Origin of the sequence: Methylobacterium durans (assembly GCF_003173715.1) — a bacterium.
GTDB lineage: Bacteria > Pseudomonadota > Alphaproteobacteria > Rhizobiales > Beijerinckiaceae > Methylobacterium > Methylobacterium durans.
The window spans coordinates 2,895,172-3,003,858 of record NZ_CP029550.1 but is presented as its reverse complement, the minus strand read 5'-3'; the positions used below and the strand labels follow the sequence as shown (position 1 = coordinate 3,003,858).

Here is a 108,687-nt window from a genome sequence, read left to right as displayed (position 1 = left end):
GACGCCCTCGGCGGCAGCAAGATCGTCTTCGACGTCACCCGCCAGGCCTCGGCTCTGATCGGCTCGGAGGAGCCGGAGGAAGAGCGCGCGGCCTGGGCGGCGGACGGACGGGACACGCCCAGCGAACTCTGCGACCAGACCGGCCGGCGCACCTGCGGCCGGCGCTCGCCCGAGTCGATCTCCGCACGCCGATGAGCGCGACGATCCGATCGACGGGCGCCGTCTGACGAACATCCTGAGCGTGCCGGCGCCGGCTCGCCCACGTGCCGGATCAGGCCGTCCCGCACTCGGCCGCACTCCGGGGCAGGAAGCTCAGGTCGGCGATCGCGAGCGCGGCCCGGATCGCCTTCAGGGTCCTGTCGTCGGCTCCGGTCTGCAGGGCTTCGGCAAGCAGCGCCGAGATCGCGAAAAACAGGTCGTCGCGCCTGGGATCCCCCTTAGGAGGTGCTCATCCTGCAAGAGGGCCGCCAGGCGGATCATCATCGGACAAGACGTGTCGAGCGGCATCTGTGTTTGCCCGATGCTTTCTGGTTCCTGAAGCAGGCTATCAGTATTGTCGAGTTCGAAAACCTACACTTGCGTACTAATTATGCCCTAGGGCGACACCTGTCCCAGATTTCTTCGCGGTCAACTGAACGAGGCTCGACCGCGTGTCCCGTCCGCACCGTGCCGGGCTCGGGAACCAGCGGGTCCACCGCAGCGTCGTCACACGGATCACCGATCCGTCGATGAATGAGGCCTGCCATGCGCGCGTCGATCCCCAGCCTCCTCGCCCTTCTCGCCCTCGCGACGTCCCTGCCCGCCCACGCCCAGGGATTGCCGAGCTCGAACCTCAACAGCATCAACGACGCCCTCGCAGGGCAGGCCCAGATCCGCTCCCTGCAACAGCAGCAGCAATCGGACGCCAGCGCCCTGCGCATGGATCTGCAGCGCAACGTGCAGTTCCGGCCCGGCGCGAGCTACGCGGCGCCGGTCATCCTGCGCCGCGGCCACGGCTTCGGGCCGTCGGGACCCCATCACACCGGAGGCATCCGAACCGGCCGCACCCGCCTCGATCGCAGCCTCGACGCGGGCATCTGCGTCGGCTGCTGACCGGCACGGGCCTGTGAAGCACCGTGGATTGTCGGTACGGCGTTAGGGAAGCTGCGCCGTACCGCTTGCCAGAGCGAGAGGATTAACACACCGTTAAGGCCACGCTTCTGGACCGACGATGCCGCCGACCACCGACCTGCACCACCTCCGCCCGACCCACGAGCGGATCCTCGACGTCCTGCTGTTCCTGCTGTCGCAGAGCGCCTCGCCCAGCCGCCGCGACTGGTTCGAGGCGGTCGATGACATGTTCGCCGAACTCACCGAGGCCGAGAAGCACCGCATGGTCGAGGCCGGGCTGATCCTCCTCGAGCGGAGCCTGAATCCAGCGCCGCGCCTGCGCGCCGCCTGACATGGGCGGCCGGCCGGCGGCTCCGGGGGTGAGGCTTCAAACGACGCCCTCGTCCGCCGCCCCGGTGCCCCGTGAGACCGGCGGGCAGAGACCCGCGGCAATCTCGGCGAAGCCGCCGCCGTAATATTTCGAGACCGCCGTCCAGAAGCCGGCTCCGCCGTCTTCTGGGAGCAGGCTCAGGCGAAGGTTGATCGCGTCCCGCGCGGCCTCGGCCATGGCCTCGACCTCGTCGGCTGCGATTCCCACGATCGTCTGCATCGTCGGTCCCCATCAAGCGTCGCAGCCAGAGGAACGCCCCGTCACCGGAAACCGATCCGGCTCCCGCCGCCGACGAAGCCGGCGTCCCGTACCGCTCCGTGCCTCGGTCGCCGGCGGCGCGGTGAAGCGCGCCTGCGGGCGGAATTCGCACACCGCGGTATTCTGCGGCGTCATTCCAACGTCAGGTAGAAATTAACGAAGGCCCTGCATTCTTTCCGAAAGAAACCAATCGGGGAAACAAGAATGTTGCGGTCGGCTCTCGGCAACTTCCGCGCGGCGCAAGCGCCCTCGGTCGCAGCGCCGCCGGCGCCTCGCGATGACGAGCGCCTGCTCTCCGCGATGGAGCGGCTGATCGCGAGCCAGCGGCTCGCCGTTGCCGATCTTCCGCCGGGTCCGGTCGCCGACGCCCTGCAGCGGCTCGAAGCGAGCCGTGGCGAGAGCCGCCTGCGCGATCTCGCCGATCTCGCGCGGCTCGCCAAGGAAGCCTCCGAGGCGGCCATCAACGTCGGCTGGACCACCTACGACGTCGGCCAGATCGCGAATTCCTCCCAGACCATCGCCAGTGCGACCGAGGAGATGGTCGCCTCGATCGCGCAGGTTGCCGAGACTTCGGAGAGCGCCGGCCTCCGCGCCCACGCCGCGCAGGCCGCCATGACGATCTGCCTGCGCGACGTCCATCAGACCCGCGAGGCGATGCAGGCGATCCATGATCGCACCATGCAGATCGACGAGCGCATGAAGGTGCTCCAAGGCGCCGTCGCCCAGATCGGCACCATGGCGGCGACGATCGCCGGCATCTCCGGCCAGACCAACCTCCTGGCGCTCAACGCGACGATCGAGGCGGCCCGGGCCGGCGAGGCGGGGCGCGGGTTCGCCGTCGTCGCCGCCGAGGTCAAGGCCCTCTCCGGCCAGACGGCGAAATCCACGGAGGAGATCCGCTCCTGGCTCGGCACCCTGCAGGCTGAGATGAGCCTGATCGCCGATGCCGTGAACGAGAGCCGGGACGCGGTCGCGGGCGGCAGCGCCATCGTGGCCGAGCTCGGCACGCGGATCGCGGAAGCCGAGACCGGCATCACCGAGACGAGCAGCCTCACCCAAGCCCTCGCCCAGACGCTGGGCCAGCAGCGCACGGCGACGGAGGAGATCGCCCGGAACGTCCAAGACATCGCCGAGAAATCGGCCAAGACCCGGACCGAGATCGACAGCATCACCGAGCGCCTCGTGAAGACCGAGAGCTCCGCCCAGATGACGCTCGACGCCGTCGAGGAGGCCGCGCCCGTCTACCCGCTGGTGCGGCTGCCGGCCGATATCGGCACCTGGAAGCGTCGCCTCGCGCGCATCCTCGCCGGATTCGCGCCGGCAGAGGCGGCTGCCGCTGCGATGCGGGTCGGCGAGACGGTGCGGCTGAGCCAGATCCTCGCCCAGGGACCGGAGAGTGGTCACCCCGCCTTCTCCGCCTTCAGCCGGGCCGAGGAGACAGCCCTGCGCGAGGCCGAGCAGATGGTGCGGGCCATCGCGCGCTCCGACTGGGATGCCGGAACCCCGGCCTTCCGCGCGGCGTCGAAGGCGATGAAGGACATGCTCGACGCCGCCGACCAGATCGCGCGAACCGGCCGCTAGCCGGGTCCGGCACAGCCCCGTCGCGGTCTGCCGCGGCGGGCGCGGCGGACAGGTTTCGCACCGCCGGCAAAATATCGCATTTTCTCCCGAAAAAATGTTGTATACTGCATGCAACCGCCGGCCGCAGCGGACGTTGCATGCTGCGGCCAACTGGGAGCAGCGGCGCGTGACGAGAACCGCACTGGCAATCGCGACCTTCCTGATCGGCACCGGGAGCCCGCTCGCCGATGAAGTGCGGTACTTCTGCGCCGAGGACGCCAAGGTGGCTCTGACGAGCCAGGTGTCGAGCGGCGCCGCGCAGCCGGAATCGCTCCGCTTCGATGTCGAGCTCTCCGACGAGACCATGTACGTGAAGGGCGGCTATCCCGGGATCTATCGCTGCACCACGGCGGACGAGGGCAAGTCGAAGACCACCTATTGCCGCTCGCCGGACCGCAAGGTGGTCTTCGCGATCAACACGGCGAGCCGGCGCTTCTCCCTCGCGCGCGTCAGCACGGAAGATTCCGCGGCGCCCTTCGTCTCAACCGGGAAATGCGTCGACTGAGCGCCGCTCGCGGGTAACGAATCGCTCACCCTGTTCGCAGGAAGCGTCCCCACGGATTCACGAAGCGTGCATGATGCGCCATCTGGAGGTGGCGATGTTCGTGCTGATGGCGATGGCGATGCTCGGCGGCCTGCTGACCGGCGCGGTCCTGGCGCCGCAGGGATTTCTCGTCGCGCTCGTCGGCGCCCCGCTCGGCGGCAGCCTGTGCGCGGCGCTGGGCGGCCTCCTGCTGATGCAGCGGAGCGGCGCGGGCCGGCTGTCGGACCCCGACCTCGACGCGCAGGCCGACGCGATGGTGGCCTCGCTGCGCGCGGCGGCCGCCCGGGCCCGGCGTCTGGACGAGAACCCGGACCAAGCCGCCGACGCGCGCGCTGCGTGAGCGCCTAATCCCGCTCCGGCATCGCCGCGGCGCGGGAATCCGGGACGGAACCGCCCCGCCCCTCGGCCTGACGGCGGCTGATCGCCTCGACGGCGCGCAACGCCTCCAGCCGGCCCTCCTCGTCCTCGATCGCCTCGAAGGCTTTGTGCAGCCGCAGGCTGTCGAGCAGGCGCTTGTGCTCGGGCGCGTGCTCCCGCCGCGCGGCCTCGAGCGGTACGACGTTCCCGTCAGAGTCGGCGAGCGGGCGCTCCGCGAAGAAGAGCGCCGGGCTCAGCTCGAGAGCCGCTGCAATTCGCCGCAGCAACTCCCACTCGTAGTCCTTCGACATCGTGGCTCACCTCTGCGGTCCGGCGCTCTTGGAGGCCCCGACGGTGGGGGCCGCTGCGGGAACGGGCCGGGTTGGGGAGACCCGGAGCCGACCGCGGAGGAATAGGAGCCCGTTCATACAATTTCTCCTGGCACCATCCACCCCCAATGAAAGCGTCAGGTTAAACTATCTCGCGAGTTTGTCCTTTGGTACAATCAGAGGTCTATACCGCGATCGCCCTTCGTGCCCGATATCCGCCAGACCTCGTTCGACATCATCCATCGCCTGCGGGCGACGCGCTCCCGCGCGGACGTCTACGCGGAGCTGCGGGCGGCCGGCCGGATCTTCGGCTACGACGCCTTCCTGATCGGCGGGCTCCCGCAGACGGAGGCGGAGGGGCTGCTCGACTGCGCCATGATCACGGGCTGGCCGGACGCGTGGTCGAGCCGGTATCACCGGCAGAACTACCTTCACCAGGATCCGGTCATCCGGCAGATTCGGCGCACGACCGAGCCCTTCCTGTGGACGGATGCGGCCCGGCTGCACGGCGACGCGAACGGCGCCCGCGTCATGGACGAGGCGCGCAGCTTCGGCCTGCTGGACGGGTTCTGCGTGCCGTTCCACGACCTCGACGGACGTGAGGCGGGGGTAAGCTTCGGGGCCGAGCGCCTGACGCTCTCCGAGGACGAGCGGGCGGGCCTCCACCTCGTCGCGATCTACGCGATGTCGAAGGCGCGCGCGGTCTCGGCGCTGCGCGCGAAGGGCAATTCCGACCCGCTGAGCGGCCTCACCGACCGGGAGATCGAGTGCCTGAAATGGTCGTCCGCCGGCAAGAGCGCCTGGGACACCTCGCAGATCCTCGCGATCTCGTCGCGGACGGTGGAGGCGCATCTCGCCAGCGCGGCGCGCAAGCTCAACGCCGTCAACCGCGTCCAGTCCATCGCGGAGGCGCTCAGGCGCGGGATCATAACCTGACGCGGCCCACCCACTCCACCTCGTAAATCTACGAATACGCCAGCCGCTCTCTCTGCCCGACTCTCGGGGCAGGCAGGAGGGCCGCAGGATGTTCAAGCTGTTGAGTGGAGAGGACGGGTCGGAGGATCCCGACCTCATGGAGAAGGTCTACCGGTTCCGGCACGCCTTCTTCGTCGAGCACCTGAAATGGGAGGCGTGCCGCAAGCCGGACGGGCGCGAGATCGATGAGTTCGACACGCCCGAATGCTACCACGTCGTCGGCCTCGCCGGGGACGCGGTGGTCTCCTACTCCCGCCTCCTGCCGACGACGCGGCCGCACCTGCAGACCCACCTCTACCCCGAGATCCTGAAAGGGCCCCCGCTCCGTCCGGTCCGCGGATCTTCGAGTGGACGCGCTGCGCAGTTGCCCCGTCGAAGCGCGAGAGCAGCCGGGGCGCGGACGCGATCTCCGGCCCCTCCTTCACCGCGGTCGCCGAAGCCGCCGAGTTCCTCGGCCTTGAGGGGCTTCTGGTCCAGACCCACCCGATCCTCGTGAGCCGGCTGATGACCTTCGGCTGGGACGTGGAGGCGCTCGCCCTTCCCTGTCCCTACGACGGCTCGACCATCCTGCCGATCTGCGCCCGGATGATGCCCGACACGATCGAGACCCACCGGGAGATGTTCGGCCTCTCGGGTCCCGTCCTCGACATCGACGCCTTCGACCGCCCGCACCGCCGGCGCATCGAGGCCCCGCGCCGCCGGTCCGCCTGACATGCTCCGGGCCCCGCACCAGGTGATTGCCATGCCAGACCGACCCTTCCCCGCCGGCGACGAATCCGCGAGCGCGGCGGCGCGTGCCGCCGCGCGCTGCCTCGAGGCCCGCGAGGCCATCGGGCAGGTCGGAGATCCGACCCTTCAGGCGCTCTTCGATCTGCTGCTGCTCCAGATTGGCCGCAACCTTGCCAAGGAACTCCAGGGCGAGCCGCAGATCGCCCTGAAATAGGCCGAGACCCGCACCCGGGATCGGATGCCGTGAAAGGAGGATCGGCGTGATGCAAGCTTTCGTTGTCTGCGTGCGCGGCCTGCCGGCCTACCCGCTCAAGGGCAAGGAGCACCGCTACGCCGTCCTCGCGAGCAATCAGGCCTGCGCGCTCGCGGCCATCTCGGAGCATCTCAAGTACGGCACGATCGCGGAGCTGACGGACGAGGTGCTGCGCGCCGAGCGCGTCGAGCAGCTCGGCCTGACGCCGGGCAAGCCCAAGCTGCTGTGAGGCATGCCCGGGGCGCTCAGTCCCCGGACCGGCGCGGCTCTGGATCCCCGAGGATCGCCCTCAGGCGCGCACCCGCGAACTGCGCCGCGCGCGACACCGGACGATCCGACGGGTAGCACAGGACGACGCGGCGGGTCGGCGCCGGATCGGTGATCGGCGCGGCCGTCAGGCGGCCGGCAGCCACGTCCGCGCGGATCGGTGCGAGCGGCAGGATGGTGCGGCCGTAGCCGTGCCGGACGAGGTCCTTCAGGGCCGTGTAGCTGTCGGTCTCCACCACGACGTCCAGCACGGCGCCGGCCTCGTGCGCGAACTGGTCGAGGATGTTGCGCAGGCCGTGCCGCGTGCTCGGCAGGAGCAGCGGCGCCCGGACGACTTCGGCGAAGGGCACCGGGCGCTCGTGCGCCAACCCCGCGTCGGGCGGGCCGATGAGGTACAGGGTCTCCTGCGTCAGGGGCTCGGTCCGCAGCGCGCGGGTGACGCGGGGATCGTACAGGACCGCCACGTCGACCTCGCCGCGATGGAGCCAGTCGAGCAGATAGCCCGTATAGGCGCTGACGAGTTGCACGAGCACGCCCGGATGCTCGGCGCGGAAGGCCGCTACCAGCGGCACCGACACCCGATCCGCCACCGTCGGCGGCAGGCCGACCGCGACGTGCCCGCTGAGCGCCGAACCGGACCCGGCCGCACGCGCCCGCAGCGCATCGACCTCTCCGAGGACGCGTGCGGCGTGCATCAGGACCTCGCGGCCCCGCTCGGTCGGGACCATGCCGCGGCCGTGGCGCTCGAACAGGCGCAGGCCGAGCTCCTCCTCCAAGAGCCGCACCTGCCGGCTGAGAGCCGGCTGCGCGATGCGCAAGCGCGCCGCCGCCTTGCTGAGGCTGCCGAGTTCGGCCACGTGCACGAGGGTGCGAAGCTGGGGGATGTCCATGCTGGCGATACAATTTCGCGATAGCTGAATACGGAAAATGGCTGACGTGCGATAGCTCGGGCGGGCGTACAAGCCGGCGGTCCCAGACAGAGACCCGCCGTGACGATCGCCAGCCCCGTCGACCTGCTGTCGGCTCCTCCCGTCCCGCCCCGCGCGCCGGCGCAGGCCAAGCCCGTCGCTCCGGCCGATGCCCACCCAGCGGACGCGTGGACCGAGCCGGGAACAGGCGCCTACCGGCGCATCAGCGTGGCCCTGTTCCTGGCCGGCTTCTCCACCTTCTCGCTGATCTACGCGGTGCAGCCGCTGCTGCCGGGCCTCGTCGATGAGTTCCACATCAGCCCGTCGGTCAGCGCGCTGGCCCTGTCCGTCACCACGGGCTTCCTGGCCTTCTCGATCCTGTGCGCGGGCGCGTTCTCGGAAGCCGTGAGCCGGCGAGGCCTGATGTTCGCCTCGATGATGGGTGCCGCGCTCCTCCACATCGGCAGCGCGCTCGCGCCGACCTGGTACGGCGTGCTGGCCCTGCGGGCGCTGGAGGGCGTGCTGCTCGGCGGCGTCCCGGCGGTGGCGATGGCCTACCTCGCGGAGGAGATCCATCCGCGGGCGCTCGGCGCGGCCATGGGCCTCTACGTCGGTGGCACGGCCTTCGGCGGCATGATGGGACGTGTCGGCATCGGCATCCTGGCCGAGTTCGCCTCCTGGCGCGCCGCGCTGGGGATCCTCGGGATCGTCGATCTCGTCGCCGCCCTCGGATTTTTCGCGTTGCTGCCTGCCTCGCGCAACGCCGTCCGGCGCTCGGGCGTGACGCTCCTCCAGCACCGGGACGCTTGGCTGAAGCACCTGCGCAATCCGGGCCTCCCGCTGCTCTTCGCCACAGGCTTCCTCGTTCTCGGCGCCTATGTCAGCACCTTCAACTACCTGACCTTCCGGCTGACGGCCGCGCCCTACGGCTTCGGCCAGGGGCAGATCAGCGCGATCTTCACGGTGTTCCTGTTCGGCGTGGTCGCCTCAACGGTGGCGGGCTCCCTCGCCGACCGGCTCGGCCGAGGCCCGGTGCTGATCGTCGGCGTCCTGACCATGGCGGCGGGCAACGCCCTCACCTGCCTCACGGCGCTTCCCGGCATCTTCGCGGGGATCGTCGCCGTCACGGTCGGGTTCTTCATCGCGCACGCCGTCGCGAGCGGCTGGGTCGGCCGCATGGCGCAGGGCTCGAAGGGGCACGCCTCGTCCCTCTACCTGCTGACCTACTATCTGGGATCGAGCCTGATGGGCTCGGCCGGCGGCTGGTTCTGGTCCGCCGGCGGCTGGCCCGCCGTGGCCGGGTTCAATGCCGGCCTGCTCGGCGCCGCCCTCGCGCTCGCGCTGCGGTTGCGGGCGATGGAAGGCACGGGAGGCCGACAGGGCGAGAATGGGCTTTGACGCGAGCCCACGATCGGCCTTAGCCTGCGGCTTGAACGACCCCTCCACCGCGGGCCGAAGCGCGCCGGGATGCTCGCGGGAGGGTTCGGACCGGGAGGATACAGATGTTCGCCGCCGGCTCGCGCGGGCCCGTCTCGCATCGGATCGTCGATTCCTACCCTGCCGTGGAGCATCACCTGGGCCGCCCCCGCCGTGGCCGGCCCGCGAACGACAACCGGGGCCCGGTCGCGTTCGGCACCGCAGCCCGCCTGACGCTGTCGGGGGCCCTGTTCGGCGTGCTCGTCCTCATCGCCGCCCTGGCCGGGCCCTGGCCGCTAGGCTGACGCGGCCGGATCGCGCCAGGCGCCGACGAAGCTCAGCGTGCCCTGGTAGAGGGTGACGCCGGCCTCGTCCCGGACCTGAACGAGGAAGGTGCTGGGATCCCCCGAGGCGACCTTCTCGCGGGCCATGTCGGGCAGCATCGCGGTCGCCAGCCGCCGCGCGGATTCGGCGTCCGGAAAGTCCTGTCCCTCGTCGTCGTGCACGTGCAGGTTGCCATCATCCGAGTCGATGAAGAAGCGCGGCATGTCTCGTCCCTCAGCCGGGAGGAGAACAGAGCCGGGTGGAAGCGGTTCCCAGAGAGCAACCGGCCACCATTCCCGCTCCCGCACTGAACATCGCGGCCCCGGCGCCCGGGCGTTATTGTTAATGAAGGGTTCATGCCGGATAAGCCACGCCGGCCCGCCGAATCCGATTGCAACTTTCGCGCGCGTTCGCACAGGTTGAACAATCTTGAGACCACGCGAAGATTGAGGATCCCGACGTGCCCTGGCTCTGCATCGTCCTTCTGCTGAAGGCATCCGTCGGACTGACGGCCTGGTCGGCTTGGCAGATCCTGACGATCCTCGGCTGAACTACGCAGACAGGCTCCGCGAGCCGGCAAGACTCAGAGGACGGCCTGCTTCTCCAGGCCGAGATAGGCCGGATCGAACTCCGAGATCCGGACGAGGGCGGCCCAATCCTCGATGACGAGGGTGCTGCTGTGCAAGCTGATCAGCTTCTGCCCCCGCAACACCTGCAGCACGCGATTGACGTGGACGTTCGACAATCCCAGCGCGTCGCCGAGATCCACCTGCGTGATCGGCAGCGGATAGCGGCCGTCGCCCGCGAGCCCGACCGCTCGCAACTTCAAATACAGTTCACAGAACAGATGCGCCATGTGCTCGAAAGCCGAGCGGCGGCCGAGGCCGAGCATCCAGGCGCGGAAGATGGCGCCGTCGACGAGCGTGCTGCGCCAGAAGGCGCTGGCGAGCCCAGGATGCGAGGCGGTCAACTCGCGCAGGTTCTCGTGGGGGATCAGGGCCACCATCGTCTTGGTGAGGCTCGCGACGCTGTGGTCCATCACTGGACGGTGCAGGCTCTCCAGATCGGGAATGTCGCCAGGGATGTGAAACGAGAAGATCTGGCGCCGTCCCCGGGTCAGCAGCCGGTAGCGGCCGGTCCAACCTTGGACGACGAGGCAACATTGCGTCGTCCGGTCGCCCTCGCGCACGATATCCTGGCCCGGCGACAGCATCCGGACGGTGAAGGGCAGTCGCGCGAGCGCCTGCCGCTCCTCCGGCGACAGCGGGGCGATCGACTCCAACTTCCGAATGAGCACACCCAGCGACTGTTCGGCAGCCGAAACCACGCGTTCTTGCCCCGCCCCACGAATTGAAGCGCGGCTCAACTCGCCTGAACGCGCTCGCCGCGGTTAAAACCGTCGGCTGAATCTAGCTAGCGCGTGAGGAAGCACCTTTGATTGACGCAGGTTAAGGGAGCTTCGCTTTTCCAGACCTGATACTCGCGACGCGTGACCGCGGGCAGCCAATCGCCTCAGCGGCAGCCGGTGCAGACGCCGCCGAGGACCCGGTCGAGGTCCCTTTGGCGCTGCGTGCGCGCGCCGGGATCCGTGGTCGGCGCGGCCGCCGCTCCCGGTGGCACGGTCTGGCCGGACACCGCGGTGTGGGGTGCCGTCACTGTCGTCTCGGGACCGCCACCGGTCCCGGTGCGCGCCGCCTCGGCGGCGAGGCCGGTAGGGGCGAGACAGAGCGTCAGGCCGGCGATCGCGCGGGCGGCCGCCATCGGGATGCGGGACATGCTGCGCTGCCTCCGGTCGTGATGCGGGTGGGCCCGCTCCGGCACCGCGTTGAGCCGGAGCGGCGCGGATGGGCGGGATCAGCAGGCGGAGCCGCCCGAGGTCTGGCCGTACTGCTTCACCGGCCGGCTCTGCTGGTTTGCGTTGCCCTCGCTCGCCGAACTCGGGATGCAGCGTCCGTAGGGCGAGGCGCCGTAGATCGGCCGCGTGCCGCCCGGCCTCGGCTCCTCGAACGGGAGACGCGGGGCGGCCCGCTCACCGTAGCCGGGCAGGCCATAGGCCGACGCAGCGGACACCGGCACGGCGGCGCCGAGAGCAAGAAGCAGGGTGTGAATCGCGCGACGCGTCTTCATGAGATCTCCTCTCGTCATCCAGCAGGATCATGTATCCCCATCGATATATATAACACCTGCAAGGACTTTTATGTGCTCATGCACAAATGAAAACAGCATGTACTTCATACATCTAGAATAATATCAGTAAATATACCAGTATAATCCCGATTCTCCATGATCGGTGGCGGCTCGCAGAGCGGCTCCGGCCGCGTGCCCGGCTCGAACGCCCGCGGCGGCGGACGCTCGGTCCGCCGCCGGGTGAGACATGCGCAGGATCTTCAGCTCAGCGCACGGACGGGGAGGGATTACCCGGGCGCACGATGCCCGTGCGGCTGTCGTGGACGGGGCCGCGGATCTGGTCGCTCGACGGCGCGCGCGGCCTCGCCTCGGCCGGCAATTCGGCACCGAGCAATTCCCCGTGCGGGCCGGAATACAGGGTCCAGGTGGCGGGCCGGTGGTCGCGGCGCGGCTCCGCACCGGCGCCCGTCACGGACAGGGCGACGAAGCCGGAAATCAGGCCGGCGAGCGTTGCCGTACCGATCAATCGAAACATGGGAATCCTCCTGAAGAAAATGGGTTTCTCGATGGGCCGAAGAGTCCCGGGCCAAACCTGTCCGGGTCCTCGCGGATCGTGGGCGGCGGGCCGTCGAGGGCCGGTCAGGATTGCCTCTCCAGAGCGGCGCGTCCGGCATCCGTGATCGTCCACTCGCGCCGTGCCTCGGCATCGACGCGGCCGGTCGGCTCGACGAGGCCGCGGTTCTGGAGGGCCTGAATCTGAGCGTCTCCCGGCGCGTAGGCGCGCGGCGCGCGCGCCAGGATTCCGAGCCGGTAGCAGGCGAGCGCGGCGAGCGGCGGTTCCTCCGTCTCGGCCCATCCGGTCCGCGCCCAGGACACGAAGGCGCCCCAGGGCGCGCCGTCCCCCTCCCCGTCGGCCGGGGCGCGCTCGGCGAGGTGACGCTCGATATCGGCGACGATGTCGGCCCGGTCCCGCTCGCGCAGACTCGTCCAGTGCGCCTGCAGCCAGCCCGTACACAGGCTCGCCGCCTGGCTCGGCCGCCCCAGGCTGTAGCGGACCGCCGCCACCACCATGAAGCCGGTATCGCCCCGCTCCGGGTTGATGCCCCGGCCCTGGTGCCACTGGCCGATCTCGGCGCTCAGGATCGACTCGACCGTCCGCCACTGCCCGAGCGTGAGCGCGACCGCGGGCCGCGCCGTGTCGCTCCGGCACCGGACGCGGCTGACGGCGAGTTGCCGCTCGACCTCGGCCGCGACCCCGTGACGCTGAACGTTCCGACTCATCTCAACCCCTTTCCGACCGGACCTTCGCAACCCGGCGCCCTGAGCGCCGCCCCGCCGACGTGGCCTCAGCGCCAGCCGGAGGCCCAGTGCGGCGCGACGAGGCGCGGCTCGACGGCGCGCGGCCCGGCCCGGTGCGCGCCCGCCCGCTCGGAAAGCATCGGCTGTCCGAGGATCTGGCCGGTCGCCCGGCGCTGCGAGTAGAGGGAGCGGGGGTCGTGGTGTGGGTGATGCACGAAGGAGCTCATGTGAGCTCCGCCCGCCGGCTGGCGGCTTCCCTCGGCGGCAGCGGAGACCGTCAGGCCGAGGACGAGAGCGAGGGCGGTGGAAGCAGCGTAGAGTTTCATCGTCATCATCCTATTATTCGGGTGAGTGATGTATAAGCCTGGAACGACCCAACATCTGATGATCTTCCACATACTGACTGCAGTTATATATTCAAGTGATGTTTGTCACACAGGTTCTTTTTCGAATTTAATCCGAAATCTATTCTTGCAGGTGACGCGCCGCACGCCGAGCCATACGGGTCGGACGCAGGCGGGATTAAAGCCGGGCACCTGATCATCATCGCAAGTCGAAGCTATTGGCATGCCAAATACCTATTGGCATGAGATCTGTGCTTGCTCTGCTCTTGCGCGACCTGCGGCGAGATCGCGCAGTCGGCCGGGCGAACCCGCGCGGGCTCGGCGCTGCCGCGCAGCGCGGATCAGTCGAGGGTGAGGAGCGGCAGGGCCTCGGCGGAGGCGATCCCCTCGCGCACGGGGCGCAGGCGCAGGCTCTCCCCGGCGGATCGCCGAGCAGGCGCGCGAAGGTCTCGGACAGGGCGAGTTCGAGGCCCGCGGCCTTGGCGCGGCTCTCGATGCGGGCGAGTTGGTTCATCGCCGTCCCGAGCACGGTGAACTCGGCCCGGAAGCCGTCGTCGAACACGCCGACGAGCACGTCGCCCGCGTGCAGCGCTACGATGATCGCGAGGGCGGGCAGGCCCGCCCCCTGCCGTTCCCGGTTGAGGTCCTGGAGCCGCCGCGCGATCGTGCGCGCGCTGCGCAGGGTCGCCCGCGCCTGATCCTCCGGCCTCCCGGACACGAACAGCGCCAGGATCGCGTCACCCACGTACTTGTCGACGATGCCGCCCTCCTCCGAGACGGCCGCCTGCGTCAGGGCGCGGATGTCGAGGAGCGCGCGCACCACGGCGTCGCGGTCGTGCTCCCGCGTGAAGGCCGAGAAGCCGCGGATGTCGAGGGCGAAGAGGCAGGCATGGCGCGCCCGCGCCGTGCCGAGCCCGCCCTCGCGGGCGAGGTCGGCGGCGACCTTCCCGGGCACGAAGCGGGCGAGCACCGCCTTCTCGCGCTCGACGCGAAGCGCCGTCGCCACCGCGGAGCGCAGGCGTCGCGTGCCGTCGATGACGACGAGGCTCGCGGCGAGGAAGGTGAGGAGGCTGAAGATCTCCTCCGTCAGCGAGACTCGGGGGCCGAGCAATCCGCTGCCCGGCACCAGGGCGGCGAACAGGATGGTGCCGCCCCAGGCCAGCGTCACCAGTCCGGAGAAGAGGATCGTGTGCGAGACCCGCATGGTGAGGCCGGTCTGCAGGAGCAGGAGGAAGGCGGGCAAACGGCTCACGGCCGCGACCGCGTCCTCGGCCTCCGCGGCGGACCCCGCCAGCATGTGCTCGACGACGAGGTAGAGGGCGATCCCGGCGTTGAGCAGCGTCGAGGCCCGGGCGAGCCACTCCGCCTTGCGGCCGCCCTCCTCGCCGTCGGCGAGGCCAGCCTCCGATTTGTGCCGGTTCGCGAGGCCGAGGCCGACCGAGCAGACGGCGTAGACGCCGAGCACCACCCAGTAGCTCTCGGCGTGGGGCGTGTGGCCGGCCGTGACGGCGGTGGCGAGGAGCACCAGAACGATGATCAGGTGGAGGACGAGGGCTCGACCGCCCGCCGCCACCCGCATCGGACGGAGCGCCGCCCCGTTCCTGTCCCCCTGTACGCTCGACCGAACACCGCCCCGAGATCCTCACGCCTGCCCGGCCCCACGCCGGCCCGTAACACATAGGCGCCGGATCGACCGAGGTCGGTGGATCACGAAACAATCAGGAATCGGAGAAGCAACACCTCGGCAACCTTGAGGGGTTATGACCGGACCGGCTCCGCTCGGGAGCGTCGAGAGGAGGCTCGCATGCCCGCCGCCCGCCCGCTTCGCCGTCTCCTGCGCCCGATGTCCCGGATCCTCACGGCGGCCGGCCGGGCCGTGCGCGATGCCGCGGAGCGCGATCGCGCCCAGCCGGCCAAGGCGCCCGGCGAGGTCGTGTTCCGGCATTACGTGTGAGGCGTCGCGCCTAGCGGACCCGCCAGAGGGCGCCGGCGAGCCCGACATTCGCGAGCGCGAGGGCCGCGAGCAGCACGAAGAGCGCGTCGGCCCCGCCCGAGGTCAGGACGAAGGCGCCGATCAGCGGCGCCAGCGCCTGCGCCAGCAGCCCCGGCCGTGCGAGCCGGCCGATCAGCAGCGCGTAGTGCTCCGGGCCGAACAGGGCGAGGGGCACGGTACCGCGCGCGATCGAGTAGATGCCGTTTCCGCCGCCGTAGAGGACGAGCGCCAGCCCCACAACCGGCAAGCCGTCGGCGAGGAGCAGGATGCCCAGGGCGACGAGGCTCATCGCGGCGGTCAGCGTCCAGAGCGGGTGGTGGCGGCCGCGTCCCGCCATCTCGACGATCCGCGCCGCCACCTGCGACGGGCCGATCAGGGCCCCGTAGGTGACGGCTGAGGCGAGCGGCACGCCGCGGGCCTGCAGCAGCGTGACGAGATGCACCGAGACGAGGGTCATGACGGTGCCGCCGAGGGTGAGCACCCCCGCCATCAGGAGGAAGGCTCGGCGCTCCCGCCCGGCGAGGGCCGCCGCCGCCGGGGGACGGGCCGTCGCGAAGCGGGCGGGCGGCGGGCCGGGGCTCGGCACGAGGCCGAGCACGAGCGGTAAGGAGACGCAGAGCTGCAGGCTCGCATAGGCGAGGCAGGTTCCGCGCCAGCCCACCTGCTCGACGAGGAGCGCGGAGAGCGGCCAGCTCACCGTGCTGGCGAACCCGCCCCAGAGGGTCAGCGCGGTGATGGCCGGCCGCGCCTCGGCGCCGTAGAGCCGCCCGAGTGTGGCGAAGGCCGGGTCGTAGAGCCCGGATCCCATGCCGAGGCCGAGGAGGAGCCAGCCGGCGAGAAACACGGGCAGGGAGGGGGCGAGACTGAGGATCGTGAGGCCGAGCGCCATGACGAGCGCCGAGAAGGCGAGCACCGGCCGTCCGCCGCGCCGGTCGATGAGCGCGCCGATCCGGGGCGAGGCGAGCCCCGCCACGAGGAGCCCGGCGGAGAGGCCGCCGACGATCCCGGCGAGGGGCCAGCCCGTCTCCGCCGCGATCGGGGCCGCGAGGACGGAGAGCAGGTAGAACGAAGAGCCCCAGGACAGGATCTCGAAGATCCCGAGGGCGCCGACGACGACGAGCCGGCGGCTCCCGGCGGCGGGCGGCCTCATGCACGAGCCGGATGAGGAAGGCGGGTCCGATCTCCCGCTTCGCCGATTGCCGGCCGGCTGCATCCCATCGCGTGCAAGCCCTCTCCCCCTCCCTCATTCAGATCGCCCGGACCTCGCCCGGCTGGAGGTTGATAGCCTTCGTCGTCCTCGGGGACAGGCTGCCGACGACGGCGATGCGCGCCTCGCCCGCGATCAGCGCCCGCACGGCCGCCACCGCCTCGGCCGGGCTCTGCCGCATGGCCGCGTAGACCGCGTCTGCCGGCTGGCTGTCGCTCTCGGAGACGGGCGTCACGGCAACGAGATAGGCGGTGTCGCGTTTGGGCTTGTCGTTCGCCATCGGAACCGTCTTGCCACGCTGGGGTATGTCGAACAACAACACGATGGGACATCGCGCCTCGGGGATCCGTGCGGCGTGTCGGAGGATCGGATGCTAGGCTGGTTTCGGGCGCTGATGCCGCGGGAGGACCGCTTCTTCGACCTTTTCGCCCGGCATTCCGAGACGCTGGTGGCGGGCGCGGCGGCGCTGCGGGAGGTCCTGAAGGGCGGCGATGCGGTGCCTCGCTATTGCCGGATCATCACCGAGCGCGAGAACGAGGCGGACGAGATCACCCGCGAGGTGCTGCTCGCCGTGCGGCGTAGCTTCATCACCCCCTTCGACCGCGGCGACATCAAGGATCTCATCCAGTCGATGGACGACGCCATCGACCAGATGCACAAGACCGTGAAGACGATCACGCTCTTCGAGATGCGCAGCTTCGACCCGCTGATGCAGGAGATGGGCGGGACGATCGTCGAGGCCGCGAACCTGACCGCCGAGGCGATCCCCCTCCTCAAGGGCGTCGGCACCCACGCGACGCGGCTGAGCAGCCTCACCGAGCAGATCACCCGGGTCGAGGGCCGCTCGGACGAATTGCACGAGCAGGGGCTGAAGGCGCTCTTCCGCGAGCACGGCCCGTCGAACCCGATGGCCTACATGATCGGCAGCGAGATCTACGAGCACCTTGAGAAGGTGGTCGACCGCTTCGAAGACGTCGCCAACGAGATCAGCGGCATCGTGATCGAGAACGTGTAGGGCGTGCCATGACCGATGCCGCCCTCGCCTTCCCCTCCTCGTGGGCCTGATCGGCGTCGCGCTGCTGTTCGACTTCCTGAACGGCCTGCACGATGCCGCGAACTCCATCGCGACGATCGTCTCGACGCGGGTGCTGCGGCCGCAATACGCGGTGTTCTGGGCCGCGTTCTTCAACTTCATCGCGTTCCTGTTCTTCGGCCTCCACGTCGCCCAGACGCTCGGCACCGGCATCGTCGATGCCGGCATCGTCGACGCGCGGGTGATCTTCAGCGCGCTCATCGGCGCCATCGCCTGGAACGTCGCGACTTGGATCCTCGGCATTCCGTCGAGCAGCTCGCACGCGCTGATCGGCGGCCTCGTCGGGGCCGGCGTCGCCAAGGGCGGCTTCAGCGTCGTGGTCTGGGCCGGATTGTCGAAGACGGTGGCGGCGATCGTGCTCTCGCCGCTGTTCGGCTTGCTGCTCGCGCTGCTCCTCGTTCTGATCGTCTCCTGGATCTTCGTCCGGGCGACGCCGTTCGCCGTCGACAACACCTTCCGCACCCTGCAATTCGTCTCGGCCTCGCTCTACTCCCTCGGCCACGGCGGCAACGACGCGCAGAAGACGATGGGCATCATCGCCGTGCTGCTCTACTCGCAGGGCCACCTCGGGGGCGAATTCCACGTGCCGCTCTGGGTGGTGATCTCCTGCCAGACGGCGATGGCGCTCGGCACGCTGTTCGGCGGCTGGCGGATCGTGCACACGATGGGCTCGAAGATCACGCGGCTCAACCCGATGCAGGGCTTCTGCGCCGAGACGGGGGGCGCCATCACCCTGTTCACCGCGACCTGGCTCGGGGTGCCGGTCTCGACGACGCACACCATCACCGGTGCGATCGTCGGCGTCGGCGCGGCGCGGCGCACCTCGGCGGTGCGCTGGGGGGTCGCCGGCAACATCGTCGTCGCCTGGGTGGTGACATTGCCGGCCGCGGCCCTGATCGCGGCCACCTGCTACGCCCTCGTCGGGCTGTTCGCCTGAGCCTCAGCGCAGGTAGATCACGCTGTAGAGGGTGCGCCGCAACTCCTCCTCCTTGAGCCAGACGCGGCCGTTGTCGCAGCGCTCGCGGATGCCCTCGCGCATGCGGGCGCAGTACTCGCCCGTGTTGTCCTGCACCAGGTACTGGCAGCTACCGCCCGCGCGGCGCCGGGCGACGATGGCGCTCGAATGGTCGGCCGCGACGTCCGGGTCCTTCGGGTCGCGCTCCTCCAGCACGTACCAGCTGTAGCCGACGGTCGGCGCGCGGCTGTGGTCGAGGGCGTAATCGACCATCGCGAGCATCCGCGAGACGGTGGCCGCGCCCGGCGCCCGGCCCGCCTCCAGCATCTCCATGAATTCGAGCTGGTTGGCGGCGACCCGGAAGGAGACGGGCAACAGCGGCACCGGCAGGGGCCGGCGCCGGCAGAGCGCCTCGGCCTGCGCGAGCCAGGCGGCGTTGACGGCGTCGGCACGGCGGCTGCGCAGCTTGTCCGGCGCCGTGCCGACGCTGCGGAAGCTCATGTTCGGCGCCCGCACCGGGGCACTGAAGCGGAGCGCGGCGAAGTACCCGGTGAAATGGGCGTAACCCTCGTGCGAGGGCAGGTCCCGCTCCTCGCAGAGGCCGCCGAGATTGTAGAGGAGCGCCGCCGCATCCTCCTCGCCCCCCTCCAGCTTGTCGAAATACGGCTCGAGATGCGGGTTGCCGTCCTTGCTGATGTCGGCCGCGTTGCGACTCCAGGCGATGTCGGCGAGATGATCGGGGTGCGCCCTCAGATGCGCCCGGATCTGCGGGTCGCGGATGGCCGACAGCCGCGCGGGATCGGCGAAGTAGAACTTGCCCGCGACGTCGAGGGGCGAGACGGCGACGCCGACGCGCTGGGAGATCATGTCGGCGGTGGCGTAGGCGAAGCAGATCGCGCTCTCGCCCTGCCCGACCGGGATGTCGGCCGGGCGCGGCGAGATGCGGTTGCTGCCGGGCAACCGGTGCGTTGACGGCGGCATCGCGATGGTCACGGGGCTGCAGGCGGCGTTGCGCGTGTAGCGGGGCTTGGCCGGCAGGATGCGCGGATCGACCGCGTCCGCCGCGGCCGGGGCGGCCGTGAGGAGCGCGAGCAGCACGACGCCGGACGCGCGCGCCGTCCGGCCCGCACCCGACCTTACCCCCCGATCCGCCATTCCCCCTCGACCGCCCTCCGGAACTCGGCGGTCGGCATATCACGGGCGCGGGCGCGCGGACATGCCGGCCGCCGCGGTGAGCGGATCGGCTGAGGGTCGGTTACGGGCGGCGCCCGCCCCGCCCGCCCCCCGTGAGCATCAGCGCGGCCGTCATGGCGACGCCCGCGGCCAACATCCCGGCGGTCGCCAGGGGTTTGAGGCTCGCCCGCGTGTAGGCGCTCGTGCGCATCACGTAGCCGGGATGGCTGCCATGCGCGTGGCCGTCGCCGCTCGGGCGGTGGAGCGCGCCCTCGGGGTGGCGCGGCGCCTCGTTCCGGCGCTGCAGGCTGGTGACGGCGGGCGCCAGGAGGTCGTAGGCGCCGGGCGCGAACTCCTTCAGGCCCGAGAGAATCTTGCCGCCGCCGCCCACGAAGATGTCCCGCTGCGGATGCACGGCCGCGTGGAGGATCGCGTTCGCCACTTCCTCGGGGGATAGACCGGCGGCGGCAGCTTCGGCTCGGCATCGGTGTAGTTGCGGGCCCGCTGCGGCAGGGGCGTGTCGATCGAGGTCGGCTTGATCAGGGTCACGGACACGGGGGCGCCGACCTGCAGCAGCTCCATGCGGAGGGCGTCGGTGAAGCCCTTCACCGCGTGCTTGCTGGCGCAGTAGATGCCCTGGAGGGGGAAGGCGAGATCCGAGGCGACGCTGCCGATGTTGATGAGGGCGCCCCCGCGCTGGCGCAGGTGCTCCGTGGCGACGAGCGAGCCGTACATCGTGCCCCAGAGGTTCGTCTGCAGCAGGCGTGCAGCGTCCTCGTCGCTGACCTCCCACAGGTATCCGTAGATCGTCAGCCCGGCGACGTTCACCCAGGTGTCGAAGCCGCCGAACTCGGCCACGGCCCGGTCGGCGATGGCCTGGACATCGGACCGCCGGCCGACATCGGCGACGACGTCGAGGGCCCGCCCGCCCGCCGCCTCGATCTCGTTGCGGATCCGGGCCAGCGCCTCGCCGTCGCGCGCGGCCAGAACGACCCGCGCGCCCCGTTCCGCCGCCATCCGCGCCGTCGCGAGGCCGATGCCACTCGAAGCCCCTGTGATCACGATGACCTGCTCACCGAGCGGCTTGTGGACGCGGTTCATCGAAGACTCCCTGATGCGACGCGATCGGCGGCGCGCGGCTTTCCGGAGCGGGCGCGGCGACCATGGGTACCGTCAGTTGCGTCATCGCGGATGAACGCAGCTTTCGCATCGCAAACTCTTCGGCATGCCCCCGGTTTCCGGTTCCGGCTGCGGCGGATCGGCCCCGCCACGACCGACGAGCAATCTGCACGACGTCGCGTCGAGCCCCGCGCTCCCGCTTTGCACGTCGTGCAAAATCGCACTTGAACGATGTTCAAATATCGCCGAGACATCTGGTGTGAACATCGTTCAAACCAGGGAGACCTCGATGCTCAAGCTGCTTCGCCTCCTCGCCCGCGGCGCCGCCGCCCGCGCGACGGACGATTTCTTCGACCAGAACGCCCTCCTGATCCTTGACCAGCAGATCCGCGAGACCCGCGCGTCCCTGGAGCGCAGCCGGCGCGCCCTGGCGGTCGCGATCGCAGGCGACCGCGCCGAGGCGCGCCGGGCCGAGTCCGTGGAAGCCCGCGCCCTCGATCTGGAGACGCGTGCCGTCGCCGCGCTGAAGGCCGACCGCGAGGATCTCGCCGCGGAAGCCGCCGAGGCCATCGCCGAACTGGAGGCGGAGCGGGACGCGATCGGCGCCGCCCGCGCCAGCTTCGCGACGGAGGTCGCCCGCATCCGCGAGACGGTGGCGGATGCGGGCCGCCGTCAGGCGGAGCTGGAGCGAGGCCGCCGGGTCGCAGCCGCCTCGGAGGCGGTGCGGCGCCTCGGCGCGAGCGCCCGGCCTCAGGACACCACGACCCTGCGTGAGGCGGAGGCGACCCTCGCGCGGCTGCGCGAGATTCAGGCGGAGACGGCCGACACGGAGGCGGCGCTGGCCGAGGCCGAGCCCGGCGCGGACATCGCCGAGCGCCTCGAGCGCGCGGGTTTCGGCGGGCGCGACCGCCCGGCCGGGAGCGCGGTTCTCGACCGCCTGCGCCGCGCGGCCGGCCTCTCCGCCGAACCCGCCTGATCCCCATCCCCCATCCGAAAGCAACAGCCATGAACAACGAGACACCCCGCCACTCGGGCGCCTGGGTCAGCTTCACCTACGCGTCCTTCATCGGTGCCGCCGCGATGGTCGGGTTCGGCATCCTGTTCCTGCCGGTCGATTTCTGGCTGAAGGGCTACCTCGCCATGGGTGTCGTGATGCTGGTGCAATCCTGCGTCACCGTCACCAAGACGGTGCGCGACGTCCACGAGGCCAAGCGCATGGTGAACCGCATCGAGGACGCCCGCACCGAGCGGCTGCTGATGTCGGTGGGCAAGGAGTGAGGCTCCGGCCGCGCAACCCGCCTCCCTCCGCGGCCCGGACGCCGGTCCGGGCCTGCCCAGCCCACCGGAGCCTTGCCATGACTACCCTCGACGCCGATGCGCCGCCCATCCTGCCTAACCTGACGCGGAGGGCAGTCGCGCGTGGGTGCATCCCCGCTCCGGTCAGGATCGCCTACACGCTGTTCGCGGCCGTGATCCTGCCCGTCTACCTGCACGCCTACGGCCCGACGAACCTTCTGTATTTCTGCGATCAGGCCATCCTGCTGACGCTCGTCGGCATCTGGCTCGAGAGCCCGCTCCTGATCTCGATGTGCGCCGTCGGGATCCTGGCGCCGCAGGCACTCTGGATCGTCGATTTTCTCGGCACCGCGATCGGCCTGCCGCTCACCGGGATGACCGCCTACATGTTCGACCCCGAGAAGCCGCTGTTCCTGCGCGCCCTCTCGGGCTTCCACGGCTGGCTGCCGCTCCTCCTCGTCTACCTCGTGCACCGGCTCGGCTACGACGGCCGGGCGCTCGGCGCTTGGACGGCCCTGGCCGTCGCGACACTCCTCGTCTGCTTCTTCCTGATGCCGCCGCCGAACCCCGATCCCGGCCTGACGCCGGTCAACATCAACTACGTCTGGGGGATGAGCGACCGCGCGGCGCAGACCCTGATGCCGGCCTGGGCGTGGGTCACGGGGCTGATCGTCGGATTGCCCGTCCTGCTCTTCGCGCCGACCCACCTCGTCCTGCGGCGGGCGATGCCGGCGGCCGGGCGGCCGACGCCCTAAGGCAGGTCCCCGAGCCACTTGCCCATGACGACCCGCGGGGCGACCTCGAAACCGAGTTGCTCATAGAAGGAGACGATCGTCGCGTTCGTCTCCCGCACCAGGAGCTGAACCTTCACGACCTTGCGCTCCCGCAACCACCCCTCCGCAGCCTGCACCATCTGCCGACCGATCCCGAGGCCGCGCGCGTCGGGGGCAGCGGCGACGTAGTAGAGCCAGCCCCGGTGGCCGTCATGCCCGACCATGACGCTGCCGCGGACGCGGCCGGCCTCGTCTGCGCCGACCAGCACGTCCGAGCAGGGACCGACCGTCGCGAACCGGAAATCCGCGGCGGGATCGTTGTAGGGCGCCACCAGGCCGCAAGCCCGCCACAGGGCGACGACATCCGCCTCGTCTGCCGGCACGGCACGCCTGATGGTCAGCGACATGACGGCGTGCTCCGGGTCACCCACGGCCTGCACCGGAGACGGGCCACCGCGCCTAGCTCGCCGCTCCATCACCGCCGGATCCGCCGCCCGCATGGCCACCCGCGTTGCGCTTGCGCTCGCGCTCGGCCTTCAGCTCCCGCTCGGCGAGGAGCCAGAACTCGATCTCGAATCCGGCGGGACGATGGTTGCGCTCCCAGATCTCGTAGGCGCGTTCGCGAATCTGCTCGAACGTGATCGCCGCCTTGTCCGTCAATGGCCCTGTCCTCGTGGTCGTGGGATGGGCCCGGCGCGAGGTTCGCCCCGCGCCGGGCCCCGTCGGGCTCAGCGGCTCTTCTTATAGAGCTTGCTCGCGACCTCGAAGATCTCCTCCGGCGCATAGTTCGGGGCGAAGGCGCCGTAATTTCCGTCGAGCTCGGGGATCTTGCCGCCCTCCGGCATCCCGTCCACCACCTCCAGATTGCCCGGCGGATCGCCCGGAAGCGCCACCTCGTCGTTCGACCAGACGCCGGCGGCCTCCTGATAATCGCCCGGGCTGAAGCGGTACAGGCGCCGGTGCGAGCCCTCCTGCAGGTACTTCTGACATTCGGGGATCTTGTCGAGCACAATGTTGGGCGTGGGCAGCATCTTCTCGATCTCGACGCCGGTCAGCTTCTTCAGGGCGAGCGCGTAGGCGTGGGCGTGGACGGAGCCGCGCACCAGGAGATAGCCGCAGACCTCACGGCCGGTCGGATCCTTCAGGGTCTCGTAGACGCGCAGCTTGTGGAGGCGGGCGCCGCACTCCAAGTGGAAGTTGTGCAGCAGGTCGATGATGATATTCCCCGTCGTCGTGACCATGTCCATGTTCCACGACGCGGCGTTCGAATTCATCGGCATGGCACCGCCACCGTTGCTGAGGAAGCTCCCGGCGAGCCGGATGTCCTTCATCTCCTCGAACGGGGCCTTCGACACGTCCACGTCCTCGGTCTGGTCGCCGGGGCCGTTATTGAGCATCGCGACGCCCGTCGAGACCAGCTCGACGTGCCCGAGCTCCTCCGCGAAGATGCTCGAAACCAGGCTGTAGAACGGGCGCAACTTCGACTTGTCCCGGAAATTGAAGCTCTGGAACATGTAGTTTCCGAGGGTGGACATCTCCCCGTACTTGCCGCCGAGCAGCTCCTGCAGGGCGGCAGCGGCGTTGGGGTCGGGCTTCTTCGGCTGAGGCAGCTCGGCCTGGAGACGGTCGATCCTCATGAACATGGGCAGCGCCTTTCCGGTTTGGGTTCCCGGAAGGGCGACTCTGCAACTTCCAGTATGTTCCCCACGGCCGAGGACCGAGAGGTGCGGCGCCTCCGCGCGACCGTTCCGCGCCGGGCGCGGAGCCGTCACCGCGGCAAGGTCAGCCCTGCCTGTCCAGAATTCGCCGGTGATGCACAGGCAACACGCGAAGCGGACCGCACCCGAGCAGCGGCGGATACGAGATCTTTCGGCAAGACATCCGCACATCCTACGCATTTACATTTCCAGAAATCGATCTTGACCGAACACCCGCTGCATTGGTCAATTTTCACGCGGCTCTCATCGATGGAAGAGGCATTGTGTTTAGAATTAGACATGTGAAAGGTCCGCATTCACAGTTGACCCGGGCGGCCGGTTTGGCCCAATGAGCCCTCCGAGACCGGGAACTTTCTCGCACCGTCCGGCTTCGGAACCGTGTCCGCCGCAGGCGCGTGCGGCGGCGCGGAGAGGCAGGATCGGGACGGGGCGGATCAGCCGCCACGCGCCGGTCCGTTCCCGTCATGATCGATCCCGCCGGGCGCCCGTCCCGGACCAAGCTCCCGAAGGTCTCAACGCCGCGTGTCCACCCTGCCGCGCCTGGACTACCTGACGACCGGCCTGCCCAACGCGCAGGCCTACGAGATCTGGAAAGGTGTCGTCGGCGCACTCTTCGAGCCGCGCGCCTTCCATCCGAGCCATCAATATCCGACCGGCTCGGCGAGCGGCGTCGTCGTCGGCGACATGATCGTCGCGCGGGTGACCTTCACGGCTCAGAGCTTCCGCCGCGACCGCGCCCTGATCGAGCGGACGCCGGACCATTTCCTGTTCCATCTCTACAATGTCGGCGGCTTCAACGGCTCCATCACGGGGCACGAGACCACGATCTGGTCGTCCCAGGTCGCCATCATCGACCTTCGCCACGAGGTCAGCACCCTTGCCGCATCCTCGGACACGATCTCGCTGATCGTGCCGCGCAGCCTGCTGCCCGGCCTCGACGGCGGCCCGCTGCCGCCGCGCCTGGACCCCGCCCGCAACCGCCTGTTCGCGGCCCACCTGACGGCCCTGCGCGAGCGGAGCGCCCAGCTCGACGAGGCGGAGGCGGGCGGCGTGGCCGAGCACACGCTGGGGGTGATCTCGACCCTGCTCGAACCGACCTCCGCGACGGATCACCTGGAGACGCCGGCCCTCGAGGCGAGCCATCTCGCGCTCGCCGAGCAGGCGATCCGCGCCAACCTCGCCTCGCCCGACCTGTCGCCGGAATGGCTGGCGAACCGGCTGGGCATCTCCCGAGCGGGCCTCTACCGCCTGTTCGCGCCCTACGGCGGCATCATGCGCTCCGTGCAGGAGCGGCGCCTGCTCGCCGTGCGGGCGGCGCTGAGCGACCCGCTGGAGACCCGCCTCCTCTCGCGGCTCGCGGCCGAGTTCGGCTTCCAGAGCGAGGCGCATTTCAGCCGGAGCTTCCGCGCCCAGTTCGGCATGACAGCGAGCGAATTCCGCGCCGAGCAGGTGAAGGCGGCGCGCGAATCCGAGCGGACGAGCCTCGACGTCTTCAACTGGTGGTGGGAGCACCTCGGAGCGCGATCGGGCTGAGGCCGAACGCGGCCGTCCGCGAACCGGGCCCGCGGCTCGAAAAGCCCCGCGCAAGCCTAGCCCGATATCCCGCGCTCACACCGCGACATCGTCCGCGCGGAGCGCGGGGGAGAGCAGCAGGGGCGTCTTCATCGGATGCGCGCCACGCCGCCGCGCAGGCGTGAGGCGCCGCGCGCGGGTCCCCTCGCTAGCCTGCCTCGCCGCCTCGCGATCCGTCCAGGATCCGCCCGCCGAGGAGGCCGTTGAGGCCGATCACCAGCACGATGGCGGCCGCGTGCACGGCGAGATCCGTCGCGGTCGCGTCGTGCGGATGGAGCGGGACGAGGAGCGCGGCGGCGGTGGCGGCCGCCGCGAGCCCGGCCAGCGCCGCCGTGAGGTTCGGGCGCAGCGGGCAGGCGCGCCGCAGCATCAGCACGAGCAGCACGGAGAGCGGCAGCGACACGCCCATCACGAACACGAAGCAGCCGCGCATCTCCTCCGCCTCGGCGATGCCGGAGGCGGGCGCGAGCCACGCGCGCAGGCACCCGAGCCCGCTCGCCCCGAGCCAGAGCGCGAGGGGCGGAAGGGGCAGGAGGGCCCAGGCGGCCGCGCGGCCGGGCACGCTGGTCTGGAAGGCGCCGACGGCCGCCGCGGCCGCCGTCAGCGCCGCCCCGACCGCCGCGAGGCGCAGATCCGTCACGCCGAGGCGGGCGTGGAGGCCCGACAGGTCGGCGAAGGGCAGAACGAGAAGGCCGAGGGCAAGCGCCGCCCCGCCCCACAGGACGGCCCGGCGCCCCGGGGCGCTGAGGCGCCGCACCGGCGTCAGGCGGCCCGCCAGCTCCTCGACGAGGCGGTCGTGGCGGTCGAGATCAGGCATCTCGGCCCTCCCGGTCGGAGACGAGAGCCGCGCGAAGCGCCTTGAGGGCGCGGTGCAGGTTCACCTTGAGGGCCCCCTTGCTTCGTCCGGTGAGCGCGGCGGTCTCGTCCAGGGAGCGCTCGCCGAGGGCGAGGTGCTCGACCGCCTGCCGCTGGCCTGCCGGCAGGTTCGCCACCGCGCGGGCGAGCCGGGCCTCGCGCAGGCGCGCCTCCTGGCCCTCCTCGAGGGCCTGCCCCGGTGCCGGCCCGGCATCGACCTGATCCTCGAAGGCGGCCGGATCGTGCACCTCCTGCGGCCGGCGCGAGCGGCGGCGCAACGCATCGACCGCCCGCCGCTGCGCGATGGCGCGCAGCCAGGGCAGGAAGGGGCGGGACGGATCGTAGGTCGCCCGCGCCCGGTGGACCGTCAGCAGCGTCTCCTGCACCACGTCGTCGACGGCGGCCCCCCGCACCCCCTGACCGCGGGCGACACCCGCGATCACGGGCACGCAGGCGCGCAGCACCCGGCGATAGGCGGCCGCGTCCCCGTCCTGCGCCGCCCGCATCGCGGCCGCGAGATGCGCCTCGCCGGGTCCTGTCGCGTTTCGAGCGGGCATGGCGGGCTGCGCGTCCGGCCGGACCGCCGACGGGCCCGGCATCGGGATCGGGTGTGCGAGAGCGGCCATCGTCCGCCTCCCGGCCGCAGCAGGCTACTTCTTCATCGTGTCCTTGGCCATGCCGTCCTTCTCCATCGAACCCTTGTGCATCTGGTCCTTGTGCATCGAACCCTTGTGCATGCCATCTTTCCCCATCGAGTCCTTGGCCATCGAATCCCGCGCCGCGGGCTCCTTCACGGAATCCTTGGTGCCCCCTTCCGCGGCGAGGGCCGGGGTCGCGGCGGCGGCGATCGACAGGATAAGGGCCGAGGCGGTGCGGATCAGAGTGCGCATGGGATCTCTCCTCTGGGGGGCGTGCCTGGATGGGGACGCCACGGAGAGGCTTTCGGCGCCGCAGGGCCGCCGGTTACGCGCCGGACTGTTGTGCGGACCGGCATGGTCGCGCGCGACGGCGAACGTCCAGCTTCCCGCCCGTTCCCGCCGTTCCTTCGGGAAGCGCGTCGCGTGCTCGACGTCCTGGCGCGGGTCGATCATCGCCTCGAGCCTCGCGAATTTCGCTTAGTCATGATGGTGGCTGATCTGCCTGCAGCCGAGGTCACAGAGGCGCTCGCCCTCGGCCTGCGCTCGTCGCGCGAGGCGCTGCACCACGTCGGCCGCACGCGCGCCGAAATCGGCCTTGCCGGCGATGGTCATGGCGTAGGGCTGCATTGCGGGCGCGGACCTGCGCGAAGGCTATCCCGTCCCGCGCCCGGTGATCCGGGGCGTCGGCATGGGCAACGTTGCCGGCGATCGTGGCCTGCCGCACCGCGCGGTAGCGGGCGTGCTGCGAGGCGAGGTCGTGCAGATACACGCCCGTCATGCTTGTCCCTCTCGCTCGGCCGGCGGACGCCCCGGTGCGGGTCATCCGATGGGGTCGGTCAAGGGCGGATTGATGCGTGCCGGGCAAAACCTGCGCCGTAGCTCGCCGGTCGTGTTCCGCGCTAAGCTGCCTTCTCGCCCGCCCGCCGTTCCACCTCCCCTTCCCTGTCCATGCCTCCGGAAGAGCCGCCTGCGGCGACGGATCTGCTGCCGGTCTCGGCCCGCCATGCGGGCGGGGCGGCGTTCGGCCCGGCGCGGGCGAGCACCGGATCGCGGCCAGGAACCGCTGGTCGCGGGCGGTGCTCGATTTCGAGGGCTTGCGGGCGGAGGCGTGGTGCAGCCTGGAGGCGCGGATCGCCTGGGATTCCGAGGAGGCGGCCGGCAACGCCTTCGACTTCGCCCTCGTCGGCTTCGACTTCCTGGCCGCCGACGGTTCCGGCCTCGACCTCGACCACGTGCCGGGCCTCGCGCGCAGCCTGCTGGACCCGCACAGCGCCTGGATTCCCGGGCCCGCCTACCAGCCGGAGGGGAGCGAGCGCACCCGCACGGCTTCCCTGCGCATCGCCTTCCGGGTTCCTGCCCCGGCCCGCAACCTCGCCGTGACAATCCGCTCGTGGCGCAACACGCGCCCCTTCACGATCGCCGACGCGACGCTGCGGCAGGGCTTTGACGCCGCGGAGGCCGCCGAGGAGCGCCCGCGCCGCTGGCTCGGGCCGGCGGCCGAGCCCCTGCGCCTCGCCCTAGTGCTGGGGTCCGGCCTCGTCCTGCGCGGGCAGATCCATGCCGCGCGCCCCGACGAGCACGCCGCCCGCGCCAGGATCGCCTACGCGCATTCCGATGGGGCCCCGATCGCTCCGCCTTATCCCGACACCGTCTCGGTGCCGGGCTTCGGAGCGGTGATCAACCTCGGCGCCCACCAGCAGGCGCGGCGCTTCACCCTGAACCTGAAGCCGCCGTCCGACGCGGCTTTCGTTGACGTCGCCTTCGAGCGCTGGGAGGACGCGCCGGCGGAGACCCGGGTCGAACTCCTCGCCGCCCCCGAGATCGCCCTCGAGGACCGTCTGCGGCTGGAGAGCCTGTGCGGCGACGAGGTGCTCCAAGCGCCCGCCTTCCTCGTCCGCCTCACCGCGGCCCTCGGCCTGCCGCCCGGCGCGGAATCGGCCTGGATCTCTCCGCCCGTGACGGGCGCGCCCCGCATCCTGCTGGCTCAGCGCGCCCTCCAGGGGCCGGCCGGGCCGGCCGGGCCGGCCGCTGCGCCCGCAGGCGACGCCCTCGCCCTGCGCCTCGCCGGCGCGCCGGACTGGCCGCTGCCCAGGGCGCCCGACTGGCGGGAGGACCCGTTCCGCTCGGTTCCCTGGCGCCTGGACTATCAATCGCTCGCCTGGCTCACCGCTCTGTCCGGTGAGGCGGGCCGGGCCCTGGCCCTCGATCTCGCCCTCTCCTGGTCGCGCGCCAATTCCTGGGGCCAGCCGGCCGACCCGCTGAGCCTGCACCCGGACGCCCTCGCGACGCGGGCCGACGTGCTCGGCGCGCTTCTCGCAGGCCCGGTCGAGGCCGAGGCGGCGCGCGTGCTCGTCGGCGAGATCGCCCGCCACGGCTTCGCCATCGCCGAGATCGTCGGGCAGAACACGCTGGGCCGATCCCTGCTGCAGATGCGGGCCGCCGGCGCGCTCCTCGGCATCGCCCGCACCCTGCCGCGCCTGCCGCTTTCCGCCTACTGGGATGCGCTCGCCCGGTTCGCGCTCGCCGAGGGCTTCTCCGCGCCGCTCGCCGAGCCCTCACTGCACCGGCGCCTCGAACTCCTCACCCTCGGGCGCGCGCTCGCCGCGGCGCTCGACGGCGAAGCGCCGGGGCCGGCCATCGCGGAATCCGTCGCGGCGGCGCTGCCCGGCCTCACCGCCCTCCTCGACCCCGGCGGCCGCCTGCCGCCCTTCGGCGACAGCCCGCCCGGGATCGACCACGGCGCCTGGCTCGGACGCCTCTCGGCCGTGCAGGGTCCCGTCGCCGCGCGCGGGGCCGAGGCACCGAGGCCCGGCGCGCGGCCCGATGCGGAGGGCCGCACCCTCTCGGCGCGGGCGGAAGGGGCGGAGCGGGGCTGGAGCCACTTCGCCTGCACCTTTGCCGGGCAATCGCCGCAGGACCACGCCGATTGCGGCTCCTTCGTCTTCGCCGCGCAATCCCGGCGCTGGATCGTCGAGGCTGGCGGCTCCGAACAGGCCGAGACCGGCCCGGCTCGCCACTACCTCCTCTCGCCCGGGCCCACAACGTCGCGATGCCGGACGGGCGGGAGCCGGCGGCCGGGCGCGGGCGCCTGATCGACGCGCTCGCCCTTGACGGCGCAGGCGCGCACGCACTCCTGACGAACGTGCACGGGACGGACCTGCGCCACGTGCGGACCTTCCTCATCCTCGACGATCTCGCGGGGATCGCGGTGATCGACCGCTTCGCCGGGCGCGGGCCGATCGGCTTCGCAGCTCGGGTTCACGTCGCCCCGGACGCGGTGCTCGCCCTGTCCGATCCGCGCCGCGTCCTGGCGCAGGCCGAGGGCCGGCGCCTCGGGCTCGTGCCCTGGACGCTCGCGGGCCGGGCCGCCGGCGTCGAGATCCTGTGCGGCCGCGACGGCCGGCCCGGGACGATGCAGGGCTTCCTTGCCGGCGGCGGCCTGCGGCCGGTCAGCGCGCTCCGCTACGCCTTCCGCGGGCAGGACGCCGTCTGCGGCGGCCTCCTGATCGCGACGGACAGCGGCGCGGAGGAGCGCCTCGCGCGGCTTCTCGAAGGCGCGGCGCTGGGACGGTTCCTCTCCGAGGCGTGAAGGCCGAATGGCTTTCCGGCGAAGCGGGTATGCGTCTGCTCCTTACAGAGAATATTTCCGAAATTGAAATAACCTGCCGTTGCAACAGCAACAGAAAATCGACTTCCCGACGAATTTCCGATGCCGCTGATCAATCGAATCCCGATAATCCAGGAAACTCAGCTTGTGAGACCTACAGCCCGATTGCAGACAATGGTGCTGAAGCATAACATCAGCCGGTTATTTTCATGGGAACGGCGATGCCCCTGTTTCGATACCGGACCGGCGCGATCATCCTCGCTTGCATGCTGCCCTGCGCGGCGGAAGCGCGACAACTCTGCGGACGCGACGTCGTGCCGTTCGCGGAGATGATTGCAGGGCTCAGGGCGCAGCCCGGCACGCAGGTCACGCGCGAGACAGCCTCGCTCATCGAGTTGCAGGATTCCCAGCAGCTGATCCTCTGGACGATGGCCAAACCGGCAGGGAATCGGCCCGCCGCTTACATCTGCCGGAAGGTCGTGCAGGAGGACGGACAGGTGAAGATCCTGATGACGGCCGAGTGCGTCGGAAGCACGCCCGGCTGCGACGGCTTGATCGCGCGCGTTCTCGCGGAGCAGCACAAGGCGACGGCACCGCTCCGGCAGAGATGAGCAGCGCGGGCTCGGCGTCGAGTTGGCCGAGCACCGCCTCCTCGGCCGTGCCGCGTGTGACGCCCTTCGCGACGAGGAGGACGGCGGCAAGCGAGACGATCAGCACTGAGAGCGCGATCGAAACGGCGAGCCCGAGAGCGATCAGGATCGCCGGCACCGGCAGGATCAGCACCGCGAGGATGCAGACGATGCCGCCCGCGACGCCGAAATCCCGCCGAGGCCGCAGCTCCGCGGCGGGCAGCCCGCCCACCGAGATGACAATCCATCCCCCGCTCAGGGCGGAGGCGGTTCTGGGGGCTCAAGTTTGCGCGAACATGGGGGCCGGAATCCGGCCCCGCTCGGCCCTTACCGGAAACCCGCCACGCGCCGGTCCCGCTTGCGCTCGGCGGCGGGCTGGTAGGCGATCTGGGCGTGGTGCGTGCAGTAGGGCAGGCCGGTGATCGAGCGGGCGCCGCAGAACCGGAATTCCGGCGTCGTCGGGTCGCCCATCGGCCAGCGGCACATCGATTCCCGCAGATCCATGATGGTCACCCGCTCGGAGACGGCGAGCGCCACGCCCTCGGCGGCCGGAGCGGCGGGCGGCGGGAAATCCGGCGCCGGCCGGTGCGCCGTGATGGCGATCGGCTCGGGGGCCTCCTCGGCCACCTCGATCGGCGCGCCGTCGGCCTCCTCGCGCTCGGGCTTGCGGCGCCCGTTCACGGGGGCCGGGGCAGCCTTGACCCGGCCGGCGAGGCCGAGCCGGTGCACCTTGCCGATGACCGCGTTGCGGGTGACGCCGCCGAGCTGCGCGGCGATCTTGCTCGCGCTCTGCCCATCCTCCCACAGACGGCGCAGCAGATCCACGCGCTCGTCCGTCCAGCTCAGGCCTGCTTCCATCGTCGCCCCCTCCTGAACGATGCGATCACCGCGGCCGCCTCCTCAGGCGGGCAAAGGCGGCCCGTCGCGCGAGACAGCCGCACTCACGCCGCGTCCCAGAGTGCGGGACGGCCGGTGCGAGAGCCGAACATGTGCGCCACTGGTGATGGCCGCCGGGAGCGTGCCCCCCTGGCGACGCGGATGAACCTACAAGAGGGCTCGTGGACGATGCAAGAGTCGACACTCGGCGCATCTCCCGGCCGCGAGGCGCTGTCCACCGGCAAAGCCGGCAGCCGCCCGCGCATCCCGTCGAAGCGTGCGCGACGGCACGGACCTGTGGCCCGCGCGCATCAGCTCGGCTGGACCTGCGCGATTGTCGGGAGCTGACCGGAACGTTAGAATGGCCAAGCTCGTTCGGCTGGGGGTGCGGTCAGAGGCAGGGCACGGGGACACACGCCATGGCGCGTCGGTTCGGGATCTCGCGCGGGCTGCTCGCGCTCGGCGTGGCGGGCAGCCTGGCGGCGGCTGTCTCCGGCTGCTCGTCGCTGCCGCGGACAACCTACACGGCCGAGCAGGCGGCCTTCGCGAGCGTACCGAACATCCCCGACGCCCGCGTGTTCTCCGACGCCTCGGCCGACACGTTCACGCAGCTCGCGGCCCGGCCCGAGGCGCGCCGCCAAGCCTTCTCCTACCTTGCCCTCTCGGGCGGCGGCGGCGACGGGGCCTACGGGGCGGGAATCCTCAACGGCTGGACGGCCTCGGGCACGCGGCCCGAATTCACCCTGGTGTCGGGCGTCAGCACCGGCGCGCTGATCGCGCCCTTCGCCTTCCTGGGACCGGCCTACGACGCCTACCTCACCGAGTTCTACACGAGCGGCGTCGCCGAGACGCTGGTACAGTCGCCGAGCCTGACCAACGTCCTGTTCGGATCCGGCCTGTTCGGCGACGGGCGCCTGCGCGACCTGATCGGCCGCTACGTCAACGCGGACCTGCTCGCCGCCGTGGCCGAGGAGCACGCCAAGGGCCGCCGCCTCCTCGTGGTGACGACGAACCTCGATTCCCAGCGCGCCGTGATCTGGAACATGGGCGCCATCGCCGCGAGCGGGGCCCCGAACGCGGTCGAGCTGTTCCGCGACGTGCTCACCGCCTCGGCGAGCATCCCGGCCGTTTTCCCGCCCCAGCTCATCGACGTGCAGGCGGGCAACAGCGCCTTCCAGGAACTCCACGTCGACGGTTCGGTGGTGACGCCGGTCTTCACCCTGCCGCAATCGTTCCTGCTGCGGGACGGGCGCCTGCGCACGAACGGCAAGGCCAACATCTACGTGGTGATCAACGGGCGTCTGGAGCCGGAATTCGACGTGACGCGCAACAACACGCTGTCGATCGTCGAGCGCTCCTTCACGACGGCGAGCCGAGCGCGCAGCCGGGCGACGCTCGCCACGACCTACGCGTTCACCCGCGCCAACCGGATCGGCTTCAACCTCACCTACATCGACGAGAGCGCACCCGCGACGACGGCCGCGCGGGGCTTCGACACCGCCTACATGCGCAGGCTCTACCAGGCGGGCTACGAGAAGGCCCGCCTCGGCCAGTTCTGGGAGCATACCGTGCCGGCGGCGCCGGTCACCAAGGCGGTCGCGGCGGTGGCCGCGACCGTGCAGTAGGGGCGGCCCGCCCGTCTACTTGCGCAGGATCTTGGTGACGATCCGGCCGACGAGGTTGCTCGAATCCGCGTTGCGGTCGTCGCGGGTCACGGGGCGGTCCTCGTTGCCGAGGATCTTGGTGACGATGCGTCCGATCAGGCTCATGGTGGGGTCCTCACGATGACGCGCCGCGGCGCGGCGCAAGCTTTGCCGAACCAACGGGCGGCCCGGCCCGGGTGTTCCACCCTCAGCGCACCCGGTAGTCCGCGTCCAGGCGGGCGCGGCGGGCGCCACGCCGGTAGGCGAGGACGGAGCCCGGCCAGATCGCCGTGTTGCGCCCCTCCGAATCCTGGTACCAGCTGGTGCAGCCGCCCGCCTGCCAGATGCTGTCGGAGAGCCGCGCCCGGACGCCGTCGAGGAAGCGCGCCTGCGCCTCCGGCCGCACCTCGACCGCGCTGAGGCCCCGGCGCCGCATCGCCTTGAGGCAGGAGAGGGCGTGCTCCACCTGCGCCTCGATCATCAGGATCATCGAGTTGTGGCCGAGCCCGGTATTCGGTCCCATCAGCAGGAACAGGTTCGGGAAACCCGCGACCGAGATGCCCTGGAAGGCGCCCATCCCGTCGCGCCACGCCTCGGCCAGGGTCAGGCCGTCGCGGCCCGTCACCGGCAGGCGGTGGAAGCTGCCCGTCACGTCGAAGCCCGTCGCGTAGACGATCGCGTCGAGAGCGTGCTCCGCGCCGTCCGCCATGACGACGCCGGCCGGGGTGATGCGGGCGATGCGGCCCGTCTCCAGGCTCACGTTCTCCCGCATCAGGGCGGGGTAGAAATCGTCCGCGATGAGGACGCGTTTGCAGCCGAGGCGGTAGCGCGGCGTCAGCTTCCGGCGCAGGGCCTTGTCCGGCACCGCCCTGGCGAGGTGGCGCCGGGCGAGCGCCTCCGCCTGAGCCGTCAGCTTCGAGACCTTGGTGAAGCCGAGGAGCGCCCGCACTTCGTGAATCCAGAACAAGCGCTCGCGGAAGAGCCGCCGCGCCAGCGGCACCCGCCGGTAGGCGGCCTGCGCGCGCTCGCCGATCGCGCGGTCGTGCTTCGGCATGATCCAGGCCGGCGTGCGCTGGAACAGGGTGAGGTGGGCCACCGTCCCGGCGATCTGCGGCACGAATTGCACGGCGCTCGCCCCCGTGCCGATGACGCCGACGCGCCGGTTCCGCAGCTCCACCCTGTGGTCCCAGGCGGCGGAGTGGAAGGCGGCGCCCCCGAAGCTGTCGCGACCCGGGATGTCCGGCAGGGCCGGATGGTGCAGCCCGCCCATGCCGGAGACGACCGCCCGCGCCCGCAAGGGGCCGCGGCTCGTCTCGACCCGCCACAGGGAATCCGCCTCATCCCAGGTCATCGCCGTGACGGCGGTGTTCAGCTGCAGGTGCGGCAGCAGACCGCGCGCCCGCGCCGCCGCCTCCAAATAGGCCTTGATCTCCGCCTGCTGCGGGTAGAGCCGCGACCAGTCGGCCTTTGGCACGAAGGAGAGCGAGTAGAGATGGGAGGGGATGTCGCAGGCCGCGCCCGGATAGGTGTTGGCGTGCCAGGTGCCGCCGATCCCGTCGCCCTTCTCGACGATCCGGAACGGGCCGATCCCCGCCTCGCGGCAGCGGATGCCCATGGCGAGGCCGGAGAAGCCCGCGCCGACGATGAGGACGCTGAGGATCTCGGGCACAGGGTCGTCGGTCGCGCTCATCGCGTCCTCCTCACGCTGCGGGCTCCCGCGTCTCCCGTCTCGCATGCGCCCTCAGGAAGGTCGAGGCCGCGTTGAGCGAGGCGTGCGCCTCCGGCAGGAAGGCGTGGGCGAATTGCCAGACATGCGGCACGACGGGGAAGACCCGCAGGCTCACCGTGACGCCCGCCGCCCGCGCCCGCTCCGCGAGCCGCACGGAATCGTCGCGCAGCACCTCCCGGGCGCCGACATGCAGGAGGAGCGGCGGCAACCCCGCGAGATCCGCGTAGAGCGGCGAGACGAGCGGATCGATCGGGTCCGCCCCTGCGAGATAGAGGGGGGCGAGGTGGCGCAGCACCTCCGGGTCGAACATGGCGTCGCGCTGCCCGTTCTCGATGTAGGAGGCGCCGGTGCCGACGAAATCGGTGGCGGGCGAGAACAGGACGGCCGCAAGCGGCAGGGGCAGGCCGCGCTCGCGCGCGCGCAGCATCAGGGCGAGGGCGAGGTTGCCGCCCGCCGAATCGCCGCCGATCGCCGCCGGCCCCTCCGCCGCGAACGCCTCCCAGGCGGCGAGCGCGTCGTCGAGGCCGGCGGGGAACGGGTGCTCGGGGGCGAGCCTGTAATCGGGGGCGAAGACCGTGAAGCCGCGCCGGGCGAAGGCGCCCGTCACCGGCCGGTGGGTGCGGGGCGAGCAGGCGACGAAGCCTCCGCCGTGCAGGTAGAACAGGCGCGGGCCCGCCGTCCCGCAGGGCCTGCGCACCCATTCGCCGGGAATGCCGCCGACCGCGCCGGGCTCGTAGGCGACGCCGCGGGGCTCGATGAAGGCGGTGGCCTCGAAGGTGGCCCGCATCCGCTCGACGTCGAGGCTCCGGCCCAGCCGGTCGCGCACGTTGCGGCGGACCATCCAGGCGAAGATGTGGGCGCGCAGGCTCGCCATCAGTGTCAGCGCTCCAGGCCGGAGAGCCGCGCGATCAGCCGCCAGTAGCCGACCGGCATCAGGCGCTGGATCAGGGCGACGCGGCGCGCGTCCCTGCCCACGACGATTCGCGGCGCCCGCCGCTCGATGCCGCGCAGGATCTCGGCGGCGGCGGCCTCCGGGCTGAGGCGCAGGAAGCGCTCGAAGGCGATGCGTCCCGCCTCGACCGCGGCCGCATCGAGCCCCTTCGGGTGGCGCGCGCTGCGGGCGATATTCGTCGCGACGCCGCCCGGATGCACCAGCGTGACGCCCAGGGGGCTGCCGGCGAGTTCGTGCCGCAGCGCCTCGCTGAAGCCGCGCACCGCGAACTTGCTCGCCGCGTAGGCCGTCTGACCCGGTGGCGCGATCAGCCCGTACAGGCTCGACATGTTGACGATCTGCGCGGCGGGCTCGCGCCGCAGGAGCGGCAGGAAGGCGTGGGTCATCCGCACGGTGGCGCGGAAGTTCACGTCCATCAGCCACTCGAAATCGGACAGGTCCGTCTCCGCGAAGGTGCCGCCCAGCGCCACGCCCGCATTGTTGACGAGGAGGCTCAGCCGTCCGTGGCGGGCCTCGACCGCGTCCTTGAGCGCCAGGATGGCCTCCCCGTCGACGAGATCGAGGACGTGCCGGCTCACGCGGGCCCCGGCCGCGGCGGCCTCCGTGGCCTTCAGACCCTCGGCGTCACGGTCGACCAGGGCGAGATCGCAGCCGCGCCGCGCCAGCGCGACCGCGAGAGCCGCCCCGATCCCGCTCGCCGCGCCCGTGACGAGCCCGACCGCTCCGCTGAGCGCGAAGGCCTGTGCCACATTCCCTCCTCCGGCGCCCCGCCGGGGGCGGAACCTAGCGGAATGGGCGGCCGGGTCCAGGGCGGCGGGACGTGGCGCATCTGGCCCGGATCGCGCATGGATTGCGTCGGAGTAGCCGGGCAATCGGGGGCGGAATGGTCGAGCGCGTCATCCACGCGGGCGTGAGCATCGCGCTGCTCGTCGCGGTCGCGGTCCTGGCCTCGACGAACCGGCGGGCGATCCAGCCGCGCACTGTGCTCGCCGGCCTCGGCCTTCAGATCGGCCTCGGCGCCCTCATCCTGTTCGTGCCGGCGGGCCGGGCGGCCCTCGGGGCGGTGGCCGACGTGGTCAGTCAGGTGCTCGCCTACGGAGACCGGGGCGCAGCCTTCCTGTTCGGCGGCCTCGTCGATCCGAAGATGTTCGAGCTGTTCGGCGGCGGCGGCTTCGTCATCGCCTTCCGGGTGCTGCCACAGATCCTCTACGTCTCGGCGCTGATCGGGGTGCTCTACCATCTCGGCCTGATGCAGGCGCTGGCCCGATTCCTCGGTTCGGGGCTGCGGCGGCTCCTCGGCACCGCGCCGATCGAATCCTTCTCGGCCGTCATCACCATCTTCATCGGCCAGAGCGAGATCGCGGTGGCTCTGCGCCCGTTCCTGCCGCTCCTGACCGGTTCCGAACTCTTCGCCGTGATGACGAGCGGAGCCGCCTCGACGGCGGGCTCGATCCTCGCGGGCTACGCCACCCTCGGCGTGCCGATGACCTACCTGCTGGCAGCCTCCTTCATGGCGATCCCGGGCGGGCTCCTCTACGCCAAGATCCTGGTGCCGGCGGTCGAGCCGACCCGGATCGTGACCACGCGGGTGGAATTCGGCGAGCGCCGGGCGGCCAACGTCATCGAGGCGGCGGCCGACGGCACACAGAAGGGGCTTGCGGTCGCCGCCGCGGTCGGCGCCATGCTGATCGCCTTCGTCGGGCTGATCGCGCTGGCGAACGGCATCGTCGGCGCGCTCGGGGGGCTCGCCGGCTACCCTGACGCCTCGATCGAGGCGATCCTCGGCTACGGGTTCGCTCCGCTGGCCTGGCTCCTCGGCGTGCCCTGGGAGCAGGCCGCCCTCGTCGGCGGAGCGCTCGGGCAGAAGATCGCCTTCAACGAGTTCCTGGCCTACGCGAACCTCTCGCCGGTTCTGAAATCCGGCAGCCTCGATCCGCGCACGGCCGCGATCCTGTGCTTCGCGCTCTGCGGCTTCGCCAACCTCGCCTCGATCGCGATCCAGCTCGCGAGCTTCGCCAGCCTCGTGCCGGAGCGTCGGGCCGAGGTGGCGAGCTACGGTCTGCGCGCCATCCTCGGCGGCACGCTCTCGAACCTGACGAGCGCGGCCATCGCGGGGCTGTTCATCGGCGGGTGACGACGCGGATAAGGCGGGACCGGCCTCGCGGCCGGCCCCTCCCCGCGTCGATCCTAGTTCAGCGCGGCGGCCTCCTGCACCGCGGCGCGGGTGCGGGCCGGCGCCACCGTGACGGCCTCGCCCTTCCGGGCGATCTCGACCGCGTCGGCCGCCTGACCGAGGCCGCGCGGCGCCGAGAGGGTCACCCGCTGGCCCTCGGCGAGCACCGCCTCGAAGCGGACGGCCGGAGCCGCGGCGCGGGGCGCCAGGGTGACGACGACCCGGTAGCCCTCGGCTTCCGGCATGACGTAGGCGACGCCCGCGAGCGTACCGAGATCGACGCTCTGCGCTCGGGCGGGTTTCAGGCCCTCGGCATTCGCCGTGCCGGCGGCGAGGAGGGCGGTGGCAGCGAGGATTGTGGTCCGGATGGTCATGGTGTCTGGGTCTTTCCGCTGCGCAAGGCGCCTATCGGCCTTGCCTGTGAGGCGAATATGCTTTGCACTGCAGCATCGATCAAACCGATTGGATCGGTAATGAATATTGACCACATCGATCTATCCCGCGTCGATCTCAACCTGCTCGTCGCCCTCGACGCGCTGCTCGCCGAGCGCAGCGTCACCCGGGCGGCGGCCCGGGTCGGGCTCGGGCAGTCAGCGATGAGCAGCACCCTCGGACGGCTGCGCGCGCTGTTCGACGACGAGCTTCTCACCCGCGCGCCCGAGGGCATGCGGCCGACCCCGCGGGCGATGGCGCTCGCCGAGCCGGTGCGCACGGCGCTCCGCCAGATCCAGGCGCTGGTGCGGCGCGAGGACAGCTTCGACCCCGCGACCGTGGAGCGCGTGTTCACGATCAGCCTGCCGGACAGCGTCGAGGTCCTGCTCGGCCCACGCCTCCTCGCCTATCTGCGGGCCGAGGCGCCGGGCGTGCGGCTCCTGCTGCGCACGATCGATCGGGGGCGCATCCTCGCCGAGCTCGACGCGGATCAGGTCGATCTCGGCATCGGCCTGTTCACCGAGGGGCAGGCCCACCACAAGATGCGGCTCCTCCACCGGGACCGCTACGTCTGCCTGTTCAACCCCGCCCGCGTCGGCCTCGCGGCGCCGATCTCCCTCGCGGATTACGTCCGGTTCCCGCACATCCTGACGAGCCTGCGCGGGACCGCGCACGGGGTGGTCGACGACGCGCTGGCCAAGATCGGCCTCGGCCGGACGATCGCGGTGACGACGCCGAGCTTCGTCGCCGTGCCCTTCCTCGTGCGCGACGCGCCCGTCATCGCCACGATGCACGCGCGGGTGGCCAACTTCTTCGCCGGGACGCTGGGCCTCAGCGTCAGCCCGGCGCCGGTCGCGCTCGACGACGTGGCGATCTCGATGCTGTGGCACGCCTCCTACGACGCCGACCCCGCCCATGCGTGGCTGCGCCGGACCCTGCTGCGGCTGGCTTCCGAGGTCGAGAGCGCGGATCAGAGCGGCCAGAACAGCGCGATCAACCCCGTGCCGACGACGACGACCATCAGCGAGAGCGGCAGGCCGAGCCGGGCGTAGTCGCCGAAGCGGTATCCGCCCGGACCCATCACCAGCGTGTTGCACTGGTGCCCGATCGGGGTGAGGAAGTCGCAGGCCGCGCCCACCGCCACCGCCATCAGGAACGGGTCGGGGTTGAGCCCGAGCTTTCCCGCGAGGCTCGCGCCGATCGGCGCCATCACCAGCACGGCGGCGGCGTTGTTGAGGAAGGGCGTCACGGCCATCGCGGCGACGAGGAGCATCGCGACCGCGCCGATCGGCGGCATGTACTGCACGAGGCCGGACATCCAGCCGGCCACGAGGTCGGTGCCGCCGGTGGTGCGCACCGCGTCGCTCACCGGGATCAGGGCGCCCAGCAGCACGATCACCGGCCACTCGATGGTCTCGTAGGCCTCCTCCATCGTGAGCACCCGCAGGAGCAGGAGCGCGACCGCGGCCCCGAAGAAGCCCATCGCCACCGGCACCACGTGGAGCGCGATGAGCAGCATGGCGACGCCGAGCACGAAGATCGGGATGTAGCCGCGCCGGCTGTGCCCGAGGCTGATGCTGCGCTCGGCGAGCGGGAGCAGGCGGAGCGCGGTCAGCGCGTCGGAGAGGGCCTCGCCGCCCCCGCGCAGCACCACCACGTCGCCGGCCCGCAGGCGCAGGTTCGCGAGGCGCCCGGCCACGCCCCCGTCGCTGCGGCTCACCGCGAGCAGGCTGATGCCGTGGGCGGCCCGCAGGTCGGCATTCGCCACCGTGACGCCGGCAAGCGGCGAATCGGCCGGCACCACGGCTTCGGCGACCTTCACCTGGCCGCCCGCCGCGGCCGCGCCCTCGACGAGTTCGAGCCCGGCGCGGGCCACGAGGCGTTCCAGATCCTCCGGCTCGCCCTCCAGCAGCAGCACGTCGTCGGCGCGCAGCCGCCAGTCCGGCCCCGGCACGGAGCGGCGGAAGCGCTCGCGGATCACGACGGCGACGGCGACGTCCCCGTCGCCGAGCGCCTCGATTTCCCGCACGGTGGCGCCGACCTGCGCCGAGCCCGGCGGCAGCCGCGCCTCGGTGACGTAGGCGGCGAGGGAGAACGAGGCGCCCGAGCCGCCGGGCTTGCGGTCCCTGGGCAGGAGCCGGTAGCCGAGCGCCAGGAAGGCGAGGCCGACCAGCGCGATGCCGAGCCCGACCGGGGTGAAGTCGAACATCCCGAAGGGCTGGCCCACGATGTCGGTTCGGACCTTGGCGACGATGATGTTGGTGGAGGACCCGACGAGGGTGACGAGGCCGCCGATCAGCGAGGCGAAGGACATCGGCATCAGGAGCTGCGACGGGGACGTGCCGGTCTTGCGGCCGAGCTGGAGCGCCACCGGCATGAAGATGGCGAGCGCGCCGATGTTCTTCGTCACCATCGAGAGGGCCATCACCGCGCCCGCGAGCGCCGGCACCTGCAGCCCCGGCGCGCGCAGGTAGGGCAGGACGGGCCGCATCAGGCTCTCGACGACGCCGGAGCGCGAGACGGCGGCGCTGATCAGGAGGGCGCTCGCGACGATGATCACGATGTCGTCGGCGAAGCCGTCGAAGGCCTTGGCGGCGGGCACGATCCCGATGGCGACGCCCGCCACCAGCGAGAGCAGCGCGACGAGGTCGTAGGGCAGCCGGCCCCAGATGAAGAGCAGGACGGTGCAGCCGATCAGGCCGAAGGCGAGGCCCTGGTCGAGGGTCATGGAGGCTCGGGGAGAGAGAGGAGGGTCGAGGGCGGACAGGTAGGTGCCGCAGGCCGGGGGGCCAGCGCCGGCGCGAGGAATCCCTCCCTTACCGGTTGGCGAGGGCGGCCGCGAGCCGTTCGGCGAGCGCCGGCCCGTCGCCCGAGAGCCGCAGGACCTTCAGGCGCGCGGTCTCGCCCGAGACGATGGCGATCTCGGAGCGGCGCATCCGCAGCACCTTCGCGAGGAGCGCGATGAGGGCGGCGTTGGCCGCGCCCTCCAGGGGCGGCGCCGCGACCCGGACCGGGAGGACGCTGCGTCCGTCCGCACCGACGCTCGGGTCGCCGAGGGCGTCGCGCCCGCCGCGGGGCGTCAGCCGCACGCTGAGGCGCAGCCCCCCGGGCTCGGACGTCCAGGGCGGCGGGGGAGCGGGCACGGGCGGCATCGGGGCGTGTTTACACGCCACCCCGCCTCCGGCATCAAGCCGTCCGGGAAGCCGAGCGAGGCAGCGATGGATTCCGGCCGGACCCTTCTCGACGATCCCCCGCGGCTTCCGCAAGGGCCGCGCCCGCGGCCGCCCGTGCCGGAGCCGCCGGCCGACGACCTGCCCCTGTTCGCCTATCTCGCGGCTCTGCGCCGGAACGCCGTCGAGGCGTGGCCGCGGCGCACCTACGACGAGCCGATCGTCCAGCGCCAGCTCCTCGGGCGCCGCAGCTTCATCGTGAGCGACCGGGACGCGATCCGGCGCGTGCTCATCGACAACCCAGCAATCTACCTGCGCACCCGCGCCTCTGTGCGCATCCTGCGCCCGGTCCTCGGCGACGGCCTCCTGATCAGCGAGGGCGCCGCCTGGCGCCACCAGCGCAGGACGCTGGCGCCGGCCTTCACCCCGCGGGCGGTGGAGGATCTGGTGCCGCACATCGAGGGGGCGGTCGAGGCGGCCTGCCTGCGGCTGGAGGCGGAGGCCGCGCGCGGGCCCGTCGCGCTGTTCCCGGCGCTCCACGGCCTCGCCCTCGAGATCGCGGGCCGCACCATGTTCTCGGTGGGCATGGAGAGCGACGGCGCGGCGCTGCGGCGCTTCGTGGCGGAATACGCCGAACGGATGGGCCGGCCCCACCTCCTCGACATGCTTCTGCCGCTCTCCTGGCCGGCGCCGCTCGACTTCGCGCGGGCCCGGTTCCGGCGCCGCTGGATCCCGTTCCTCGACCGGATCATCGCCCGCCGGGCGGCGGACCCGGCCCCGCGGGCCGCGCGCGACCTGCTCGACCTCCTCGTGGCGGCGAAGGATCCGGAGACCGGGCGGCCCTTCGATCAGGACCAGCTGCGCGATCAGGTCGCCACGATGATTCTCGCGGGGCACGAGACCACGGCCGCCGCGCTCCTCTGGGCGAGCTACCTGCTGGCGCTCGCACCCGACATCCAGGAGGCGGTTGCGCAGGAGGCGGCCGCCGCGGAGGCGCGCGGGGCCGGCGCCGACCTCGCCAGCGGCTACGAGCGAAAGCTGCCGCTGACGCGGGCCGTCGTCGACGAGACCCTGCGCCTCTACCCGCCCGCCTTCGTCCTCGCCCGCGCGGCCCGCGCCCCGGACACGCTCGGCGGCTACCCCGTCGAGCCGGGCGACGTGGTGATGATCTCGCCCTGGGTGCTGCACCGGCACCGGCGGCTCTGGCGCGACCCGGACACGTTCGATCCGGCCCGCTTCCTGCCGGGCGCCGCCCCGCCGCCGCGCTTCGCCTACCTGCCGTTCGGGGCGGGCCCGCGCGTCTGCATCGGCGCCCATTTCGCGCTGCTGGAGGCGACGCTCGCCCTCGCCCGCCTGATCGGCCGCTTCCGGATCAGCCTGCCCGAGGGGACGGCGATCCACCCGGCGGCGGTCGTGACGACGCAGCCCGACCGGCCGCCGGCCTTCACCTTGAGGCCGCGTTAGGCAGCCGCTTCCCTCTCAGGCCGCGGCGAGCTTCGCCTTCGCCGCCGTCTCGACGACGCCGGTCAGTTTGGCGGCCGCGGGCAGCGGCAGCTCGATGTCGACGCCCAGCGTCGAGACGCCCTCGCCGCGCTCGACCGTGATCGAGACCTTGTCCCGCTCGATCGCGACGTGCTTGGCGATGACGGCGAGGATCTCCTCGCGCAGCGTCACGACGAGGTCGGAGCGCCCGTTATCGGCCCGCTCGTGGGCGATGATGAGCTGCAGGCGCTCGCGGGCCACCGGCGCGGAGCCGCGCCGGGAGAAGAAATTGAGAAGGCTCATGCCGCCCTCCGTGTGAAGATCTTGCCGAGGAAGGACTTGCGCTCGCTGGGCACGCTCATCGGCACCGTCTCGCCGTTGAGTCGGCGGACCGCGTCGGTGTAGGCGCGGGCGGGCGCCGAGAGCGGGTTGTTGAGGGTCACCGGGCAGCCGACGTTCGAGGCGCGCAGCACTTCCTCGCTCTCCGGGATGATGGCGAGCAGCGGGATCGAGAGGATCTCGAGCACGTCGTCCACCTTCAGCATGTCGCCGCGGTCGGCCCGGGTGGGGTCGTAGCGAGTCAGGATGAGGTGCTTGTCGATGGTCTCGCCCTTCTCGGCCCGGATCGTCTTCGAGTCGAGCAGGCCGATGATGCGGTCGGAGTCGCGCACCGAGGAGACCTCGGGGTTCGTCACCACCACGGCGACGTCCGCGTGGCGCATGGCCAGCGTCGCACCGCGCTCGATGCCGGCGGGCGAGTCGCAGATCACCCAGTCGAACTTCTCGCGCAATTCCTCCATGACCCGGGCGACGCCCGCGTCGGTGAGCGCGTCCTTGTCGCGGGTCTGGGAGGCCGGCAGCAGCGAGAGGCTGTCGAGCCGCTTGTCGCGGATCAGCGCCTGCGGCAGCTTGGCGTCGCCGTTGACCACGTTGATGAGGTCGTAGACGACCCGACGCTCGGCCCCCATGACGAGGTCGAGATTGCGCAGGCCGACGTCGAAGTCGACGACGCAGACGCTCTTGCCGCTCTGCGCGATGGCGGCACCGAGCGCCGCCGTGGTGGTCGTCTTACCGACGCCGCCCTTGCCCGATGTGACGACGAGAACCTTGGACATTCTCGTGACTCCTTAATCCAAACTTGCCATTCTGATTGCGCCGCCATCGAGCCAGATCTGCGCGGGGCGCCCGCGCAGGCTGGTGCCGATCTCTTCGGCCGTGCGGACGAAGCGATCGATGCCGAGGAGTTCGGGCTCGAACTTGCGGCAGAGGATGCGGGCGCGCGGGTTGCGGGCGGCGCCGGCGATGGCCCGTCCGCGCAGCGCGCCGTAGACATGGATGGAGCCGCCGGCGAGGATCTCGGCCCCGGAGGAGACCGAGCCCATCACGGTGACGTCCCCGGTCGGGTGCACGATGGACTGGCCCGAGCGGACCGATCCCTCGATCATCAGCGAGGTCGAGGACGGCGCCTCGGGCTCGCCCGGGATTTCCGGGATCTCGACGGTGTCGACCGGGCGTCCGCCGACGAGCAGCGGAGGCCGGTCGCCCGGCATCGCGGCGGGTTCAGCCCCCTCGACGCCGAGGATCTTGATGCGGCGCTGCCCGAGGTCGGTGAGCAGCGCCTGCAGGTCGTCCTTGCCGGGCTTGAGCGCCGCGACGTCGAGGATGACCGCGCGGCCATCGAAGAGCGTCGGGGAGCGCTTCAGCGCGGCATCGAGATCGGCGAGCCATTCGGCCAGCGGCGTCTCGGGTGCCAGGGCCAGGGCCTTGAAGGCTCGGCCACGCAGCGGAAGAGTTCGGCGGGGAGGAGTCTGGCTGGTCACGGCGGTGAACGATTCCTTACCGGACCATTGACGGTCGATATGGTTACCGAAGGGTTAAGATTTTCGATCGTCCGTTAAAGCAGCGCAGAAAACGCTCAAAAGTCGCGCTCCGGCCTATTTCGGCGCCCCCGAAGCCCGATGACGACGCGCAGAAGGAAGGATCCGAACGTTCGTTGATCTTCGATGCGAACGAGTAATGCCTTCCTCGCACCGATGCAGACGCAGTGTACACTTCGATACCGCGTCTCGTTTTGGTCCAAGCAGCAGCGCGAATCTCGCACCGATATCCGAGCGCGGAGCCCGTTCCATTGTCGAACGTCCGGATGGTGATCCGCGGATCCTTGGACGAAGCTTGCGCGGACGGCCCCGCGCGGCCCGGCAGGCCGGCATCCGTTAACGCATCGTGCCGCCGCGGGACGCCCGCTGTGGCCGATTTGAGACAGGTACGGGGAATGGCGGCGCGCGCGGCCGGCCGCGCGCTCAGTCGAGCTTCGTCACCTTGATCGCGTCCTCGACGAGCCGGGCCTCGATGGCTTGGCCCCGCAGGGTCGGGCCGAGGTCGTCGGCGGTTCGATAGAGACCGTCGATGGCGATGAGCTCGGGCTCGAAGCGGCGGCAGTAGATGCGCGCCTGCGGGTTGCCGGCCGCGCCCGCGATCGCCCGGCCGCGCAGGGTGCCGTAGACGTGGATCGAGCCCCCCGCGATCACCTCGGCGCCGGAGGCCACCGAGCCCATCACCGTGATGTCGCCCTCGAGATGCAGGATCGCCTGCCCCGAGCGGACCGGCGTGTCGAGGATCAGCGATCGCGTCGGCACGGCCGGCGCCTCGGCGGGGGCGGAGCGGACGCGGCCGGATCGGGCGCGGCCGGGTCGGGCGCCGCGATGTCGGCCGCCGGGCGCCCGCCCGAGAGCGGCGGGGGCAGGCCCTCGCCGAGGATGCCGGCGCCCGCGCCCTCGATGCCGAGGATCGCGATGTCGCGGGTCCCGAGATCCGCCACGAGCCCGGCGAGCGCCGCCCGATCGAGCCCGAGGCCCGAGACGTCGAGGATCACCGGCCGCCCCGAGAAGAAGGCCGGCGAGCGCCGGGCCAGCGCGTCGAGGTCGGCGAGCCATTCGGCGACGGGCAGCGTCGGCGCGAGGACCATGGCCATGAAGGAACGGCCACGGAAGCGGATCGGGGGGCGGGGCGCGGGCTCGGTCACGGGAATGCCAGGGAATGGGCCAGGGGAACGGAGGTGGCGGCGCGCCGTGACCCGACGGGGCGAAGCGATGGCGCCTGCCAGGATTAGGCTCCCCACCCGCCGGGCTCAAGCGGGCATGGCGCGAACCGGCCGATGTCCTGCGGATCGCGGGCGCGCGGCGCTGCCGCCGGCGGGGCGGGACATGTTCAAGTACAGATCTGTTTTTAATCCCGATTTTCATATTGGAATGATTCCGAAACATAGATGTTGCGGCAACGAGCGCCGTCTTGCTACTGCCCTTTCGCATATCTTCGACGAATGCTTTCCGGCGCGCGGAACCGGCGCGACAATCACAGGCTTGCCGATGGGCCAACGTCACGAGGGACTGGGTTTCGCCTACCGGGCGAACGTTGCCGGCCGCGTTCTGCTGGCGGCGTTCGGCGGCTACGGGCTCGCGGCGCTTCTGACGGCGCTCCTCTCGCTCACCCTGCCCCTCACCCGGGCCGAGGCGGTCGCGGCCGCGACCCTGCCGAGCTTCGCCGTCATGGTCGCGGCGGTGGTCTACGTGTTCGCCGCCCGCTCCCTCGGGCGGGCGGTCCTCGGCCTCGGGGGCCTGTGCCTGCTCCTCGGCGGCGGGCTCTTGCTCGTCCAGGGGCAGGCATGAGCGGCGCGCGCGCGGCGCCGCGCGGGGGGCGGGCAGCATGAGACAGGGATTCCGCCAGTCGATGGCGTGGCTGCACACCTGGTCCGGCCTCGTGGTCGGCTGGGTGCTGTTCGCGGTCTTCGTCACCGGCACGGCGACCTATTACCGAACCGAGATCTCGGCCTGGATGCGGCCGGAACTGCAGGCCGGGGCGACGTTCGATGCCGGCCGGGCGGCCGATCTCGGAGCGGATTTCCTGAAGGCCAAGGGGCCGGACGCGATGGCCTGGTTCATCGCCCTGCCGCAGCCCGACAAGCCGTTGATCGAGGTGCATTGGTGGAAGGACCTCGCCGGCCCGTTCCACAACGCGCTCCTCGACCCTGCGACCGGCGCGCCGACGGCGGCCCGGGACACGCGGGGCGGCGACTTCCTCTACCGCTTCCATTTCGAGCTCAACATGCCCCCGCTCTGGGGGCGCTGGATCGTCGGCCTCTGCGCCATGATCCTGCTCGTCTCGCTCGTCTCCGGCATCGTCACGCACCGGCGCATCTTCGCGGATTTCTTCACCTTCCGGCGGGACAAGTCGGCCCAGCGCGGCTGGCTCGACGCGCACAACGTCACCGGCGTGCTGGCGCTGCCCTTCCACCTGATGATCGCCTATACCGGCGTCGTCACCTTCGCGCTGATGTACGTGCCCTGGGGCGTGACCGCGGCCTACAAGGGCGACGAGATCCGCTTCTTCGTCGAGTCCCAGCTGATGCCGGAGGTCCGCGCGCCCGCGGGCAAGCCGGGCGGCCTCGTCTCGCTCGCCCCCCTCGTGGCGCAGGCCCAGGGGCGCGTCCCGGAGACCCTGGAGCACGTCGCCGTGTACAATCCGGGCGACGCGGCCGCGACGATCGTGGCGATCTTCGAGGAGCCGCACGGTCTCGCGCATATCCACCCGCAGATCGCCTTCGACGGGGCCAGCGGGGCGGAACTCGGCGCGACCGGAACCGCGAAGCCAGCGACCCAGATCTCGGCCGCCTTCGTCGGCCTGCACGAAGCGCATTTCGCGGGGCCGTGGCTCAAGGCCCTGTTCTTCCTGTGCGGCCTGATGGGCGCCGCGACGATCGGGACCGGGCTCGTGCTCTGGACGGTCGCCCGGCTGCCGAAGCCCGCCGAGCGGCCGGGCCTCGGCTACCGCTTCGTGCGCGCCCTCAACATCGGTACGGTTGCGGGCCTGCCGGTCGGGCTCGCGGTCTACTTCCTGGCCAATCGCCTGCTGCCGGTCGGCATCGCCGGCCGGGGCGACCTGGAGGTGCGGCTGTTCTTCGGGGCCTGGATCTGCGTCGTGCTGGCCGGCCTGCTGCGGCCCCGCCGCGCCGCCTGGCGCGAGGCGTTCGGGCTGGCGAGCCTCCTGTTCCTCGCGGTGCCGGTCGTCAGCGCGCTGACGACCGGGCAGCACCCCTTCGACGGCGAGGCCCGCTTCCTCGGCTTCGACGCCGCGATGCTGGCGATCGGCCTCCTCCTCGCCGCCGCATCCTACCGCGCCGGCCGGGCGCCGCGCCGGGCCGGCACCGCCGAACCGCTCCCCACCACCCGCCCGGCCGCGCAACGCGCGCCCCAGGCCGCCCCGCAGGCGCGGAACGCGGCGGGCGCCGAGATCAGGCGACGCGCATGACCCCCCTCGTCCTCGCCCTCAACCTCGCCCTGAGCTTCGCCTCGCTCGCAGCGCTGGCGCTGAGCCTCGACCGGCACCACCGCGACGCCTTCCTGGCCCGCGCGCCGAAGGCGCGCGCCCGGGCCCTGCGGCTCGCGGGCTGGGCGGGCATCGCCGTCTCGTTCGCCGCCGCCGTGGCGTTCGAGGGCTGGAATTTCGGGCCGGTGCAGTGGATCGGGGCGCTCACCGGAGCCGCGCTCCTCGTCGTCGCGCTCCTGTCCTACCGGCCCCAATGGCTGCGTCCGGCCGCGCTCGCCGCGCTGCCGCTCGCGCTCGTCGCCCTGCCCTTCGCGCTGAAGGGATAGGCGCGGCCCCGCCCCTCCGGCCGGGTGCCTTCCGCGCGGACGGCCCTTGCCGGATGCGCCCGCACCTTCTATTGCAACGCAACAGCTCGAACCCGTACCCGGCGTGGCCGGCCGCCCTCTGCGGCCCGCCCCGTGACGGGTTCTACCCGCTTCGGATACCCCATGAAGCTGCGCAACATCGCCATCATCGCCCACGTCGACCACGGCAAGACGACCCTCGTCGACAAGCTCCTCCAGCAATCCGGCTCCTTCCGCGAGAACCAGCGGGTCGAGGAACGGGCGATGGATTCGAACGACCTCGAGAAGGAGCGCGGCATCACCATCCTGGCCAAGGCCACTTCGGTGGTCTGGAAGGACACGCGCATCAACATCGTCGACACCCCCGGCCACGCCGATTTCGGCGGCGAGGTCGAGCGCATCCTCTCGATGGTGGACGGCGTGGTCGTGCTGGTCGACGCCGCCGAGGGCCCGATGCCGCAGACCAAGTTCGTGGTCTCGAAGGCGCTCAAGATCGGCCTGCGCCCGATCGTGGCCGTCAACAAGGTCGACCGGCCGGACGCGCGCATCAACGAGGTCGTCAACGAGGTCTTCGACCTGTTCGCGGCCCTCGACGCCACCGACGAGCAGCTCGACTTCCCGATCCTCTACGGCTCGGGCCGCAACGGCTGGATGGCGAACGCGCCGGACGGTTCGCAGGAGGACGGCCTCGCGCCGATGTTCGACCTCGTGCTGGAGCACGTGCCCCCGGCCAAGACCGAGGACGGCCCGTTCCGCATGCTCGGCACACTGTTGGAGGCCAATCCCTTCCTCGGCCGCATCATCACCGGGCGCATCGCGTCGGGCACGGTGAAGCCGAACCAGTCGATCAAGGTGCTCGACCGCTCGGGCAAGGTGGTCGAGACCGGACGCGTCTCGAAGATCCTCGCCTTCCGCGGCCTGGAGCGCCAGCCGATCGAGGTCGGCGAGGCGGGCGACATCGTCTCGATCGCGGGCCTCGTGAAGGGCACGGTGGCCGACACGTTCTGCGACCCGCAGGTCGACACGCCGATCCAGGCCCAGCCGATCGACCCGCCGACCGTGACCATGTCCTTCATCGTCAACGACAGCCCGCTCGCGGGCACCGAGGGCGACAAGGTGACGAGCCGCATGATCCGCGACCGCCTGTTCAAGGAGGCCGAGGGCAACGTCACGCTCAAGATCGAGGAAGCGGCCGACAAGGACTCGTTCTACGTCTCGGGCCGCGGCGAGCTGCAGCTCTCGATCCTGATCGAGACCATGCGCCGCGAGGGCTTCGAGATCGCGGTCTCGCGCCCCCGCGTGGTCTACGAGAAAGGCGAGGACGGCGAGCTCCTGGAGCCCGTCGAGGAGGTCGTGATCGACGTGGACGAGGAGCATTCCGGCGTCGTCGTCCAGAAGATGTCCGAGCGGAAGGCCGAGATGCTGGAGATGCGGCCCTCCGGCGGCGACCGCCTGCGCCTCGTCTTCCACGCGCCGACCCGGGGCCTGATCGGCTACCAGGGCGAGCTGATGACGGACACCCGCGGCACCGCGATCATGAACCGCCTGTTCAAGGCCTACGAGCCCTACAAGGGCGAGATCGCCGGCCGCCGCAACGGCGTGCTGATCTCGAACGACAAGGGCGAGGCCGTGGCCTACGCCATGTGGAACCTCGAGGACCGCGGCCCGATGATGATCGAGCCCGGCGCCAAGGTTTACCAGGGCATGATCGTGGGCGAGCACAACCGCGAGAACGATCTCGAGGTGAACGTGCTCAAGGGCAAGAAGCTGACGAACATCCGCACCACCTCGAAGGACGAGGCCGTGCGCCTGACGCCGCCGATCCGGATGACGCTGGAGAAGTCGCTCGCCTGGATCCAGGACGACGAGCTGATGGAAGTCACGCCGAAATCGATCCGCCTGCGCAAGACCGTCCTCGACCCGAACGACCGCAAGCGGGCCGAGCGCGCCAAGGAGGCGGTGAGCGCCTGAGCTCGGCCTCTCGCCGTCCCGGCCTCCGGGACGGCGGCCTCGCGCCTCGGCGCGCCGTGAGGACCCCTCAGCCGCTGCCCGGATCCGTCTCGTCCTCGGATTGCGAGCCGCCTCCGCCGCCGAGGCCCGGCTTGCCCTCGGTCTTCTCGTTCGGGTCCTTCACCGCGTCCGGCGCGATGTTGGCGGGCTTGCCCTTCGGCCTGTCGGCGGCCTCGCGATCGTCGTCGCGCCTGTCGTCACCCATCGCCGTCCCCTCCGCGTGCTCGCGTCAGCGCCCGCCGCGATCGGGCGCGCGCTCGTAGACCGAGCCGCCGCCCGCGACCTTCCGGTCCGCGTCCGGGCCGCGGGAGGCCTGCTGGTCGGAATGGCCCGCCGAGGAACCGCCGGGCGTCGGCGGGGCGCGGCCGGGCTCGCCGCCGGCCGTCTCCCACCCCTGCTTGCGCTCGGCATCGGACCGGCCGCCCGCCTCGGTCCGGGTGATCGCGGCCTGCTGGTCCGTCTGGCGGCCGCCGCCGGCGGGCGGGCCGCCGGGGCTGCCGACATCGGCGTCGGGCTTGCGGGTGACGGTCTCGGTCGGGATGCTGTCGCCGCCCATCAGCGCTTCCCGTCGTCCTGGCCCACCGCCGCCGTGGCGCGGTCGATCGCCTCGTCGGTCGCGGACGGGGTGTCGCCGTCGCCGCGGATGCGGCGCAGGTTCTCGGGCGGCGTCTCGGCCTCCGTCGCGTCGGTGGCGTCCTGGCGCGGGAAGCCGCTCGCGAGCCGCGCGCTCTCGGCCTCGCCGGAGGGATCGCTGCGCAGGTCGCGCTGCGTCCGGCTCGGCACGCCGACGTCGAGAGGGGAATCGCCCCCGAGATCCTGGCCGTTGCGGTCGGCGTAGGCGTCGAAATCCTTGAGCGACTCGCGGTCGCGGTCCTGGTCCGTCATGGCCATCCTCCGGCTGATCCTGCGCATGTGGCGGGACAACCGGCAGCGGCCCTGAGGGGTTGCGTCCCCGGGCGCAATCCGCGGGTGGCGGGCCCGGCGCGGGGCCGGGCCCGGCTTTCCGTCAGATGCCCTCGAACAGCGCCGAGGAGATGTAGCGCTCGGCGAAGGAACAGGCGACGGTGACGATGCGCTTGCCCTTGAATTCGGGCCGGCTCGCGAGCTCCAGCGCCGCGGCGACGTTGCCGCCGGTCGAGATGCCGCCCGGAATGCCCTCCAGGCGCCCGAGCAGGCGTGCCGTCTCGAAGGCCGTCTGGTTCGAGACCGTGAGCACCTCGTCGATCACGGAGCGGTCGAGGATGCCGGGTACGAAACCGGCGCCGATGCCCTGGATCTTGTGCGGGCCGGGCTGGCCGCCGGACAGGACCGGGGAATCCTCCGGCTCGACCGCGACCACGTGCAGGTTCGGCAGGCGCGGCTTCAGCACCTGGCCGACGCCGGTGACGGTGCCGCCGGTGCCCACGCCCGCCACGAAGGCGTCGAGCTGGCCCTGCGTGTCGTTCCAGATCTCCTCGGCTGTCGTCTTGCGGTGGATCTCGGGGTTCGCCGGGTTCTCGAATTGCTGGGGCATCACCGCGCCCGGGATCTCCGTCAGGAGTTCCTCCGCCTTGGCGATGGCGCCCTTCATGCCCTGCGGGCCGGGGGTGAGCGCGAGCTCGGCGCCGAGGAAGGCGAGCATCTTGCGCCGCTCCAGCGACATCGTCTCGGGCATCACGAGGATCAGGCGGTAGCCGCGGGCGGCCGCCACGAAGGCGAGCGCGATGCCGGTATTGCCCGAGGTCGGCTCGACCAGGGTGCCGCCGGGCTTGAGGCGGCCGGAGGCTTCGAGCGCATCGATCATGTTCACGCCGATGCGGTCCTTGACGCTCGCGATCGGGTTGAAGAACTCGAGCTTCAGCAGGATCTCGGCGTCGATGCCGCGCTCCTGGGGCAGGCGGTTGAGACGAACCAGGGGCGTGTTGCCGATCGTCTCGGTGATCGACCCGAAGACGCGGCCGTGGCCCGGCTTGCCGGTGGGGGACGAAACTGCGGAATCGGCCATGGATGTCTCCTGAGCGGCAATGTTCGCGATGAACGCCGCGAGCGGGCGGCGTCTGCCGTCAGAGCCGACGCGTAGCCGAATTCCCGGAACGCGTCGAGGTACCTTGTAATTCACAGTCTTGCGACGTGATTTACGGGCGCGCATAGCCCTCCGACGGGCGGCGCCGGGCGGTTTTCGGGATCGCGGAAGGAGGTTGAATTCCGGACCCGGTCGGCGGCCGGACTCCGGGCTCAGGGCAGGAATCCGAGGCGCAGGCCGAGGAGCGCGAGGGTGCCGAGCAGGGTCGTGCCGGCCGCGATCCAGGCCGCGCCCGGATGGAGGGAGGCCGGCGCGCTATAGCGCAGATCCACCCGCGCGTGCGGCCGCTCGACGGCCGCGTCGGCCCGGAACCCGATGATCTGACGCATGCGGCTGCCTTCGTCCCTCGCTCGGGACGAAGCAGGCACCGCCGGGCCTCAAGCCCCGGTGAATCCCCGAGGGGTCAGGGCGGACGACCGTCGAACGTGGTCAACGGCCGCTTAAGTCGCGGGCCTCAGAGCGAGCGCTCCAGGCGCAGCTCGCCGTTCTGGCTCTTGATCACGAGCTGGGAGCCGACGATGTCCCAGGCGCCCGCGGTGCGCAGCGCCAGGAAGAAGCTCTGCTCGACGGCCGAGAGGCCCTTCTCGCAGGACTTCTTGGTGATCGCGAGCGGACCCACCGCGAGGTGCTGCTCGCGCAGGGGGAAGGCGGTGGCCGCGAAGGTGTTGCAGCCGCCGTAGCCGCGGGCGCGGTACTGCTTGTCGATGATGAAGCTCGGGCGGTCGAGGCCGCCGAAGGACTTGCCGTTGAGGCTCACCGCCGTCCAGGTCGCGTCGAGCGGGAAGATCTTCTCGGTCGGCTTCGCGGACGGGATGTATTGCGGCTGCTTCTCCTCCCCGCCCGGCCGGCGGTTCGCCTTGCCGAAGCCGGTCACACCCTGAGCCTGCGCGTCCGTAGCCGTGGCCGTCGCCCCGGCCGCGACGGCGCAGGCCAGCGCGGCGATCCAAATCGCTCTCATGGTCTGGCCCCCATCTCTCGCGTGCATCGCGTGGTTTCTCGCTCCCGGACCGGCTCGGCGCCGGTTCCGCTGCACGCCGACGGGCGCTGGTCGCGCCGGGCCGAAGCCCCGTTTCCGAGACGTGCGAGAGGCCCCATCCGATAAGATTTCAGCACAAATATGGTCAAGCAGAGGGAAAGGGCGGCTTTTCACCCGTCCCCCGGAAAACCGCGCGCCGGAGGAAGCGCGCGAGATCCCGATCCGCGGGAAACGATCGCGCCGCCTCGGCCGTTGTCGAGGACGGCGCGGGCGCGGGAGGATGCGGCCGCGCGACGGCTGTGCGCGTGAGGAGAAGCATCGTGACCGGATCGGACGAGGGTCAGCAGAGCGGCCATGTCGGGGCCTCCATGAGCGCGGCGCAATCGCGGGCGGCGCGCGGCCTCCTCGGCTGGTCCGAGGCGGACCTCGCGGCCAAGGTCGGGCTCGACGTCTCCTTCGTGCGCAGCTTCGAGGCGGGCCAGAACGACCCGGCGCCGGGGCAGATCGAGGCCCTGCGCAGCGCCCTCATGCGGGCGGGCGCCGTCTTCACGAACGGGGATTGCCCCGGCGTGCATCTCGAGCGGCGCGCCGCGCCGGACGAGGGAACGCGCCTCGGCGACCTCACCACCGAGAACGACCGCTGAAGGTGCCTCAGGAGACGGCTCAGGCGCGCGCGCTCGCGAGCGCCTTGAGGTCGAAGCCGGGATCGGCCGCCTGCTCGGGGCTCAGCGGCGTCCCCGCAGCGAGGAGGCGGCGGGCGACCATGTGGTCGCCGGCCCGGTTGACGGATTCGACGGCCCGGAGCGTCCCGTTCCGGAAGCGGAACACCGAGAAGGCGTCGCCCGAGCCCCGCGGGACGCTCGCGTCGTCCGGCCCCGCCAGTCCCGCGATCTGCAGCTTGTGGCGGCCCTGGTCGCTCCAGAACCAGGGTACGGCGCCGTAGGCGGCGGGGCGCCCGGCGAGCCGGCCGGCGACGCAGCGGGCCTGATCGATCGCGTTCTGCACCGATTCGATGCGCACGGTGCCGTCCGGGGTGAGGCCCCGGGCGAAGGGCGAAGGGAAGCGGGCGCAGTCGCCGAGCGCCGAGATCGCTGGATCGTCGGTCGAGAGGGTCGCGTCGACGCGGATCCCGTCCGCCACCGCAAGCCCGGCCTCCGCGGCGAGCTCCGCGTTCGGCACGACGCCGATGCCGACGAGGACGAGGTCGGCGGGCAGCTCCGTGCCCCCGCGAGCCGGATCCCGGTCGCCCGTCCGGCCTCGCCCAGGATCGCCTCGACGCCGGCCCCGAACAGGAAGCGGACGCCCCAATCCTCGTGCGCGGCCGTGAAGAAGGCGCCGGTCTCGGCCGAGACCGCCCGCGCCATCGGCCGCCCCGCCGCCTCGACCACGGTGACCGCGAGCCCCCGCGCGGCGGCGACAGCGGCGAATTCGAGGCCGATGAAGCCCGCACCCACCACGACGACCCGCTCGGCCGCGGAGAGCACCTCCTTGAGGTGATCCGCGTCCGCGAGGCCCCTGAGCTGGCGCACCCCGGCGAAGTCCGCGCCCGGCACCGGAAGCGCGCGGTTGCGGGCGCCGGTGGCGAGGACGAGATGGTCGTAAGGGAGGCTCTCCCCGTCCCCCAGGATCAGGCGCCTCGCGTCCCGCTCGATCCGCGCGGCGCGGGTCTCCGGCCGGTGCAGGATGCAGTGCTCGGCGAGGTAGCTCGCCGGGCGCAGGTTCAGGCCCTCCGCGTCGGTCTTGCCGGCGAGATAGGCCTTCGAGAGCGGCGGACGCTGGTAGGGCAGGCCCGGCTCGTCGCCGAGGAGGACGATCGGATCGGCGTAGCCCGCCTCGCGCAGGGAGGCCGCCACCTGGAAGCCCGCCTGCCCGCCGCCGACGATGACGGTGCCGCTCACGCGCTGGCCTCGGCCCGCGGCCCCGCGGCGGGGCTCGCATCGGCCGTGCCGAGGGCGTCCAGGCCCGGCAGCCAGCGGGCGCCGTCCTGCATCAGGTATTCCCAGAAGGCGCGGGCGGCGGGGCTCAGCACCTTGTCGGCCCGGCGCACCGCGTACCAGTCGCGCCGGATCGGCAGGCCCTGCACGTCGAGGGTGATGAGGCGGCCCGATTCCACCTCGGCCGCCACCGTGTGGGCGGAGAGGAGCGCGATGCCGAGGCCCGCCATCACCGCCTGCTTGATCGTCTCGTTCGAGCCGGAATCGATGCCGAGCTTCGCCCGCTTGATGATGACGCCGCTCATGAATTCCTCGAACACCGTGCGGGTGCCCGACCCTTCCTCGCGCACGAGGAAGGATTCCTCCGAGAGGTCGGCGCGGGTCAGCCCCTTGCGCCCGGCGAGGGGGTTCGACGGCGCGGCGATCAGCACGATCGGGTGCGGCCCGAAGATCTCGGCCTCGATCGCGAAGTCGCGCGGCGGCCGGCCCATGATCGCGAAGTCGATCTCGTAATTGCGCAGCGCCTCGACCGTGCTGCCGCGGTTGCCCACCGAGAGGTTGATCTCGACGCCGGGATAGCGCCCGACGAAGCCCGCGATCACCTGCGGCGCGAAGTACTTCGCCGTCGAGACGACGCCCATCGTCACGCGCCCGCCGCCGCCGCCCTTGAGCGTCCGCAGGCGGTCCGTGCAGGTCTCCAGCACCGTGTTGATGCTGTCGATCGCCCAGAGCATCTCGCGGCCCGCATCGGTCGGCTTGAGGCCGGTGGGCGTGCGGTCGAACAGGAGGAGGCCCGCCTCCTCCTCCAGCTGGCGGATCCGGGCGTAGAGCGCGGCCGAGGTGACGTTGAGTTCCTGCGCGGCCCGGGTCATCGTGCCGAGCCGGGCGACGGCGGCGACCGCCTGGAGCTGTTTGAGGGACAGGTTACGCATGGCTCGGTTCTAGTTTTTTTGTAGAGGCTCGCAAGTTTTTTTAGAATTCTTTCCCGCCCAGAGTGAAGCCCCCTGGCGTCGCGGCGGAGGCGGGCGGTATCATGCCGGCGCCTTCGCAGCTATGGGTTCGGTCACGGGCGGGGGCGTCGCGGGACGCGGCCCCGTCAGCCGCGATGCAGCAAGGAAGGACGAACATCCGATGGCGACGGGAGGATCAGGGGGAGGATCTTGGGCGGTCGGCGCGCGGCTCGACGCGTGCCTGGCGCAGGCCGTCGCCGGGGACGGGAGCCTCACGGACGTCGCCGCCGTCGTCGCGGCGATCGCCGGGGCGGCGATCGACATCAGCGAGGTGATCGGGCGCGGCGCGCTCGGCGGCGACCTCGCGGCGACGGGCGCCCAGAACAGCGACGGCGACGTCCAGAAGGCCCTCGACGTGATCGCCCATCAGCGCGTCACCGAGGCCCTGCGGGCCGCGCCCGTGGCGGAGGTCGCCTCCGAGGAGGCCGAGGACGTGATGCGCCTGAACCCGGGCGCGCCGCTGGCCGTCGCCATCGACCCTCTCGACGGCTCGTCGAACATCGGCGTCAACATGGCGGTCGGCACGATCTTCGGCATCCGCCCGGCGGTGCCCGGTGCCACCGGCCCCGAATCCTTCACCTCGCCGGGCACCGCGCAGCGCGCGGCCGGCTTCGTCACCTACGGGCCGGCCACCGCCCTGGTCCTCACCCTCGGCCACGGCACCCAGGTCTTCGTGCTCGACCGGGCGGAGCGCGCCTTCCGCCTGACCCATCCGAGTCTCGACGTGCCGGTCGCCGCCAAGGAATTCGCGATCAACGCCTCGAACGGCCGCCACTGGGACACGCCGATCAGGGCCTTCATCGAGGATTGCCTGCGCGGCGCGGACGGCCCCCGCGACAAGGATTTCAACATGCGCTGGCTCGGCTCCCTGGTGGCCGACGCGCAGCGGGTGCTGATGCGCGGCGGCGTGTTCCTGTACCCGGGCGACAACCGCAAGGGCTACGCGCAAGGGCGCCTGCGCCTCCTCTACGAGGCCGCCCCGATCGCCATGCTGATGGAGCAGGCGGGCGCCGGCGCCACCGACGGCGAGCGCCGCATCCTCGACATCGAGGCGACCGGCATCCACGAGCGCGTGCCGCTGGTGTTCGGCTCCCAGGAGGAGGTCGCCTGCGTCGCCAAGTATTTCGGCGGCCGCAACCACGCCGCCGGCCGCTCGCCGCTGTTCGGCCAGCGCGGGCTGATGCGCGGATGAGTGGACGGAGCCGCGCCGAGAGGCGACGCGGCCCGGCCCAGGCTCCGCCAGACTGCAATCCGGCTCCGCCGGACCTCAATAGCCTCCGCCAGCGTAGAGTATCGTCGATCGACCCACGATGTCCGCCCGCCATCCCATCATCTCGGTGACAGGCTCCTCGGGAGCCGGGACCACCTCGGTCCGCAACACCTTCGAGCAGATCTTCCGCCGCGAGGACGTGAGCGCCGTCTACATCGAGGGCGACGCCTTTCACGCCTTCGACCGGGAGAGCATGCGCACGCGCATGGCGGCCGAGCCGACGCTCAGCCACTTCGCGCCGCGCGCCAACCTGCTGCCGGAGCTGGAGGAGGTGTTCCGCACCTACGCCGAATCCGGCACCGGCCGCACCCGGCACTACGCCCACGACGCGGCGGACGCGGCCCAGTACGGCACCGCGCCCGGCACCTTCAGCGCCTGGGAGGATTTCCCGCCGGGCTCGGACCTCCTGTTCTACGAGGGCCTGCACGGCTGCGTCGTCAACGAGACCGTGGACATCGCCCGCTACGCCGACCTCAAGATCGGCGTCGTGCCGGTGATCAACCTCGAATGGATCCAGAAGCTGCACCGGGACCGCTCGTTCCGCGGCTACTCCACCGAGGCCGTCACCGACGTGATCCTGCGCCGGATGCCCGATTACGTGCAGACGATCTGCCCGCAATTCTCCTGGACGGACATCAACTTCCAGCGGGTGCCGACGGTCGACACCTCGAACCCCTTCATCGCCCGCTGGATCCCGACCGCCGACGAGTCGATGGTGGTGATCCGCTTCAAGGATCCGAAGGGGATCGACTTCTCGTATCTCGTCTCGATGATCCACGACAGCTTCATGAGCCGGGCGAACTCCATCGTGATCCCGGGCGGCAAGCTCGACCTCGCGATGCAGCTCATCCTGACGCCGATCATCATGCAGCTCGTGGAGCGCCGCCGGCGCCTCGCCTGACCCCGCCGAGAGACGGACGAGCGCCACGACGGACCTTCACGCGACGAAACGACATACCCGAAGGGCGAACTTCCCGCCGGAGGCCGCCTCAAGCATGATATCGCGGTGCGGGAGACGCCCGCGGTCCCCTTACGCCGACCAGGACCCTGCTGTTCCCATGACGAGCCCCATCATCGCGCCCTCGATCCTCTCGGCCGACTTCGCCAAGCTCGGCGAGGAGGTGCGCGCGGTCGACGCGGCCGGGGCCGACTGGATCCATCTCGACGTGATGGACGGGCATTTCGTGCCGAACCTCACCTTCGGCCCGCCGGTGATCAAGGCCCTGCGCCCGCACTCGCGCAAGGTCTTCGACGTGCACCTGATGATCGCCCCGGCCGACCCCTACCTCGCCGCCTTCGCGGAGGCCGGCGCCGACATCATCACGATCCACGCGGAGGCCGGCCCGCACGTCCACCGCTCGCTCCAGACCATCCGGGGGCTCGGCAAGCGCGCGGGGCTCGCCCTCAATCCCGGCACGCCGGCCGCGGCGGTCGAGCCCGTCCTCGACATGGTCGACCTCGTCCTCGTCATGACGGTCAATCCCGGCTTCGGCGGCCAGAGCTTCATCGGCGGCGCGCTCGAGACCGTTTCCCGGGTGCGGGCGATGACGGCGGGCCGGGCGATCGACATCGAGGTCGACGGCGGCATCGGCCCGGAGACGGTGCGGCGCGCGGCGGCCGCGGGCGCCAACGTGTTCGTGGCCGGCAACGCGGTCTTCCGGGAGGGGCCGGAGCACTACGCCCGCCACATCGCGGCGATCCGCGCCGGCGCCGCCGAGGCCGGCGGGAGCGCCCTGTCGTGTTGAGGGCCCTGATCTTCGACGTCGACGGGACGCTCGCCGAGACCGAGGACCTGCACCGGCAGGCCTTCAACCGCGCCTTCGCGGATCTCGGCTTGCCCTGGCACTGGGATCCGCCCCTCTACGCCGATCTCCTCGCCGTGATGGGCGGCAAGGAGCGGCTCCTCCACTACATCGAGACCGCCCATCCCGCCGAGGCGGAGGCCCTGCGCCCCCGCATGCCGGAGATCCACGACCGCAAGACGCGCCATTACGGCGACCTCGTGGTGAGCGGCGCGCTGGCGCTCCGTCCCGGCATCGCCCGCCTCCTGGCGGAGGCGCGGGCCGGGGGCGTCAAGCTCGCGGTCGCCACCACCACGAGCCGGCCGAACGTCGACCGGCTGGTCGAGGTCAATTTCCCGGCGGGAGACCGGCCCTTCGACGTGATCGCCTGCGGCGACGAGGCGGCCCGCAAGAAGCCGGCGCCGGACGTGTTCGAGCTGGCGCTGCGCCGCCTCGGCGTGGCGCCGGAGGAGGCCATCGCCTTCGAGGATTCGGCGGCCGGCATCCGCTCGGCCCTCGATGCGGGCCTGCCGGTGATCGCCACCCGCAGCCGCTACACCGAGAGCCACCGCCTCGACGGCGCCTTCTCGGCCCTGTCCGACCTCGGCGAGCCCGGCCACCCGCACCGCCACATCGCCGGCCAGGACTGGCCCGGCGGCGTCGTGACCCTCGCGTCCCTCAGGGAGTGGCACGCCCGCCGCGAGGCCGCGGCCGCCTGAGGGGCGCCTCGCCGTCGTCCCCCTGCGCCTTCCGGGGAAAGAGCGTCGCCCCGGCGAGCGCGCCGAGCGCCGCCGCGAGGCCGAGCCGGAGCCAGCGACCGCCGGCCCGGGGGCCCTGCCCGCGCTCCGACCGCTCTCCGATCCCGTCCGATCCGCTCCCGCCCGCCTGACCCGTCATCGCTCGCGTTGCCTCCCGCCGGGGCGCCGGCCTATAACCGCGCTCTTCCCAACGCGGCGACGTCGAGGATGGGGCCGGGTGGCGGCCGCGTTTCTCCGTCGCGAACGAACCGACAAGGTCACGCCATGGCCGGCCATTCCCAGTTCAAGAACATCATGCACCGCAAGGGCCGGGTGGACGCCGTCCGCTCGAAGGTCTTCGGCAAGCTCGCCCGCGAGATCACGGTGGCGGCCAAGCTCGGCACGCCCGATCCCGCCATGAACCCGCGCCTGCGCGCCGCGATCCTCGCGGCCCGGGCCGAGAACATGCCCAAGGACAACATCGAGCGCGCCATCAAGAAGGCGGCCGGCGGCGAGGGCGAGAATTACGAGGAGATCCGCTACGAGGGCTACGGCCCGGGCGGGGCCGCCCTCATCGTCGAGGCGCAGACCGACAACCGCAACCGCACCGCCTCCGACGTGCGCTCGGCCTTCACCAAGTCCGGCGGCAGCCTCGCCGAGACCGGCGCCGTCGCCTTCCTGTTCGACCGGGTCGGCATCGTCGCCTTCCCCGCATCCGTCGCCGACGCCGACGCGATGCTGGAGGCCGCGATCGAGGCGGGCGCGGACGACGTGCGCTCGGACGAGCACGGCCACGAGGTGACCTGCGCGCAGGATTCCTACGGCGAGGTGACGAAGGCGCTGGAGGCCCGCTTCGGCGAGCCGAGCCGCACCGCCCTCGTCTGGAAGGCGCAGACGACGATCGACGTCGACGACGAGACCGGAGAGAAGCTGATCCGCCTCGTCGAGGTGATCGAGGACCAGGACGACGTCCAGAACGTCTACGTCAACTTCGCCCTCTCCGATGCGCTGATGGCGAAGCTCGCGGCGTGAGGAGCCGACCCGCGTACCGCGCCGCTCCCCTTGCCGGAGCGGCCGGGACGATCACAGTTTCGTAGGGGCCGCACGGACCGGCCGCGAGGGACTTGCCTTCCGCGGCGCGTAGGACAGAGTTCCGGTTCGGCTCAGGCGAGGACGGCCCGGCAAGCGCGATGAAGAAGGCCCAGCACGTCATCTCGCGTCCCGGCGGCCGGTGGAGCGTGCGTCCGTCAGGGGCGGCGCGCGCCTCCCGCATCTTCGCGACGCAGGCCGAGGCGATCCGCTACGCGCGCGAGCGGGCCCGCGAGGCGGGCGCGGACCTCTACGTCCATCGCCGGGACGGCACGATCAGCGCGCGGGATCGATACGGGAGCGGGCCGGAGCCGACGCGCGGCTGAAGGGTCGCGGCGCGTGCCGTTCGAGACGAACGTCTTCGTCAACTGCCCGTTCGACGACGCCTACCTGCCGCTCCTGCGGCCGCTGCTCTTCTGCCTGCTCGATCTCGGCTACGAGCCCAGGATCGCCCTGGAGCGCCTGAACTCAGGCGAACCCCGCATCGAGAAGATCGTCGCGCTCATCCGGGAGTCGCGGTTCGGCATCCACGACCTGTCGCGGATCCAGGCGGCGCGCAAGGGCGAGTACTACCGCCTGAACATGCCGTTCGAGCTTGGGCTCGATGTCGGCTGTCGCCTCTACGGCGCCGACGCGCTCCGCTCCAAGAAGTGCCTGATCCTCGAGGCCGAGCGATACCGCTACCAGGCCGCCCTCTCGGACCTGTCGAACTCCGACATCGCCGTGCACGGCAACGAGCCGCTCAGCGTACTCAGCGAGGTCCGGAACTGGCTCTCGGCCGAGGAGAACCTGAGCGCGCCCGGGCCCTCGGCGATGTGGGACCGGTTCAACGACTTCGTCGCCGTCAACTACGATGCCTTAACGGAGCGCGGCTACTCGGACCGGGATGTCGAGCGACAGCCCATCCCCGAACTGCTCGCGGGGATGCGGCGATGGGTGGCGGCGCATCCTGCGAACCGCTAGGGTCCGCCGCATCAGGAGAGACCCCATGAGTGCCCCCGTCCGCATCCTCGGCATCGATCCGGGCCTGCGCCGCACCGGCTGGGGCGTGATCGAGGCGGCCGGGTCGAAGCTCGCCTATGTGGGCTGCGGCGCCATCACCTCCGACGGCGACCTGCCGCTGGCCCTGCGCCTGCGCGAGCTCTACGAGGGCATCACCCGCACCGTCGAGGCGTTTCGGCCCGACGAGGTCGCGGTGGAGGAGACCTTCGTCAACAAGGACGCGCAGGCGACGCTGAAGCTCGGCCACGCCCGCGCCGTCGCGCTGCTGGTGCCGGCGCTCGCCGGGGTGCCGGTCTTCGAGTATGCGGCCAACCTCATCAAGAAGACGGTCGCGGGCTCGGGCCACGCCGAGAAGGTGCAGATCCAGGCGATGGTGAAATTCCTGCTGCCGAAGGCCGAGTTCAAGCTCGCCGACGCGGCCGACGCGCTCGCCATCGCCATCACCCACGCCAACCACCGCGGGGCGCATGCCCTCAAGAGCCGGCACCTGCCAGCGGGCGTCGGCGGCCCGGCGGCGGCGCGGATCGCGGCCGCGCTCGCCCGGGGTTGAGGGCTACTCCACCGCCTTGAACTCGCCCTCGAGGCGCAGCGACACCTCGTCGCCGAGCACGGGCAGGAAGGCGTTGATGCCGAACTCCGAGCGCTTGAGCACCGTGCGCCCGTCGAAGCCGACCGTGTACTTCTTGTCGACGGGGCTGATCCCGGCCTGGTTGAAGGTCGCGTCGAAGGAGACGGGCTTCGTCACGCCGCGCAGGGTGAGGTCGCCGTTGATCCGGGCCGTGGTCGGGCTCGTCGGCTCCACCGAGGTCGAGGTGAAGGTCGCGGTCGGGAATTTCGCCGCGTCGAAGAAATCCGGCGTCTTCAGGTGCTGGTTGAGCTTGTCGTTGAGGCCGTTCACGCTGTCGATCCCGATCGTGACCGTGATCCGGCTCTTGCCCGGCTCCTTCGGGTCGAGGCTGGCCTGCGCCGCCACGTCGGTGATCTGGCCGTAATAGGTCGAGTAGCCGAGATGGCTCACCGACCACGTGATCTTGCCGTGGGCCGGGTCGAGCAGGTAGGCGCCGGGGCGCACCTGCGTCGGGTCGGTCGTCGGGGCGCCCGGATTCTCCGCCGCGGCGGGTCCGGCGAGGACGAGGGCGGCGGCGAGGCCGGCGGCGCGGAAGGGGAAGGACGCGGTCAGGCGCATCGGGCGGTCGCTCGAATCGTCGGGTGGCTTGCCCCGGCCGGGGCGCGGACCTTGATTTCACGAACCCGGCGGCGGCTCAAGGCCGCGTTGGCGACAGGACCCGGGACCCTGTAGGGCAGGGTCTCGGGATTGGAACGGACGGCTCGATGATCGGGAAGCTCAGGGGCTTGGTGGATTCCTACGGCGAGGATTTCGTCATCCTCGACGTGAACGGCGTCGGCTACGTGGTGCATTGCTCCGCCCGCACGCTGCAGCGCCTGCCGCAGCCCGGCGAGGCGGCGGACCTCTCGATCGAGACCCATGTCCGCGAGGACATGATCCGCCTCTACGGCTTCCGCTCGGACGCGGAGCGGGAATGGTTCCGCCTGCTCCAGACCGTGCAGGGCGTCGGCAGCCGGGTGGCGCTCGGCGTCCTCTCGGTGCTGGAGCCGGCCAACCTCGCCACCGCCATCGCCACGGGCGACAAGGGCGCCATCGCGCGCGCGCCCGGCGTCGGCCCGCGGCTGGCCGCCCGGCTCGTCGCCGAACTGAAGGACAAGGCGCCCGCCTTCGCGCCGATCGACCCCGCCCTGATCGCGCTCACCGGCGCCGTCGAGGACCGCACCGCGCCCCAGCCCGTGGCGGACGCGATCTCGGCGCTGGTCAATCTCGGCTACCCGCAGGTCCAGGCCTCCGCCGCGGTCGCCGCCGCGATGAAGGGCGCGGGCGAGGGTGCGGAGGCGAAGACCCTGATCCGGCTCGGCCTGCGCGAACTGGCGCGCTGACGCGGCCCGGCCCGCATCCCGCGCGCCCGGCACCCTCGTCAGAATCGGATATCCCACGGATCCGGCTGCCGATTTTCATGGGGCGGGCTGCGTCCGGCTCCCGCCAGCGGCCTGTGCGCGATCAACGCGCCGACGTCGCGTTCGTGATCGCTCCGCCGCCGCGATCATCGCCGCGCCTAGACCACCTACGGCTGCATCGGCACCGGGTTCCGACTACTCGACGCCCGAGAACATCTCGTCGAAGGAATAGCCGGAGCCGCGCACCGTGCGGATCGGATCGGACTGGCGGGCCCGGTTGATGGCCTTGCGCAGGCGGCCGACATGCACGTCCACCGTGCGCTCGTCGATGTAGACGTCGTGGCCCCAGACCCCGTCGAGGAGCTGCTCCCGCGAGAAGACCCGTCCCGGGCTCTGCATCAGGAATTCGAGGAGCTTGAACTCGGTCGGTCCGAGATGGATCTCGCGGCCCGAGCGGCGGATCCGGTGGCTGACCCGGTCGAGCTCGATGTCGCCGGCCACCAGCAGGTTCGCCACGTGCGCGGGCTTGGCCCGCCGCAGGAGGGCGCGCACGCGGGCCAGAAGCTCGGGCACCGAGAACGGCTTGACGATGTAGTCGTCCGCCCCCGTGCCGAGGCCGCGGATGCGGTCCCCCTCCTCGCCGCGGGCGGTCAGCATGATGACGGGCAGCCGCTCGGTCTCCCGCCGCGCCCGGATGCGGCGGCAGAGTTCGATCCCGGAGAGTCCCGGAAGCATCCAGTCGAGGAGGACGAGGTCCGGCACCTGCTCGGCGAGGCGGATCTCCGCCTCGTCGCCGCGGATGGCGGAATCGACCGTGAAGCCCTCGGCCTCCAGGTTGTAGCGCAGGAGGAGGGTCAGGGCCTCCTCGTCCTCGACGATCAGGATCCGCGTGCTCATGCCTGCTCGCGCCTTCAGGCTCCCACGCCCGGCAAAACCGTCGCGTAGTTCGAGGCGTCGTTCTTCGGGCGCTCGATGGCGAGCGTCTCGCCGGTGGCGAGGTAGTGGATCGTCTCGGCGATGTTGGTGGTATGGTCGCCGATCCGCTCCACGTTCTTGGCGCAGAACAGGAGATGCGTGCAGAACGAGATGTTGCGCGGATCTTCCATCATGTAGGTCAGGAGTTCACGGAACAGGGAATTGTAGAGGGCGTCGATCGCCCCGTCCCGCTCCCAGACGTCGTGGGCGGATTTCGTGTCCCGGCTGGCGTAGGCGTCGAGGACGTCCTTGAGCTGCTCCTGCACGAGGTCGCTCATGTGCTGCACGCCGAGCACGATCTTCTGCGGCTGGGCCTGATCGCTGATCGCAACGACGCGCTTGGCGATGTTCTTCGCGAGATCCCCGATCCGCTCGAGATCGCCCGAGACCCGGATCGCCGAGATCGTCTCGCGCAGGTCGATGGCGAGCGGCTGGCGCCGGGCGATGAGGAGGACGGCGCGCTCCTCGATCTCGCGCTGGAGCACGTCGAGGCGCTTGTCGGCGGCGATCACGGCCTGGGCGAGCACCGTGTCGCGGCGGACCAGCGCCTGGCTCGCCTCGGCCATCATCTTCTCGGCGACGCCCCCCATCTCCGAGATCGACCGGCGCAGGTCGTTGAGATCGTTGTCGTAGGAGGTGACGATGTGCTCGGACATGGTCGTGATCCTCGGGGCTGGCGCGGGAACGGGAGAACGGGAATGGACCGGCTCAGCCGAAGCGGCCGGTGATGTAGTCCTGCGTCTGCCGCTTCTCCGGGTTCATGAAGATCCGGGTGGTGGGGCCGAACTCGACGAGCTCGCCGAGATACATGAAGGCGGTGAACTGCGAGATGCGGGCCGCCTGCTGCATGTTGTGCGTCACGATGGCGATGGTGAACTCGTCCCGCAGCTGCTCGATCAGTTCCTCGATGCGCCCCGTCGAGATCGGGTCGAGGGCCGAAGTCGGCTCGTCGAACAGGATCACCTCCGGGCGCTGCGCCACCGTGCGGGCGATGCAGAGGCGCTGCTGCTGCCCGCCCGAGAGACCCATGCCGGACTGCTTGAGCTTGTCCTTCACCTCGTCCCAGAGGGCGGCCTTGCGCAGGCTTTCCTCGACCCGCAGGTCGAGCTCGGCCTTCGGCAGGCGCTCGTAGAGGCGAAGCCCGAAGGCGACGTTGTCGTAGATCGACATCGGGAAGGGCGTCGGCTTCTGGAACACCATGCCGACCCGGGCGCGCAGCTCGTTGAGGTCGACCTTCGGGTCGAGGATGTTCTGGCCGTCGAGGAGGATCTCGCCGTCCGCCCGCTGCTCGGGATAGAGGCTGTAGATCCGGTTGAAGGTGCGCAGCAGCGTCGACTTCCCGCAGCCCGAAGGCCCGATCAGCGCCGTGACCTGCCGGTCGTGGAAATTGAGGTTGATGTTCTTCAGGCCGTGGAACGTGCCGTAGTAGAAGTCGAGGTTCTTCACGGCGATACGAACGGGCGCGCTGGCGTTGGCCTGGCTGCGGCCGCTGAGCGACGCGCTGACGGCGGGGGAGGCGCTCATCGGGTGGTTCCTTCGGAAGGCCGTTCGGCCGGAGAGGGATCGGTGCGCGGGCGCTCAGCGCGCCCGCTCGGACTTCACGACGAGGCGCGCCACCACCGAGAGGGCGAGGATCGCGACCGTGATCAGGAGGGCGCCGGCCCAGGCGAGGCTCTGCCAGTTCGGGTAGGGCGAGAGGGCGAACTGGTAGATCATCACCGGCAGGTTCGCGACGCCGCCCATCAGGCTGGCATTGAACCAGGAGTTGTTGTTGAGGGCCGTGAACAGGAGCGGCGCCGTCTCGCCGGCGATGCGGGCGAGCGCCAGGATCACGCCCGTGACGATGCCGGCGGAGGCGGCCCGCCACGTCACGCTCATGATCACGCGGGAGGGCGGTGCGCCGAGGGCGGCGCCGGCCTCGCGCAAGGGGCCCGGAACGAGGCGCAGCATGTCCTCGGTGGTGCGCACGATGACCGGCGTCGCGATGATGGCGAGCGCCACGCCCCCGGCCCAGCCCGAGTAGGTCCCCATCGGCCGCACCATCAGGGTGTAGACGAACAGGCCGATCAGGATCGAGGGCGCGGAGAGCAGCACGTCGTTGAGGAAGCGGATCACGTCGGCGAGCTTCGAGCCGCGGCCGTACTCGGCGAGATAGGTCCCCGCCATCACGCCGATCGGGGTCGCCACCACGATGCCGATCAGGGTGAGGACGAGGCTGCCGAGCACCGCATTGGCGATGCCGCCGCCCTCCGAGCCGGGGCCCGGCGTCGGCTGGGTCAGGAGCGTCGCCGAGAAGCCGCGCAGCCCCTCGACGATGAGCATCAGCAGGATCGAGCCGAGCACCACGGCGCCGATCAGCGTCGCCACCAGACAGGCAACCTTCAGGGTCCGGTCGGCCGCGCGGCGGCTCGGGCGCACGCGGCTCCCGATCGGCGGGCGATCCCGGGTCGCGGCTTGCGTCATGGGGTTGGCGGCATCCATCGGTGGCCTCCTCAGGCGACCTTGACGCGGCGCACGAGCAGGCGCGCGATGATGAGCACGATGAAGGTGACGACGAAGAGAATGCAGCCGAGCGCCATCAGCGCGTTGAGCTGCATGCCATCCGCCTCGTTGAACTCGTTGGCGATCCGCGAGGCGATGGTCGAGCCCGGATCGAAAATCGAGGCGGAGAGGCGGTTGGCGTTGCCGATCACGAAGGTGACCGCCATGGTCTCGCCGAGCGCCCGGCCGAGGCCGAGCATGATGGCGCCGATGATCGAGACCGAGGCCTGCGGCACCAGCACGTGGCGAACCACTTCCCAGGTGGTGCAGCCGATCCCGTAGGCGCTCTCGCGCAGGATGGTCGGGATCTGGTCGAGCATGTCGCGGGTGATCGAGGCCACGAAGGGCACGATCATGATGGCGAGGATGATGCCCGCCGTCAGGATGCCGACGCCCGAGGGCACGCGGGCGTAGAGCAGCGTGCCGACGATGGGCAGCCCCTCGACGAGGTTCGAGACCGGCACCTGCACGAAGCGCGCGAAGAGCGGCGCGAAGATGAACAGGCCCCACATCCCGTAGATGATGCTCGGCACCGCGGCGAGGAGCTCGATCGTCATGGCGACGGGCTTGCGCGCCCAGCCGGGGCAGAGCTGCGTCAGGTAGACGGCGATGGCGAGCGAGAGCGGCACGCCGATCAGGAGGGCGATCAGCGCCGAGGCGATCGTGCCGACGACGGCGACCCAGGCGCCGAACTGCTCGGTGCCGATGTTCCAGGCCGTGGAGGTGACGAAGCCCGGCCCGAACTCGCGGAAGGCCGGCCAGCCGCCGTAGGCGATCGAGCCGAGGATGCCGGCGAGCACGAGGAGGACGATCAGGGCGGAGCCGTAGGCGGCGGCGCGGAACAGGCCGTCGAGCCCCTTGCTCGGGGGTCTGCGGACGATTCCCGCATCGGAGCGCGCCAGCGCGATCTGTTCGGTCAAGGAGGCCATCCGCAATTCTCGTCGGTTCGAGGCGTTTAGCGCGCGGCGGGTTCGGATGCGAGCGGGGCGGCAGGCACGCCCCTCCCCCGTGCGGGGGAGGGATCGAGGGTGAGGGTGGCGCCGTGACGGGCCGGCAGGACCGTCCGCATCCCATCGCTCCCCTCGCCCGGGTGGATCTCGGGCGAGCCCGAGATCCACCCGGGGAGGAGGCAGGGTCGGCCTCACATGTTGAAGACGGGCTTCCCGTCCTTGCCCTTGATCTGCTTCCACTCCTCGTGGATCAGGCCGACGACGTTGTCGGGCAGGGGCACGTAGTCGAGCTCGGTCGCGAGCTTGTCGCCGTTCTTGTAGGCCCAGTCGAAGAACTTGAGCACATCCGTCGACTTCGCGGCGTCGGCCGGATCCTTGTAGACCAGGATGAAGGTCGCGGCGGTGATCGGCCACGCTCCCTCGCCGGCCTGGTTCGTGAGCGAGATGCCGAAGCCCGGGGCGGCCTTCCAGTCGGCGCTGGCGGCGGCGGCCTGGAACGCCTTGTCGTCCGGCTGCGGATACTTGCCGGCCTTGTTCTGGATCAGCGTGTGGCTGAGCTTGTTCTGCTTGGCGTAGGCCGACTCGACGTAGCCGATGGCGTTCGGGACCTGCTTGACGGTGGCGGTGACGCCCTCGTTGCCCTTGCCGCCCTGGCCGGCCGGCCAGGAGATGGTGGTGGCCGCACCGAACTCCTTCTTCCAGGGCTCGGAGACCTGGGAGAGATAGGTGGTGAAGATGTTCGTCGTGCCGGACGCGTCGGAGCGGTAGACCGGAGTGATCGTCGCCTCGGGCAGCTTCACGCCCTCGTTGAGCGCGGCGATCTTCGGGTCCGACCACTTGGTGATCCGGCCGGCGTAGATGTCGGCCACGACCTCGCCCGTGAGCTTGAGCTTGCCCGGCTCGACGCCGGCGATGTTCACCACGGTGACGACGCCGCCCATCACGGTCGGGAACTGGACGAGGCCGTCCTTCTCGAGGGCCGCGCCCTTGAGGGGCGCGTCCGTGGCGCCGAAATCGACGGTCTTGGCCTGGATCTGCTTGATGCCGCCGCCGGAGCCGATCGACTGATAATTCAGGCCGGTGCCGGTTTCCTTGCGGTAGGCCTCGGCCCACTTCGAGTAGACGGGGAAGGGGAACGTGGCACCGGCACCGGTGATGTCGGCGGCCGTTGCGGGGAGGGCGAGCTGAATCGTCGCGATGCCGATGGCGAGCGCGTAGCTGAAGGGTTTCACGTGCGTCTCCGTTTGCTGCCGGGCGTCGAGCCCCGCGGCGCTCCGGTTCCGGAGCCCTGAGGCATTGCGCGGACGGCTGAGAAGCCGGCCGGGGCTGCGATAGCCGCCCGACGATGCCGCCTCTATGACGGGGACATGACAGGCGGATGACAGCGCCGGGCGGGAGCGAGCCTCCGCACCGCTTACGCACTCAACCGCAGGTTCTCTGGCGCGGATCCGCACGTCCAAGGCAGGGATCGGCCGAGGTCGACACCCGCAATGGCACGGTTTGGCGGCCTCGCGCGTTCCTCAAGCGGAACGGTCGCGGATCCTCAATCCGCGGCGCGTCGCCGGACGGATACGATGTCGAGCGTGGACAACGGACTTTCCGCAGTCGCGGCGGATCAGGCGGGCCGGGATCCGGCGGATCCGACCGAGGCCGCCTATCTGGAGCTTCACCGGCGGCGCGAAGCGCTGGAGCGGAGCCTCGCGCTCGTGCAGATCCGCCTGCGTTGTGCGGCCGACGCGGCCGACGCGGCCCGCATCAAGGCCGAAGAGGCGAGCCAGCTCCGGGATCTCGATCAGGTGCTGACGATGATCCGCGCCGCCGAGTACAAGCGCCGGCCGGGTGCGCGGCGCTGGTGATCGTCAGACGGAGCCGCGCTGCCTGTCGCGCTCCTTGTGGCGCAGGCGCAGAAGCAGGTCGACCTGCGAATCGGGAATCGGCTGCCGGTCGACGCTGTCCTCGTAGATCGTGCGAAGCGCATGGCCGAGGCGGAAGCGGGTGTCGACACTGAGAACCGGAGCGGAGGTGCAACCCTCCGTCGAGAAGCTATCCGATTGTGCGATCTCCTCGCGCATCGTCTCTCCCCTTGAGACTGGAACGCCGCTCCCCGCAGAAGGCAGGGAGCGTCGCGGTGAATCTCGCGCGGGATGGTTAACAAATCATTACGGCCAAGTTGTGCGCAAGTCTGCGGCGCGCGGTTCGCATGGTGAGGATGCGCCGAGCGCAGCGGGCAGCGCCGAATACGCTGCGTGACTGGTCGCGGAGCGTGCGGCGCGCGCCCTCAAGCCCCCGCACCTTGCAGAAGCCGCGCCGCGGCCGCGCGCGCCTCGTCGGTGACCGTTGCGCCCGCGAGCATCCGGGCGATCTCCTCGCGCCGCGCCTCGACGGGCAGTGTCGCGACCCGTGTCGCGACCCGATCGCTGCCCTTGACCGGGTCCTTGGCGATCAGGAAATGCGTCTGCGCCCGCGCCGCCACCTGGGGGGCGTGGGTGACGGCGACGACCTGCACGTCGCGCGACAGCCGGGCGAGCCGCGCGCCGATCGCGTCCGCGACCGCGCCGCCGACGCCGGTGTCGATCTCGTCGAAGATCAGGGTCGGCGCCGAACCCTTGTCGGCGAGCACCACCTTCAGCGCCAGCATGAACCGGGAAAGCTCGCCGCCGGAGGCCACTTTCATCATCGGCCCCGGCCGCGTGCCGGGATTCGTCTGGGCCCAGAACTCGACCCGGTCGCTGCCCGCGGCGTCGCGCGAATCGGGATCGGTCGCGATCTCGGTGATGAAGCGGGCGCGCTCGAGCTTGAGCGGGGGCAGCTCCGCCTTCACGGCCGCGTCGAGTGATTTGGCCGCCCGCTTCCGACACTCGCTGAGCTTGGTCGCCGCCTTGGCGTAGGCGGCCTCGGCGGCATCGAGCGCCTGCTGCAGGCCGCCGAGCGCCTCCTCGCCCGCGTCGATCGCCGCGACGTCCGCGACGTAGCGCTCGCGCAGGGCCGCGAGATCGTCGGCCGCCACGTCGTATTTGCGGGAGGCGGCGCGCAGGGCGAACAGCCGCTCCTCGACCCGCTCCAGCTCGCGCGGATCGAACTCGGTCTCGGAGAGGGCCGCGTCGAGAACGGCGCGCGCCTCGTCGAGCGCCACCAAGGCCGCGTCGAGGGCGGCGATGCAGGGCTCGACGAGGGCAGGCAGTTGCGCGGCCCGCCGCTCCAGCTTGCGCACGGCCGACGAGAGATGGGCGCTGCCGGAATTCGCGCCGCCGACCGCCTCCAGCGCGTCGTTGAGCTCGCGCGCCACCTTCTCGCTCTGCTGCATCACGGTGCGGCGCTCGGCGAGCGTCGCTTCCTCACCGGGCTGGGGATCGAGGGTCGCGAGTTCGTCCACGGCGTGGCGCAGGAAGTCCGATTCCTTGCGCGCGGCCTCGACGCGGGCGCGTTGGTCGGCGAGCGCTCCGCGAGCGCCGCGCACGCGCTTTGCGGCCTCGCCGACCGCCGCGAGCGGTCCCTGGAGCCCACCGAAGGCGTCGAGGATGGCGCGGTGCGTTGAGGGGTCGGCGAGAGCCCGGTCATCGTGCTGGCCGTGAATCTCGACGAGGGCCGCGCCGATCGCGCGCAGCACCTGCACGCCCACGGGCTGGTCGTTGACGAAGGCGCGGGTGCGCCCGTCCGCCATCTGCGTGCGGCGCAGGATCAGGTCGCCTTCGGTGTCGATCTCGGCCTCCGCCGCGACGGCGCGGGCCGGGTGGTCGAGGGGCGCGTCGAAGACGGCAGTGACGCTGCCCTGGCTTTCGCCGTGGCGCACGAGGCGCCCGTCACCGCGGCCGCCGAGGGCCAGGGCGAAGGCGTCGAGGAGGATCGACTTGCCCGCGCCTGTCTCGCCGGTCAGGACGCTCAGCCCGTCGCGGAAGTTCAGCTCAAGCTTGTCGATCAGAACGATGTCGCGGATCGCAAGCTGCACGAGCATGCCGCGTCGGAAGCCCTGTCGTCACTCTGGAAGGCCGTCATGTAAGGCCAAGCGCTGCGGAGCGCACGCCTAAAATGCAGCGCGGGCGAGGCGGCGTCTGCCGGCCTCGCCCGCGATTCGTAGAAGGACCGCCGGGCGGCCTTACTGAGCCGAGGCGGTGCGCCCGGTGACCGATGAGAAGACGCGGCTCAGCCAGGAGCCCTTCTCCTCACGCGGCTCCAGGCCGCCGTTCTGCAGGAGCGCGTGGGCATCCTTATACCAGGGCGAGTCGGGGAAATTGTGCCCGAGCACCGCCGCGGCGTTCTGCGCCTCCTGGGTGATGCCGAGTGCCATGTAGGCCTCGACGAGGCGCTCCAGCGCCTCCTCGGTGTGGCGGGTCGTCTGGTACTTGCTGATCACGTCGCGGAAACGGTTGATCGCGGCCGGGAAGTTGCGCTTCTGCAGGTAGTAGCGGCCCACCTCCATTTCCTTGCCGGCGATCTGGTCGCGGGTGATCTGGATCTTGGCCTTGGCGTCGTTGGCGTATTCCGAGGTGGGGTAGCGCTGGACCAGTTCCTGGAGGGCGACGAGCGCCTTCTCCGAGCGGTCCTGGTCGCGGGTCACGTCGGGGATCTGCTTATACTGCGACATCGCCATCAGGTACTGGGCGTAGGCCGCGTCCTTGCTCGCCGGGTGGCGCTGCAGGTAGCGCTTCGAGGCGTTGATCGCGTCGTCGTACTTCTGGCCCTCGTAATTCGCGTAGGCTGTCATCAGCAGCGCTTTGCGCGACCAGTCGGAGTAGGAATACTGCTTGTCGAGGTCGCCGAACTTCTTGACCGCGCCCTCGTAGTCGCTGTCTTCCATCTTGGCCAAGCCCTCGCTGTAGAGCTTGTCCGCGGGGACGTCCGGGATGACCTCGGGCTTGTACTTCTCGGCGAAGGGATTGATCGAATCGAGCGCGTCGCAACCGCCGAGTCCGAGGCCGAGGACGCTCAGGAGCACGGCCGCCAGCGCACCGCGGTTCGGATAGGTGACAGGCATTTGCGGTTCATTCCCCAACAGGCGCGGCTCATTCTGCGAGAGCCTCGCGCCGCCAAGCCATCACGAGTGTCGATCCGGCGGGCGGGGACCATGCCACGGTGCCGCGCACCGCCGCTTGCCCCGAAGCCCACTCTTCACAGACGATTCACCCTGGCGTCCAATTCGGGCGTGAAAACGGCGGCCATGCCGCCGGCGCGATCGGATGCGGGCTGTGTCTTGAGGGTTACAGGTCGCCCGCGAAGGCGGCGATCCCGAGGCCGACGCCGAACTCGGCGAGCGCGCTCTCCCGGCGGCCGCCCTGGGCCTCGACGATCGCGTAATTGGCGCGATCGGAGAAGAGGGCGGTGAGGACGCCGACATTCATGCGATGACCGCCGCAATAGGAGCGGTAGGCTCCCTGGAGCGGCAGGCCGGCAAGGGCGAGATCGCCGACCGCGTCGAGGAACTTGTGGCGGACGAACTCATCGGCGAAGCGCAGGCCTTCCGGGTTCACCACGGCGGTCTCGCCGACGGCGACGGTGTTCTCAAGGGAGGCGCCGAGCGCGAAGCCCGCCTTCCAGTAGCGCTCCACGTCCTTCATCATCCCGAAGGTACGGGCGCCCGCGATCTCGCGGCGGTAGGAGGCGGCGGTGAGGTCCATGGCCTTGCGGCTGCGGCCGATCACCGGGCTCTCGAAATCGATCTCGACGTCGAGGCGGAAGCCCCGGTCGATGGGGCGGAGCTCGGCGAAGGCGCGGCCGACCTCGATGCGGACGGGACGAAGGACCTTGATCCACTTGCGGGGCGCCCCGCAGGTCGTGAGGCCGACGCCGTCGATGGCACGTACGAAGGGAAGGGCGCTGCCGTCGAGGATGGGCATCTCCGGCCCGTCGATCTCGATCAGCGCGTTGTCGATGCCGAGCCCGTACAGGGCGGACATCAGGTGCTCGACCGTGGCGACCGCGCCGGTCGCGACGTCGCCGATGACGGTGCACAGTTCTGTGGCGGAGACGCAGGCGTGGTGGGCTTTGATGAGCCGGTCGTTGCCCGTGGGCATCCCGGTTCGGAGGAAGGCGATACCGTGATTGGCGGGGGCGGGGTGGAGCGTGATCTCCGCCGGATTGCCCGAATGGACGCCGATTCCGGACAGCGTCGTCGGCGCTCTGAGGGTTGTTTGTTGGTTCGTTCGCATTCCTTAGCCCTCGGCCGCGATCAGGCTCCTCGGCGCGACTGAACGCGCGAAGACCCTCTCTATCCGTCCGCTGCTTAGTGCCCCTGCGTGCGCGGGCGGCAGAACCGCCGCGCTTTTGTCGTTCCGGAATTTTCTATAGCGGCGCGCAAAAGCCGGGATCAAATCACGGATTCTTACGCTCTGTTACAGCCAACGGATTCGCACATGAATCCGAAAGCCCTTTTCGATCAATGTGTTAACAAAAGGTTAACGGCAGCAGGTTGTATAGCGGCGGCTGTGGCCGAAAAACCGCAACGTCTCCGTGGGCGCAGCCGCCCCGCTCCCGGGATGGGACGGTCCGACGCCGATTGGGGCTGCGTTCGAGGCCGGCAGAGCCTAACCGCGCGGAGTTCCGCGCGGCGCTGCGCGAACCCGGCGTCCCCGGTTCGCGCGCCTTCGGACGAATTGTGAATGGGCGTATGAAGGCCGGCTCGGGTTGGCGCGACGCGGGAGGCTGGGCTCTTCCCCGGCGAGACGCGAATGTCGCCACCGGGACATCGGCCGTTGCCCCCGTGCGTGCATCCCCTCCCCGTTGCGGGGAGGGGAGAGGGCGAAGAGGTGGCGGAAGAAGGCTCGGGGGTGCTTCCTGCACCGCCCCGGGATGTCCCTCCCCGCGGGGAGGGACCCCTCCGCTCAGTTTGCCTGGCGGCGGAGGAAGGCCGGGATCTCCAGCTGGTCGTCATCCATCATCCGCGGGGCCGGCGCGGCGCGGCCTTGCGGATCGAGGTTGCCCTGGGCGGGGCGGTAGGCCGGCGCCACGGGCGCGCGGGGCGCCGGCGGGGCCGCCGGAGGCAGGGCGTGCTGCGGGGGCGGGGCCGGGGCGCGGGCAGGCGCCGGGGCAGCCTCGGGCTCCTCCCGGCGGCCGCCGAAGCCGACCGTGGCGAGGCGGCGCAGCAGCGTCATCCGCTTCGAGTCGGCGGGAGCTTCGGCCGGCTCCTCGCCGCGGCTGGCCCGGATCTGAGCTTGGCCGATCGGGGGCAGCTCGTGGATCTGCGGCATCCGCGGCGGGCGGGCGAGCGGCGCGGCCGCGGTCGCCGGGGCGGCCGGGCGCGGCGGCACGTAGGGACCGGCGGCGATGGGCGCGGCGGGCTCCGCCTGCGGCGCGGGCGGTGCTGCGTAGGGCACCGCGACGCGGGGCTGCGCCTGGGTCAGCACGACATCGTCGCGCACGACATGGGCCGGAGCCTCGGCCCGCGGTTCACCAGCGATCATCGTCTCCGGCGCAGCCGGGCGCGCGGCCATGACGGGGCTCGCCACCGGAGCGACCTGAAGCGGGCTCTGCGTCATCACCTGCGGCACGGAATCGGTCCCGCGCGGGGCCGGATGGGCGGCGCGGGCGCGGGCCTCGGCCCGCAGGCGCTCGGCGACCTCGGCGATGCGCTGCTCTGTCTGCACGATCTCAGGGTTGTTCGGCGAGTTCGCCGAGATCAGGAGCGGCTCGATGCCGGTGGCGACGACAGAGACCCGGATGATGCCGTCGAGGCTCTCGTCGAAGGTGGCGCCCAGGATGATGTTGGCGTCCTGGTCGACCTCCTCGCGGATGCGGGTCGCCGCCTCGTCGAGCTCGTACAGGGTGAGGTCGTTGCCGCCCGTGATCGAGATCAGCAAGCCGCGCGCGCCTTTCATCGAGACGTCGTCGAGGAGCGGGTTGGCGATGGCGGCCTCGGCGGCGCGGTTCGCGCGCTTCTCGCCGGATGCCTCGCCCGTGCCCATCATGGCCTTGCCCATGCCGCGCATGATCGCGCGCACGTCGGCGAAGTCGAGGTTGATCAGGCCCTCCTTCACCATCAGGTCGGTGATGCAGGCGACGCCCGAGTAGAGCACCTGATCGGCCATCGCGAAGGCGTCGGCGAAGGTGGTCTTCTCGTTGGCGACCCGGAACAGGTTCTGGTTCGGGATCACGATCAGGGTGTCGACGGCGGCCTGCAGCTCCTGGATGCCGGTCTCGGCCGTGCGCATCCGGCGGATGCCCTCGAACTGGAAAGGCTTCGTCACGACGCCGACCGTCAGGATGCCCATGTCGCGGGCGGCCCGGGCGATGACGGGGGCGGCGCCCGTGCCGGTGCCGCCGCCCATGCCGGCGGTGATGAAGCACATATGCGCGCCGGAGAGCTGGTCGCGGATCTCGTCGATCACCTCTTCGGCCGCGGCCGAGCCGACCTCGGGATGCGAGCCCGCGCCGAGGCCCTGCGTCACCCCGAGACCCATCTGGATGACCCGCTCGGCCTTCGAGGAGGTCAGCGCCTGCGCGTCGGTGTTGGCCACGACGAACTCGCAGCCGAGGAGCCCCGACTCGATCATGTTGTTGACGGCGTTGCCGCCGGCTCCGCCGACACCGAAGACGGTGATGCGGGGCTTGAGTTCCCGGATGTCCGGCGCCTGCAGACTGATGGCCATGGTGCTCGACCCTCTCGTGACTTTCGCGATGTGCTGTGGCGCCCCGTCGGGGGTGCCGATTGCGTTTGATGCCGCGGCGGCCCGTCCCGGCCGCCGCGTCTCACCTCAGAAGCTCTGGCCGATCCAGGTCAGGATCCGCCCGAAATATCCGTCCGTTCCCGTGCCCGCGAAGGCGCCTGCCCCGCGCGGCTCGAAATGCTCCGCATGGGCCACCTGCGGGTAGACGAGGAGCCCGACCGCCGCCGAGAAGGCGGGGCCCTTGGCGGCCTCCGGCAATCCGCGGATGCCGAGCGGCCGTCCGATCCGGACCTGACCCTGCATCACCCGGCGGGTGACCTCGGGCAGGCCGACGAGCTGGCTGGCACCGCCCGTGAGCACGACGCGGCGGCCCGCCTGCTCGGCGAAGCCGGCATTGCGCAGGCGGTCGCGGACCAGCTCCACCACCTCCTCCACCCGCGGGCGGATGATCCGCACGAGGTGGGAGCGGGGCACGTGGGTCGGCGCGTCGGCCTCGTCCTCGCCGACTCCGTGGACCGCGATCATGTCGCGCTCGTCGGAGGGCGTGGCGATGGCGGAGCCGTAGAGAGTCTTGAGGCGCTCGGCCGCGGCGACCCGCGTCGAGAGCCCGCGGGCGATGTCCATGGTGACGTGGTGGCCGCCCACCGCGATCGCGTCGACGTGGACGAGGTGCCCGCCCGAGAACACGCCGACGCTGGTGGTGCCGCCGCCCATGTCGACAACGGCGACGCCCATCTCCGCCTCATCGTCGACGAGGGCCGAGAGGCCGGCGGCGTAGGGTGTGGCGATCACTGCCTCGACGCCGAGATGGCAATGCTCGACGGCGAGCATCAGGTTGCGGGCGGCGGCCGCCTCGCTGGTGACGACGTGGAGATCGACGCCGAGCGCGTCGCCGATCATCCCTGAAGGATCGATCACGGCGCCCTGCCCGTCCAGCGCGTAGCCCGTCGGCAGGGCGTGGAGCACGGCGCGGCCCGGGCTGACGGCGTGGGCGCTCGCGGTTTCCAAGACCCGCTCGACGTCCGCTCCCGTGACAGTGCCGGTGCGGACGTTGACCCGCGCCTCGAAATGCTGCGAGCCGAGCCGGCCGCCCGACATGTTGACGATGACCGACTGGACCTCGACCTTCGCCATCCGTTCGGCGGCCTGGACCGCCTGCCGGATGGAGTGTTCGGCGGCTTCGAGGTCGACCACGGCACCGCCCTTCAGGCCGCGCGAGCGGTGATGGCCGATGCCGATGATGCGGGCGAGGTGCGTGCGGCCCTTGAGCGTCGTCAGCGCCTCGGCCGGCTGCAGCTCGGCGATGAGGCAGACGACCTTGCTCGTTCCGATGTCGAGGACCGAGAGCGTCGCGCTCCGGCGGGCGGAGAGCGGCTTCAGTCTCGGCGTGAGGCCGTGGTGGCTGTGCATCGAACGCTACCGGACGAAGGGAACGGGGACGGACGCGGGGGAAGACTCGGGAGCCGGCTCATGTCGCCGTCCCCTTCTTCGGCTTCTTCTGGCTCTCGGCCCGGGCGGCGGCGGCCTCCTCGGTCAGGCGCACCACGACGCGGTCCGGCATGCGCAGGTCGACCGCGATGATGTCCTTCTCGAGGATCTTCGCCTCGCGCTCGATCCGCACGAGGCGCGCGAGGGCCTCGGCGGCACCGTTCTCCGGCAGGCGCACGTCGACGCCGTCGAGCTTCAGGGTCCAGCGGCGGCCCGAGACGAAGGTGCCGGCCTTGATGCGCTCGCCGAGGCTGCCGGCCGCCGCGATCAGACCGAGATACTCGCCGAGGCGGGTATTCGCCTCCTCGCCGACCACGAGGGGCAGGCTCGCGTAGCGGTCGTCCCGCATCGTGTCGATGACGGTGCCGTCGGCCGCGATGACGCTGAGTTCGCCGTTCTTCTGCCAGAGGGCGGCGGGCTCGCGCTCGACCTGGTTGATGACGATCTCGTTCGGGTAGAGCTTGCGCACGGACGCGGTCGCGATGAGCGGCACCTGCATCAGGCGATCCCGCACCGCGGTCACGTCGAGGAAGACGACGGAGGAACGCCCGTCGATGCCGGCGGCCTGCAGCACCTCGCGCTCGTACATGCGGGAGATGCCGGAGATGGTCACGCGCTCGACGCCGAATCCGGCGAGCCGGGCGGCGATGTCGAGGGGCCGCCCATGCTCGGCGACGAAGGCGTCGTAGCGTCCGCTCGCCACGAAGCCCGTGACGGCGACCAGCGCGAAGGCGGCCGAGACGCCGAGCGTGCCGAGGTAGGGCGGCAGGCGCTCGGCGATGGGGGTCACCGGCCGCGGGCGGCGGCTGCGGCGGAGAAAGCGGGGCAGGCGGCCCGCGAGGCGCGCGCGCAGGCCGCCGTCACCGGGATATCCGGCGGGGCTCAGCGGCCCAGAGTAGCGTCCTCCACCATCCATCGGACGAGCTCACCGAAACTCAAGCCAGCGTGGGCTGCGATCTCCGGCACAAGGCTCGTCTGGGTCATGCCGGGTTGCGTGTTGACCTCCAGCACGACGAGGGCACCGGTTCCACCCGGTGTATCGTCGTAGCGAAGGTCGGCACGGCTGACGCCCCGGCAGCCCAGTGCTTGATGCGCCGTTAACGACAACTCTTGGACACGCTGGTAAACATTTGGTTTAATTTCTGCCGGCAGCACGTGGATCGACCCCCCGCGGCGTACTTCGCGTCGAAGTCGTACCACTCCCCTGAGGCCGGCTTGATCTCGATCACCCCGAGGGCCCGATCGCCCATCACCGCGCAGGTCAGCTCGCGGCCCGCAACGTAAGTCTCCGCAAGGACTTGCTCGCCGTAGGTCCATTCATCCGAGCTGAGGATCTGGGGCGGGTGCGAGCGCTCCTCGCGGACGATGATGACCCCCATCGAGGAGCCTTCCGCGATCGGCTTGACGACGTAGGGAGGGGTTAACGGGTGTGCTCTGGCTGCATCATGACGGTTAACGACGCGGCCCTCCGGCACGCTGACTCCGGCCGCTTTCATGATCGTTTTGGCACGCTCCTTGTGCATGGCGAGCGCCGAGGCCAGGACGCCCGAGTGGGTGTAGGGGATCTTCAGGAGCTCCAGGAGGCCCTGGATAGTGCCGTCCTCGCCGGCCGGTCCGTGCAGCGCGTTGAAGGCGGCGTCCGGCCGCAGCGCCGTCAGCACGGTCGCGACATCGGGCCCGACATCGACGGGAGTGACGCGATAGCCCTGCTCCTCCAGGGCGCGCGCGCAGGCGGTTCCGGAGCGGAGCGAGATCTCACGCTCGGAGGACCATCCGCCCATCAGGACGGCGACGTGCTTGGGCATGGACGGGCTCATGGGTTGGGGGTGATTGGACGTTCGCGGATTGCCGTACCGGGCGGCGGCGACCTCGATCAGGCCGCGATCCCGATCCGCTTGATCTCCCAGTGCAGCTCGACGCCGGAGGTCTCGCGCACACGCCGGCGCACCTCCTCGCCGAGGCCCTCGATGTCGGCCGCACTGGCGCCGCCGCGATTGATCAGGAAGTTGCAGTGCATCTCGGAGACCTGGGCGCCTCCGACCGTCAGGCCCCGGCAGCCGGCCGCGTCGACGAGCTGCCACGCCTTGCCGCCCGGCGGGTTCTTGAAGGTCGAGCCGCCGGTTCGCTCGCGGATCGGCTGGGCGGCCTCCCGGGCGGCGGTGACCCGCTCCATCTCGGCCTCGATCGCCGCGCGGTCACCCGGCCGGCCCCGGAACAGGGCGCTCGTGAAGATCACGTCGTCCGGCGCGGACGAATGCCGGTAGGCGAAGCCCATCTCGGCGTGGGTGAAAACCCGCAGGGCGCCGCGCCGGTCGACACCCCGCGCCTCGACGAGGACGTCGGTGGTCTCGCCGCCATGCGCGCCCGCATTCATGCGCAGGGCGCCGCCGACCGAGCCCGGGATGCCGCGGAAGAAGGCGAGCCCGTCGAGCCCGGCCTCGGCCGCGGACTTGGCGAGCCGCATGTCCGGCACGGCGGTTCCGACGCGCAGGCTCTCGCCGTCGATCTCGACGCTGCCGAAGGCCTTCCCGCCGAGACGCACCACCACGCCCGGCACCCCGCCGTCGCGCACGATGAGGTTCGAGCCGAGGCCGATCACGGTCACCGGCAAGCCCGGGTCGAGAGCCGCGAGGAGGAGGCCGAGATCCTCGTCATCGGCGGGCGTGAACAGAACCTGCGCCGGGCCGCCGACGCGGAACCACGTCAGGTCCGAGAGCGGCTGGTTCGCGAGGAGCCGGCCGCGGAGCTTCGGCGCCCGGGCGCGAATGTCGTCGATGATGTCGGGGTAGGTCATGCTAGCGTTCGCGATGGGCGGAGCCGGGCCGCCGGATGGGGCCGCCAGAGCGGTGCGGGGACGGCATGGCGGGCGGGGTCGGCCTCACCCGCCCGCAGGGCGCAGCCTGCACGCCCTCACCGCTTCAGGCTCGCGAGCTCACCCGGCAGCGCGTAGGCCCATTGCGTGATGTTGCCGGCGCCGAGGCACACAACGTAGTCGCCGGGCTTGGCGAGACCCGCGACGATGCCGGCCAGATCCTCCGATCGCTCCAGCGCCACCGCATCCCGGTGGCCGCGCGACTTCAGGCCCGCCACCAGCCCGTCGCGGTCGATGCCCTCGATCGGCTGCTCGCCCGCCGCGTAGACGGGGGCGACGATGACCGTGTCGGCATCGTTGAAGCAGGTGCAGAAATCGTCGAACAGCGTCTGCAGGCGGGTGTAGCGGTGGGGCTGCACCACGGCGACGACGCTGCCGTCCGTCGAGGCGCGGGCGGCCTTCAGCACCGCCTTGATCTCCACCGGATGGTGTCCGTAATCGTCGAAGATCTGGGCGCCGTTCCACTCGCCCGTGCGGGTGAAGCGCCGCTTGACGCCGCCGAAGCCGGCGAGCGCCTTCCGGATCTCCTCCGGAGAGACGCCGAGCTCGTGCGCCACGGCGAGCGCCGCGGTGGCGTTCAGCGCGTTGTGCTTGCCGGGCATCGGCAGCACCAGATCCTCCATCTCCATCCGGAAGCCGGGGCGGCGGTCGCGGATCATCACGCGGAAGCGGCTCTGGCCGCCGCGAAGATCCACGTCGAGGAGGCGCACGTCGGCCTGCGGATTCTCGCCGTAGGTGATGATGCGCCGGTCCTCGATGTGCCCGACGAGGTCCTGCACGATCGGGTGGTCGATGCACATCACGGCGAAGCCGTAGAAGGGGATGTTGTCGATGAAGCGCCGGAAGGCGTCCTTCACCGCGTCGAACGAGCCGAAATGGTCGAGGTGCTCGGGGTCGATGTTGGTGACGATCGCCACGTCCGCCGGGAGCTTCAGGAACGTGCCGTCCGATTCGTCGGCCTCGACCACCATCCACTCGCCCTCGCCCATGCGGGCGTTGGTGCCGTAGGCGTTGATGATGCCGCCGTTGATGACGGTGGGGTCGAGGTTGCCGGCGTCGAGGAGCGTCGCGACGAGCGAGGTCGTCGTGGTCTTGCCGTGGGTACCGGCGATCGCCACGCAGGATTTGAAGCGCATCAGTTCGGCCAGCATCTCGGCGCGGCGCACCACGGGCAGGCGGCGCTCGCGGGCGGCGACCAGCTCCGGATTGTCGCGACGGATCGCCGTCGAGACGACGACGAGGGCCGCCTCCTCGACGTTCTCGGCGGCGTGGCCAACGAAGGTGCGCATGCCCTTCTCGGAGAGGCGCCGGACATTGGCGTTGTCGTTCGCGTCCGACCCCTGCACCGTGTAGCCGAGGTTGTGCATCACCTCGGCGATGCCGGACATGCCGATGCCGCCGATGCCGATAAAGTGGATGGGTCCGAGCTTGTCGGGCAGCTTCATGGTCAGAACCGTTCCGTTCGGGCGCCTCGGCGCGGGATCGGGATTGTCAGGTGCGGGCAGCCGTCTCAAGGACGACCGCGGCGAGACGCTCGGCGGCGTCGTGAATGCCCGCGCTTTTGGCCGCTGCAGCCGCCCGGGTCAATTTTTCGGGATTTCCGAAGCGGTCGACGAGCTCGGCCGTGAGGCGGTCCGCGGTGAAGGCGCTTTGCGGGATCGCGAGCGCCGCGTCGATCCGAGCCAGCGTCGCGGCGTTGGCCGCCTGGTCCTGGTCGAGGGCGCCGGGCAGCGGCACCAGGATCGCGGGCCGCCCGATCGCGGCGAGTTCGGAGACGGTCGAGGCGCCGGACCGCGCGACGACGAGATGGCTCGCGGCCATCCGCCCCGGCAGGTCGCGGAAGAAGGGCGCGGCCTCGATGCCGCGCAGGCCCATCGCGAGATACGCGTTCTGGACTGCTGTCAGGTCTTCGGATCGGACCTGCTGGACGAGGACGAGGCGGGCGCGCAGGTCCGCGGGCAGTTGCGCGACGGCCTTGGGCACCACCTCACCCATCACGCGCGCGCCCTGGCTGCCGCCGAAGACGAGGAGGTGCAGGTCGTCGCCGGGGCCGAGCGGCGGAAAGGCCGTCCCGGCCGCCTCGATCACGGCCGGACGCAGCGGGTTGCCGGTGTGGATGCGGGGCGCCGTCGCCTTGTCCGGCACGCCGCGCACTTCGGCGAAGCCGGTGCAGATGGTGCGGGCGCCCCGCGCCAGGAAGGCGTTGGCGCGGCCCATCACGGCGTTCTGCTCGTGGAGCACGGTCGGGACACGCAGGATCTGCGCAGCCAGCATCGGCGGCACGGTCGGGTAGCCGCCGAACCCGACGACGACGGCCGGATTGATGCGCCGGATCTGGCGGGCCGCCTCCCCGAAGCCGCGCCCCAGCGTCAGGAGCGCGCCCGCGCGGCGCATCAGCGAGCGCCCCGAAGGCGTCGCCGAGGGGATCGTGACGATCTCGGAGGGCGGGAATTCCTGCGCGATCGAATCGACCCGCGCGTCGGTGGCGAGAGCGACGCGCAGGCCCCGGTCGCGTAGCGCGTGCGCGAGGCTCTCGGCCGGGAAGAGGTGCCCCCCCGTGCCGCCGGCGCAGAGCAGGATCGTCGCCTGGAAGACCGTCACCGCATCACTCCCGCGACGGTGGCGGGCGCGGTGCCCGGCGGCTTCTGGCTGAGCATGGTCACGCGGGGACGCTTGCGGGTCAGCGCGATGAGGAAGCCCATGCCAAGCGCCAGCGAGATCAGCGACGAGCCTCCGTAGGAGACGAAGGGCAGCGTCATGCCCTTGGCGGGCATGAGGCGCGTGTTCACCGCCATATTGATGCACGCCTGCAGGCCGAACAGGGTGGTCAGCCCGGTGATGGCGAGCCGCGAGAAGGTGTCGTCGGTGCGCCGCGCGAGTTTCAGGCCGCGCATGACGATGAAGGCGAAGAGCGCCACGAGACCGAGACAGACCAGCACGCCGAACTCCTCGCCGGTGACCGAGAAGATGAAGTCCGTATGTGCGTCGGGCAGGTGGCGCTTGGCCACCCCCTCCCCCGGGCCGGTGCCGAACCAGCCGCCGGAGCGGAACGATTCCCGCGACCAGAATTCCTGGAAGCTGTCGCCCGAATCCTTGTCGAGGAAGCGGGTGATGCGCTCGCGAACGTGGTGCAGGAACGTGTAGGCGGTGAACACGCCGATCAGGCCGAGGGCGCCGAGGCCCGCCACCCAGAACCAGTGCAGGCCGGCCACGAAGAACAGGGCGCACCAGACGATCGTGATCAGCATGGTCTGCCCGAAATCGGGCTGCAGGATCAGCGGCACGATGGTGATCGGCAGGAGCAGGATGGCGAGGAAGCCGCCCGGCATGTCGCGCCGCTGCGCACCCTCCGAGAAGGCCCAGGCCGCCACCACCACGAAGGCGGGCTTCACGAACTCCGAGGGCTGCAGGCCGAAGGAGCCGAACTGGATCCAGCGGTGCGCGCCCTTGATCTCCGGGCCGAACTTGCCGGCGAGCACGCAGAGAACCACCCCGAGCAGCCAGGTCACGAGGGCGATCCGCCGGACGTGGCGCAGCGACAGGAACGAGACCGCGACAATGAGGAGGATGGTGGGCGCGAGATAGAGCGCCTGCCGGTTCAGGAAATAGAAGGTCGGCAGGCCGATGCGCTCGGCCACCGGAGGCCCGCCACCCATCAGGAAGACGAGGCCGGCCACCATGAGAGCGCCGAGGGCGGCGAGCAGGCCGCGGTCGACGGTCCACCACCAATCGGTCAGGGGCGTGCGTTCCGCGCGGGACATCATGGCAAGCGGCGTGCTCCGTCCGGGGGACGCCCCGGGGGAGGCGTCCGACAGCCGGCCGCGATCCTGTGCCCGAATGGTAAAGGGTCTCTTATGGTTATCGGTTTCTGACGTCCGTCACGACTCAGGGTAGCGCCCGCACGAGCTCGCGGAAGCGGTCGCCGCGCTCCTCGAAGCTGCGGAACTGATCGTAGGAGGCGCAGGCCGGCGAGAGCAGCACCACGGGCTCGGGCGCTCCGGACGCGGCCGCGCCCTCAGCGGCGGCGCGGGTCGCGACGTCGAGGGTCTCGCAGCGGGTATAGGGCACGGCGCCCTCCAGCGTCGCCGCGAAGGCGTCACTCGCCGCGCCGATCAGGTAGGCGTGGGCGACGCGGGGAACAGGGGCACGAGGGGGTAGATGCCGCCCTCCTTGGCCTTGCCGCCGAGGATCCAGTGGATGTCACGGAACGCGGTGAGGGCCTTCTCGGTGGAATCGGCGTTCGTCGCCTTGGAATCGTTGACGAAGAGCACGCGGCCGCGCCGGGCCACCTCCTCCATCCGGTGCGGCAGGCCGGGGAAGCTTCGCAGAGCCGCCTGCAGCGCCTCGCCGCTCACTCCGAGGCCGCGCACGGCGGCGGCCGCAACGGCCGCGTTCTGCCAATTGTGCGCGCCGCGCAGCGAGCCGATGCCGGCAAGCTCCGCCACCACCGCCTCGCCCTCGCGGATCACGCCGTCCCGGGCGACGAGCCCGCCTGCGGGGGCGAGCGCCTCGGTCGGGCCGGCGACGTGGACGCGGACGGTTGGGCCCTCGCGCCGCTCCGCGATGAGCCGGCTCGGGCCGTCGTCGATGCCGACGACCGCGAGGTCGGCGCCCGCCACAAGCCGCTCCTTGATGGCCGCGTATTGCTCCATGGTGCCGTGCCGGTCGAGATGGTCCGGCGTGATGTTGAGGAGGATGCCGACGGAGGGCTTCAGCGACGGCGTCAGGTCGATCTGGAAGGAAGACAGCTCGATCACGTGGACGCGGCCCGCCATCGGCGGCTCCAGCGACAGGATCGCGGTGCCGATGTTGCCGCCCATCTGCACGTCCTGCCCGGTCTCGCGCAGGAGATGGGCAATCAGCGCCGTCGTCGTCGACTTGCCGTTGGTGCCGGTGATCGCGATGAAGGGGCTGCCCGGCGCGCTCTTCGCCCGCTCGCGGCAGAACAGCTCGACATCGCCGATCACCGCGACGCCGGCCGCCCGGGCGAGGCCCACCGTCCAGTGGGGCTCGGGATGGGTCAGCGGCACGCCGGGCGACAGGACCAGGGCGGCGAAGTCCGACCAGTCAGCCTCGCGGAGATCCACCGTCTCGATGCCCTGCTCCCGCGCCCGCTCCCGGCTCGCCGGGTTGTCGTCCCAGGCCGCGACCGCGGCGCCGCCGGCCCTGAGCGCGAGGGCAGTCGCGAGTCCCGAGCCGCCGAGGCCGAACAAGGCGACGCGGCGCCCTTCGTAGGTGGTGACGGGGGTCATGGATGTTCCGGTACGCGGCGACGTCGAATTTCGCCGCCGAAGGACCATATCGTCGCGCCTAGCGCAACTTCAGGGTCGCGAGGCCGGCCAGCGCCAGGATCACGGCGATGATCCAGAAGCGGATCACGACCTGCGGCTCCTTCCAGCCCTTCTGCTCGAAATGGTGGTGGATCGGCGCCATCCGGAAGACGCGCTTGCCCGTGAGCTTGAAGGAGGCGACCTGGATGATCACCGACATGATCTCGAGGACGAACAGGCCGCCGACGATGGCGAGCACGATCTCGTGCTTCGTGGCCACCGCCACGGTGCCGAGGAGGCCGCCCAATGCCAGCGAGCCGGTGTCGCCCATGAAGATCTGCGCGGGCGGAGCATTGAACCAGAGGAAGCCGAGGCCCGCACCGATCACCGCGCCGCAGACGATCGCGAGCTCGCCCGTGTCACGCACGTAGTTCACTTGCAAGTAGTTGGCGGTGAAAGAGTTTCCGACGAGGTAGGCGATCACTCCGAAGGTGCCGCACGCGATCATCACGGGCACGATCGCGAGCCCGTCGAGCCCGTCCGTGATGTTGACCGCGTTGCCCGCGCCCACGATCACGAATCCGGCGAACAGCACGTAGAACCAGCCGAGATTCAGGAGCGCGTCCTTGAAGACCGGGAAGGCGAGTTGGTTCTGCAGGGCGGCCGGCGAGTAGAGCGCGATCATCGTGCAGGCGCTCACGGCCAGGAGCGCTTCGAGCGCGAGCCGGAACTTGCCGGAGAAGCCCTTGTGGGACTGCTTCGTGACCTTGAGGTAGTCGTCGTAGAAGCCGATGGCGCCGAAGCCCAGCGTCACCGCAAGGGTGATCCAGACGTAGTGGTTGCGCGGGTTCGCCCAGAGCAGCACCGCCACGATGGCGCCGGCCAGGATCATCAGCCCGCCCATCGTCGGCGTGCCGCGCTTCGTGAGGAGGTGCGATTGCGGGCCATCCTCGCGGATCGGCTGGCCCTTACCCTGCCGCAGGCGCAGCAGCGAGATGATCCAGGGGCCGAACCAGAACACGAACAGGCCCGCCGTGAACAGCGCGCCGCCGGTGCGGAAGGTGATGTAGCGGAAGACGTTGAAGGGCGAGAAACTGCCGCTCAAGTCCGAGAGGAGATACAGCATCCGGGGCTCGGCCGCAGCAGGGTTCGATTGGGGAGGCGGGGCGTGGGAGGGTGCGGCGACCTCCGGCCCGTCCACGTCCGTCCGAGGCAGGATCGCGGCGCGAGAAGAGACGTCACGGGGCCGCCGAGAGGGCCGCCCCGCGCTGCGCAGGGTCGATCGCGTAGCGGGCTTTGAGCGCCTCGACAATCCGCCCCATGCGGATGCTGTTCGAGCCCTTCACCATCACGGCGTCGCCGGGCCGCAAGGCGCCGAGCAGCGGCTCGACGAGGTCGGTCGAGGTGGCGCAGGCGACCCCCGGCGACCGACCGGCAGCGCCTCGAACAGGTGACGCATCAGGGCGCCCGCGGTGAAGACGAGATCGATCCCGCTCGCCTCGGCGGCGGCGGCAAGTTCCCGGTGGTGGCGCTCGGCCCCCTCGCCGAGCTCCAGCATGTCGCCGAGCACGGCGATGCGGCGCCCGCGCGGACCGGTCTCGATGGCGGCGAGCGTCGCCAGCGCCGCGCGGATCGAGGCCGGGTTGGCGTTGTAGCTCTCGTCGACGAGGAAGGCCTCGCCGCCCTTGATCGCGAGCGCGGTGCGCTCGCCGCGGCCGACCGGCGGCTTCAGGGCCGCGAGCGAGAGGGCGGCGCGGGCGAGATCGGCACCGAGCGCGTGCACGACGCCCATCACGCCGAGCGAGTTCATGGCGACGTGCCGGCCCGGCGTGCCGAGCTGGTAGGTGACGGGAATGCCCATCACGCGCGCGTCGACCACAGACAGGTCGGGGCGCAGCACGATGCGGTTGGCCCGCACGTCGGCGTCCGGATGTTCGCCGAATGTGACGACGCGCCCGGCGCGGGAAGCCTGCGCGTGGGCGAGCAGGCGGGGAAAGTTCGGGTTGTCGCGGTTGATCACGGCGACGCCGCCGGGCTTCAGCCCGGAGAAGATCTCGCCCTTCGCGTCGGCGATGGCCGAGAGCGAGCGGAAATGCTCGATATGGACCGGCTCGACCGTGGTGATCAGCGCCACGTCCGGCCGGACCATCGCGGTGAGCGGCAGGATCTCGGCGGCGTGGTTCATGCCGATCTCGAACACGCCGAAACGGGTCTCGGCCGGCATGCGGGTGAGCGTCAGGGGCACGCCCCAGTGGTTGTTGTAGGAGGCGACCGACGCGTGGGTCGCCCCTTGCGCCGAGAGCACGTGGCGAAGGGCCTCCTTGGTGCCGGTCTTGCCGACGGAGCCCGTCACCGCGACGATCGCGGCCTCGGTGCGCGCACGGGCGGCCTGCCCGAGGCGGCGCATGGCGTCGAGGACCGGATCGTCCGACCCTTCCGGAACCGCCAGCACGGGACCATGGCCGACGAAGTCCCCGGCGCGGGATTCGGAGACGACCGCCGCTCCGGCTCCGCGCTTCAGCGCGTCGGGAGCGAAGTCGTGCCCGTCTCGGGCCTCGCCGCGGATCGCGAAGAACAGGTCGCCGGGCTGAAGGCTGCGGGTATCGATCGAGGCGCCGGTGATCGGGCGGGCCTCGCCGACGAAGCGGCCGCCGGTCGCCGAGGCGAGATCAGCGGCGACCCAGAGCGGCGCGTCGGTTATCTGGTCGGTCATCCCTTCACCTCCGCGATCGCGGCGCGGACCACGTCGTGGTCCGAGAACGGGAGCACGCGATCCCCCACGATCTGGCCGGTTTCATGACCCTTGCCGGCAACAACCAGCACGTCGCCTGGACCGAGGCCCTGCACCGCCTCACGGATCGCCTCGGCCCGGTCACCGATCTCGGCCGCTCCCGGCGCGGCCTCGAGGATCGCGGCGCGGATCGCGGCGGGCTCCTCGGTGCGCGGGTTGTCATCGGTGACGATCACCCGGTCGGCGAGACGCGCGGCGATCGCGCCCATCAGCGGGCGCTTGCCCCGGTCGCGGTCGCCGCCGCAGCCGAAGACGAGGACGAGCCGACCCGTCGCGAAGGGGCGCAACGCCGTCAGCACGCCCTCCAGCGCCTCGGGCTTGTGGGCGTAATCGACGAGGCAGAGCGCACCGTTGATCTCCCCGATCCGCTCCATGCGGCCGGGGACGCCCGCGAGATGCTCCAGGGCCGCGAAGACGGCGCCCGGATCGCCATCGCCCGCCGGGGTCGCGAGGGCGAGCCCCGCCGCCACGAGCGCGTTCTCGACCTGGAAGCCGCCGACGAGGGGCAGGCGGACCGTGTGGCTGCCGCCGGGACCGGTCAGCCGCAGCACCTGCGCGAAGCCCTCGGTGCGGGATTCCTCGAGGCGGATGTGGGTGCCGGCGCGGCCCGTGGTGCGGATGTCGAGCCCGTTGCCTTCGGCCGCCGCGATCACGCGCTCGGCATAGGCGCCGTCGGCGTTGACGATCGCGGGCGTGCCGGGCTTCGCCAGCGTCGTGAACAGGCGCAGCTTCGCCGCGAGGTATTCCTCGACCGTGGCGTGGTAATCGAGATGGTCCCGCCCGAGATTGGTGAACCCGACCGCCGACAGTCGCACCCCGTCGAGGCGCCGCTGCACGATGCCGTGGGAGGAGGCCTCCATGGCGAGGTCCGTGATGCCGTCCTGGCGGACGAGGCAGGCGAGCGTCTTGTGGAGCGTGACGGGATCGGGCGTCGTCAGCGAGCCGTAGGCGGCGCCGCGGTTCGTCACGATGCCGACGGTGCCGAGGCTCGCGGCCTCCCGGCCGAGGCGCGAGAGGATCTGGCGGGAGAAGTCGGCGACCGAGCTCTTGCCGCTCGTGCCCGTGACGGCGACGACGGTCTCGGGCTGGGTCGCGTGGAAGCGTGCGGCGGCAAGCGCGAGGCAGCGATGCACGTCCTCGACGGCGATCCAGGGAACGTCGGGGTCGAGGTCCGGCGGGGCCGCGCCCTCCCCGACGACGGCGATAGCACCGGCGGCGACCGCACCCGCAGCGAACGCCTTGCCGTCGACGCGGGTGCCCGGCACCGCCAGGAACACGAAGCCGGGCGCCACCTTCCGCGAGTCGGCGGTGAGGCCCGCCACGACATAGTCCCCGGCCCCGTCGGTCGGGGCATCGGGGAACAGGTCGCTCAATGTCGGGCCGATCGCGGTCATCGCGCGCAACCTCCGGTCACGGGCCGCCCACCTGCGTCGCGTGATAGGCGCCGAGCTTCACCATGAGCGGGAAGGGTTTGGCCGGCGGCTCGAAATAGGGCGGCAGGCCGAGGATCGGCGTCACGCGCTCGATCACCTTGCCCGTCACCACGCCCGAATTCCAGGCCGCGGTGGCGTACCCGCCGCTTTCCGGCAGACCCTGCGGCTCGTCCATGAGCGTGACGAAGAGGTATCTCGGCTTGTCCATGGGGGCCGCCGCCATGAAGGTCGTGAACAGCCGGTTCTTCACGTAGCGCCCGTTGATCACCTTCTCGGCCGTGCCGGTCTTACCGCCGACGAAGTAGTAGGGGATCGCCGCCTTCTTGGCCGAACCCTCCACCGCGTTCAGGCGCATGATGAAGCGCATCGCTTCGCTGGTCTCGGGCTTGAGCACGCGCGTCGCCTTGCCCATCGCCTCCTCCGGCGTGGTCTTCAGGAAGGTCGGCGTCATCAGGAAGCCGCCGTTCGAGATCGCGGCGACGGCCGCCGAGGCCTGCAGCGGGGCCACCGCGAGGCCGTGGCCGAAGGCGATCGTGATCGTGTTGATCTCGGTCCAGCGCGGCGGGATGATCGGCGCGGCGCTCTCCGGAAGCTCTGTCCTGAGCCGGTCGAGCAGGCCCATCTTCTTCAGGAAGGCCTTGTGGCCTGGCACGCCGACGCCGAGCGCCATCTTGGCCGAGCCGATGTTGGAGGAGTGCGTGAACACCTCCGGCATCGTGATGACCCGGTTGGTGCCGTGGTATTCGTGGATTTTCTGGCGGCCCCAGTTCAGCACGCCGCCGCGGGTGTCGAACGTCGAGTTGACGTTGTACTTGCCGGATTCGAGCGCCATGGCGAGCGTCATCGCCTTGAAGGTCGAGCCCATCTCGTAGACGCCGACATTCATGCGGTTGATACGGTCGTCGGTGAGCGCGTCGACCGGGTTGTTCGGGTCGAAATCCGGCATCGAGACGAGGGCGATGACCTCACCCGTCGTCACGTCCATGATCATCGAGGCGCCGGCCTTGGCCCGGAAATGCTCGATGCCCTTGGCGAGCTCGTCGCGCACCGCGAATTGGGCGCGCAAGTCGATCGAGAGTTGAACCGGCTTCAGGTCAGTCTGCTTCTCGATGAGGCCGAACTCGTTGAGCGCCTTGTTGCCCTGGTTGTCGATGTACTTCTCGATGCCGGCGATACCGACGTTGTCGAGGTTCGTTACGCCCAGGATGTGGGCGGCGGCGGTGCCGTTCGGATAGACACGCTTGTGATCGGGCAGGAAGCCGATGCCGGGAATGCCGAGCCGGTGCACCTCGGCCTGCTGCTTCGGGGTCAGCTCGCGCTTCACCCAGACGAAGCCCACGCCCTTCTTGCCGGGCTTCGGCGTCAGCTTGGCGCGCAGTTCCGTGGCGTTGAGGTCGGGCAGGACGGCGGTGAGAAGCTCCACCGCCTCGTCCTTGTCGTAGATGTTGCCGGGCTCGGCGAAGACCGAGACGGTGCGGATGTCGGTGGCGAGCACCTCGCCGTTGCGGTCGATGATATCGGGGCGGATCGCCGTCGTCGCGGCGGCCGCGACCCTGTGCTCCTGGCTCGGCGGGTCGCCGAAAGCCGCCATCATCAGGAGGCGCACGCTGATCGCGCCAAACACGCCCGCGAAGGCGAGGCCGACGAGACCGACACGGGTGTAGGATCGCTCGATCGCGAGGCGGAACATGGCCCGTACGAGCCGCATCGCGGGGCCGCCGCGCGGCGCCTCGGGCGGCGGGGCAGCCTGCGCGCCGGCCTCGTCCATCGGCCCCTCCCAGGCGGCCCCCTGCCCCGATTCCGCCTCCTGCGCCGGCGCAGCCGCGTCGGGCGCGAAATCGTCGGATGCGAGATGCGGGTTCGTGCCGTCCTCGCCGCCGTGAGGCGCGCCGCGGCCGGGATGAGCGTCTTCGGACACGGGAACTACCTCGAAGCCGTCGTGGGTGCGGTGGTGGCAGCGGCCTTGGGCGTGTGGGTCGTCGCCGGCCGGGTCGTGGTCGTGACGGTGCGAGTAATGGAGCCCGTCGTGCGCGGCTCGGCGGCAGCGGAGGACGGCTTCTCCTTCGGCGTCGCGGTGGCGGCGAGCAGCCGGCCGATCTCGTCGCCGCGCTCCGGTCGGGCCGGAAGGTCGGAGAGGCGCGCGAGGTGCTCGGTGCCGATCGGCTCCAGCGCGATGTGCTTCTCCACCGCCGCCTGGAGGCGGTCCGGCCGGGTCAGGAGCTGCCACTCGGCCCGCAGCACGGCGATGGCCTGCCGCTCCTTGTGAAGCTGGCTCTTCAGCTTCGAGACCTGGCCCGCGAGGTTCAGGGTCTCGTACTTCGTCGAGTAGGCGTAGATCGCCGAGGCCACGAGTCCGAGGACGGCGAGCACGTTGAGGAGACGGATCACCGGCGCGGCCCTCCGCGAGTGGCGCTCGCCGGCAGGCTCGCCAGCATCTCGATCGCCGCGAGCGGCTCCGGCACCGGCGCATCCGTGCGCTCGCCCGCGCGCAACTTCGCCGAGCGGGCGCGGGGATTGGCCGCCATCTCGGCTTCGCTCGGCAGGATCGGACCCTTGATGACGGGCTCGAAGCTCTTCGGCACGGGACGCTCGACGCTCGGCACGTGCCGCGAGGCCTGCACCGCCCGGCCGCTGCGGGCGGAGAAGAACTGCTTCACGATGCGGTCCTCCAGCGAGTGGAAGGTCACCACCGCGAGGCGGCCGCCGGGCCGGAGCGCGCGCTCGGCCGCGTGCAACGCGCGCACCAGCTCGCCGAGCTCGTCGTTCACGGCGATGCGCAGGCCCTGGAAGGTGCGGGTGGCCGGGTGGATGCCGCTTGCCGGGTCAGCCCGCACCACGCCGGCCACGAGGTCGGCGAGGTCGGCCGTCGTCTCGATCGGGCCGCGGCGGCGGCGCTCGATGATGGCGCGGGCGACCGCGCGGGCGCGGCGCTCCTCACCGTAATGGAACAGGATGTCGGCGAGGTCAGCCTCTTCCGCCCCGTTCACGAGGTCGGCCGCGCTCTCGCCCGCGCGCTCCATCCGCATGTCGAGGGGGCCGTCCTGCCGAAACGAGAAGCCGCGATCGGCCTGATCGAGCTGCATCGAGGAGACGCCGATGTCGAGCACCACCCGGTCGGCCCCAACCTCGCCGAGGTCGCGCAGGATCGCGTCGAGATCGCCGAAGCGGCCGGGCACGAGGCGCAACCGCCCGCCGGCCTCGGCGACGAGCCCCTGGCCGCCCGTGATGGCATTGGGATCGCGGTCGATCGCGACGACGCGCTCCTGCAGCTGGGCGGCGAGGAGGGCCCGGGTGTAGCCGCCGGCGCCGAAGGTGCCGTCGACCGAGAGCCCGGCGCGCGTGAGGTCGAGGGCCTCCAGCACGGGTCCGAGCAGCACCGGCACGTGCGGAGCGGCGGGACCGCCCCGGCCCTCGGCCGAGCCCTGCCCCTTGGCTGGGCGCCTCATCGCGGCCTCGCGCGCTGAGGCGGAATCCTGACGGCTTCGTCCGGAGAGGGTTCTTGCATGGCTGCCTACAGCGTCCGCAGCCCGCCGCGATGCGGGCCGGATCGTCGGGGCGTTGCCGGTGGCACGAACGCGGACGCGCGCACGGTTGAGCGTGCGACGAACGCGTGGCGCGTCCGCCGATCCGAGATACGCCGTTGACGGGATGTTGGCGGGTATCATGGGCCTCTGAGGATCGTCAACGCATGCAACCGCAGGATCGCAGGCGCCGATCAGACCTCAGCAAGGTTAACCGAGGGTAAGGAAGCTGCGGAAAATGGGGCCGAGCGGCGGATCAGCCGGCCTGTAAGCCGGGTTCTGTAGGGCGAAGGCCGGCCGCGAAGCCGGCCCGCACGTGGCGGCCATTCCTCTGGGACGGTCGTTGCCGACCGCCTCAAGCAACCAACCCGGGCGACCGGCCTGGAGAGTGGGCCTGCCTCCCCTCGCGGGGGGCGCGTCGCCCCTATTCGGTTTTGCTCCCGGTGGGGTTTGCCGTGCCGTCCGCGTTGCCGCGTCCGCGGTGCGCTCTTACCGCACCCTTTCACCCTGACCCTGCATGCAGGGCGGTCTGCTTTCTGTGGCACTGTCCCTGGGGTCGCCCCCGCCGGACGTTATCCGGCACCGTCTCTCCATGGAGCCCGGACTTTCCTCCCCGGACCGTGAGGTCCGGAGCGGCCGCCCGGCCGGCTGATCCGGGCGGGGATGTGCGCCGGAGCGCGAGCCCGGTCAAGGGCGCCAGCTCCGCCCGCTCGTCTGCCCAGGGGACGGGCATGCCCGGAATTTCACCCCACGGTTGTGGCTGATACGGAGCCATCCTAGCTTCCCGGACGAGGGCCCCGAGCCTTCGGCCGGAGACCCGCCGCACGCGCATCATCGCGACGAGGAGGCGAGCATGGCGATGCAGGACACGACCTGGACACTCGAATCCGTCCAGCAGCTCACCGAGATGGCGCGCGAGCGCATCCCAGTCTCGGTGATGAGCCTCAAACTCAAGCGGCCGATCGAGGCCGTGACGGCCAAGCTCGCCGAGCTCGGCATCACGCCCGCCGCCGAGACCGGAATGGGCTGACAGAGGCCGCGGCGAGGCGCCCGCGCGGGGCCTCGCCGCGAATGGCTACCACGTGCCCGTGTTCTCCATCGAGGCCCAGGGTTCCTGCGGCGGCTTCGAACCGCCCTTCTGCAAAATCTCGATGGAGATGCCGTCGGGTGACTTCACGAAGGCCATGTGGCCGTCCCGCGGAGGCCGGTTGATCGTGACGCCCCGGTCCTTCAGCCGCTGGCAGAAGGCGTAGATGTCCTCGACCTGATAGGCGAGGTGGCCGAAATTGCGTCCGCCCGTGTACGCCTCCGGGTCCCAATTGTAGGTCAGTTCGACGAGGGGCGATCTCGACGCCTCCGCCCGCTCGACGTCGCCGGGAGCCGCGAGGAAGACGAGGGTGAAGCGGCCCTTCTCGTTCTCGACGCGGCGCACCTCGTGCAAGCCGAACGCGTCCACGTAGAAGGCGAGCGCGCGGTCGAGATCCGCCACCCGGACCATCGTGTGCAGATACTCCATCAGGCAGCTATCCCTTTGTTTTGCGAGGGCTTTTCTTCAGCCCTGAGCAGAAAATGACAAGATCGGCTTTGCACGGCGATCGCCTGCAGCAGCCGCTCGATCGCCGCCGTAGCTAGAGCCTGGTAGTCCGGCGAGTAGGCCGCATAGATCTCGGTGATCGCAAACCCCTGCACCCGATGGCCAAGCTGTCCGGATACCTCCTCGAAGGGGACGCGCTCCTTGCGCATCCATCGTGCGACCGTATGCCTCGGGCTGTAAAGGTTCACCCGCCCATCGAGCCCAGCGCGCGTCCGGCTCTCGCCCAGCGCGGTGTAGTACCGGTTTACTGGCTTACCCCGGAAGCTGACCACAAAGTCTGATTCGCGACCGAGCTGCCGCAGATATGCGATCAGCGACGGTGGCATCTTCACGACCGGTCGGTGCTTCGTCGTCTGCTCTCGGTCCTCATGGTTCAGGTGCAGGAGTGCATCCTCGAAGTCGACTTGCGTCCAGCGCAGCTCCTTCACCGCCTCCGGCCGACTTCCCGTGGCGAGGCAAATGAACAGGAGCGTGTGGAAGTGAGGAGCTGAGGCGTCGAGCCAACCCGCACACTCATCGACGGAGAGCGGACGGCCCTTGGGCGCGACCTTCGTCACCTTCAGGCTCGGCACGTAGATCTGGCGAGAAATCTCGCTGCGTCGCCACGCTCGGTTCAGCGCGGCGCGGCCTGCCGAGAGGATCGCGTTGATGGAGGACGGGCTGAGGTCCCTCCGCTTGAGATCGTCGATGAAGCGTTCGATCCGAGGGATGCGTGTTGCGGCCCAGACGCTCTCCTCGCCATAAAACCGCGTCCAGTGACCGACCGCGGACTTCAGCCATTTGCGAGCGGGCACGTGCTGCCCGTGTTGCGCGTAGTAGGCGTGAACGACCTCCGAGACCGGAACTCGCGTGACGTCCTGGCTGTCGGGGTTGTCCTCGGCGAGGTAGTGAGCCTTGAGCGCCTTCTTCGCTAGCTCGAGGTCGTCAGTCCCGGTCGACTTGCGCCTGACCTGTCGGCCCTCCAGCCTGCAGTAGGCTGGGCTGTTGGGTCGTACGTCGAGCCAGAACTTGCCGGCTGCATGCTCACGCTTGGTGTATCGGCCCACCGGACCCTCCTGCCTCCTGTGCCAGATCCGCCCTCCCCCATCTCAAGGGCTTGGAGCAGCATCGTCCGGTGGGGCCTGGGGAGAAGGCGGTGGGGCGTTGTCACCCCACAAAAGCATCGAGTTTTCACCGAAGATGATGAAGTCGCACAGCATCAGGCCGAGGTAAGCGACGGATCCGTCGCCACACGCGACATAAGGAATTTTATTGGTCCGCCGTTTGCGCTTGAGCGTGGAGGTGTCGGCGCTTCCTTCTGGACGTTCGTCAGAAGGCAGGAGCAGCCGCGCAGCCTCGCGCTCTGGATATTGCTGGTAGAGCTTGATGCCGTATGTCCGCCCCACCTCAATTCTGATACGCATCAGCTCTTCATGAGACATGCCTTTGGGATTGACCATCATGCTCACCTCATATTGTTGGATTGAATTTTGAGTTCTGATCTTGGATGCCGTTTGGTCAGCCGAGTTCAGCGAGCCGAAGCCAAGCGTGAGCGTTCTCGCTCCTCTAGGAGCAAGGTTCGGATCCGTTGTGCTTTGTGTGGGCTGCTCGCCTGAGTGCTTGGCTGGTCTCAGGCACGTCCAGAAGGGGCCGAATTCGACGGTTTGGCGAATTCCAGGCCCCGTCGGCTACTCTCTGCTGGATCTAACCCATTGATAGGCCAAGGCATCTCTTGGCCTATCGCTAGTCCTCGCTGCCCTCGGAAGAGGAGGTAGTATCGTTAATATCCGTATTCTCGAACAGTTGGCTCAGGTCGGTTTGACCCACTGGGTCCTTCGGTCGGACGACGCCAAGCTCCGCAAGATGCACCCCAAACTCTTCGTCGAACTCTTCCTCGGTTACCTTCGGAGGTCCTGAGAATTTTGGCTTTCGCCCACGTTTTTCTCGATTGGCGCCCGGCCAGTTGATTGCAAGCCGCAGGCTCTCGTGCCCGATCCCATGCTGAAGCCACGCGATCAGCGCGAGCGCTTCGTCAGGGAAGTTGGCGGGGTCCCCCTCCGCCAGATCCTCGTCCTGCTTAGGAGCCGTGTTCTCGTAATTGAGTGCGATGGGCGCCTTGAAAGGGTAGAAGCTGATATGGCGCAGGCTGTCGTCGACGGGTTTGTCGTCGAACAGCTTCTTGGTCATCACCTGATGCTGGAGGGGCCAGCGTCCCGTGAACCGCCTCTCGCCAACTTCTTTGCCGGTCAGCCACCTTTCGACGTCATCTCGGCTATGGCCATTCAGATCGATCAGCACGTGCATGTGGAGCAACACGGCGTACTGCAGTCCCGGAAACTCATCTTTCGGCAGTTCCTCGTTACGGGCGATCCGCTCGCGTGCCTCATCGAGTAGCCGCATCTTGGCGCCCTGCTTCAGGCGCCGCCGTTGCGTCTCGAACGACACCGGCCCCTCAGAATTGCGTGGCTTCGATGGCTTTCGCTCTTGTGAGGCGAGGATCCGCAACGTCTTCGACTTCGTCGTGTGGTGGTGGGTGCCACCGATCGAATGGCGCAGGTCGACCAGCTCCAACTCGAACTGGCCAATGAGTGAGAGACCCGGTAGATCCTTATTCAGACGGTAGAGCCGGCTACGCTCACGCTTCAGTACCTTGCGAATCGAACTTAGATACTTGAGCCGCTCTGGGAACCTCGTTTTGGTAATTCCGCAAAAAGCGCGCGAGATGTTTTGCAAATCCTGCGCGATGCGATAGATGTCTTTGTAGTCAAGTTTCTGCGCCCTCCTGAGCTGAAACATGAATTCGTTGGGTCGGTCCTTGTCGCGCCAGGAGACAAACTCCGAAGGAGGATCCTTTAGCCAGCTGCGTCGAGATTTGAATTGATCATGCGCCAACGCAATTACGTCATTCAAGGCTACGAGGCGGCGGGCATCGGCATATAGGTTGTCGGCGCTGTAAAACGTCCGGTCCCGGTTCCCGCCCAATACCCAGTCTTCGATCAGCTCCAAGCTTAGGTGGCGCTTGTCGAGGAACTGACACAGCGCGCTACGACGATCTGACTGCCAGCGCCTCAGGTGAGAAAGCAGCTCACGATGGTCGCGGCGGACCGTCGATGCCGAGAAGTTGGCACCAAAGTCACGATCAAGGTCGGGATCGGGAATTACAATGTCGTTCAGGATCGTCACATGGAGGAGAAAAGGTCTCGCTTGCTCAAGATCCGTACCGTAGCGCTTCGTGAGCTGCGTCCGCGTATCAGCAAGGAGACGCGCACCAAAGCGGCGTCGGCAGGGCGTGCACCAGTAGGATCCGCAGGCGAATGCACCTGGCGTGCCGCATCGTTGAATCAGCCTGGCGATCGACTCGACCTGGTTGATGTGGAAATCCTCACAAATCGCGAGACTTTCCCGTATCTCCTCGTAGGTGACCGCAATCTGGCGCATGTCCGGCGTTGCAGCGCCCAAAGCGGCCTCATAGCGCCGTTCCGCCTCTGCAACTTGCTCGACCGCCGCACGATGATCAGGATCGTTCTCGACCCACGAGTCGAAGGCAGCGACGACACGCTTCTTCCGCGACGGCTTGCGTCGACGAGGTTCGCCTGCCGTCGCTGCCTCGGCAGCACGGGCTTCGGACAGTTCGCCGAGGCCGAATTTATCTTTCCGGCAAACGCCCGTCGTTACGCGGACTGTGCCGGTTTCGATAGGCTTTACCGTTTCTGCTGCCTCAGCCGGCGGCTCGTACCCGATTGCCGCGTACAGGTCCGCCTCAACATCCTCGATCGTCAGAGAATGCGTCAGGACCTCGACGCTGTGTTCACGACTGCGATCGACCTCGGAGCACGCCCTCGCTGGGATTGCAGCTGTGGCATGCTCCTCGGCGCTCTTGGGAGCACCCGAGACATCGAACGCTGGCTCAGGCGTGATAAGATCACAAGTTTGAGAAGCACAAGGCCAATCTTTGAGCAAGCGGGTTTTTGCGGGAGGTATCCTCATAACTCATCCAAGCGCGAATACGTTTCTGAAGAGCGGACCAATGATCCGCTCCTGCCAGAAGGATCTACCCAACAGCTCAACGCTTAAGTTTTGGGCGCCCCAAGCTCCCGATGAGCTTGGACGATTTCCTTGAAAAACAATGCATTGGAGCTGAGAGATCTACCAACAGATTCCGGATCCTCGTATTCGATTAGATTGAAATACTGCTGTGTCTCTATTTGTCTTGATTCCCAACTAATGCTGAATTGAGTTTCTACGCTTACGATCATCAGATGAGCATGATCCTGGTGGATTTCCTTAAGATAATCTTCAAGACCTTCCTCAGAGGCCATAGAGAAGACCATAACCATTTCGATCTCAGGGTCTATCTCGATCAATGTCGCAATCTCAATGAGAGACGCGGCTATATGTACTTTGTCGAACAGTTTGCGAAGAAATCGCAGTTGTGGGGCTACCGGCACTTCCTCCACGAGCAGGGCCACAGAGCGGACCTCCCTCGGAGACCGAGCGGCAGCGGCTTCAAGAAATAATTCCTCGAATGTTTGTTTTGGCATGATCATCTCCGTGAGAGCCACAGAGATATCCGCCAGGAGGAGGCGCTTCAATCCGCGCAAAAAGGTAAGCCTTGCTTACCGAACTTACGGTAATAACAATAGGAAATGACTATAAACAACAAATACCGGTTTCCCCGTTGACGCACTGACGCCCATCTTTTCTCAAACTACCAAATGGCGCAACATGCGTACTTCATAATTACCTACTGCGCAACCCTGCGACTGCATGTCTCAGGTGCTAAACTAATAGATGAGCCCCAAATGCGCTCATTTACATCCTATTGCACTTTTGATTGTTCGGTGTGGGAAGCAGCTATCCCTCGTTGAATTTGATTGGAGTCGAGTCGATGGACACACCCGCTTGCACCTTCTTTAACGGGTGGCGAGAGGGTCGCCCGAGCGGCGGGCTCTGGGACGGGTCGGGTACGGGGATCAGTGATTTACGCTCGTTGCTGACCACAGGCGGCTTCGGAGCGACACCGCGCCTGCTGCGCAGCAGGAAATAGTAAAGTTGAGCCAGTTGAACTCTCAACGCGCTAAGCGCAAGATTTTGAACTAACCACTTGAGAAACCTGGTAAAATCACACAACGCCCGCCATGTCCTCGCAGGCAAAACGGATAGCAGTATCGTTAATCCCTCTATTTTCCGACAGATGAGTCATGCGCCTTACTCGGGGCGCTCATTGCGGGCCCTCCGACGAAGATCACACCCAATGCGCTCGCTGTCGGGAATTTAGCGCTGTCATGCTGCCTGGATTGTGAGCTGATTGTACTACCATGATGATGCAGCAACAGTCGCTCGAGTCATCGTCTCAACGGGCTATATCTCAAGCTACACGATGCTGGCTCGACAGAAGTGGGGTCCGCCTGTGTCAGCTATCGGAACGGCGTGTTTGGAGCGGGCTGTTCCGAAGGTTCACGGCCGATGTTGGCCGTTTGCGGCCCGTCCGCTTCGGAGCTTAGATCGTGAGAAAGCGGACGATTGGTGCGGTTCAGCTGAATGCCCCGAACAGACCCGGACCGGACCTCGGGTCTGTTCAAACCGAAGTTCCGACTCCTGACAGCAAGCGGACCTCTTGCAGGTAGGCAGCCACAACGCGCCGGCCTCGAGCTCCTATGTGCGCCGTTGCCGCCCGCACTCACGCCAGTCGTTGGCGCCCTCGGTGACGGGTCAACGCCCCTCTTGCCCCAGCACCAGGCGCAGCGAGCGGGCGAGCTCGTCGCGGCGGTAGGGCTTGTTCAGGACCGGCATCTCACCCTGGGCCATCACCTGACCTTCGTCGAGGTTTGCGACGTAGCCTGACGTGAGCAGGACCTTGATGCCGGGCCGAAGCTTCTGTGCCTCGACCGCCAACTGCGACCCGTTCATGCCGCCGGGCATGACCACGTCGGAGAACAGGATGTCGATACGCTCCACGCCTCGAAGGTGCTCCAGTGCCTCGGCGGCGTTGCGAGCGACGATGACCCGGTAGCGCAACTCCTCCAGGCTCTCGACAGCCATCCTGAGCACCTGCTCGTCGTCCTCCACCAGCAGCACCGTCTCGCCCTCGCCGGCTCGGCGCAGCGGGATCGAACTCGCCGGACCAGCGCCCGTCTCCTCGTCGGCCGGGTCGGTCGAACGCGGAAAGTACAAGCTGACCGTCGTGCCCTTGCCGACTTCCGACTCGATCTGGGTAAAGCCCTTGGCGCTACGCGTGAAGCCGTAGACTTGGCTGAGCCCGAGCCCCGTTCCCTTGCCGACCTCCTTGGTGGTGAAGAACGGCTCGAACACGCGCTGAAGCTTGTCGGGTGGAATGCCGCTGCCGGTGTCGGTCACGGAGACGACCACATAGGGCCCCGGAGGCACGCCCTTGTCGGCGACTGTGGCCGTGCCGAGATGGATGTTTCTGCTGCTCACGGCGATGCGCGCATGCCCGTCGACACCTTCCAGGGCATCGCGCGCGTTCACGATCAGGTTCAGCACCGACGCCTCGAACTGCGCCGGGTCGATGCGAATGGGGTCGAGCGCCGGATCGAGGTTGAAGGCCAGCTCGACGGCCCCACCTGCCGCCCGCTCGGCGAGAGGCTTGAAGTCTAGCAGCAGGCGGTTCGGGTTGAGCGTCTGTGGCCGCAGCATCTGCCGCCGGGAGAAGGCGAGAAGCTGCTGCGTGAGTTGCTCACCGCGCCTTGCGGCACCCATGGCCGCCTCAGCCAAGCGCTTGACGCGGTCGACCTGCTCGGGGCGGCGCAACATCATGTCCAGGCCACCTACGATGACGGTGAGTAGGTTGTTGAAGTCATGGGCAACGCCGCCCGTGAGCTGTCCGATGGCCTCCATCTTCTGGGCCTGACGCAGCGCCTCCTCTGTGACGTGCTGCTCGGTGCGGTCCACCAAGATCCCGGCGATGCGTGCCGGGGCGCCGGACGCGTCGTACTTGACCTGCCCTTTCGCAGCGACCCAGCGCACGGCGCCGTCCCGCCGCGCAATCCGGCACTCCAAGTTGATCTCGCCGGTCTGCGGGACGGCGGAGAATGCCTTCTCGACCGCGGGGCGGTCTTCCTCCACCACGTGGGCGAGAAAGGTATCGCGGGTCCACGACGGTACCGGCTCGGCGTAGCCGAAGATGGCGTCGAAACGAGGGGAGTGGCGGGAGGTTCCGTTCGCGAGATCAAGGTCCCACGAGCCCATGCCGGCCGCATCGAGGGCGAAGGCCAGGGTCTCGCGAGCGGCTTCGACCTCGCGGGTCCGCTCGGCGACTCGCCGCTCCAGGCCCTCGTTGAGGAGGCGCAGGTGCTCCTGAGTGGCTTCCCGCTCGGCCAGGAGGCTACGCGCCTGATATTGGCGTCTGCGCGCCCGCAGCGCCGACGCGGCGGCGCTGGTCAGCGTCTCGGCGTTGATCGGACGCTCCAGCAGGATGACGTTACCGAGCCGCGCGAGGATGCTGGCAGCGCGCTCCGACCGGCGGCCTGTCTGCCGTGTCGCAAGGACGATGAACGGGAAGTCCGACCAGGCGGGCTGCTCGTCGAGCCAGGCGAACAAAGAACGCGTGTCCGCATCCGCGAGCGCTTCCTCGGTGACCAGCGCGGTACCGGCTCCTGCTCGCAGGCACGTCACCCAATCCGCCAGGTCGGGGCAGGACGCGGTCGGGGTGCCGGCGCGGTTGAGCACCTGCTCGATCACGCCCGCATCGCGTCCGCGGGGCGCCAGGATGAGGACGCGACCTTCGTGGTCCGCCGGTCGGTGCATCATGCGCCTCCGCCTGGCTGAGCGCCGCCCGGCAACATCGCGACCTTCCCGCGATAGGACGGAAGACCCGTGAGCACGCCCTCGAAATCATCCAGGGCCTCGCCGACCCGCAGCCCCTGGCCCGAGAACTTCAACTCGCGGATCGTGCGCTCATGCGGGTTGACCCGGCTCTTCACCACCGAGACCGCCGTGCGTACCTCGCCCTTGGCCTCGAAGAACCGGAAGAGCAGGATGCCGTCGCTCAGGTAGCTGAGGTCGATGTCGGTGCGCACGTCCCCGATGACGCCGTGCTGGCCGAGGACCAGCAGCGTCGTGACGCCTTGCTGGTTCAGGTAGTTCAGGAGCTCGTGCATCTGCAGGATGAGGAACTCCTCGCCCGGCATGGCATGCAGGTAGGCGTTGAGGCTGTCGATGGCGACGTGTCCGTCGTCAGATGATTTGAGACGATCTGGGACGCTCAGGAACGGAGGCTCTGGTCCACCTGGGTTGAGAGGTTAGGCAGCCCGCGCGTGGTGGCGCAAGCGGCGGTCGATGAGGGTCTGACGCTTGATCTGCGCCCGCTCGCGCAGGATGCCCTCGCCGCGGCCGAGATAGACGTCAGCGGGGGTGAGATTGCCCAGGCTCTCGTGAGCTCGGACGTGGTTGTAGTGCTCCACGAAGGCGGCAACCCGGGCCTCCAACTCGCCCGGCAGGTAGGCGTGTTCGAGCAGGATGCGGTTCTTGAGCGTCTGGTGCCAGCGCTCGATCTTGCCCTGCGTCTGGGGATGGCGCGGCGCACCGCGGATGTGGGTCATGCCTCGGCTGCCAAGCCATGTCGCCAAGTCACCCGCGACGTAGCTCGATCCGTTGTCGGTCAGCAGCCGCGGGCGATGCGCCACCGGCACCTGATCGAGCCCGGCCGCGGTCAGCGCCAGATCGAGCGTGGCGGTGACGTCGCTGGCCTGCATCGTGGCGCAGAGCTTCCAGGCCACGATGAAGCGCGAGAAGTCGTCCAGCACCGTCGACAGGTAGTACCAGCCCCAGCCGACAACCTTCAGGTAGGTGAAGTCGGTCTGCCAGAGCTGGTTGGGCGCCGTGGTCTTGTCGCGGAACGCGTCGGCGGCCTTGACGACGATGTAAGCGGGGCTGGTGATCAGGTCCTGGGCCTTGAGCAGGCGGTAGACGCTGGCTTCCGAGACGAAGTAGCGCCGCTCGTCGGTGAAGCGCACCGCCAGTTCGCGTGGGCTGAGTTCCGGCTCCTCCAGCGCGAGGGCGACGATCTGCTCGCGGATCTCTGTCGGTAGACGGTTCCAGACCCGGCTGGGCCGGGATGGTCGGTCAGCCAATGCCTCGGGACTGCCTCTCAGGTAGGCGTCGTACCAGCGGTAGAACGTCGATCGGGTGATGCCGAGCTTCTCCAGGGTGCGGCGCACCGGCAGGTGGGATTGCTCAACCAGCCGGATGATCTCCAGCTTCTCAGGGGCTGGGTACCTCATGCCTCGTCGTCCCCAGCCCCGCTCATGCTTTTTTTGAGCAGGCGGTTCTCCAGGAGGAGATCGGCCACAACCTCCTTCAGCGCGCCCGCCTCGCGGCGCAGCTCCTTGACTTCGTCTGCTGTCGCCGCCCGCGCCGTGTCGCCCGCCAGCCGCTTCTTACCGGCTTCCAGGAACTCCTTGGACCAGCCGTAGTACATCGAGCTGGCGATGCCCTCGCGCCGACACAGCTCGGCGATACTGTCCTCGCCGCGCAGGCCCTCCAGCACGATGCGGATCTTCTCCTCGGCCGAGAACTGCCGGCGGGTGGCCCGGCGGATGTCTTTGATCACCGCGTCTGCCGGCTTGCGTGCCAGTCCGGATGTCTGCTTCATCGTCGTGCCTCAGGACTACGATGAACCAGCCATCCTCCGTTCGTGAAGGGCCTCGATGTGTCTCAGGAGCGCTGACGGCGGACAAGGCAGAGCGCTTGCGAGCAGAACTCGCCAACCAACCCGGAGCTGGAGGTAGGAACGGCCGTCAGGTCGCGGAGTAAGCCTCGAACCGGACCGTTTGGTTGCGGGGCAGCTTCTGCGTTAGCTGCCGCTGGTTATCGCTCAGGTGGGCAGCCTAACTCCACTCGCTGCCTTGGCGCATTAGGTGGGGTCCGTTTCGGGCACCGTCATTGGCCGTGAGTTGAGCCCCGGCATCCTTGAAATCGGCTTGGCATTCTGGTCTGCGAGCATGACGCTGATCCCCGGCAACAGGGGACGGCCAGGAAGCGCGGAATGGATCATGGAAGGATCGACACGCAGGTATGAGACTGCTCTTGAGACCGCCGAGCGGCAGGTGGTCGAGGCAGAGCAGCGTCGAGCGCGGCAGATCAAGCTGATTACCGGGCTTGAAGAAGGCGGAGAGGTGCAGGCGCAAGCCCGGCAGGTTCTGGCCGAGATTGACCGGACGCTGGCGATGGCGCTCAGCTATCGGTCGTTCCTCCGCAGCCTTGAGGATTTATGACTGAGCAAAGTGCCCGCTCCGGAGCCAAAGCGGCGCGACGCGCGAACTTGAGGCCCGATCCTGACGTTCCGGATCCGCTGAGCGGCTCCATGTTGACCGATCTGTGCGTGGCCGGATGTGGTTCGACGAGGCAGACAGGGCAAAAGGAAAGCCCCGGCACGAGGCCGGGGCTGCAGGAGCAGGAATTTCGGTGAGGACCAAGGTCACAGGTGCAGGGCGAGCGAAGCTCTACCTTTATCGATTAAGCCACCATCCCGAGCCCGACAACACAGCCCACAAGCGTGACGAGCGACAGCGTAAACCCTAAGGCGGCCTGCATCAGCCCCGGACCACTGGCGCTCACGCGTGCTTCTTCATTGCCGGTCATACCGCTCACCTTGGCTGTGGGATTGGGTCTGCAACGCCGACTGTCGTCATGCAGTTCCAGACACAGGCGGCTCATTTTGGCAGGCGTAGCGGACCCGGGCTCGGCTTTGGCAACATCACGGTTATACAACCGGTCCCGTGGTCGGCAACGCTGCGATCGGCAGCCTCTGCCTTGCGTATCTTATGGCGATATTCAGTGAGTGGGACACCTAGAGCGATGCCCAAGTCAACACCTAAACCATCCATCTATGTGGC

Annotated in this window: 114 protein-coding genes, 1 other RNA gene and 7 pseudogenes (2 of these 122 cut by a window edge); 45 read left to right on the top strand and 77 right to left on the bottom strand. The window is 70.1% G+C overall.

The genetic code is table 11. From position 1 onward, the window contains the following. From DK389_RS13850 to DK389_RS13840, 3 genes are all read left to right on the top strand, one after another. Nucleotides 1-195, top strand: the 3' portion of a protein-coding gene (locus tag DK389_RS13850; RefSeq protein ID WP_109890379.1) for a hypothetical protein. 21 nt of this gene lie to the left of the window's left edge; 195 of the gene's 216 nt are visible here — the last part of the coding sequence; its start codon lies off the left edge, out of view; its stop codon occupies nt 193-195. Nucleotides 196-744: 549 nt separating this feature from the next. Beyond that, nucleotides 745-1,092 carry a hypothetical protein gene (locus DK389_RS13845; protein ID WP_109890377.1) on the top strand — a complete coding sequence of 116 codons (348 nt, stop codon included), beginning with the start codon at nt 745-747 and terminating at the stop codon, nt 1,090-1,092. A gap of 118 nt (nt 1,093-1,210) precedes the next feature. Continuing rightward, nucleotides 1,211-1,441, top strand: a complete 231-nt coding sequence (locus tag DK389_RS13840) for a hypothetical protein (protein WP_109890375.1) — start codon at nt 1,211-1,213, stop codon at nt 1,439-1,441. 36 nt (nt 1,442-1,477) lie between these two features. On the opposite strand, the gene DK389_RS13835 is transcribed toward DK389_RS13840, so the two are convergent. Further along, nucleotides 1,478-1,699, bottom strand: a complete 222-nt coding sequence (locus tag DK389_RS13835) for a hypothetical protein (protein ID WP_109890373.1) — start codon at nt 1,697-1,699, stop codon at nt 1,478-1,480. A gap of 243 nt (nt 1,700-1,942) precedes the next feature. Between DK389_RS13835 and DK389_RS13830 the strand changes: the two genes are divergently transcribed. From DK389_RS13830 to DK389_RS13820, 3 genes are all read left to right on the top strand, one after another. Further along, entirely contained in the window at nt 1,943-3,319 is a 1,377-nt protein-coding gene (locus DK389_RS13830) for a methyl-accepting chemotaxis protein (protein ID WP_109890371.1), read from the top strand. Between the two features lie 166 nt (nt 3,320-3,485). After that, nucleotides 3,486-3,863, top strand: coding sequence for a hypothetical protein (locus DK389_RS13825; RefSeq protein WP_109890369.1), 378 nt, complete (start codon nt 3,486-3,488; stop codon nt 3,861-3,863). A 70-nt stretch (nt 3,864-3,933) separates the two neighbouring features. After that, a complete protein-coding gene (locus DK389_RS13820) occupies nt 3,934-4,242 on the top strand; it encodes a hypothetical protein (protein ID WP_236960865.1) in 309 nt (102 codons plus the stop codon). A gap of 4 nt (nt 4,243-4,246) precedes the next feature. On the opposite strand, the gene DK389_RS13815 is transcribed toward DK389_RS13820, so the two are convergent. Then, nucleotides 4,247-4,570 carry a hypothetical protein gene (locus tag DK389_RS13815; protein ID WP_109890367.1) on the bottom strand — a complete coding sequence of 108 codons (324 nt, stop codon included), beginning with the start codon at nt 4,568-4,570 and terminating at the stop codon, nt 4,247-4,249. A 222-nt stretch (nt 4,571-4,792) separates the two neighbouring features. Here DK389_RS13815 and DK389_RS13810 point away from each other — a divergent pair, with 222 nt between their 5' ends. The 5 genes from DK389_RS13810 (at nt 4,793) to DK389_RS13790 (ending at nt 6,774) form a co-directional block, all read left to right on the top strand. Continuing rightward, the gene (locus tag DK389_RS13810) at nt 4,793-5,524 is read left to right on the top strand and encodes a LuxR family transcriptional regulator (protein WP_109890365.1); all 732 of its coding nucleotides are present in this window, start codon (nt 4,793-4,795) and stop codon (nt 5,522-5,524) included. Between the two features lie 88 nt (nt 5,525-5,612). After that, a complete protein-coding gene (locus tag DK389_RS13805) occupies nt 5,613-6,059 on the top strand; it encodes an acyl-homoserine-lactone synthase (RefSeq protein ID WP_109890363.1) in 447 nt (148 codons plus the stop codon). An 8-nt stretch (nt 6,060-6,067) separates the two neighbouring features. Continuing rightward, nucleotides 6,068-6,274 carry a hypothetical protein gene (locus DK389_RS13800; protein ID WP_162560640.1) on the top strand — a complete coding sequence of 69 codons (207 nt, stop codon included), beginning with the start codon at nt 6,068-6,070 and terminating at the stop codon, nt 6,272-6,274. Nucleotides 6,275-6,305: 31 nt separating this feature from the next. Further along, the gene (locus tag DK389_RS13795; protein ID WP_109896377.1) at nt 6,306-6,506 is read left to right on the top strand and encodes a hypothetical protein; all 201 of its coding nucleotides are present in this window, start codon (nt 6,306-6,308) and stop codon (nt 6,504-6,506) included. Nucleotides 6,507-6,555: 49 nt separating this feature from the next. Further along, complete coding sequence (locus DK389_RS13790; protein WP_109890360.1) at nt 6,556-6,774, top strand: hypothetical protein; 219 nt, start codon at nt 6,556-6,558, stop codon at nt 6,772-6,774. A 16-nt stretch (nt 6,775-6,790) separates the two neighbouring features. On the opposite strand, the gene DK389_RS13785 is transcribed toward DK389_RS13790, so the two are convergent. Continuing rightward, nucleotides 6,791-7,702, bottom strand: coding sequence for a LysR substrate-binding domain-containing protein (locus DK389_RS13785; RefSeq protein WP_109890358.1), 912 nt, complete (start codon nt 7,700-7,702; stop codon nt 6,791-6,793). Nucleotides 7,703-7,801: 99 nt separating this feature from the next. Between DK389_RS13785 and DK389_RS13780 the strand changes: the two genes are divergently transcribed. Then, the gene (locus DK389_RS13780; RefSeq protein ID WP_335645547.1) at nt 7,802-9,118 is read left to right on the top strand and encodes an MFS transporter; all 1,317 of its coding nucleotides are present in this window, start codon (nt 7,802-7,804) and stop codon (nt 9,116-9,118) included. 104 nt (nt 9,119-9,222) lie between these two features. Then, on the top strand, nt 9,223-9,441 hold the full coding sequence (locus tag DK389_RS13775) for a hypothetical protein (RefSeq protein ID WP_109890356.1): 219 nt from the start codon (nt 9,223-9,225) through the stop codon (nt 9,439-9,441). Here the strand turns inward: DK389_RS13775 and DK389_RS13770 are convergent. The 8 genes from DK389_RS13770 to DK389_RS13735 all read right to left on the bottom strand — a co-directional run bounded on the left by DK389_RS13770 (nt 9,433) and on the right by DK389_RS13735 (nt 14,809). Then, on the bottom strand, nt 9,433-9,684 hold the full coding sequence (locus tag DK389_RS13770; RefSeq protein WP_109890354.1) for a DUF6894 family protein: 252 nt from the start codon (nt 9,682-9,684) through the stop codon (nt 9,433-9,435). The genes DK389_RS13775 and DK389_RS13770 overlap by 9 nt on opposite strands. A gap of 359 nt (nt 9,685-10,043) precedes the next feature. Then, entirely contained in the window at nt 10,044-10,742 is a 699-nt protein-coding gene (locus DK389_RS13765) for a Crp/Fnr family transcriptional regulator (RefSeq protein WP_236960863.1), read from the bottom strand. Between the two features lie 230 nt (nt 10,743-10,972). Beyond that, nucleotides 10,973-11,236 (bottom strand): hypothetical protein, encoded by a 264-nt coding sequence (locus tag DK389_RS13760; RefSeq protein WP_236960861.1) that lies wholly within the window; start codon nt 11,234-11,236, stop codon nt 10,973-10,975. A 78-nt stretch (nt 11,237-11,314) separates the two neighbouring features. Beyond that, nucleotides 11,315-11,587: a hypothetical protein gene (locus DK389_RS13755; protein ID WP_109890350.1), complete on the bottom strand. Its 273-nt coding sequence runs from the start codon at nt 11,585-11,587 to the stop codon at nt 11,315-11,317. Between the two features lie 265 nt (nt 11,588-11,852). Next, nucleotides 11,853-12,122 (bottom strand): hypothetical protein, encoded by a 270-nt coding sequence (locus DK389_RS13750; RefSeq protein ID WP_109890348.1) that lies wholly within the window; start codon nt 12,120-12,122, stop codon nt 11,853-11,855. Nucleotides 12,123-12,226: 104 nt separating this feature from the next. After that, nucleotides 12,227-12,868 carry a hypothetical protein gene (locus DK389_RS13745; RefSeq protein ID WP_109890346.1) on the bottom strand — a complete coding sequence of 214 codons (642 nt, stop codon included), beginning with the start codon at nt 12,866-12,868 and terminating at the stop codon, nt 12,227-12,229. A 65-nt stretch (nt 12,869-12,933) separates the two neighbouring features. Then, nucleotides 12,934-13,212 (bottom strand): hypothetical protein, encoded by a 279-nt coding sequence (locus DK389_RS13740; protein ID WP_236960859.1) that lies wholly within the window; start codon nt 13,210-13,212, stop codon nt 12,934-12,936. Nucleotides 13,213-13,429: 217 nt separating this feature from the next. After that, nucleotides 13,430-14,809, bottom strand: a complete 1,380-nt coding sequence (locus tag DK389_RS13735) for an adenylate/guanylate cyclase domain-containing protein (RefSeq protein WP_109890342.1) — start codon at nt 14,807-14,809, stop codon at nt 13,430-13,432. Nucleotides 14,810-15,034: 225 nt separating this feature from the next. On the opposite strand from DK389_RS13735, the gene DK389_RS32365 reads away from it, so the two are divergent. Then, entirely contained in the window at nt 15,035-15,184 is a 150-nt protein-coding gene (locus DK389_RS32365) for a hypothetical protein (protein ID WP_162560639.1), read from the top strand. Nucleotides 15,185-15,194: 10 nt separating this feature from the next. Here DK389_RS32365 and DK389_RS13730 read toward each other — a convergent pair whose 3' ends face one another. Both DK389_RS13730 and DK389_RS13725 read right to left on the bottom strand, forming a co-directional pair. Next, nucleotides 15,195-16,373, bottom strand: coding sequence for an MFS transporter (locus DK389_RS13730; RefSeq protein ID WP_109890340.1), 1,179 nt, complete (start codon nt 16,371-16,373; stop codon nt 15,195-15,197). A 97-nt stretch (nt 16,374-16,470) separates the two neighbouring features. After that, complete coding sequence (locus tag DK389_RS13725) at nt 16,471-16,710, bottom strand: hypothetical protein (protein WP_109890338.1); 240 nt, start codon at nt 16,708-16,710, stop codon at nt 16,471-16,473. Nucleotides 16,711-16,800: 90 nt separating this feature from the next. On the opposite strand from DK389_RS13725, the gene DK389_RS13720 reads away from it, so the two are divergent. Continuing rightward, nucleotides 16,801-17,445 carry a DUF47 domain-containing protein gene (locus tag DK389_RS13720; protein WP_109890336.1) on the top strand — a complete coding sequence of 215 codons (645 nt, stop codon included), beginning with the start codon at nt 16,801-16,803 and terminating at the stop codon, nt 17,443-17,445. 8 nt (nt 17,446-17,453) lie between these two features. Further along, nucleotides 17,454-18,460: pseudogene (locus tag DK389_RS13715) on the top strand (inorganic phosphate transporter). 3 nt (nt 18,461-18,463) lie between these two features. Here the strand turns inward: DK389_RS13715 and DK389_RS13710 are convergent. Then, nucleotides 18,464-19,633, bottom strand: coding sequence for a hypothetical protein (locus DK389_RS13710; protein WP_236960858.1), 1,170 nt, complete (start codon nt 19,631-19,633; stop codon nt 18,464-18,466). Nucleotides 19,634-19,733: 100 nt separating this feature from the next. Further along, a pseudogene (locus DK389_RS13705) lies at nt 19,734-20,752 on the bottom strand (SDR family oxidoreductase). Between the two features lie 307 nt (nt 20,753-21,059). On the opposite strand from DK389_RS13705, the gene DK389_RS13700 reads away from it, so the two are divergent. The 3 genes from DK389_RS13700 (at nt 21,060) to DK389_RS13690 (ending at nt 22,821) form a co-directional block, all read left to right on the top strand. Beyond that, the gene (locus DK389_RS13700) at nt 21,060-21,746 is read left to right on the top strand and encodes a PspA/IM30 family protein (RefSeq protein ID WP_109890332.1); all 687 of its coding nucleotides are present in this window, start codon (nt 21,060-21,062) and stop codon (nt 21,744-21,746) included. Nucleotides 21,747-21,775: 29 nt separating this feature from the next. Further along, on the top strand, nt 21,776-22,048 hold the full coding sequence (locus tag DK389_RS13695) for a YiaA/YiaB family inner membrane protein (RefSeq protein ID WP_109890330.1): 273 nt from the start codon (nt 21,776-21,778) through the stop codon (nt 22,046-22,048). A 77-nt stretch (nt 22,049-22,125) separates the two neighbouring features. Next, a complete protein-coding gene (locus tag DK389_RS13690) occupies nt 22,126-22,821 on the top strand; it encodes a hypothetical protein (protein ID WP_236960857.1) in 696 nt (231 codons plus the stop codon). Here DK389_RS13690 and DK389_RS13685 read toward each other — a convergent pair. From DK389_RS13685 to DK389_RS13675, 3 genes are all read right to left on the bottom strand, one after another. Further along, nucleotides 22,818-23,246: a GNAT family acetyltransferase gene (locus DK389_RS13685; protein ID WP_109890328.1), complete on the bottom strand. Its 429-nt coding sequence runs from the start codon at nt 23,244-23,246 to the stop codon at nt 22,818-22,820. The two genes, DK389_RS13690 and DK389_RS13685, sit on opposite strands and share 4 nt — an antisense overlap. A 52-nt stretch (nt 23,247-23,298) precedes the next feature. Then, nucleotides 23,299-23,499: a DUF2934 domain-containing protein gene (locus DK389_RS13680; RefSeq protein WP_109890326.1), complete on the bottom strand. Its 201-nt coding sequence runs from the start codon at nt 23,497-23,499 to the stop codon at nt 23,299-23,301. Between the two features lie 68 nt (nt 23,500-23,567). Beyond that, entirely contained in the window at nt 23,568-24,482 is a 915-nt protein-coding gene (locus DK389_RS13675; protein WP_109890324.1) for a manganese catalase family protein, read from the bottom strand. A 597-nt stretch (nt 24,483-25,079) separates the two neighbouring features. Between DK389_RS13675 and DK389_RS13670 the strand changes: the two genes are divergently transcribed. Continuing rightward, on the top strand, nt 25,080-26,090 hold the full coding sequence (locus tag DK389_RS13670) for a helix-turn-helix domain-containing protein (RefSeq protein ID WP_194075204.1): 1,011 nt from the start codon (nt 25,080-25,082) through the stop codon (nt 26,088-26,090). Nucleotides 26,091-26,277: 187 nt separating this feature from the next. Here DK389_RS13670 and DK389_RS13665 read toward each other — a convergent pair whose 3' ends face one another. From DK389_RS13665 to DK389_RS33425, 4 genes are all read right to left on the bottom strand, one after another. After that, a complete protein-coding gene (locus tag DK389_RS13665) occupies nt 26,278-26,946 on the bottom strand; it encodes an NrsF family protein (protein ID WP_109890322.1) in 669 nt (222 codons plus the stop codon). Continuing rightward, the gene (locus DK389_RS13660; protein WP_109896372.1) at nt 26,939-27,541 is read right to left on the bottom strand and encodes an RNA polymerase sigma factor; all 603 of its coding nucleotides are present in this window, start codon (nt 27,539-27,541) and stop codon (nt 26,939-26,941) included. Before DK389_RS13660 ends, DK389_RS13665 begins: the two co-directional genes overlap by 8 nt. 93 nt (nt 27,542-27,634) lie before the next feature. Further along, nucleotides 27,635-28,075 (bottom strand): pentapeptide MXKDX repeat protein, encoded by a 441-nt coding sequence (locus DK389_RS34225; protein WP_236960856.1) that lies wholly within the window; start codon nt 28,073-28,075, stop codon nt 27,635-27,637. Between the two features lie 24 nt (nt 28,076-28,099). Next, complete coding sequence (locus DK389_RS33425) at nt 28,100-28,249, bottom strand: hypothetical protein (RefSeq protein WP_194075203.1); 150 nt, start codon at nt 28,247-28,249, stop codon at nt 28,100-28,102. A gap of 449 nt (nt 28,250-28,698) precedes the next feature. Here DK389_RS33425 and DK389_RS13640 point away from each other — a divergent pair, with 449 nt between their 5' ends. From DK389_RS13640 to DK389_RS13635, 3 genes are all read left to right on the top strand, one after another. Beyond that, nucleotides 28,699-30,714 carry a hypothetical protein gene (locus DK389_RS13640; protein ID WP_236960855.1) on the top strand — a complete coding sequence of 672 codons (2,016 nt, stop codon included), beginning with the start codon at nt 28,699-28,701 and terminating at the stop codon, nt 30,712-30,714. Next, nucleotides 30,672-31,211, top strand: a complete 540-nt coding sequence (locus DK389_RS34220; protein ID WP_236960854.1) for a hypothetical protein — start codon at nt 30,672-30,674, stop codon at nt 31,209-31,211. Before DK389_RS13640 ends, DK389_RS34220 begins: the two co-directional genes overlap by 43 nt. Nucleotides 31,212-31,450: 239 nt before the next feature. Further along, complete coding sequence (locus tag DK389_RS13635) at nt 31,451-31,840, top strand: hypothetical protein (RefSeq protein WP_109896369.1); 390 nt, start codon at nt 31,451-31,453, stop codon at nt 31,838-31,840. Nucleotides 31,841-32,185: 345 nt separating this feature from the next. On the opposite strand, the gene DK389_RS13630 is transcribed toward DK389_RS13635, so the two are convergent. Beyond that, nucleotides 32,186-32,716 (bottom strand): GcrA family cell cycle regulator, encoded by a 531-nt coding sequence (locus DK389_RS13630; RefSeq protein ID WP_109890320.1) that lies wholly within the window; start codon nt 32,714-32,716, stop codon nt 32,186-32,188. A 437-nt stretch (nt 32,717-33,153) separates the two neighbouring features. Here DK389_RS13630 and DK389_RS13625 point away from each other — a divergent pair, with 437 nt between their 5' ends. Continuing rightward, nucleotides 33,154-34,359, top strand: coding sequence for a patatin-like phospholipase family protein (locus DK389_RS13625; protein ID WP_109890318.1), 1,206 nt, complete (start codon nt 33,154-33,156; stop codon nt 34,357-34,359). 15 nt (nt 34,360-34,374) lie between these two features. Here DK389_RS13625 and DK389_RS13620 read toward each other — a convergent pair whose 3' ends face one another. The 4 genes from DK389_RS13620 to DK389_RS13605 all read right to left on the bottom strand — a co-directional run bounded on the left by DK389_RS13620 (nt 34,375) and on the right by DK389_RS13605 (nt 37,807). After that, nucleotides 34,375-34,503, bottom strand: a complete 129-nt coding sequence (locus tag DK389_RS13620) for a TFIIS helical bundle-like domain containing protein (protein ID WP_109890316.1) — start codon at nt 34,501-34,503, stop codon at nt 34,375-34,377. Between the two features lie 82 nt (nt 34,504-34,585). Next, nucleotides 34,586-36,067: a flavin-containing monooxygenase gene (locus DK389_RS13615; RefSeq protein ID WP_109890314.1), complete on the bottom strand. Its 1,482-nt coding sequence runs from the start codon at nt 36,065-36,067 to the stop codon at nt 34,586-34,588. Between the two features lie 10 nt (nt 36,068-36,077). Then, nucleotides 36,078-36,980 carry an alpha/beta hydrolase gene (locus DK389_RS13610; RefSeq protein ID WP_109890312.1) on the bottom strand — a complete coding sequence of 301 codons (903 nt, stop codon included), beginning with the start codon at nt 36,978-36,980 and terminating at the stop codon, nt 36,078-36,080. A 5-nt stretch (nt 36,981-36,985) separates the two neighbouring features. Further along, the gene (locus DK389_RS13605; RefSeq protein ID WP_109890310.1) at nt 36,986-37,807 is read right to left on the bottom strand and encodes an SDR family NAD(P)-dependent oxidoreductase; all 822 of its coding nucleotides are present in this window, start codon (nt 37,805-37,807) and stop codon (nt 36,986-36,988) included. A 134-nt stretch (nt 37,808-37,941) separates the two neighbouring features. On the opposite strand from DK389_RS13605, the gene DK389_RS13600 reads away from it, so the two are divergent. Beyond that, complete coding sequence (locus DK389_RS13600; protein ID WP_109890308.1) at nt 37,942-39,192, top strand: NupC/NupG family nucleoside CNT transporter; 1,251 nt, start codon at nt 37,942-37,944, stop codon at nt 39,190-39,192. A 53-nt stretch (nt 39,193-39,245) separates the two neighbouring features. Here DK389_RS13600 and DK389_RS13595 read toward each other — a convergent pair whose 3' ends face one another. Continuing rightward, nucleotides 39,246-39,605, bottom strand: coding sequence for a hypothetical protein (locus DK389_RS13595; RefSeq protein WP_109890306.1), 360 nt, complete (start codon nt 39,603-39,605; stop codon nt 39,246-39,248). A 99-nt stretch (nt 39,606-39,704) separates the two neighbouring features. Between DK389_RS13595 and DK389_RS13590 the strand changes: the two genes are divergently transcribed. Then, nucleotides 39,705-40,715 (top strand): LysR family transcriptional regulator, encoded by a 1,011-nt coding sequence (locus tag DK389_RS13590; protein WP_109890304.1) that lies wholly within the window; start codon nt 39,705-39,707, stop codon nt 40,713-40,715. On the opposite strand, the gene DK389_RS13585 is transcribed toward DK389_RS13590, so the two are convergent. Beyond that, nucleotides 40,634-42,391, bottom strand: a complete 1,758-nt coding sequence (locus DK389_RS13585; RefSeq protein ID WP_109890302.1) for an SLC13 family permease — start codon at nt 42,389-42,391, stop codon at nt 40,634-40,636. The genes DK389_RS13590 and DK389_RS13585 overlap by 82 nt on opposite strands. Before the next feature lie 88 nt (nt 42,392-42,479). Further along, on the bottom strand, nt 42,480-42,806 hold the full coding sequence (locus DK389_RS13580) for a DUF167 family protein (protein ID WP_236960853.1): 327 nt from the start codon (nt 42,804-42,806) through the stop codon (nt 42,480-42,482). Nucleotides 42,807-42,881: 75 nt separating this feature from the next. On the opposite strand from DK389_RS13580, the gene DK389_RS13575 reads away from it, so the two are divergent. Beyond that, on the top strand, nt 42,882-44,297 hold the full coding sequence (locus tag DK389_RS13575) for a cytochrome P450 (protein ID WP_109890298.1): 1,416 nt from the start codon (nt 42,882-42,884) through the stop codon (nt 44,295-44,297). Nucleotides 44,298-44,312: 15 nt separating this feature from the next. Here the strand turns inward: DK389_RS13575 and minE are convergent, their stop codons facing one another. The 4 genes and pseudogenes from minE to minC (DK389_RS13555) all read right to left on the bottom strand — a co-directional run bounded on the left by minE (nt 44,313) and on the right by minC (DK389_RS13555) (nt 47,286). Beyond that, entirely contained in the window at nt 44,313-44,618 is a 306-nt protein-coding gene (minE, locus tag DK389_RS13570) for a cell division topological specificity factor MinE (RefSeq protein ID WP_109890296.1), read from the bottom strand. Further along, nucleotides 44,615-45,430: a septum site-determining protein MinD gene (gene minD / locus DK389_RS13565; RefSeq protein WP_109890294.1), complete on the bottom strand. Its 816-nt coding sequence runs from the start codon at nt 45,428-45,430 to the stop codon at nt 44,615-44,617. Before minD ends, minE begins: the two co-directional genes overlap by 4 nt. Before the next feature lie 12 nt (nt 45,431-45,442). Further along, entirely contained in the window at nt 45,443-46,135 is a 693-nt protein-coding gene (gene minC / locus DK389_RS13560) for a septum site-determining protein MinC (RefSeq protein WP_109890292.1), read from the bottom strand. Nucleotides 46,136-46,615: 480 nt separating this feature from the next. Further along, nucleotides 46,616-47,286, bottom strand: a pseudogene (gene minC / locus DK389_RS13555) (septum site-determining protein MinC). Between the two features lie 394 nt (nt 47,287-47,680). Here minC (DK389_RS13555) and DK389_RS13550 point away from each other — a divergent pair. From DK389_RS13550 to typA, 4 genes are all read left to right on the top strand, one after another. Further along, nucleotides 47,681-47,980 (top strand): iron transporter, encoded by a 300-nt coding sequence (locus DK389_RS13550; protein ID WP_109890290.1) that lies wholly within the window; start codon nt 47,681-47,683, stop codon nt 47,978-47,980. Between the two features lie 37 nt (nt 47,981-48,017). Next, nucleotides 48,018-49,619: a PepSY-associated TM helix domain-containing protein gene (locus tag DK389_RS13545; protein WP_109890288.1), complete on the top strand. Its 1,602-nt coding sequence runs from the start codon at nt 48,018-48,020 to the stop codon at nt 49,617-49,619. Further along, nucleotides 49,616-49,963, top strand: a complete 348-nt coding sequence (locus DK389_RS13540) for a DUF3325 domain-containing protein (RefSeq protein ID WP_109890286.1) — start codon at nt 49,616-49,618, stop codon at nt 49,961-49,963. The genes DK389_RS13545 and DK389_RS13540 overlap by 4 nt, the downstream gene beginning before the upstream one ends. A 162-nt stretch (nt 49,964-50,125) precedes the next feature. Further along, complete coding sequence (gene typA / locus DK389_RS13535; RefSeq protein WP_109890284.1) at nt 50,126-51,952, top strand: translational GTPase TypA; 1,827 nt, start codon at nt 50,126-50,128, stop codon at nt 51,950-51,952. A 67-nt stretch (nt 51,953-52,019) separates the two neighbouring features. On the opposite strand, the gene DK389_RS33420 is transcribed toward typA, so the two are convergent. The 6 genes from DK389_RS33420 to DK389_RS13515 all read right to left on the bottom strand — a co-directional run bounded on the left by DK389_RS33420 (nt 52,020) and on the right by DK389_RS13515 (nt 55,011). Beyond that, nucleotides 52,020-52,196, bottom strand: a complete 177-nt coding sequence (locus DK389_RS33420) for a hypothetical protein (protein ID WP_194075201.1) — start codon at nt 52,194-52,196, stop codon at nt 52,020-52,022. A gap of 24 nt (nt 52,197-52,220) precedes the next feature. Continuing rightward, the gene (locus DK389_RS13530) at nt 52,221-52,547 is read right to left on the bottom strand and encodes a hypothetical protein (protein WP_109890283.1); all 327 of its coding nucleotides are present in this window, start codon (nt 52,545-52,547) and stop codon (nt 52,221-52,223) included. Continuing rightward, entirely contained in the window at nt 52,547-52,876 is a 330-nt protein-coding gene (locus DK389_RS13525) for a hypothetical protein (protein ID WP_109896367.1), read from the bottom strand. The genes DK389_RS13530 and DK389_RS13525 overlap by 1 nt, the downstream gene beginning before the upstream one ends. Nucleotides 52,877-52,997: 121 nt before the next feature. Further along, complete coding sequence (cysK, locus tag DK389_RS13520) at nt 52,998-53,975, bottom strand: cysteine synthase A (RefSeq protein WP_109890281.1); 978 nt, start codon at nt 53,973-53,975, stop codon at nt 52,998-53,000. A gap of 230 nt (nt 53,976-54,205) precedes the next feature. Then, nucleotides 54,206-54,382: a hypothetical protein gene (locus tag DK389_RS32360; RefSeq protein ID WP_162560406.1), complete on the bottom strand. Its 177-nt coding sequence runs from the start codon at nt 54,380-54,382 to the stop codon at nt 54,206-54,208. Between the two features lie 125 nt (nt 54,383-54,507). Continuing rightward, on the bottom strand, nt 54,508-55,011 hold the full coding sequence (locus DK389_RS13515; RefSeq protein WP_109890279.1) for an META domain-containing protein: 504 nt from the start codon (nt 55,009-55,011) through the stop codon (nt 54,508-54,510). Between the two features lie 386 nt (nt 55,012-55,397). Here DK389_RS13515 and DK389_RS13510 point away from each other — a divergent pair, with 386 nt between their 5' ends. Continuing rightward, nucleotides 55,398-55,673, top strand: coding sequence for a helix-turn-helix domain-containing protein (locus DK389_RS13510; RefSeq protein WP_109896365.1), 276 nt, complete (start codon nt 55,398-55,400; stop codon nt 55,671-55,673). 19 nt (nt 55,674-55,692) lie between these two features. Here DK389_RS13510 and DK389_RS13505 read toward each other — a convergent pair. Both DK389_RS13505 and DK389_RS13500 read right to left on the bottom strand, forming a co-directional pair. Next, nucleotides 55,693-56,927, bottom strand: a pseudogene (locus tag DK389_RS13505) (NAD(P)/FAD-dependent oxidoreductase). Next, entirely contained in the window at nt 56,924-57,895 is a 972-nt protein-coding gene (locus DK389_RS13500; RefSeq protein WP_109890277.1) for a LysR family transcriptional regulator, read from the bottom strand. The pseudogene DK389_RS13505 and the gene DK389_RS13500 overlap by 4 nt, the downstream one beginning before the upstream one ends. A 199-nt stretch (nt 57,896-58,094) precedes the next feature. Between DK389_RS13500 and DK389_RS13495 the strand changes: the two genes are divergently transcribed. The 8 genes from DK389_RS13495 to ruvC all read left to right on the top strand — a co-directional run bounded on the left by DK389_RS13495 (nt 58,095) and on the right by ruvC (nt 64,402). Continuing rightward, nucleotides 58,095-59,165, top strand: coding sequence for a class 1 fructose-bisphosphatase (locus DK389_RS13495; RefSeq protein WP_109890275.1), 1,071 nt, complete (start codon nt 58,095-58,097; stop codon nt 59,163-59,165). A gap of 118 nt (nt 59,166-59,283) precedes the next feature. Continuing rightward, complete coding sequence (locus DK389_RS13490) at nt 59,284-60,144, top strand: phosphoribulokinase (protein WP_109890273.1); 861 nt, start codon at nt 59,284-59,286, stop codon at nt 60,142-60,144. 157 nt (nt 60,145-60,301) lie between these two features. Continuing rightward, nucleotides 60,302-60,988 carry a ribulose-phosphate 3-epimerase gene (rpe, locus tag DK389_RS13485; protein ID WP_109890271.1) on the top strand — a complete coding sequence of 229 codons (687 nt, stop codon included), beginning with the start codon at nt 60,302-60,304 and terminating at the stop codon, nt 60,986-60,988. Then, nucleotides 60,982-61,743 carry an HAD-IA family hydrolase gene (locus tag DK389_RS13480; protein WP_109890269.1) on the top strand — a complete coding sequence of 254 codons (762 nt, stop codon included), beginning with the start codon at nt 60,982-60,984 and terminating at the stop codon, nt 61,741-61,743. The genes rpe and DK389_RS13480 overlap by 7 nt, the downstream gene beginning before the upstream one ends. 303 nt (nt 61,744-62,046) lie before the next feature. Then, entirely contained in the window at nt 62,047-62,793 is a 747-nt protein-coding gene (locus DK389_RS13470) for a YebC/PmpR family DNA-binding transcriptional regulator (RefSeq protein ID WP_109890265.1), read from the top strand. Between the two features lie 158 nt (nt 62,794-62,951). Next, nucleotides 62,952-63,176 carry a DUF2188 domain-containing protein gene (locus DK389_RS13465; RefSeq protein WP_109890263.1) on the top strand — a complete coding sequence of 75 codons (225 nt, stop codon included), beginning with the start codon at nt 62,952-62,954 and terminating at the stop codon, nt 63,174-63,176. Nucleotides 63,177-63,189: 13 nt separating this feature from the next. Continuing rightward, nucleotides 63,190-63,813: a hypothetical protein gene (locus DK389_RS13460; protein WP_109890261.1), complete on the top strand. Its 624-nt coding sequence runs from the start codon at nt 63,190-63,192 to the stop codon at nt 63,811-63,813. Between the two features lie 25 nt (nt 63,814-63,838). Then, nucleotides 63,839-64,402: a crossover junction endodeoxyribonuclease RuvC gene (ruvC, locus tag DK389_RS13455; RefSeq protein WP_109890259.1), complete on the top strand. Its 564-nt coding sequence runs from the start codon at nt 63,839-63,841 to the stop codon at nt 64,400-64,402. A 3-nt stretch (nt 64,403-64,405) separates the two neighbouring features. Here ruvC and DK389_RS13450 read toward each other — a convergent pair whose 3' ends face one another. Continuing rightward, nucleotides 64,406-65,038 carry a YceI family protein gene (locus DK389_RS13450; RefSeq protein WP_109890257.1) on the bottom strand — a complete coding sequence of 211 codons (633 nt, stop codon included), beginning with the start codon at nt 65,036-65,038 and terminating at the stop codon, nt 64,406-64,408. A 146-nt stretch (nt 65,039-65,184) separates the two neighbouring features. Here DK389_RS13450 and ruvA point away from each other — a divergent pair, with 146 nt between their 5' ends. Beyond that, nucleotides 65,185-65,802, top strand: a complete 618-nt coding sequence (gene ruvA, locus DK389_RS13445) for a Holliday junction branch migration protein RuvA (RefSeq protein ID WP_109890252.1) — start codon at nt 65,185-65,187, stop codon at nt 65,800-65,802. A 213-nt stretch (nt 65,803-66,015) separates the two neighbouring features. On the opposite strand, the gene phoB is transcribed toward ruvA, so the two are convergent. From phoB to pstS, 6 genes are all read right to left on the bottom strand, one after another. Beyond that, on the bottom strand, nt 66,016-66,717 hold the full coding sequence (gene phoB, locus DK389_RS13440; RefSeq protein ID WP_109890250.1) for a phosphate regulon transcriptional regulator PhoB: 702 nt from the start codon (nt 66,715-66,717) through the stop codon (nt 66,016-66,018). 14 nt (nt 66,718-66,731) lie between these two features. Then, entirely contained in the window at nt 66,732-67,451 is a 720-nt protein-coding gene (gene phoU, locus DK389_RS13435; protein ID WP_109890248.1) for a phosphate signaling complex protein PhoU, read from the bottom strand. Between the two features lie 52 nt (nt 67,452-67,503). Beyond that, nucleotides 67,504-68,319, bottom strand: coding sequence for a phosphate ABC transporter ATP-binding protein PstB (pstB, locus tag DK389_RS13430; RefSeq protein WP_109890246.1), 816 nt, complete (start codon nt 68,317-68,319; stop codon nt 67,504-67,506). A gap of 54 nt (nt 68,320-68,373) precedes the next feature. Beyond that, complete coding sequence (pstA, locus tag DK389_RS13425; RefSeq protein WP_109890245.1) at nt 68,374-69,276, bottom strand: phosphate ABC transporter permease PstA; 903 nt, start codon at nt 69,274-69,276, stop codon at nt 68,374-68,376. A gap of 11 nt (nt 69,277-69,287) precedes the next feature. Further along, nucleotides 69,288-70,265, bottom strand: a complete 978-nt coding sequence (gene pstC / locus DK389_RS13420; RefSeq protein ID WP_109890243.1) for a phosphate ABC transporter permease subunit PstC — start codon at nt 70,263-70,265, stop codon at nt 69,288-69,290. A 212-nt stretch (nt 70,266-70,477) separates the two neighbouring features. Next, on the bottom strand, nt 70,478-71,518 hold the full coding sequence (pstS, locus tag DK389_RS13415; protein WP_109890241.1) for a phosphate ABC transporter substrate-binding protein PstS: 1,041 nt from the start codon (nt 71,516-71,518) through the stop codon (nt 70,478-70,480). 342 nt (nt 71,519-71,860) lie between these two features. Between pstS and DK389_RS13410 the strand changes: the two genes are divergently transcribed. Next, nucleotides 71,861-72,142 carry a hypothetical protein gene (locus tag DK389_RS13410; RefSeq protein ID WP_109890240.1) on the top strand — a complete coding sequence of 94 codons (282 nt, stop codon included), beginning with the start codon at nt 71,861-71,863 and terminating at the stop codon, nt 72,140-72,142. A gap of 3 nt (nt 72,143-72,145) precedes the next feature. Here the strand turns inward: DK389_RS13410 and DK389_RS13405 are convergent, their stop codons facing one another. From DK389_RS13405 to rnpB, 20 genes and pseudogenes are all read right to left on the bottom strand, one after another. After that, nucleotides 72,146-72,358, bottom strand: a complete 213-nt coding sequence (locus DK389_RS13405; protein WP_109890238.1) for a hypothetical protein — start codon at nt 72,356-72,358, stop codon at nt 72,146-72,148. A 206-nt stretch (nt 72,359-72,564) separates the two neighbouring features. After that, a complete protein-coding gene (gene recN, locus DK389_RS13400) occupies nt 72,565-74,238 on the bottom strand; it encodes a DNA repair protein RecN (protein WP_109890236.1) in 1,674 nt (557 codons plus the stop codon). Nucleotides 74,239-74,379: 141 nt separating this feature from the next. Further along, nucleotides 74,380-75,258: an outer membrane protein assembly factor BamD gene (locus tag DK389_RS13395; protein ID WP_109890234.1), complete on the bottom strand. Its 879-nt coding sequence runs from the start codon at nt 75,256-75,258 to the stop codon at nt 74,380-74,382. Nucleotides 75,259-75,481: 223 nt separating this feature from the next. Then, nucleotides 75,482-76,429 carry a UDP-3-O-acyl-N-acetylglucosamine deacetylase gene (gene lpxC / locus DK389_RS13390; RefSeq protein WP_109890232.1) on the bottom strand — a complete coding sequence of 316 codons (948 nt, stop codon included), beginning with the start codon at nt 76,427-76,429 and terminating at the stop codon, nt 75,482-75,484. A 672-nt stretch (nt 76,430-77,101) separates the two neighbouring features. Next, nucleotides 77,102-78,865 carry a cell division protein FtsZ gene (gene ftsZ / locus DK389_RS13385; RefSeq protein WP_109890230.1) on the bottom strand — a complete coding sequence of 588 codons (1,764 nt, stop codon included), beginning with the start codon at nt 78,863-78,865 and terminating at the stop codon, nt 77,102-77,104. A 105-nt stretch (nt 78,866-78,970) separates the two neighbouring features. Beyond that, the gene (gene ftsA / locus DK389_RS13380) at nt 78,971-80,293 is read right to left on the bottom strand and encodes a cell division protein FtsA (RefSeq protein WP_109890228.1); all 1,323 of its coding nucleotides are present in this window, start codon (nt 80,291-80,293) and stop codon (nt 78,971-78,973) included. A 58-nt stretch (nt 80,294-80,351) separates the two neighbouring features. Then, nucleotides 80,352-81,287 carry a cell division protein FtsQ/DivIB gene (locus DK389_RS13375; protein WP_109890226.1) on the bottom strand — a complete coding sequence of 312 codons (936 nt, stop codon included), beginning with the start codon at nt 81,285-81,287 and terminating at the stop codon, nt 80,352-80,354. Beyond that, nucleotides 81,254-82,176, bottom strand: a pseudogene (locus DK389_RS13370) (D-alanine--D-alanine ligase). Before DK389_RS13370 ends, DK389_RS13375 begins: the two are co-directional and overlap by 34 nt. A 68-nt stretch (nt 82,177-82,244) precedes the next feature. After that, entirely contained in the window at nt 82,245-83,165 is a 921-nt protein-coding gene (murB, locus tag DK389_RS13365; RefSeq protein ID WP_109890224.1) for a UDP-N-acetylmuramate dehydrogenase, read from the bottom strand. 116 nt (nt 83,166-83,281) lie between these two features. After that, nucleotides 83,282-84,688: a UDP-N-acetylmuramate--L-alanine ligase gene (gene murC / locus DK389_RS13360; RefSeq protein ID WP_109890222.1), complete on the bottom strand. Its 1,407-nt coding sequence runs from the start codon at nt 84,686-84,688 to the stop codon at nt 83,282-83,284. A 46-nt stretch (nt 84,689-84,734) separates the two neighbouring features. Next, on the bottom strand, nt 84,735-85,844 hold the full coding sequence (gene murG / locus DK389_RS13355) for an undecaprenyldiphospho-muramoylpentapeptide beta-N-acetylglucosaminyltransferase (RefSeq protein ID WP_109890220.1): 1,110 nt from the start codon (nt 85,842-85,844) through the stop codon (nt 84,735-84,737). After that, nucleotides 85,841-87,007 (bottom strand): FtsW/RodA/SpoVE family cell cycle protein, encoded by a 1,167-nt coding sequence (locus DK389_RS13350; RefSeq protein WP_109890218.1) that lies wholly within the window; start codon nt 87,005-87,007, stop codon nt 85,841-85,843. Before DK389_RS13350 ends, murG begins: the two co-directional genes overlap by 4 nt. A 121-nt stretch (nt 87,008-87,128) precedes the next feature. Continuing rightward, nucleotides 87,129-88,495: pseudogene (murD, locus tag DK389_RS13345) on the bottom strand (UDP-N-acetylmuramoyl-L-alanine--D-glutamate ligase). A gap of 58 nt (nt 88,496-88,553) precedes the next feature. Further along, nucleotides 88,554-89,639: a phospho-N-acetylmuramoyl-pentapeptide-transferase gene (gene mraY / locus DK389_RS13340; RefSeq protein ID WP_109890216.1), complete on the bottom strand. Its 1,086-nt coding sequence runs from the start codon at nt 89,637-89,639 to the stop codon at nt 88,554-88,556. Nucleotides 89,640-89,751: 112 nt separating this feature from the next. Continuing rightward, nucleotides 89,752-91,214 (bottom strand): annotated as a pseudogene (locus DK389_RS13335) (UDP-N-acetylmuramoylalanyl-D-glutamyl-2,6-diaminopimelate--D-alanyl-D-alanine ligase). Between the two features lie 8 nt (nt 91,215-91,222). Further along, the gene (locus tag DK389_RS13330; protein ID WP_109890215.1) at nt 91,223-92,698 is read right to left on the bottom strand and encodes a UDP-N-acetylmuramoyl-L-alanyl-D-glutamate--2,6-diaminopimelate ligase; all 1,476 of its coding nucleotides are present in this window, start codon (nt 92,696-92,698) and stop codon (nt 91,223-91,225) included. A gap of 16 nt (nt 92,699-92,714) precedes the next feature. After that, nucleotides 92,715-94,505 carry a peptidoglycan D,D-transpeptidase FtsI family protein gene (locus DK389_RS13325; RefSeq protein ID WP_109896363.1) on the bottom strand — a complete coding sequence of 597 codons (1,791 nt, stop codon included), beginning with the start codon at nt 94,503-94,505 and terminating at the stop codon, nt 92,715-92,717. Between the two features lie 155 nt (nt 94,506-94,660). Next, nucleotides 94,661-95,125 (bottom strand): cell division protein FtsL, encoded by a 465-nt coding sequence (ftsL, locus tag DK389_RS13320; protein ID WP_109890213.1) that lies wholly within the window; start codon nt 95,123-95,125, stop codon nt 94,661-94,663. Then, nucleotides 95,122-96,183, bottom strand: coding sequence for a 16S rRNA (cytosine(1402)-N(4))-methyltransferase RsmH (rsmH, locus tag DK389_RS13315; protein ID WP_109890211.1), 1,062 nt, complete (start codon nt 96,181-96,183; stop codon nt 95,122-95,124). Before rsmH ends, ftsL begins: the two co-directional genes overlap by 4 nt. A 327-nt stretch (nt 96,184-96,510) precedes the next feature. Beyond that, nucleotides 96,511-96,910: RNase P RNA component class A (gene rnpB, locus DK389_RS13310), an RNA gene on the bottom strand. 201 nt (nt 96,911-97,111) lie between these two features. Between rnpB and DK389_RS32355 the strand changes: the two genes are divergently transcribed. Then, nucleotides 97,112-97,288, top strand: coding sequence for a hypothetical protein (locus DK389_RS32355; protein ID WP_162560404.1), 177 nt, complete (start codon nt 97,112-97,114; stop codon nt 97,286-97,288). Between the two features lie 45 nt (nt 97,289-97,333). Here the strand turns inward: DK389_RS32355 and DK389_RS13305 are convergent, their stop codons facing one another. From DK389_RS13305 to DK389_RS13275, 8 genes are all read right to left on the bottom strand, one after another. Beyond that, a complete protein-coding gene (locus tag DK389_RS13305) occupies nt 97,334-97,774 on the bottom strand; it encodes a VOC family protein (protein ID WP_109890209.1) in 441 nt (146 codons plus the stop codon). Then, nucleotides 97,774-98,898, bottom strand: a complete 1,125-nt coding sequence (locus tag DK389_RS13300; protein WP_162560638.1) for a site-specific integrase — start codon at nt 98,896-98,898, stop codon at nt 97,774-97,776. Before DK389_RS13300 ends, DK389_RS13305 begins: the two co-directional genes overlap by 1 nt. 42 nt (nt 98,899-98,940) lie before the next feature. Further along, nucleotides 98,941-99,294 carry a hypothetical protein gene (locus DK389_RS32350; RefSeq protein ID WP_162560637.1) on the bottom strand — a complete coding sequence of 118 codons (354 nt, stop codon included), beginning with the start codon at nt 99,292-99,294 and terminating at the stop codon, nt 98,941-98,943. 280 nt (nt 99,295-99,574) lie between these two features. After that, nucleotides 99,575-101,818 (bottom strand): hypothetical protein, encoded by a 2,244-nt coding sequence (locus DK389_RS13295; protein ID WP_162560636.1) that lies wholly within the window; start codon nt 101,816-101,818, stop codon nt 99,575-99,577. An 83-nt stretch (nt 101,819-101,901) separates the two neighbouring features. Continuing rightward, nucleotides 101,902-102,393, bottom strand: coding sequence for a hypothetical protein (locus tag DK389_RS32345; RefSeq protein WP_162560635.1), 492 nt, complete (start codon nt 102,391-102,393; stop codon nt 101,902-101,904). Nucleotides 102,394-103,543: 1,150 nt separating this feature from the next. Further along, nucleotides 103,544-105,598, bottom strand: coding sequence for an ATP-binding protein (locus DK389_RS13285; protein ID WP_109890201.1), 2,055 nt, complete (start codon nt 105,596-105,598; stop codon nt 103,544-103,546). Next, nucleotides 105,598-106,059, bottom strand: coding sequence for an ATPase domain-containing protein (locus tag DK389_RS13280; RefSeq protein ID WP_418292060.1), 462 nt, complete (start codon nt 106,057-106,059; stop codon nt 105,598-105,600). The genes DK389_RS13285 and DK389_RS13280 overlap by 1 nt, the downstream gene beginning before the upstream one ends. A gap of 33 nt (nt 106,060-106,092) precedes the next feature. Further along, nucleotides 106,093-107,444, bottom strand: a protein-coding gene (locus DK389_RS13275; protein ID WP_236960848.1) for an IS3 family transposase whose coding sequence is annotated in 2 segments (ribosomal slippage) — nt 106,093-107,106 and nt 107,109-107,444 — 1,350 coding nt in all. Because the reading frame shifts where the segments join, the coding sequence is not laid out codon by codon here. Between the two features lie 349 nt (nt 107,445-107,793). On the opposite strand from DK389_RS13275, the gene DK389_RS13270 reads away from it, so the two are divergent. After that, nucleotides 107,794-108,066: a RidA family protein gene (locus tag DK389_RS13270; RefSeq protein WP_162560634.1), complete on the top strand. Its 273-nt coding sequence runs from the start codon at nt 107,794-107,796 to the stop codon at nt 108,064-108,066. Between the two features lie 583 nt (nt 108,067-108,649). Beyond that, nucleotides 108,650-108,687: the start of a hypothetical protein gene (locus DK389_RS32340; protein WP_162560633.1), read on the top strand. 202 nt of this gene lie beyond the right edge of the window; only the first 38 of its 240 coding nucleotides appear in the window; its start codon is at nt 108,650-108,652; its stop codon lies off the right edge, out of view.

Bases quoted from the DNA above. Each gene is read 5' to 3' on its own strand.
- DK389_RS13845 (WP_109890377.1), top strand. From the start codon at position 745: ATGCGCGCGTCGATCCCCAGCCTCCTCGCCCTTCTCGCCCTCGCGACG.
- DK389_RS13835 (WP_109890373.1), bottom strand. From the start codon at position 1,699: ATGCAGACGATCGTGGGAATCGCAGCCGACGAGGTCGAGGCCATGGCC.
- DK389_RS13770 (WP_109890354.1), bottom strand. From the start codon at position 9,684: ATGCCGCGCTTCTTCATCGACTCGGATGATGGCAACCTGCACGTGCAC.
- DK389_RS13665 (WP_109890322.1), bottom strand. From the start codon at position 26,946: ATGCCTGATCTCGACCGCCACGACCGCCTCGTCGAGGAGCTGGCGGGC.
- DK389_RS13595 (WP_109890306.1), bottom strand. From the start codon at position 39,605: ATGACCATCCGGACCACAATCCTCGCTGCCACCGCCCTCCTCGCCGCC.
- murC (WP_109890222.1), bottom strand. From the start codon at position 84,688: ATGAAGCTGCCCGACAAGCTCGGACCCATCCACTTTATCGGCATCGGC.
- DK389_RS13785 (WP_109890358.1), bottom strand. From the start codon at position 7,702: ATGGACATCCCCCAGCTTCGCACCCTCGTGCACGTGGCCGAACTCGGC.
- DK389_RS33420 (WP_194075201.1), bottom strand. From the start codon at position 52,196: ATGGGTGACGACAGGCGCGACGACGATCGCGAGGCCGCCGACAGGCCG.
- DK389_RS13450 (WP_109890257.1), bottom strand. From the start codon at position 65,038: ATGCGCCTGACCGCGTCCTTCCCCTTCCGCGCCGCCGGCCTCGCCGCC.
- DK389_RS13720 (WP_109890336.1), top strand. From the start codon at position 16,801: ATGCTAGGCTGGTTTCGGGCGCTGATGCCGCGGGAGGACCGCTTCTTC.
- ruvC (WP_109890259.1), top strand. From the start codon at position 63,839: ATGAGTGCCCCCGTCCGCATCCTCGGCATCGATCCGGGCCTGCGCCGC.
- DK389_RS13675 (WP_109890324.1), bottom strand. From the start codon at position 24,482: ATGTTCATGAGGATCGACCGTCTCCAGGCCGAGCTGCCTCAGCCGAAG.
- mraY (WP_109890216.1), bottom strand. From the start codon at position 89,639: ATGCTGTATCTCCTCTCGGACTTGAGCGGCAGTTTCTCGCCCTTCAAC.
- DK389_RS13730 (WP_109890340.1), bottom strand. From the start codon at position 16,373: ATGAGGCCGCCCGCCGCCGGGAGCCGCCGGCTCGTCGTCGTCGGCGCC.
- DK389_RS32365 (WP_162560639.1), top strand. From the start codon at position 15,035: ATGCCCGCCGCCCGCCCGCTTCGCCGTCTCCTGCGCCCGATGTCCCGG.
- murB (WP_109890224.1), bottom strand. From the start codon at position 83,165: ATGACCTACCCCGACATCATCGACGACATTCGCGCCCGGGCGCCGAAG.
- typA (WP_109890284.1), top strand. From the start codon at position 50,126: ATGAAGCTGCGCAACATCGCCATCATCGCCCACGTCGACCACGGCAAG.
- DK389_RS13625 (WP_109890318.1), top strand. From the start codon at position 33,154: ATGGCGCGTCGGTTCGGGATCTCGCGCGGGCTGCTCGCGCTCGGCGTG.
- ftsZ (WP_109890230.1), bottom strand. From the start codon at position 78,865: ATGGCCATCAGTCTGCAGGCGCCGGACATCCGGGAACTCAAGCCCCGC.
- DK389_RS13395 (WP_109890234.1), bottom strand. From the start codon at position 75,258: ATGCCTGTCACCTATCCGAACCGCGGTGCGCTGGCGGCCGTGCTCCTG.
- DK389_RS13805 (WP_109890363.1), top strand. From the start codon at position 5,613: ATGTTCAAGCTGTTGAGTGGAGAGGACGGGTCGGAGGATCCCGACCTC.
- DK389_RS13820 (WP_236960865.1), top strand. From the start codon at position 3,934: ATGATGCGCCATCTGGAGGTGGCGATGTTCGTGCTGATGGCGATGGCG.
- DK389_RS13795 (WP_109896377.1), top strand. From the start codon at position 6,306: ATGCCAGACCGACCCTTCCCCGCCGGCGACGAATCCGCGAGCGCGGCG.
- DK389_RS13540 (WP_109890286.1), top strand. From the start codon at position 49,616: ATGACCCCCCTCGTCCTCGCCCTCAACCTCGCCCTGAGCTTCGCCTCG.
- ruvA (WP_109890252.1), top strand. From the start codon at position 65,185: ATGATCGGGAAGCTCAGGGGCTTGGTGGATTCCTACGGCGAGGATTTC.
- DK389_RS13545 (WP_109890288.1), top strand. From the start codon at position 48,018: ATGAGACAGGGATTCCGCCAGTCGATGGCGTGGCTGCACACCTGGTCC.
- DK389_RS13620 (WP_109890316.1), bottom strand. From the start codon at position 34,503: ATGAGCCTGATCGGACGCATCGTCACCAAGATCCTCGGCAACGAGGAC.
- DK389_RS13585 (WP_109890302.1), bottom strand. From the start codon at position 42,391: ATGACCCTCGACCAGGGCCTCGCCTTCGGCCTGATCGGCTGCACCGTC.
- DK389_RS13740 (WP_236960859.1), bottom strand. From the start codon at position 13,212: ATGAAACTCTACGCTGCTTCCACCGCCCTCGCTCTCGTCCTCGGCCTG.
- DK389_RS13695 (WP_109890330.1), top strand. From the start codon at position 21,776: ATGAACAACGAGACACCCCGCCACTCGGGCGCCTGGGTCAGCTTCACC.
- DK389_RS13325 (WP_109896363.1), bottom strand. From the start codon at position 94,505: ATGGACGAGGCCGGCGCGCAGGCTGCCCCGCCGCCCGAGGCGCCGCGC.
- pstB (WP_109890246.1), bottom strand. From the start codon at position 68,319: ATGAGCGCCTCCCCCGCCGTCAGCGCGTCGCTCAGCGGCCGCAGCCAG.
- DK389_RS32360 (WP_162560406.1), bottom strand. From the start codon at position 54,382: ATGCGTCAGATCATCGGGTTCCGGGCCGACGCGGCCGTCGAGCGGCCG.
- DK389_RS13550 (WP_109890290.1), top strand. From the start codon at position 47,681: ATGGGCCAACGTCACGAGGGACTGGGTTTCGCCTACCGGGCGAACGTT.
- DK389_RS13515 (WP_109890279.1), bottom strand. From the start codon at position 55,011: ATGAGAGCGATTTGGATCGCCGCGCTGGCCTGCGCCGTCGCGGCCGGG.
- DK389_RS13590 (WP_109890304.1), top strand. From the start codon at position 39,705: ATGAATATTGACCACATCGATCTATCCCGCGTCGATCTCAACCTGCTC.
- DK389_RS32350 (WP_162560637.1), bottom strand. From the start codon at position 99,294: ATGATGGTCAATCCCAAAGGCATGTCTCATGAAGAGCTGATGCGTATC.
- DK389_RS13710 (WP_236960858.1), bottom strand. From the start codon at position 19,633: ATGGCGGATCGGGGGGTAAGGTCGGGTGCGGGCCGGACGGCGCGCGCG.
- DK389_RS13745 (WP_109890346.1), bottom strand. From the start codon at position 12,868: ATGAGTCGGAACGTTCAGCGTCACGGGGTCGCGGCCGAGGTCGAGCGG.
- phoU (WP_109890248.1), bottom strand. From the start codon at position 67,451: ATGTCCGAGCACATCGTCACCTCCTACGACAACGATCTCAACGACCTG.
- DK389_RS13295 (WP_162560636.1), bottom strand. From the start codon at position 101,818: ATGAGGATACCTCCCGCAAAAACCCGCTTGCTCAAAGATTGGCCTTGT.
- DK389_RS13600 (WP_109890308.1), top strand. From the start codon at position 37,942: ATGGTCGAGCGCGTCATCCACGCGGGCGTGAGCATCGCGCTGCTCGTC.
- DK389_RS13405 (WP_109890238.1), bottom strand. From the start codon at position 72,358: ATGCGCGAGGAGATCGCACAATCGGATAGCTTCTCGACGGAGGGTTGC.
- DK389_RS13800 (WP_162560640.1), top strand. From the start codon at position 6,068: ATGACCTTCGGCTGGGACGTGGAGGCGCTCGCCCTTCCCTGTCCCTAC.
- DK389_RS13775 (WP_109890356.1), top strand. From the start codon at position 9,223: ATGTTCGCCGCCGGCTCGCGCGGGCCCGTCTCGCATCGGATCGTCGAT.
- DK389_RS13690 (WP_236960857.1), top strand. From the start codon at position 22,126: ATGACTACCCTCGACGCCGATGCGCCGCCCATCCTGCCTAACCTGACG.
- DK389_RS13685 (WP_109890328.1), bottom strand. From the start codon at position 23,246: ATGTCGCTGACCATCAGGCGTGCCGTGCCGGCAGACGAGGCGGATGTC.
- DK389_RS13630 (WP_109890320.1), bottom strand. From the start codon at position 32,716: ATGGAAGCAGGCCTGAGCTGGACGGACGAGCGCGTGGATCTGCTGCGC.
- pstC (WP_109890243.1), bottom strand. From the start codon at position 70,265: ATGGCCTCCTTGACCGAACAGATCGCGCTGGCGCGCTCCGATGCGGGA.
- DK389_RS34220 (WP_236960854.1), top strand. From the start codon at position 30,672: ATGCCGGACGGGCGGGAGCCGGCGGCCGGGCGCGGGCGCCTGATCGAC.
- DK389_RS13270 (WP_162560634.1), top strand. From the start codon at position 107,794: ATGACGCTGATCCCCGGCAACAGGGGACGGCCAGGAAGCGCGGAATGG.
- DK389_RS13350 (WP_109890218.1), bottom strand. From the start codon at position 87,007: ATGATGTCCCGCGCGGAACGCACGCCCCTGACCGATTGGTGGTGGACC.
- DK389_RS13305 (WP_109890209.1), bottom strand. From the start codon at position 97,774: ATGGAGTATCTGCACACGATGGTCCGGGTGGCGGATCTCGACCGCGCG.
- DK389_RS13830 (WP_109890371.1), top strand. From the start codon at position 1,943: ATGTTGCGGTCGGCTCTCGGCAACTTCCGCGCGGCGCAAGCGCCCTCG.
- DK389_RS13330 (WP_109890215.1), bottom strand. From the start codon at position 92,698: ATGACCGCGATCGGCCCGACATTGAGCGACCTGTTCCCCGATGCCCCG.
- DK389_RS13735 (WP_109890342.1), bottom strand. From the start codon at position 14,809: ATGCGGGTGGCGGCGGGCGGTCGAGCCCTCGTCCTCCACCTGATCATC.
- DK389_RS13750 (WP_109890348.1), bottom strand. From the start codon at position 12,122: ATGTTTCGATTGATCGGTACGGCAACGCTCGCCGGCCTGATTTCCGGC.
- DK389_RS13815 (WP_109890367.1), bottom strand. From the start codon at position 4,570: ATGTCGAAGGACTACGAGTGGGAGTTGCTGCGGCGAATTGCAGCGGCT.
- rpe (WP_109890271.1), top strand. From the start codon at position 60,302: ATGACGAGCCCCATCATCGCGCCCTCGATCCTCTCGGCCGACTTCGCC.
- pstA (WP_109890245.1), bottom strand. From the start codon at position 69,276: ATGGATGCCGCCAACCCCATGACGCAAGCCGCGACCCGGGATCGCCCG.
- DK389_RS13840 (WP_109890375.1), top strand. From the start codon at position 1,211: ATGCCGCCGACCACCGACCTGCACCACCTCCGCCCGACCCACGAGCGG.
- rsmH (WP_109890211.1), bottom strand. From the start codon at position 96,183: ATGAGGCGCCCAGCCAAGGGGCAGGGCTCGGCCGAGGGCCGGGGCGGT.
- minE (WP_109890296.1), bottom strand. From the start codon at position 44,618: ATGAGCCTTCTCAATTTCTTCTCCCGGCGCGGCTCCGCGCCGGTGGCC.
- DK389_RS13660 (WP_109896372.1), bottom strand. From the start codon at position 27,541: ATGCCCGCTCGAAACGCGACAGGACCCGGCGAGGCGCATCTCGCGGCC.
- DK389_RS13500 (WP_109890277.1), bottom strand. From the start codon at position 57,895: ATGCGTAACCTGTCCCTCAAACAGCTCCAGGCGGTCGCCGCCGTCGCC.
- cysK (WP_109890281.1), bottom strand. From the start codon at position 53,975: ATGGCCGATTCCGCAGTTTCGTCCCCCACCGGCAAGCCGGGCCACGGC.
- DK389_RS13575 (WP_109890298.1), top strand. From the start codon at position 42,882: ATGGATTCCGGCCGGACCCTTCTCGACGATCCCCCGCGGCTTCCGCAA.
- DK389_RS34225 (WP_236960856.1), bottom strand. From the start codon at position 28,075: ATGATCGACCCGCGCCAGGACGTCGAGCACGCGACGCGCTTCCCGAAG.
- DK389_RS13700 (WP_109890332.1), top strand. From the start codon at position 21,060: ATGCTCAAGCTGCTTCGCCTCCTCGCCCGCGGCGCCGCCGCCCGCGCG.
- DK389_RS13490 (WP_109890273.1), top strand. From the start codon at position 59,284: ATGTCCGCCCGCCATCCCATCATCTCGGTGACAGGCTCCTCGGGAGCC.
- DK389_RS13790 (WP_109890360.1), top strand. From the start codon at position 6,556: ATGCAAGCTTTCGTTGTCTGCGTGCGCGGCCTGCCGGCCTACCCGCTC.
- DK389_RS13530 (WP_109890283.1), bottom strand. From the start codon at position 52,547: ATGGGCGGCGACAGCATCCCGACCGAGACCGTCACCCGCAAGCCCGAC.
- DK389_RS32355 (WP_162560404.1), top strand. From the start codon at position 97,112: ATGGCGATGCAGGACACGACCTGGACACTCGAATCCGTCCAGCAGCTC.
- DK389_RS13285 (WP_109890201.1), bottom strand. From the start codon at position 105,598: ATGCACCGACCGGCGGACCACGAAGGTCGCGTCCTCATCCTGGCGCCC.
- DK389_RS13525 (WP_109896367.1), bottom strand. From the start codon at position 52,876: ATGACGGACCAGGACCGCGACCGCGAGTCGCTCAAGGATTTCGACGCC.
- DK389_RS33425 (WP_194075203.1), bottom strand. From the start codon at position 28,249: ATGCAGCCCTACGCCATGACCATCGCCGGCAAGGCCGATTTCGGCGCG.
- DK389_RS13725 (WP_109890338.1), bottom strand. From the start codon at position 16,710: ATGGCGAACGACAAGCCCAAACGCGACACCGCCTATCTCGTTGCCGTG.
- DK389_RS13755 (WP_109890350.1), bottom strand. From the start codon at position 11,587: ATGAAGACGCGTCGCGCGATTCACACCCTGCTTCTTGCTCTCGGCGCC.
- recN (WP_109890236.1), bottom strand. From the start codon at position 74,238: ATGCTCGTGCAGCTTGCGATCCGCGACATCGTTCTGATCGACAAGCTT.
- DK389_RS13410 (WP_109890240.1), top strand. From the start codon at position 71,861: ATGTCGAGCGTGGACAACGGACTTTCCGCAGTCGCGGCGGATCAGGCG.
- DK389_RS13510 (WP_109896365.1), top strand. From the start codon at position 55,398: ATGAGCGCGGCGCAATCGCGGGCGGCGCGCGGCCTCCTCGGCTGGTCC.
- DK389_RS13465 (WP_109890263.1), top strand. From the start codon at position 62,952: ATGAAGAAGGCCCAGCACGTCATCTCGCGTCCCGGCGGCCGGTGGAGC.
- DK389_RS13610 (WP_109890312.1), bottom strand. From the start codon at position 36,980: ATGGCGAGCCTGCGCGCCCACATCTTCGCCTGGATGGTCCGCCGCAAC.
- DK389_RS13375 (WP_109890226.1), bottom strand. From the start codon at position 81,287: ATGGATGGTGGAGGACGCTACTCTGGGCCGCTGAGCCCCGCCGGATAT.
- ftsA (WP_109890228.1), bottom strand. From the start codon at position 80,293: ATGCACAGCCACCACGGCCTCACGCCGAGACTGAAGCCGCTCTCCGCC.
- phoB (WP_109890250.1), bottom strand. From the start codon at position 66,717: ATGAGCACGCGGATCCTGATCGTCGAGGACGAGGAGGCCCTGACCCTC.
- DK389_RS13615 (WP_109890314.1), bottom strand. From the start codon at position 36,067: ATGAGCGCGACCGACGACCCTGTGCCCGAGATCCTCAGCGTCCTCATC.
- minD (WP_109890294.1), bottom strand. From the start codon at position 45,430: ATGTCCAAGGTTCTCGTCGTCACATCGGGCAAGGGCGGCGTCGGTAAG.
- lpxC (WP_109890232.1), bottom strand. From the start codon at position 76,429: ATGCGAACGAACCAACAAACAACCCTCAGAGCGCCGACGACGCTGTCC.
- DK389_RS13635 (WP_109896369.1), top strand. From the start codon at position 31,451: ATGCCCCTGTTTCGATACCGGACCGGCGCGATCATCCTCGCTTGCATG.
- DK389_RS13495 (WP_109890275.1), top strand. From the start codon at position 58,095: ATGGCGACGGGAGGATCAGGGGGAGGATCTTGGGCGGTCGGCGCGCGG.
- DK389_RS13760 (WP_236960861.1), bottom strand. From the start codon at position 11,236: ATGTCCCGCATCCCGATGGCGGCCGCCCGCGCGATCGCCGGCCTGACG.
- DK389_RS13470 (WP_109890265.1), top strand. From the start codon at position 62,047: ATGGCCGGCCATTCCCAGTTCAAGAACATCATGCACCGCAAGGGCCGG.